The organism is Pseudomonas brassicacearum (assembly GCF_003732225.1).
Taxonomy (GTDB): domain Bacteria; phylum Pseudomonadota; class Gammaproteobacteria; order Pseudomonadales; family Pseudomonadaceae; genus Aquipseudomonas; species Aquipseudomonas brassicacearum_E.
In genome coordinates this window covers 451,892-567,234 of record NZ_MOBJ01000034.1, presented here as the reverse complement: position 1 = coordinate 567,234, position 115,343 = coordinate 451,892, and the positions used below count along the sequence as shown (strand labels likewise).

102 protein-coding genes (1 of these 102 cut by a window edge) are annotated in these 115,343 nt (G+C 59.3%); 54 read left to right on the top strand and 48 right to left on the bottom strand.

Annotated features, from left to right (window positions below; translation table 11 throughout):
- Nucleotides 1-200 precede the first annotated feature (200 nt).
- The 4 genes from BK659_RS27165 (at nucleotide 201) to BK659_RS27150 (ending at nucleotide 6,182) form a co-directional block, all read left to right on the top strand.
- On the top strand, nucleotides 201-4,847 hold the full coding sequence (locus BK659_RS27165; RefSeq protein ID WP_123428786.1) for a SpvB/TcaC N-terminal domain-containing protein: 4,647 nt from the start codon (nucleotides 201-203) through the stop codon (nucleotides 4,845-4,847).
- Nucleotides 4,844-5,224, top strand: coding sequence for a hypothetical protein (locus BK659_RS27160; RefSeq protein WP_148050458.1), 381 nt, complete (start codon nucleotides 4,844-4,846; stop codon nucleotides 5,222-5,224). Before BK659_RS27165 ends, BK659_RS27160 begins: the two co-directional genes overlap by 4 nt.
- 87 nt (nucleotides 5,225-5,311) lie before the next feature.
- Entirely contained in the window at nucleotides 5,312-5,797 is a 486-nt protein-coding gene (locus tag BK659_RS27155) for a hypothetical protein (protein WP_123428782.1), read from the top strand.
- 22 nt (nucleotides 5,798-5,819) lie between these two features.
- The gene (locus BK659_RS27150; protein WP_123428780.1) at nucleotides 5,820-6,182 is read left to right on the top strand and encodes a hypothetical protein; all 363 of its coding nucleotides are present in this window, start codon (nucleotides 5,820-5,822) and stop codon (nucleotides 6,180-6,182) included.
- 172 nt (nucleotides 6,183-6,354) lie between these two features.
- Here the strand turns inward: BK659_RS27150 and BK659_RS27145 are convergent, their stop codons facing one another.
- From BK659_RS27145 to yaaA, 13 genes are all read right to left on the bottom strand, one after another.
- A complete protein-coding gene (locus BK659_RS27145; protein ID WP_123428778.1) occupies nucleotides 6,355-7,806 on the bottom strand; it encodes a mannose-1-phosphate guanylyltransferase/mannose-6-phosphate isomerase in 1,452 nt (483 codons plus the stop codon).
- 213 nt (nucleotides 7,807-8,019) lie between these two features.
- Nucleotides 8,020-8,676, bottom strand: coding sequence for an alginate O-acetyltransferase AlgF (locus BK659_RS27135; protein ID WP_123428776.1), 657 nt, complete (start codon nucleotides 8,674-8,676; stop codon nucleotides 8,020-8,022).
- Between the two features lie 14 nt (nucleotides 8,677-8,690).
- A complete protein-coding gene (locus tag BK659_RS27130) occupies nucleotides 8,691-9,866 on the bottom strand; it encodes an alginate O-acetyltransferase (protein WP_123428774.1) in 1,176 nt (391 codons plus the stop codon).
- An 11-nt stretch (nucleotides 9,867-9,877) separates the two neighbouring features.
- Complete coding sequence (locus tag BK659_RS27125) at nucleotides 9,878-11,356, bottom strand: MBOAT family O-acyltransferase (protein WP_123428772.1); 1,479 nt, start codon at nucleotides 11,354-11,356, stop codon at nucleotides 9,878-9,880.
- A 211-nt stretch (nucleotides 11,357-11,567) separates the two neighbouring features.
- Complete coding sequence (locus tag BK659_RS27120; RefSeq protein ID WP_123428770.1) at nucleotides 11,568-12,692, bottom strand: mannuronate-specific alginate lyase; 1,125 nt, start codon at nucleotides 12,690-12,692, stop codon at nucleotides 11,568-11,570.
- 8 nt (nucleotides 12,693-12,700) lie between these two features.
- Complete coding sequence (locus BK659_RS27115) at nucleotides 12,701-14,149, bottom strand: alginate O-acetyltransferase (RefSeq protein WP_123428820.1); 1,449 nt, start codon at nucleotides 14,147-14,149, stop codon at nucleotides 12,701-12,703.
- 11 nt (nucleotides 14,150-14,160) lie between these two features.
- Entirely contained in the window at nucleotides 14,161-15,753 is a 1,593-nt protein-coding gene (gene algG, locus BK659_RS27110; protein WP_259740315.1) for a mannuronan 5-epimerase AlgG, read from the bottom strand.
- A gap of 26 nt (nucleotides 15,754-15,779) precedes the next feature.
- A complete protein-coding gene (locus BK659_RS27105) occupies nucleotides 15,780-17,285 on the bottom strand; it encodes an alginate export family protein (RefSeq protein WP_404942552.1) in 1,506 nt (501 codons plus the stop codon).
- A gap of 179 nt (nucleotides 17,286-17,464) precedes the next feature.
- On the bottom strand, nucleotides 17,465-18,976 hold the full coding sequence (gene algK, locus BK659_RS27100) for an alginate biosynthesis TPR repeat lipoprotein AlgK (RefSeq protein WP_221178175.1): 1,512 nt from the start codon (nucleotides 18,974-18,976) through the stop codon (nucleotides 17,465-17,467).
- 9 nt (nucleotides 18,977-18,985) lie between these two features.
- Nucleotides 18,986-20,155 (bottom strand): alginate biosynthesis protein Alg44, encoded by a 1,170-nt coding sequence (locus tag BK659_RS27095; RefSeq protein WP_123428766.1) that lies wholly within the window; start codon nucleotides 20,153-20,155, stop codon nucleotides 18,986-18,988.
- Nucleotides 20,156-20,190: 35 nt separating this feature from the next.
- Entirely contained in the window at nucleotides 20,191-21,672 is a 1,482-nt protein-coding gene (alg8, locus tag BK659_RS27090) for a mannuronan synthase (RefSeq protein WP_404942547.1), read from the bottom strand.
- 151 nt (nucleotides 21,673-21,823) lie between these two features.
- Nucleotides 21,824-23,140 carry a nucleotide sugar dehydrogenase gene (locus BK659_RS27085; protein WP_123428762.1) on the bottom strand — a complete coding sequence of 439 codons (1,317 nt, stop codon included), beginning with the start codon at nucleotides 23,138-23,140 and terminating at the stop codon, nucleotides 21,824-21,826.
- Between the two features lie 803 nt (nucleotides 23,141-23,943).
- Complete coding sequence (yaaA, locus tag BK659_RS27080; RefSeq protein ID WP_123428760.1) at nucleotides 23,944-24,723, bottom strand: peroxide stress protein YaaA; 780 nt, start codon at nucleotides 24,721-24,723, stop codon at nucleotides 23,944-23,946.
- Nucleotides 24,724-24,998: 275 nt separating this feature from the next.
- On the opposite strand from yaaA, the gene BK659_RS27075 reads away from it, so the two are divergent.
- The 6 genes from BK659_RS27075 to BK659_RS27050 all read left to right on the top strand — a co-directional run bounded on the left by BK659_RS27075 (nucleotide 24,999) and on the right by BK659_RS27050 (nucleotide 30,375).
- Nucleotides 24,999-26,123 carry a polysaccharide deacetylase family protein gene (locus BK659_RS27075; RefSeq protein WP_123428758.1) on the top strand — a complete coding sequence of 375 codons (1,125 nt, stop codon included), beginning with the start codon at nucleotides 24,999-25,001 and terminating at the stop codon, nucleotides 26,121-26,123.
- Between the two features lie 363 nt (nucleotides 26,124-26,486).
- On the top strand, nucleotides 26,487-27,878 hold the full coding sequence (locus tag BK659_RS27070; RefSeq protein WP_123428756.1) for a PhoH family protein: 1,392 nt from the start codon (nucleotides 26,487-26,489) through the stop codon (nucleotides 27,876-27,878).
- 238 nt (nucleotides 27,879-28,116) lie between these two features.
- Nucleotides 28,117-28,590, top strand: coding sequence for a cyclic pyranopterin monophosphate synthase MoaC (gene moaC / locus BK659_RS27065; protein ID WP_123428754.1), 474 nt, complete (start codon nucleotides 28,117-28,119; stop codon nucleotides 28,588-28,590).
- Nucleotides 28,587-28,829, top strand: coding sequence for a MoaD/ThiS family protein (locus BK659_RS27060; RefSeq protein WP_123428752.1), 243 nt, complete (start codon nucleotides 28,587-28,589; stop codon nucleotides 28,827-28,829). The genes moaC and BK659_RS27060 overlap by 4 nt, the downstream gene beginning before the upstream one ends.
- Before the next feature lies 1 nt (nucleotide 28,830).
- A complete protein-coding gene (gene moaE, locus BK659_RS27055; RefSeq protein ID WP_123428750.1) occupies nucleotides 28,831-29,280 on the top strand; it encodes a molybdopterin synthase catalytic subunit MoaE in 450 nt (149 codons plus the stop codon).
- Nucleotides 29,281-29,598: 318 nt separating this feature from the next.
- Nucleotides 29,599-30,375 (top strand): ABC transporter substrate-binding protein, encoded by a 777-nt coding sequence (locus BK659_RS27050; RefSeq protein WP_123428748.1) that lies wholly within the window; start codon nucleotides 29,599-29,601, stop codon nucleotides 30,373-30,375.
- 118 nt (nucleotides 30,376-30,493) lie between these two features.
- Here the strand turns inward: BK659_RS27050 and BK659_RS27045 are convergent, their stop codons facing one another.
- From BK659_RS27045 to BK659_RS27025, 5 genes are all read right to left on the bottom strand, one after another.
- Nucleotides 30,494-31,120, bottom strand: coding sequence for a helix-turn-helix transcriptional regulator (locus BK659_RS27045; protein ID WP_123428746.1), 627 nt, complete (start codon nucleotides 31,118-31,120; stop codon nucleotides 30,494-30,496).
- Between the two features lie 90 nt (nucleotides 31,121-31,210).
- Nucleotides 31,211-32,338, bottom strand: a complete 1,128-nt coding sequence (locus tag BK659_RS27040) for an NAD(P)/FAD-dependent oxidoreductase (RefSeq protein ID WP_123428744.1) — start codon at nucleotides 32,336-32,338, stop codon at nucleotides 31,211-31,213.
- 148 nt (nucleotides 32,339-32,486) lie between these two features.
- A complete protein-coding gene (locus tag BK659_RS27035; RefSeq protein ID WP_123428742.1) occupies nucleotides 32,487-33,440 on the bottom strand; it encodes an ornithine cyclodeaminase family protein in 954 nt (317 codons plus the stop codon).
- A 129-nt stretch (nucleotides 33,441-33,569) separates the two neighbouring features.
- Nucleotides 33,570-35,057: an ATP-dependent RNA helicase RhlB gene (rhlB, locus tag BK659_RS27030; RefSeq protein ID WP_123428740.1), complete on the bottom strand. Its 1,488-nt coding sequence runs from the start codon at nucleotides 35,055-35,057 to the stop codon at nucleotides 33,570-33,572.
- Between the two features lie 96 nt (nucleotides 35,058-35,153).
- The gene (locus tag BK659_RS27025) at nucleotides 35,154-35,810 is read right to left on the bottom strand and encodes an alpha/beta hydrolase (RefSeq protein ID WP_123428738.1); all 657 of its coding nucleotides are present in this window, start codon (nucleotides 35,808-35,810) and stop codon (nucleotides 35,154-35,156) included.
- A gap of 468 nt (nucleotides 35,811-36,278) precedes the next feature.
- On the opposite strand from BK659_RS27025, the gene BK659_RS27020 reads away from it, so the two are divergent.
- The 4 genes from BK659_RS27020 (at nucleotide 36,279) to BK659_RS27005 (ending at nucleotide 40,441) form a co-directional block, all read left to right on the top strand.
- The gene (locus BK659_RS27020) at nucleotides 36,279-37,310 is read left to right on the top strand and encodes an amino acid ABC transporter substrate-binding protein (protein WP_123428736.1); all 1,032 of its coding nucleotides are present in this window, start codon (nucleotides 36,279-36,281) and stop codon (nucleotides 37,308-37,310) included.
- A gap of 65 nt (nucleotides 37,311-37,375) precedes the next feature.
- Nucleotides 37,376-38,557 (top strand): amino acid ABC transporter permease, encoded by a 1,182-nt coding sequence (locus BK659_RS27015; protein WP_123428734.1) that lies wholly within the window; start codon nucleotides 37,376-37,378, stop codon nucleotides 38,555-38,557.
- Nucleotides 38,558-38,567: 10 nt separating this feature from the next.
- Nucleotides 38,568-39,665: an amino acid ABC transporter permease gene (locus BK659_RS27010; RefSeq protein WP_123428732.1), complete on the top strand. Its 1,098-nt coding sequence runs from the start codon at nucleotides 38,568-38,570 to the stop codon at nucleotides 39,663-39,665.
- Nucleotides 39,666-39,676: 11 nt separating this feature from the next.
- Nucleotides 39,677-40,441, top strand: coding sequence for an amino acid ABC transporter ATP-binding protein (locus BK659_RS27005; protein ID WP_010444394.1), 765 nt, complete (start codon nucleotides 39,677-39,679; stop codon nucleotides 40,439-40,441).
- Nucleotides 40,442-40,505: 64 nt separating this feature from the next.
- Here the strand turns inward: BK659_RS27005 and BK659_RS27000 are convergent, their stop codons facing one another.
- Together BK659_RS27000 and BK659_RS26995 are read right to left on the bottom strand one after the other, a co-directional pair.
- A complete protein-coding gene (locus BK659_RS27000; protein WP_123428730.1) occupies nucleotides 40,506-40,988 on the bottom strand; it encodes a type II toxin-antitoxin system MqsA family antitoxin in 483 nt (160 codons plus the stop codon).
- Nucleotides 40,985-41,296 carry a type II toxin-antitoxin system MqsR family toxin gene (locus BK659_RS26995; protein ID WP_123428728.1) on the bottom strand — a complete coding sequence of 104 codons (312 nt, stop codon included), beginning with the start codon at nucleotides 41,294-41,296 and terminating at the stop codon, nucleotides 40,985-40,987. The genes BK659_RS27000 and BK659_RS26995 overlap by 4 nt, the downstream gene beginning before the upstream one ends.
- Nucleotides 41,297-41,462: 166 nt before the next feature.
- Between BK659_RS26995 and BK659_RS26990 the strand changes: the two genes are divergently transcribed.
- Both BK659_RS26990 and BK659_RS26985 read left to right on the top strand, forming a co-directional pair.
- Complete coding sequence (locus tag BK659_RS26990) at nucleotides 41,463-42,122, top strand: FadR/GntR family transcriptional regulator (RefSeq protein ID WP_123428726.1); 660 nt, start codon at nucleotides 41,463-41,465, stop codon at nucleotides 42,120-42,122.
- On the top strand, nucleotides 42,112-43,428 hold the full coding sequence (locus BK659_RS26985) for a CynX/NimT family MFS transporter (protein WP_123428724.1): 1,317 nt from the start codon (nucleotides 42,112-42,114) through the stop codon (nucleotides 43,426-43,428). The genes BK659_RS26990 and BK659_RS26985 overlap by 11 nt, the downstream gene beginning before the upstream one ends.
- A gap of 95 nt (nucleotides 43,429-43,523) precedes the next feature.
- On the opposite strand, the gene BK659_RS26980 is transcribed toward BK659_RS26985, so the two are convergent.
- The 4 genes from BK659_RS26980 to BK659_RS26965 all read right to left on the bottom strand — a co-directional run bounded on the left by BK659_RS26980 (nucleotide 43,524) and on the right by BK659_RS26965 (nucleotide 48,727).
- Nucleotides 43,524-44,666, bottom strand: a complete 1,143-nt coding sequence (locus BK659_RS26980) for a DUF1120 domain-containing protein (RefSeq protein ID WP_123428723.1) — start codon at nucleotides 44,664-44,666, stop codon at nucleotides 43,524-43,526.
- A gap of 10 nt (nucleotides 44,667-44,676) precedes the next feature.
- Nucleotides 44,677-47,145, bottom strand: a complete 2,469-nt coding sequence (locus tag BK659_RS26975) for a fimbria/pilus outer membrane usher protein (RefSeq protein WP_123428721.1) — start codon at nucleotides 47,143-47,145, stop codon at nucleotides 44,677-44,679.
- A gap of 138 nt (nucleotides 47,146-47,283) precedes the next feature.
- Complete coding sequence (locus tag BK659_RS26970) at nucleotides 47,284-48,000, bottom strand: fimbria/pilus chaperone family protein (protein ID WP_123428719.1); 717 nt, start codon at nucleotides 47,998-48,000, stop codon at nucleotides 47,284-47,286.
- Nucleotides 48,001-48,097: 97 nt separating this feature from the next.
- Entirely contained in the window at nucleotides 48,098-48,727 is a 630-nt protein-coding gene (locus BK659_RS26965; protein ID WP_123428717.1) for a DUF1120 domain-containing protein, read from the bottom strand.
- 442 nt (nucleotides 48,728-49,169) lie between these two features.
- Here BK659_RS26965 and BK659_RS26960 point away from each other — a divergent pair, with 442 nt between their 5' ends.
- The 4 genes from BK659_RS26960 (at nucleotide 49,170) to BK659_RS26945 (ending at nucleotide 51,777) form a co-directional block, all read left to right on the top strand.
- Nucleotides 49,170-49,802, top strand: a complete 633-nt coding sequence (locus BK659_RS26960; protein WP_123428715.1) for a response regulator — start codon at nucleotides 49,170-49,172, stop codon at nucleotides 49,800-49,802.
- Between the two features lie 121 nt (nucleotides 49,803-49,923).
- Nucleotides 49,924-50,394, top strand: coding sequence for a nuclear transport factor 2 family protein (locus BK659_RS26955; RefSeq protein WP_123428713.1), 471 nt, complete (start codon nucleotides 49,924-49,926; stop codon nucleotides 50,392-50,394).
- A 39-nt stretch (nucleotides 50,395-50,433) separates the two neighbouring features.
- Entirely contained in the window at nucleotides 50,434-50,754 is a 321-nt protein-coding gene (locus BK659_RS26950; protein WP_123428710.1) for a GIY-YIG nuclease family protein, read from the top strand.
- A gap of 87 nt (nucleotides 50,755-50,841) precedes the next feature.
- Entirely contained in the window at nucleotides 50,842-51,777 is a 936-nt protein-coding gene (locus tag BK659_RS26945; RefSeq protein ID WP_123428709.1) for a glutathione S-transferase family protein, read from the top strand.
- A 101-nt stretch (nucleotides 51,778-51,878) separates the two neighbouring features.
- Here BK659_RS26945 and BK659_RS26940 read toward each other — a convergent pair whose 3' ends face one another.
- Nucleotides 51,879-52,229 carry a glutaredoxin family protein gene (locus BK659_RS26940; protein WP_123428707.1) on the bottom strand — a complete coding sequence of 117 codons (351 nt, stop codon included), beginning with the start codon at nucleotides 52,227-52,229 and terminating at the stop codon, nucleotides 51,879-51,881.
- Nucleotides 52,229-53,233, bottom strand: a complete 1,005-nt coding sequence (gene yejK / locus BK659_RS26935; protein ID WP_071551720.1) for a nucleoid-associated protein YejK — start codon at nucleotides 53,231-53,233, stop codon at nucleotides 52,229-52,231. Before yejK ends, BK659_RS26940 begins: the two co-directional genes overlap by 1 nt.
- 372 nt (nucleotides 53,234-53,605) lie before the next feature.
- Between yejK and BK659_RS26930 the strand changes: the two genes are divergently transcribed.
- Complete coding sequence (locus tag BK659_RS26930) at nucleotides 53,606-53,887, top strand: HU family DNA-binding protein (protein ID WP_007905514.1); 282 nt, start codon at nucleotides 53,606-53,608, stop codon at nucleotides 53,885-53,887.
- Between the two features lie 184 nt (nucleotides 53,888-54,071).
- Here BK659_RS26930 and rlmF read toward each other — a convergent pair whose 3' ends face one another.
- From rlmF to BK659_RS26900, 6 genes are all read right to left on the bottom strand, one after another.
- Nucleotides 54,072-55,094: a 23S rRNA (adenine(1618)-N(6))-methyltransferase RlmF gene (rlmF, locus tag BK659_RS26925; RefSeq protein WP_123428705.1), complete on the bottom strand. Its 1,023-nt coding sequence runs from the start codon at nucleotides 55,092-55,094 to the stop codon at nucleotides 54,072-54,074.
- Nucleotides 55,095-55,287: 193 nt separating this feature from the next.
- The gene (locus BK659_RS26920) at nucleotides 55,288-55,764 is read right to left on the bottom strand and encodes a hypothetical protein (RefSeq protein WP_148050457.1); all 477 of its coding nucleotides are present in this window, start codon (nucleotides 55,762-55,764) and stop codon (nucleotides 55,288-55,290) included.
- 166 nt (nucleotides 55,765-55,930) lie between these two features.
- A complete protein-coding gene (locus tag BK659_RS26915; RefSeq protein ID WP_123428701.1) occupies nucleotides 55,931-58,777 on the bottom strand; it encodes a valine--tRNA ligase in 2,847 nt (948 codons plus the stop codon).
- Nucleotides 58,778-58,987: 210 nt separating this feature from the next.
- Nucleotides 58,988-59,395, bottom strand: a complete 408-nt coding sequence (locus tag BK659_RS26910; protein ID WP_123428699.1) for a DNA polymerase III subunit chi — start codon at nucleotides 59,393-59,395, stop codon at nucleotides 58,988-58,990.
- A 7-nt stretch (nucleotides 59,396-59,402) separates the two neighbouring features.
- Entirely contained in the window at nucleotides 59,403-59,831 is a 429-nt protein-coding gene (locus BK659_RS26905; protein ID WP_123428697.1) for a DNA polymerase III subunit chi, read from the bottom strand.
- A 60-nt stretch (nucleotides 59,832-59,891) separates the two neighbouring features.
- Nucleotides 59,892-61,382 carry a leucyl aminopeptidase gene (locus BK659_RS26900; protein ID WP_123428695.1) on the bottom strand — a complete coding sequence of 497 codons (1,491 nt, stop codon included), beginning with the start codon at nucleotides 61,380-61,382 and terminating at the stop codon, nucleotides 59,892-59,894.
- A gap of 319 nt (nucleotides 61,383-61,701) precedes the next feature.
- Between BK659_RS26900 and lptF the strand changes: the two genes are divergently transcribed.
- The 8 genes from lptF (at nucleotide 61,702) to pdxJ (ending at nucleotide 70,130) form a co-directional block, all read left to right on the top strand.
- Nucleotides 61,702-62,820: an LPS export ABC transporter permease LptF gene (gene lptF / locus BK659_RS26895; protein ID WP_123428693.1), complete on the top strand. Its 1,119-nt coding sequence runs from the start codon at nucleotides 61,702-61,704 to the stop codon at nucleotides 62,818-62,820.
- A complete protein-coding gene (lptG, locus tag BK659_RS26890; protein ID WP_123428692.1) occupies nucleotides 62,813-63,874 on the top strand; it encodes an LPS export ABC transporter permease LptG in 1,062 nt (353 codons plus the stop codon). The genes lptF and lptG overlap by 8 nt, the downstream gene beginning before the upstream one ends.
- A gap of 171 nt (nucleotides 63,875-64,045) precedes the next feature.
- Nucleotides 64,046-65,845, top strand: a complete 1,800-nt coding sequence (gene lepA, locus BK659_RS26885) for a translation elongation factor 4 (RefSeq protein ID WP_123428690.1) — start codon at nucleotides 64,046-64,048, stop codon at nucleotides 65,843-65,845.
- 5 nt (nucleotides 65,846-65,850) lie between these two features.
- Nucleotides 65,851-66,705, top strand: a complete 855-nt coding sequence (gene lepB, locus BK659_RS26880) for a signal peptidase I (RefSeq protein WP_123428688.1) — start codon at nucleotides 65,851-65,853, stop codon at nucleotides 66,703-66,705.
- A 178-nt stretch (nucleotides 66,706-66,883) separates the two neighbouring features.
- Nucleotides 66,884-67,573, top strand: a complete 690-nt coding sequence (gene rnc / locus BK659_RS26875; RefSeq protein ID WP_019691997.1) for a ribonuclease III — start codon at nucleotides 66,884-66,886, stop codon at nucleotides 67,571-67,573.
- The gene (gene era, locus BK659_RS26870; protein WP_123428686.1) at nucleotides 67,566-68,468 is read left to right on the top strand and encodes a GTPase Era; all 903 of its coding nucleotides are present in this window, start codon (nucleotides 67,566-67,568) and stop codon (nucleotides 68,466-68,468) included. The genes rnc and era overlap by 8 nt, the downstream gene beginning before the upstream one ends.
- A gap of 174 nt (nucleotides 68,469-68,642) precedes the next feature.
- On the top strand, nucleotides 68,643-69,332 hold the full coding sequence (gene recO / locus BK659_RS26865) for a DNA repair protein RecO (protein WP_123428684.1): 690 nt from the start codon (nucleotides 68,643-68,645) through the stop codon (nucleotides 69,330-69,332).
- Between the two features lie 51 nt (nucleotides 69,333-69,383).
- Nucleotides 69,384-70,130: a pyridoxine 5'-phosphate synthase gene (gene pdxJ / locus BK659_RS26860; protein WP_123428683.1), complete on the top strand. Its 747-nt coding sequence runs from the start codon at nucleotides 69,384-69,386 to the stop codon at nucleotides 70,128-70,130.
- A gap of 124 nt (nucleotides 70,131-70,254) precedes the next feature.
- Here pdxJ and mltF read toward each other — a convergent pair whose 3' ends face one another.
- Entirely contained in the window at nucleotides 70,255-71,715 is a 1,461-nt protein-coding gene (gene mltF / locus BK659_RS26855) for a membrane-bound lytic murein transglycosylase MltF (RefSeq protein ID WP_123428680.1), read from the bottom strand.
- Between the two features lie 287 nt (nucleotides 71,716-72,002).
- Between mltF and purL the strand changes: the two genes are divergently transcribed.
- The 3 genes from purL to BK659_RS26840 all read left to right on the top strand — a co-directional run bounded on the left by purL (nucleotide 72,003) and on the right by BK659_RS26840 (nucleotide 77,480).
- Nucleotides 72,003-75,899, top strand: a complete 3,897-nt coding sequence (gene purL / locus BK659_RS26850) for a phosphoribosylformylglycinamidine synthase (RefSeq protein ID WP_123428678.1) — start codon at nucleotides 72,003-72,005, stop codon at nucleotides 75,897-75,899.
- A 5-nt stretch (nucleotides 75,900-75,904) separates the two neighbouring features.
- Complete coding sequence (gene cutA, locus BK659_RS26845) at nucleotides 75,905-76,216, top strand: divalent cation tolerance protein CutA (RefSeq protein ID WP_123428676.1); 312 nt, start codon at nucleotides 75,905-75,907, stop codon at nucleotides 76,214-76,216.
- Between the two features lie 874 nt (nucleotides 76,217-77,090).
- Entirely contained in the window at nucleotides 77,091-77,480 is a 390-nt protein-coding gene (locus BK659_RS26840; RefSeq protein WP_123428674.1) for a DUF6124 family protein, read from the top strand.
- Between the two features lie 214 nt (nucleotides 77,481-77,694).
- Here BK659_RS26840 and nagE read toward each other — a convergent pair whose 3' ends face one another.
- The 7 genes from nagE to BK659_RS26805 all read right to left on the bottom strand — a co-directional run bounded on the left by nagE (nucleotide 77,695) and on the right by BK659_RS26805 (nucleotide 86,419).
- On the bottom strand, nucleotides 77,695-79,410 hold the full coding sequence (nagE, locus tag BK659_RS26835) for an N-acetylglucosamine-specific PTS transporter subunit IIBC (RefSeq protein ID WP_123428673.1): 1,716 nt from the start codon (nucleotides 79,408-79,410) through the stop codon (nucleotides 77,695-77,697).
- A 44-nt stretch (nucleotides 79,411-79,454) separates the two neighbouring features.
- On the bottom strand, nucleotides 79,455-81,971 hold the full coding sequence (ptsP, locus tag BK659_RS26830; RefSeq protein ID WP_123428671.1) for a phosphoenolpyruvate--protein phosphotransferase: 2,517 nt from the start codon (nucleotides 81,969-81,971) through the stop codon (nucleotides 79,455-79,457).
- Between the two features lie 184 nt (nucleotides 81,972-82,155).
- On the bottom strand, nucleotides 82,156-83,166 hold the full coding sequence (locus tag BK659_RS26825; RefSeq protein ID WP_404942551.1) for an SIS domain-containing protein: 1,011 nt from the start codon (nucleotides 83,164-83,166) through the stop codon (nucleotides 82,156-82,158).
- Entirely contained in the window at nucleotides 83,159-84,265 is a 1,107-nt protein-coding gene (gene nagA / locus BK659_RS26820) for an N-acetylglucosamine-6-phosphate deacetylase (protein WP_123428815.1), read from the bottom strand. Before nagA ends, BK659_RS26825 begins: the two co-directional genes overlap by 8 nt.
- A 49-nt stretch (nucleotides 84,266-84,314) precedes the next feature.
- Nucleotides 84,315-85,046, bottom strand: a complete 732-nt coding sequence (locus BK659_RS26815; protein WP_123428667.1) for a GntR family transcriptional regulator — start codon at nucleotides 85,044-85,046, stop codon at nucleotides 84,315-84,317.
- Nucleotides 85,047-85,326: 280 nt separating this feature from the next.
- Nucleotides 85,327-85,830: a L,D-transpeptidase family protein gene (locus BK659_RS26810; protein WP_123428665.1), complete on the bottom strand. Its 504-nt coding sequence runs from the start codon at nucleotides 85,828-85,830 to the stop codon at nucleotides 85,327-85,329.
- A gap of 37 nt (nucleotides 85,831-85,867) precedes the next feature.
- Nucleotides 85,868-86,419 (bottom strand): NUDIX hydrolase, encoded by a 552-nt coding sequence (locus BK659_RS26805; RefSeq protein WP_123428663.1) that lies wholly within the window; start codon nucleotides 86,417-86,419, stop codon nucleotides 85,868-85,870.
- A 147-nt stretch (nucleotides 86,420-86,566) separates the two neighbouring features.
- Between BK659_RS26805 and BK659_RS26800 the strand changes: the two genes are divergently transcribed.
- The 5 genes from BK659_RS26800 (at nucleotide 86,567) to purT (ending at nucleotide 89,928) form a co-directional block, all read left to right on the top strand.
- Nucleotides 86,567-87,166 carry a CoA pyrophosphatase gene (locus BK659_RS26800; protein WP_123428661.1) on the top strand — a complete coding sequence of 200 codons (600 nt, stop codon included), beginning with the start codon at nucleotides 86,567-86,569 and terminating at the stop codon, nucleotides 87,164-87,166.
- Between the two features lie 68 nt (nucleotides 87,167-87,234).
- Nucleotides 87,235-87,759, top strand: a complete 525-nt coding sequence (locus BK659_RS26795) for a gamma carbonic anhydrase family protein (RefSeq protein ID WP_123428659.1) — start codon at nucleotides 87,235-87,237, stop codon at nucleotides 87,757-87,759.
- Nucleotides 87,756-87,971 (top strand): DUF1289 domain-containing protein, encoded by a 216-nt coding sequence (locus tag BK659_RS26790; protein WP_123428657.1) that lies wholly within the window; start codon nucleotides 87,756-87,758, stop codon nucleotides 87,969-87,971. The genes BK659_RS26795 and BK659_RS26790 overlap by 4 nt, the downstream gene beginning before the upstream one ends.
- 208 nt (nucleotides 87,972-88,179) lie before the next feature.
- Nucleotides 88,180-88,647, top strand: a complete 468-nt coding sequence (locus tag BK659_RS26785; protein WP_123428655.1) for a VUT family protein — start codon at nucleotides 88,180-88,182, stop codon at nucleotides 88,645-88,647.
- Nucleotides 88,648-88,746: 99 nt separating this feature from the next.
- Nucleotides 88,747-89,928, top strand: a complete 1,182-nt coding sequence (gene purT, locus BK659_RS26780; protein ID WP_123428653.1) for a formate-dependent phosphoribosylglycinamide formyltransferase — start codon at nucleotides 88,747-88,749, stop codon at nucleotides 89,926-89,928.
- A gap of 180 nt (nucleotides 89,929-90,108) precedes the next feature.
- Here the strand turns inward: purT and BK659_RS26775 are convergent, their stop codons facing one another.
- From BK659_RS26775 to BK659_RS26765, 3 genes are all read right to left on the bottom strand, one after another.
- Entirely contained in the window at nucleotides 90,109-91,425 is a 1,317-nt protein-coding gene (locus BK659_RS26775; RefSeq protein WP_123428651.1) for an MFS transporter, read from the bottom strand.
- A gap of 71 nt (nucleotides 91,426-91,496) precedes the next feature.
- Nucleotides 91,497-92,762: a transporter associated domain-containing protein gene (locus tag BK659_RS26770; protein ID WP_123428649.1), complete on the bottom strand. Its 1,266-nt coding sequence runs from the start codon at nucleotides 92,760-92,762 to the stop codon at nucleotides 91,497-91,499.
- A gap of 12 nt (nucleotides 92,763-92,774) precedes the next feature.
- Nucleotides 92,775-93,587 (bottom strand): cytochrome C assembly family protein, encoded by an 813-nt coding sequence (locus BK659_RS26765; protein WP_123428647.1) that lies wholly within the window; start codon nucleotides 93,585-93,587, stop codon nucleotides 92,775-92,777.
- 208 nt (nucleotides 93,588-93,795) lie between these two features.
- On the opposite strand from BK659_RS26765, the gene ffh reads away from it, so the two are divergent.
- From ffh to BK659_RS26710, 11 genes are all read left to right on the top strand, one after another.
- On the top strand, nucleotides 93,796-95,172 hold the full coding sequence (ffh, locus tag BK659_RS26760) for a signal recognition particle protein (RefSeq protein ID WP_019692014.1): 1,377 nt from the start codon (nucleotides 93,796-93,798) through the stop codon (nucleotides 95,170-95,172).
- A 249-nt stretch (nucleotides 95,173-95,421) separates the two neighbouring features.
- Entirely contained in the window at nucleotides 95,422-95,673 is a 252-nt protein-coding gene (rpsP, locus tag BK659_RS26755; RefSeq protein ID WP_003209587.1) for a 30S ribosomal protein S16, read from the top strand.
- Between the two features lie 5 nt (nucleotides 95,674-95,678).
- A complete protein-coding gene (gene rimM, locus BK659_RS26750; RefSeq protein ID WP_123428645.1) occupies nucleotides 95,679-96,215 on the top strand; it encodes a ribosome maturation factor RimM in 537 nt (178 codons plus the stop codon).
- On the top strand, nucleotides 96,197-96,970 hold the full coding sequence (gene trmD / locus BK659_RS26745; protein WP_174244565.1) for a tRNA (guanosine(37)-N1)-methyltransferase TrmD: 774 nt from the start codon (nucleotides 96,197-96,199) through the stop codon (nucleotides 96,968-96,970). The genes rimM and trmD overlap by 19 nt, the downstream gene beginning before the upstream one ends.
- 45 nt (nucleotides 96,971-97,015) lie before the next feature.
- A complete protein-coding gene (rplS, locus tag BK659_RS26740) occupies nucleotides 97,016-97,366 on the top strand; it encodes a 50S ribosomal protein L19 (RefSeq protein ID WP_003175895.1) in 351 nt (116 codons plus the stop codon).
- A gap of 156 nt (nucleotides 97,367-97,522) precedes the next feature.
- Entirely contained in the window at nucleotides 97,523-98,419 is an 897-nt protein-coding gene (gene xerD / locus BK659_RS26735) for a site-specific tyrosine recombinase XerD (protein ID WP_123428643.1), read from the top strand.
- 261 nt (nucleotides 98,420-98,680) lie between these two features.
- Entirely contained in the window at nucleotides 98,681-99,412 is a 732-nt protein-coding gene (locus BK659_RS26730) for a DsbC family protein (protein ID WP_123428641.1), read from the top strand.
- A gap of 136 nt (nucleotides 99,413-99,548) precedes the next feature.
- Entirely contained in the window at nucleotides 99,549-100,853 is a 1,305-nt protein-coding gene (locus BK659_RS26725; RefSeq protein WP_123428639.1) for a homoserine dehydrogenase, read from the top strand.
- Nucleotides 100,854-100,919: 66 nt separating this feature from the next.
- The gene (gene thrC, locus BK659_RS26720) at nucleotides 100,920-102,329 is read left to right on the top strand and encodes a threonine synthase (RefSeq protein WP_123428637.1); all 1,410 of its coding nucleotides are present in this window, start codon (nucleotides 100,920-100,922) and stop codon (nucleotides 102,327-102,329) included.
- A 118-nt stretch (nucleotides 102,330-102,447) separates the two neighbouring features.
- On the top strand, nucleotides 102,448-103,809 hold the full coding sequence (locus BK659_RS26715) for a transporter substrate-binding domain-containing protein (RefSeq protein ID WP_123428635.1): 1,362 nt from the start codon (nucleotides 102,448-102,450) through the stop codon (nucleotides 103,807-103,809).
- A gap of 165 nt (nucleotides 103,810-103,974) precedes the next feature.
- Nucleotides 103,975-104,262 (top strand): DUF3509 domain-containing protein, encoded by a 288-nt coding sequence (locus BK659_RS26710; protein ID WP_123428633.1) that lies wholly within the window; start codon nucleotides 103,975-103,977, stop codon nucleotides 104,260-104,262.
- Nucleotides 104,263-104,429: 167 nt separating this feature from the next.
- Here the strand turns inward: BK659_RS26710 and BK659_RS26705 are convergent, their stop codons facing one another.
- Nucleotides 104,430-105,383, bottom strand: coding sequence for a TIGR02285 family protein (locus BK659_RS26705; protein ID WP_123428631.1), 954 nt, complete (start codon nucleotides 105,381-105,383; stop codon nucleotides 104,430-104,432).
- On the bottom strand, nucleotides 105,337-106,536 hold the full coding sequence (locus BK659_RS26700; RefSeq protein WP_123428629.1) for a CaiB/BaiF CoA transferase family protein: 1,200 nt from the start codon (nucleotides 106,534-106,536) through the stop codon (nucleotides 105,337-105,339). The genes BK659_RS26705 and BK659_RS26700 overlap by 47 nt, the downstream gene beginning before the upstream one ends.
- Nucleotides 106,537-106,685: 149 nt before the next feature.
- Between BK659_RS26700 and BK659_RS26695 the strand changes: the two genes are divergently transcribed.
- From BK659_RS26695 to BK659_RS26685, 3 genes are all read left to right on the top strand, one after another.
- Nucleotides 106,686-107,228, top strand: coding sequence for a YaeQ family protein (locus BK659_RS26695; RefSeq protein WP_123428627.1), 543 nt, complete (start codon nucleotides 106,686-106,688; stop codon nucleotides 107,226-107,228).
- A 66-nt stretch (nucleotides 107,229-107,294) separates the two neighbouring features.
- The gene (gene recJ, locus BK659_RS26690) at nucleotides 107,295-109,004 is read left to right on the top strand and encodes a single-stranded-DNA-specific exonuclease RecJ (RefSeq protein WP_123428625.1); all 1,710 of its coding nucleotides are present in this window, start codon (nucleotides 107,295-107,297) and stop codon (nucleotides 109,002-109,004) included.
- A gap of 314 nt (nucleotides 109,005-109,318) precedes the next feature.
- Nucleotides 109,319-110,425 (top strand): NADH:flavin oxidoreductase/NADH oxidase, encoded by a 1,107-nt coding sequence (locus tag BK659_RS26685; RefSeq protein ID WP_123428623.1) that lies wholly within the window; start codon nucleotides 109,319-109,321, stop codon nucleotides 110,423-110,425.
- 147 nt (nucleotides 110,426-110,572) lie between these two features.
- Here BK659_RS26685 and BK659_RS28135 read toward each other — a convergent pair whose 3' ends face one another.
- Complete coding sequence (locus tag BK659_RS28135; protein WP_259740313.1) at nucleotides 110,573-111,115, bottom strand: hypothetical protein; 543 nt, start codon at nucleotides 111,113-111,115, stop codon at nucleotides 110,573-110,575.
- 105 nt (nucleotides 111,116-111,220) lie between these two features.
- Between BK659_RS28135 and BK659_RS26680 the strand changes: the two genes are divergently transcribed.
- Nucleotides 111,221-111,652: an anti-virulence regulator CigR family protein gene (locus BK659_RS26680; protein WP_123428621.1), complete on the top strand. Its 432-nt coding sequence runs from the start codon at nucleotides 111,221-111,223 to the stop codon at nucleotides 111,650-111,652.
- Between the two features lie 221 nt (nucleotides 111,653-111,873).
- Here BK659_RS26680 and BK659_RS26675 read toward each other — a convergent pair whose 3' ends face one another.
- Nucleotides 111,874-113,508 (bottom strand): glucan biosynthesis protein D, encoded by a 1,635-nt coding sequence (locus tag BK659_RS26675; protein ID WP_123428619.1) that lies wholly within the window; start codon nucleotides 113,506-113,508, stop codon nucleotides 111,874-111,876.
- Nucleotides 113,509-113,926: 418 nt separating this feature from the next.
- On the opposite strand from BK659_RS26675, the gene BK659_RS26670 reads away from it, so the two are divergent.
- On the top strand, nucleotides 113,927-114,112 hold the full coding sequence (locus BK659_RS26670) for a hypothetical protein (RefSeq protein WP_123428813.1): 186 nt from the start codon (nucleotides 113,927-113,929) through the stop codon (nucleotides 114,110-114,112).
- 88 nt (nucleotides 114,113-114,200) lie between these two features.
- Here the strand turns inward: BK659_RS26670 and BK659_RS26665 are convergent, their stop codons facing one another.
- Entirely contained in the window at nucleotides 114,201-114,683 is a 483-nt protein-coding gene (locus tag BK659_RS26665) for a BRO-N domain-containing protein (protein WP_123428617.1), read from the bottom strand.
- A gap of 513 nt (nucleotides 114,684-115,196) precedes the next feature.
- Between BK659_RS26665 and BK659_RS26655 the strand changes: the two genes are divergently transcribed.
- Nucleotides 115,197-115,343, top strand: the start of a protein-coding gene (locus BK659_RS26655) for an AAA family ATPase (RefSeq protein WP_123428811.1). The gene runs 1,104 nt beyond the window's last position; only the first 147 of its 1,251 coding nucleotides appear in the window; its start codon is at nucleotides 115,197-115,199; the stop codon falls past the right edge of the window.

Below are 115,343 nucleotides of genomic sequence, written 5' to 3'. Positions count from 1 at the left end.
ACTATTCGTTGTTAGCCGCATCAGTCCGCTTTCTCAAACTAAATCTTTAGCGATTAAAACGTTACACATCAAACGAATTCAATCTAAAAAACCCATGATGACCTGTCAGATATGACAGGTCACAACCCTCGCCCTGCCTGATAAGTTGGGACCATCCGGACATTCTGTCTGTTGCAGGCTCCAATACGGTGGACACCCCGATGGCCATGGACAATCAAGGTAAACTCGAAATCAACGCACCCTCCCTGCCCAAAGGCGGCGGCGCCATCCAAAGCATCGGTAAGGGCCTCGGCCCGATGGGCCCCAGTGGCGCAGCGCAGCTGGAGTGCCCCTTGCCGATTTCACCTGGGCGCGGCTTCGCCCCGCCACTGGGGCTGGGTTACAGCAGCGATGTCGGCAACAGCCCGTTCGGGATTGGCTGGCGGATGACCGTCAATGCCATCACCCTGCGCACCACCAAGGGCGTGCCGACATATGACGGCAACGACCAGGTGGTGGGGCCGGGCGGTGATGTGTGGATGCCCGAGCGCGCTGAAACCGATGGCTCGCTGATTTTCAGGCTCACAAGCAAATACAAAGACGTGGATCTGCTCGTCGAGCACAAGGTGGTGCGTCACTGGCCGCGGGTCGAGGGTGAGTTCTCCTTGATCGAGCATTGGTCTACCACGGCTGATACCGCCGGATTCTGGCTGATCCATGGCGCCGATGGCAGCCTGCATGTGTATGGCAAAACCGGGCACTCACGCCGTGCCGACCCAAACGACTCGCAGCATGTCGGCGTCTGGATGATCGACGAAAGCCTCAATACCCGAGGCGAACATATCGTCTACGAGTACAAGGCCGAAACGGATGCCCCCGCCCCGCCGCAGTTGCGCGACTACCGTGCGCAGCGCTACCTCACGCTCGTGTGCTATGGCAATGCAAAGGCCCATCCGCACCTGTATGCCTGGGTCGCCGACAGCTGGAAAAAGGAGCAATGGCACTTCCAGCTGGTGTTCGATTATGGCGGGCGCAGCACGGCGCTTGAGACCGCGCCAATCTTTGCTGAACCCTTGACGTGGCCCGAGCGCAGCGACCCGTTCTGGAACTACGCCTACGGTTTCGAACTCGGCACCCGGCGCTTGTGCCGGCAGGTGTTGATGTTCCATTACTTCCCCCAGGAACTGGGTGATACACCGGTGCTGGTCCAGCGCCTGCTGCTGGAGCATCGGCCGAGTCCGCTGGGCTACAACCACCTGACGGCCGCTCACCTCCAGGCCTATGACAGCCTGGGGCAGGTAGAAAGCCGACCGCCGATGGAGTTCAGCTACAACGCGTGCGAACTTGATCCGCATCACCCCGGTTGGGCCGAGTTTCCGGACATGCCCGGGCTCAACGACGGTCAGCGTTATCATTTGGTGGACCTGTACGGTGAAGGCACGCCGGGTGTGCTGTGTCGTTATGACAAGGCCTGGTACTACCGCGAACCGTTGCGCGCCGAAACCGGCGGTGACGACGTGGGCTATAGCGACTGGAAGTTGCTGGAGCACATCCCGGTGGCCGACAGCAGCAAATCGGCCCGCCAATCCCTCACCGACCTGACCGGCGATGGCAAGCTGGACTGGGTGATTGCCCAGCCGGGCATGAGCGGTTTTTTCACCCTCGACCCGGACCGAAACTGGTCGAACTTCGTGACGTTCGATGCCTTCCCCAGCGAGTTTTTCCAGCCCATGGCGCAAATGGCCGACCTGGTCGGTAACGGCCTGAGCGACGTGGCGCTGATCGGCACCCGCAGCGTGCGGCTGTACGCCAACCGTCGCGAGGCAGGGTTCGCCGACGGCATCGATGTGCCCCATCCGGATAAAACGGGCGAGGAGACGCTGGACGACGATGAGTTACCGCTGTTGAGCAATACGCCGACCGAGGTGGTGGCCTTCGCCGATGTGCTCGGCAGTGGACAGGCGCACCTGGTGCGCATCCGTCACAACGAGGTCAAATGCTGGACTAACCTGGGGCAGGGGCGCTTCGGCAAGGGTTTCGTGCTGTGTGCCTTGCCGTTTGCTTATGACGAGTTCAATGCCTCGCAGGTGCTGCTGGCCGACCTCGATGGCTCGGGCGCGGCCGATCTGATCTATCTGGAGCCTGATCGCCTGCGGGTGTTCATGAACCATGCCGGTAATGGTTATACCCTGACCTCCGTCGACTTGCCCTGGCCCAAAGGCGTGCAGTACGACCGGCTCTGCCAGGTCAGCACCGCCGACCTGCAAGGGCTGGGTTGCTCCAGTGTGATCCTGACGGTGCCGTACATGGAGCCACGGCACTGGCGCTACGATTTCGTCAAGGCCAAGCCTTATCTGGTTAACGCGACCTGCAACAACATGGGTGCCAGCAGCCGTGTGACCTATCGCAGTTCGGCTCAGGAGTGGCTGGACGAGAAGCAGGAGCAGATCGACGCCGGGGTGGAAACCCCGGTATCCCATCTGCCGTTCGCGATGCACCTGGTGAACCGGCAAACCCAGATCGATGACATCACCGGCAACCGGCTGACGCAGGGTTTCACCTACCGAAGCGGCTATTACGACCGCTTCGAGCGAGAGTTTCGGGGCTTTGGTTTGCTGTTGCAGACCGACACCGAAGCCACTGCTGCTGAACGCGCGAGTGAAGGTTTTACCGCACCGATCCTGAGCAAGACCTGGTTCCATACCGGTGAATCCATCGACTTGCCGAGGGACGGTTACTACGCGCTCGATGCGTTGGCCATACCCCTTGAACCCACCGTGCTGCAGAACTACCACTTCAACGACCGCGCGGCGCAACCACTCCTGTCACCCGACGAGGAAACCTCCCGCGAAATCGCCCGCTGCCTGAGTGGCCGGGTGTTGCGCACGGAAGTCTATGCGGCGGACGACGACCCGCTCACGGCCGTGCCCTACGTCGTACAGGAAAGCCGCCATCTGGTGCGGGTATTGCGCCCCAAAGGTGAACATCAACCCTACGCCGTGCTCCAGCCCCTGGAGCTGGAATCGATCGGTTACCAGTATGAGCCGCAGCTCAAGGACGACCCGTTGTGCCAGCACACGCTCAACCTGGAGTGGGATGAGTATGGCAGCGTCGTTCATGCGTTTGCTGTGAACTACGCTCGACGCAAAGCTGTCACAGACACGCCGCCGTTCAGTGACGAGTATCAGAACACCTGGTGGAAAGACGCCCATGACCCGGCTCAACAATGCTGGTACCTGACGCAAACCAGGGCGAAACATATCCACCATCAGGGTGAAGAGGAAAAGGAACCGGACCCTGAAGCCTGGCGCCTGGGGCTGCCTTATCAACAGCGCAGCAATGCGCTGGTGCTGGATAAAACCGCACTGAGTCCTGGCACGATTAATCAGGAAAAATTCCTCGAATGGTTTGGAAAAGGCGGGAAGTGGGAGCAAGAACCTGAGTTGACCGGTTTGTCGTTGCAGCGCTACATGGACCCCGCCAGCGGTCAGGTGCTGGCCCCGGGTAAGGCAACCTTCGAAGCATTACCCGCCTATGTGGAAACGGCGGAACTGGACAAAGTCGCCCTGAGCGCTTACGACAAGCTTAAGGACGAGCAGGGCAATATGCCTTTCAACCTGAAAGAAAAGCTCGAATCAACAGAGGTGGGTTACCACATCATGGAGCTGTTCCTGCCCGTGGTGAAAAAGGACGAAAGCCTGAACTCGGACGACGCGAAAGACTACTTGTGGTCCGTGCACCGAGGCTTCCCGGTCTACCATAAGCTGGACGGCTTTTATAACGTCGAAAAGTTCCAGGAAACCCGCAGCCATGGCCCGACCGAAGTCGCCTACGATGAATACTGGTGCCTGGTCAAAGCCGTCACCTTGCCGGATGGGTGTACCACTTTTACCCACAATATTGACTACCGATCATTCCTGCCGGCTGAAATCGAGGATGCCAATCGCAATATTCAGGAAGCCCGTTACAGTGCGTTCGGTGAACCGCTGGTGACCAGTTTCTACGGTACAGAACGGGGAGAACCGGTGGGCTTCGATCCTTTGAAGACTTACAAAGCTCCGTCAGACCGCGACCCCGCGATTGCCATCGCCGATCCGAAAGCAGCCATCGGCAAATTCGCCAGTGCCAGCTTCTGGGACACCTTCAGCTGGATGGGCCGTATCTCCCGGACAGCACCGCCGTCCTCCGAGTGGCTGAAGTGGGCCAGGGTTGAAGGTTTTGTACTGCCCAGCGGCCACCTCTGCAACCGGGCCCGGCAGCACCTTGAAGGTCTGGAAAACCCGGATGCGAACGAGCAGATCCTCAAGGCACAGATTGACGCCGCCCACCGTGAACCGGTGTATTCCGTTGGTCTGCTGGCCGACCGCTACCCCGGCGACGTAGAGATGCAAGTCCGGGTGAGCATCGTTTACCTGGACGGTTTCGGCCGGGCGCTGCAAACCAAGCAGGAGGTCGAGCCGGGCAAGTCGTGGCAGGTCGATGAAAACGGCGAGTTGATCCTCAACCCCGACGGTACGCCGCAAGAAGCCGAGGTGCCGCGACGCTGGCGGGTCAGTGAACCGGTCGAGTACAACAACAAGGGTGAACAAGTGCGGATCTATCGGCCGTACTTCGCCGACCAGCCGCGTTACATCAATGATCGCTCGATGCGTCAGCACGCCTTTCACGACCAGCAGTTCTACGACGCGGCAGGCCGCCCGACCGAGACCGTGCTGGCGAAAAAAATGCGGCAAGGCAACCCGCCGCAAGAAAAACCGCTACGCCGCGAACAGCATTACCGCACCTGGTACAACATCGCCTTCGATGAGAACGATCTGTTTGAGCCACCACCAACTGAGCAGCGGCAAAGTCCATGGACGGGCAAGTGAGCTCAAGTGTTGATGTACATACCCCGCACCTGGCGGTCATCGACGGTCGTGGCTTGCCGCTTCGTCAGGTCGGGTATTGTCGACGAGACGTCAGCGAGCTCGTCCCCGAGACGCGAGCCACCACCCAGCAGCATGACGCCGCCGGGCGGTTGGTGGCACAGCGCGATCCGCGGTTTCAGGCACCTACGGCAACGCCGAACCTGACCACGGTTTACAGCCTGTCAGGGGCCGTGTTGCTGACGGACAGTGTCGATGCCGGCTGGCGTCTTGGATTAACGGGTGAAGTCGCGCAGGTGCTGGAACGCTGGGATGGCCGGGGCAGTCATTGGCAGACTGAGTTCGACGAACAACGGCGACCGACCGCTATCAATGAGTAAACCCGGGGGGCGGACGTCAAGACCATCGAGCGCCTGACCTACGCCGACAATGCGCCTGAGTTCGCCGAGCGCAACCAGTGCGGGCAGTTGGTTCGTCATGATGACCCGGCGGGCACGCAGCTGTTTGCCGAGTTTGGATTGACCGGCGGGCTGCTGGAGCAGACGCGGCATTTTCTGCGTGAATCGGATTCCCCCAACTGGCCGGAGCTGGCGGCGGATCGTGACAAGTTGCTTGAACCCGGCGCTGGCGCCACGACCCGCTCACGTTTCAACCCTCAGGGCGAGGCGCTTGAGCAAACCGATGCCCAAGGCCACCGACAGTTATTCCGCCAGACCGTCGCCGGTCAGTTGCGCGAGGTTCACCTGCAACTGAAAAACGAGCCCGTGCCGAACACCCTGGTCAGCGAAATCCAGTACAACGCCCAGGGCCAGACCGAGCGGGAAACCGCCGGCAACGGCGTGCTCACCACGCTGGAATACGCCGCTGAAGATGGCCGCCTGACCCGGCTTCAGGCCAAACGTGGCACCGACACGCTGCAAAACTTGCGTTACGAGTACGACCCTCACCCATAAGGTAGTTTTAAAAACAATTGTAATGACGGAGCCAAAAATCAAGGACCCAGATAAAGACAAGGTGAGTAAGTATTTCAATATGGTTAGCCGGCACGAGTGGGAATTTAAGCAGAACTACAAGTACAAGGATTCGGGGGCTATATTCGCCAATGATATTTTCCGAGCCCAATATCCGGTATCGGCAGAGAGAAATGATTTTTACGGCGAGCTTCCAAGCATCATTCGACGATCAAAGGTGAAAAATCAGATAACACTGGATAAAACGAGCGGGCTGGAGAGTGGCAGCCCTGAAATGATGGAAGCCTTTTTTTCAAACGCCAAATGGCAAAACGACGCAGCGAGTGATGGAGGATTTCGGGTTGAAAGCCACCTCTGTAACCATTGATATGAATGGCAAGGATCCAGATTTCCTTATCGCGGTAATACCTATCGGTGACTACCAGACGGTATCGAATGTGCAGAAGAAACGTACAGTGATAAAAAAATAGCTCCCACCCAACCCATTGCAAATAGGGAACGCAGCGGGTTGGACGGGGGCTTCTTGTTTTACCCATCAATCACTGCGCAATGCTCTTCACCGATACCCCCCGCTCAATCGGCGTAGACCGACCATAAATATCCTCAAACCGCTCAATATCGTCCTCACCCAAGTAACTACCCGATTGCACTTCGATGATTTCCAGCGGGATCTTGCCCGGGTTGCGCAGGCGATGTACCGAGGCGATCGGGATGTAGGTCGACTGGTTTTCACAGAGCAGGAACACGTTTTCGTCGCAGGTCACTTCGGCGGTGCCGCTGACCACGATCCAGTGTTCGGCGCGGTGGTGGTGCATCTGCAACGACAGGCATGCGCCTGGTTTGACCGAGATGTGCTTGACCTGGAAGCGCCCACCCATGTCCACCGAGTCGTAGGAGCCCCACGGGCGGTAGACCTCGCAGTGGTTCTGGGTTTCGCTGCGGCCCTGTTCGTTGAGGGTGTTGACCATCTGCTTGACGCCTTGGACCTTGTCCTTGTGGGCGATCATCATGGCGTCTTTGGTTTCGACCACCACGATGTTCTCAAGGCCAATCACCGACACCAGTTTGCCGTTGCCGTGGATCATGCAGTTGCGGCTGTCCTGGATCACCACATCGCCTTTAGTGACGTTGCCGTTGGCGTCTTTTTCATGCACGTCCCACAGCGACGACCAGCAACCGACATCGCTCCAGCCAGCCGATAGCGGTACCACGCAGGCGCGCCGGGTTTTTTCCATCACTGCGTAGTCGATGGAATTGTCCGGGCAGCAGGCGAAGGTAGCTTCGTCGAAAGTGATGGTGTCGGCGTCCTGTTCGCTGCGTTCCAGGGTCAGCAGGCAGGTGTCGTAGATATCCGGATCGTGCTTTTTCAGCTCTTCGAGGAAGCGGCTGGCGCGGAACAGGAACATGCCGCTGTTCCAGAAGTAACCGCCGGCCTCGACGAACTCGGTGGCGCGTTTCACGTCGGGTTTTTCGACGAAGTGCGAAACCCGGCTGACGCCTTCGGGCAGCAAGGCATCGTCGGTGGATTTGATGTAGCCGTAACCGGTTTCCGGTTTGGTCGCCGGCACACCGAACAGCACCATTTCACCGCGCTCGGCGGCCACGGTGGCCAGGGCCAGGGCGCGTTGCAGGGCTTTCTGGTCTTCCAGTACGTGGTCGGCAGGCAGCACCAGCATCAGTTCGTCGCGACCTTCGTTGACCAGCATCATCGCGGTCATGGCCACCGCCGGCGCGGTGTTACGGCCGAAGGGTTCCATGAGGATGCGCTGGGCTTCCAGCTTACGGGTGCTCAGTTGCTCGTTGACGATGAAGCGGTGGTCCTTGTTGCAGACCACGATCGGGCTGTCCATGCCGTCGAACACCAGGCGTTCGAGGGTTTGCTGGAACAGCGTTTGTTCGCCGGTCAGGGCAAGGAATTGCTTGGGGAACTGCTTGCGCGAAAGCGGCCAAAGACGTGAGCCGCTACCACCTGACAAGATCACTGGAATCATGGTGTTACTCCTTGAAAATCGTAATGGGTTAGAGCTACTGCGTTTTGTCGTTTCACTCTTGTTCTTATTCCGTACCCGTATTGACGCCTCGGTCCACTGTGGGAGCGAGCTTGCTCGCGATTGCGGTCTGACATCCAACATTGATGTCGACTGACACTCCGTCATCGCGAGCAAGCTCGCTCCCACAGGGAATGGGTCAATCTGGCAAATTCATTAACGTGTCGAGACCGGGCGCTTGACCCAGACTGGCGACAGGCTGCTGCCGTTGCCGGTGACGTAGAGCACTGCGGCTTCACCGCGCTCCAGGGCGACCGGTTTCACGTCGCTGACTTTCTTTTCGCCATCGAACAGCGCCAGGCTGACTTTCACCGGGTTGATTTCACGCTCGCCACGGCTCTTGGCCGCGACGGCCTGGACCACTTCGGTCTTGCCATCGGCGGTCTTCAGGGTCAGTGCCTTGTCGCTGAGGTTCTGCACGCGGACCAGGGATTTCTGCTTGTTCTTGAACGGCGGTTCTTCGATCAGTTGTGGCTGGCCGCTGGCGTTGTTGACCAGGGTGTAATAGTGGTCGGCGGCGAGTTTCAGCGGCAGGGTCTGGCTGCCGACCTTGGCGCTGTAGTCGCCACCGGGCATGAAGCTGAAGTCACTGCTGGCCAGTGGCGCGACATCGTTGATAGCGGTGCTGCCGACGCTGCTGCTGACTTCGGCGTTGCTGGCGTTGTAGATCCGCACGAAGGTCGAACCTTTTGGTGCGGTCGGGCCGTAAAGGGCGGCGTCGCCACCGGCGAAGGCCTGCATCGACAGCAGGCTGACGCCGGCAACCAGTGCAAAAGTCTTGGCGAGACTTTGATACTTGGTAGTGAAAGTCATAGGAGTTACCTCTTTCAGTTTTGCGCCCGGTCGGGCGTCTCGGATTTGCTGTTAATCGCTACGTTTTGTTGGCGCGCACCGGCTTGTTTGAGCTCTGCGACCCACTGTGGGTCGGCGTCGCCTATTTCGTTGTTCACAGGCAGATAACGTTCAGGAAACTCCCAGATCAGCACCTGTGGCGGGCTGTTCTTGAAGGCATCGCTTTTCAGGTAGCCGAGCATCGGCAGGATCGGGCCATGGCCGTCTTCGGCGTAATTGACCACGTCGCTGTGCAGCGCTTGCTTGAGCGCGCCGACGAAGTTCCAGTTCGGGTTGGCGCTGTAGCTGGTGCCGATCAGCGCCACCGGCACTTCGTTGTCGGCGAACAGGGCGTCGTCACCCGCAGGCTGGTTTTCAACCGCGTGGGTGTTGCGCTTGCGCAAAGGCTCTGGTGCCGGCATCAGGTTTTCGAACAGCGGGTCCAGTGGCAGGAACAGTCTCAGGTCGCCCTTGTGGCTGACTTCCTCCGTTGCCTCGGTAACAAACCGCTGCGGCTGACCGCTGAGCGGGGTTTTGTCGGCGATGGTCTTGGCCAGTTGCTCGGCAGCGATTTGTGCGCCTTCAGGCGTCCAGTGCGTGTCGGTGCGCAGGAACACTTGCTGTCCGTTCTGTTTGGCTTTTTGCAGCGGGCCGAGCAGGTCGGGCGCGAGGATTTTGTCGGCGGCGACACGGGCGTGGAAATCCTTGTAGAGGTCGGCGTGGATGCGCGCCGGCTTCACTTCACCCAGGTGTTCCGGGTACAGACGAGTCTTGGCCGGGACAATCGCCATCACCAGCTGCACACCCTTGGCTTTCAAGATTTGCCGCACGCCTTCGACCAGCGCGTAGTTGCCTTGCAGGTTCAACTCTTCGTTGACCACCGGGTTGAATTCTTCATCGCTGTACAACCACTGATCGCGACCGAGCACCACGCCCGGACGACCTTCGTTGAACAGCTTGAAATCCAGTGCGGCCCAGAGGTTGGTGCCCAGGCGTTTGATCGGGAAATGCTCGTCGTAGTGGGTCTCCACGGCTTTGCTCCAGCGACCGTTGAGCACGGTTGCGTCGGTGTTGGTGTTGAAGCCAAAGAAGCTGCGCATCGACCACAGGCCCAGGACCAACAGGGTCACCAGGAACAGGGCGATGTAGAACAGACGTAATGAGCGGGTCATGGTCAGATCCCTCAGAACTGGAAGTAAAGGAACGGCGAAAAGCTTTGCGCCGAGAGTTTCAGGATCGAAGCGATGAACAGCAGTAGCACCAGTGCACGCATGGCATAACGCGGCCAGTCCGCAACCCAACTGGCCGCCAACACCTGGGCGTCGCCGCCGGCAGGGTTATTCACCGTGGCGTCGATCCGAACCGCAGGCCGATTGCGGTAAAAGTCCCGCAGGCCGAAGAACGCCAGCGTGGCGTAGGCCACCACCAGGGTCGCGACTTGCAGACCGGTGAGGCTGGCGCGGTTGAGTTCCGACAGCGACCACTCGCTGAAGCTGAACATCGCGCCGTACATGCGGCCGGCAACGTGCAGATTTTCTGCGCGGAAAATCACCCAGCCCATCACCACCAGCAGGAAGGTCAGCGCCCAGCGGATCGGGTTGAAACTGCGTGGCGAGGTGTTCAGGCCGATGGCTTTTTCAATCGCCAGCCACATGCCGTGCCAGGTGCCCCAGACGATGTAGGTAATGTTGGCGCCGTGCCACAGGCCACCGAGCAGCATGGTCAGGAACAGGTTGCGGTAGGTGATCAGCGTGCCTTTGCGGTTACCGCCCAAGGTGATGTAGAGGTAGTCACGCAGCCAGGTCGAAAGGCTGATATGCCAGCGGCGCCAGAACTCGGTGATCGACTGGCTGATGTACGGCTGCTTGAAGTTTTCCATGAAGCGGAAACCCATCATCAAGCCCAGGCCGATGGCCATGTCGCTGTAGCCGGAGAAGTCGAAATACAGCTGCGCGGTATACGCCAGCGCGCCGAGCCAGGCATCGCCGGTGGTCGGGTTTTGCAGGGCGAAGCAATGGTCGGCGACCACTGCCAGGGTGTCGGCGATGAACACCTTCTTGATGAAACCCTGCATGAACCGCGTCGCGCCCTCGGAGAATTTGTCGAGGGTGTGGGTGCGGTTGTTGAACTGATCGGCCAGGTCGCGAAAGCGCAGCACGGGGCCGGCAATCAGGTGCGGGAAGATCGCCACGAACGCCGCGAAGTCAATCAGGTTACGGGTCGCCGGGGTGTCGCCACGGTAGACGTCGATGATGTAGCTGATGGACTCGAAGATGTAGAACGAGATACCGATCGGCAACAGCACGTGGGTCAGGATGAACGGCGACAGGCCCATGGAGCTCATGATCGCGTTGATGCTGTCGACGCCGAAGTTGGCGTACTTGAAGTAGCCGAGGATGCACAGGTCCACCGCCACGCCGAGCAGCAGCCAGCGCTGGGCCGGTTGGGTGCGTACACCGGCGGCACCGACTTTCAGGCCGATCCAGTAGTTCCACAACGTGACGCCGGCGAACAGCGCCAGGAAGTCCACGCGCCACCAGGCATAAAACACATAGCTGGCGATCAGTAGCAGCAGGTTGCGATAGCGTTGCCCGCTCAAGTAGTACAAGCCGAGAAAGATCGGCAAGAACAAAAACAGGAACACATTGGATGAAAACACCATCCTGATCTCTCCTTGTTTAACCAACAGTCAAGGGCCAACGGCCCCCCCAAACCCCCCGTGAAATCCGGGGGCATATCACTCAACTCAAGTCTTGCACTGACCCTGTGGGAGCGAGCTTGCTCGCGATGACTGAGTGTCAGTCGACATCGATGTTGAATGTCAGACCGCAATCGCGAGCAAGCTCGCTCCCACAGGGGTTTTGTGTTTGGCCCTAGGAACCTTTGTTGCCCTTTTCGTGCGACGGGTCGTAGACCTTGGTCAGGTCGCCCCCGAGCCGAAAGCTCTTGAACGGCTGCATTGCATGCTTGCGTTCCAGCACATCCGCCGGGCAGGTGTAGAGCGTGCAGAAGGGTTCGAGCCAGGCAAATTTCGAGTCGACTTTCAGGTCGGTCATGTCCTGTTCCTTGCCATTCTTCTGCTCGAACGTTTGCGGGTCTTTCACTCCCGCGAGCACCCGGTCAGCGAGGCGTTTCAGCGCGCCGTTGTTTTCCTGACGCAGGTCCACACCGTTGGCCTGAGCGAAACTGGCGATCATCGCCAGCGGTGGCAGGGCATAGTTGTGATAGGCCAGCGCCCGTTGCTGACGCTTGAGTTCGTTGGGCAAGAAGCCCTGAGCGTCGACCTGATTGGCGCCGAGCTTGTATTCCTTCACGGCCCAGTCGAACAGGTCGCGGCGGTTGGTTGCGACCGACGTCGCCATCACCGACCAGGCGGCCCAGTACGAATGGTTGTTGGTTTGCTCGAGCGGCAGGTTGTCCCAGTCGCTGACCACCTGATCGGCCATCTTGCTGAACCAGGCCTCGATCACTTGGGCTTCCTGCTGATGCGTCGCCAGCGGATGGGAGTCGGAGAACTTCAGGCGGATATAGGCCGAGGCCATACTGCCCAGCGCCCATTTGCGCATCGACTTGCCGGTGTGGTTGAAGTCCCTGGACATCAGTGCGTCGGCCTTGGCCCAGGCGGTGAGCCAGTTGAGCGTGCACTCCAGTTGTTCCGGACGACCGTCGCGCATGAACTGCATCACCCGTTTGCTGGTACCGCGTTCGAGTGTGGTGATGTCAGACGTGGTGTCGCGAAAGGCTTTTTCCGACGCGACGTTCAGGGTCGACCGCGCCTTGTCGGAGCCTTCGTATTTGCTGCGAAATTGCAGGGCGCCGGTGTACGGCGTCGGCATTGCATCGCAGCCTTCGCTGCCGTCACCAGTCTTGAACTTATCCACAGGTGCAAAATAACCCTGCGGCGGGCGCAGCGGCGCGGCGGCCTGGGTCGCCCCGGCGAACATCGCCAGGCTCAAGAGCGTGGGTGCAAGCAGGGTTTTCAGTTTCGAATTTCGCATGACAGACCTCATTGCCCGACCTGAGCGGTACGTTGCTCAGCGCCTGGGAATACGTTGCGTTTGCAGATTTTCGCTTCGACTTTTTGTGGCGCAGCACCCGCTTCCGGGCCCTGGATTTCGACGGCCAGCAGGTTCTGCGTGGCCCAGTCTTCATCGGTGCGCAATTCAAAGGCGAAACGCCCGTCGGTGTCGGAGGTGTGTGGTTTGTCGATCTTGATGTCCTCGTGGCGACCGTTCATGTACCAGAGGGTGGCTTGCAGGGTTTTCACCGATGGATCGGCGAAACGGATGTCGACCTGATGACCGCTGTTGCGCAGGTCGATGTTCTTGCTGTTGACCATCAACTCGTTTTTACCCGGCTTGAGCGTGCTGCTGCCGGACATCTGCGCCTCTTTGCCTTCGCAACCGTTATCGAGCAGCGCCATCATCTGGCGGTAGATGGTTTGCTGGTCGAGGCGATAGAGCGGCGAGAATTCCCAGATGAGGATTTTCGGCGGCTTCTTCTGGAAGTCGTCACTGCCCAGGTACTGCAACATCGAACCCTCCAGACCACCGCCAGGGAAGGCGACGTTGAGAATGTCGGCGCCAATGGCCTCTTCGAGGAACCCGGCGAAGTTGTAGTTCTTGCCACTGTGGCTGGTGCCGACCAGGGTGATTTCCGGGTTGCCGGAATCGCCGAACAGGTCGCCGTCTGCCGCTTCGCCTTTAGGCTCGGTGGTGAACTGGTCCATGTACTGGATCGCGTAACTGGTGCCGCAGAGTTGCCCGGCCATGTTGTGCAGGGTGCCGGTCTTGCCCATGCGCCCGGACCTTTTGGTCTCGAATTCGCGCTTGGGAATACCGGCGAAGGCCGGGAGTTGCCTGACCTTTTCGGCGACGATTTTCGCCGTGCGCTGGGCGCCGTAAGGCGTCCAATGTTGGTCGCCACGGAAGTAGAAATCGTGGGCCGGCAGCGTGTCTGGCAGCGATTCGTTGGTCAGCGGCGACAGGTCTGGAACTACGTAACCCATCTCGGCGAAACGCCCGAGCATGCTCTGGTAATTTTTCAGCGCCTTGTCGTAATCGAACGCGGCTTTCTCTTGCGGGTTGAGCTTGTTGCGGTTCACCAGACCACGGGTCGGCTGATACACCACCACCAGTTCGACACCTTTGCTCTTGAAGGCGTCGTGCAGTTGCTTGAGCCGGCGATAGCCCTCGGGCGTGGTGTTGAACTCGGTGCGCAGGTCTTCCTGGGTGCGGAACAACCAGTCGCCTTGCGCTTGCACCAGGGTGGTGAAGTTTTGCTGATAACGCGTAGTGTAATTCTTCGCGTCATGGGCTTCCGGGCACAGGTTGCAGCACGGCTCGGCGCTAAAATTCGGCGCCTTGGCGTCGTCTGCACTCGCTCCGCCGCTGGCGGCAGACATCGCGGCAGCCAGGCCTGCGAGGCTGAACAGTTTGATCAAATGTGGCTTCATGAAAGTCATCCTCAGTCGCGCATTTCGGTCTGGCGTTCGACGGGGTCGATCAGCACGGCTTTCTGTTGGCGCACTAGCAGGTCGAGGATTTCATCCTGGCGTTCGCCAAGGATTCCCGAGAAGCTGATGCCACTGGATTTGGTCGGGGCGAGCATCGACACCCGGTACAACTCGACGCTCAATGGCGAGTCGATGGACAACGGTCCGCTGCCATTGGCCGCCAGTTCGCCACCGACGACGATCAGCGACACTTCGGCATCGAAGGGGTCGAGCTTGATGTCGCGGTCGGTGTCGCTCAGGTCCTTGATGTGCCCGTAGACCCCGGTCAGGCCGTTGTTCATGGCGACGTTTTCGTAGAGGCGAATGTTCACGCTGTTACGAATGCGGATGCCGTGGCGCTGGTTGCTGATCACCTTGTTGCCCCACAACAGGTTGTCGGCACTCTCGTAGAGGGTGATGCCGTCGGTGTGGTTGCGGTAAATCTCGTTGTAGGCGATCAGGTTGTTGACGCTGTTACGGTCGATCACCAGCCCCGAAAGGTGGTTGTCGTAACTGCGGTTGTTGAAGATGAAGCTGTCGTTCACTTCGCGGGAAATGATGATGCCGTGCTTCTTCTTCGTTCCATGAACCGTGTTGTCGGCGATGATCAGCCCGTGGGAACGGTCGTGGGGGTCGATACCGTAGACGATGTTGTCGCGGTAGGTGTTGCCCTTGACCACAAAGTCGCGGGTTTCATAGCAGTAGAAGCCGTACCACATGTCCGAGAACTCGGAACCGATGATCCAGCCGGTCGGTTCCGGGCGTTTGAGCACCTTGGCCATGTTCGGCGTGTACTGGGAAATACTCACCCCGTAGGACTTACTGTTGGAGTAACCGAAACTGGCCAGCTTACTGTTGACGATGTAGGTCTGCGTGCCGCCCCAGGCCAGCAGGAACGGGCGGAAATCCTTGGGCGAGCGAAAGGTCGCCGGGCCGTTGTCCTTCTCGCGCCAGCCGGTGATTTTGCTGTCACGCACAAACAACTGACCGTCGTTGATCAGGAACGAACCGGCCTCTTCGGACAGGCGCAACTCCTGGGTCTGTTGGTCGATTTCGAGGATGCCTTTTTGCCCGACCACGATTGGCAGCCTGGCGAGGAATACGCCGGGCGAGGTCTCGCTGAAGTATTGCTTGGGCAGCTTCTGGATCAGGTCCTTGAGGTTGACGTAACCGTCGTCGATGAAGATCGCCTGAGGAATGCCGTGTTGACGCACCACCCATTCAGCCATCTTGTTATCGCCGCCGATGAAGTCCTTCAAGGCGTCTTCCTGCATCATCCGGCGCACGCTGACTTTGCCGGCCTTGCTGCGCACGATCTTCGCCGCGACGGCTTGCGCGGTGTAGCCGGACAGGTCGGGCAGTTTCGGTGCGGCCAGTTCCAGTGATGCGGTCGGCGCGCTGCTGACGGTGTAGGTCTTGGCCTGTTGCAGTCCTTTGGCCACGGTCGCTTGCTGCCCTTTTGGGGCAGGAGCTGCCGGCTCAACGCTGGCGAACACCGCTGAGCTTGTCAGCAGCATCGCGCCGACCAGCAGGCTGAGCGAGCCTTTGAACGCTGGGTTGTTCATCTGGGGCACTCCCTTGGCGGCTCGCATCAGAAGCGCCAGATCACGTCGATGAACGCACGGTGCATGTACGAGTCGACCTGTTTGCCGTAGGCATCGCCCGGCTTGAACACACCGCCACGAAAGCGCACCAGCGCCGAAGGTTCGTCGATCGACTGACTCAGGCCGGCCGGCAACAGGCCTTGCTTGAAGTACTTGGTGACCACCAGATCCATTTCCTGGCCTAGGTCGGTCTTGCCGTCTACCAGTGGCAACGAGGTGCTGGACAGCAGCGCGCCGGTGATGTCGTCAGAGCTGTTGTTAACCGAGTTGTTTTCCACCGCATTAATGCCGTTGCTGCCGACCGGCTTGTTGCCGTCGACGCGCCAGAACTTGTGGTAGACCAGGCTGGCGTCGTAATCGTCTTGCAGCATCCAGGAACCGAACAGGCTGGCGCTTTGCATGTTGTTCATTTCGCCACGGAAGGCCTCGCCGAAACGGTGAACCCGCGAGCGCGTACCGGTGTAGTTCGAGCGGTTGCTTTGCAAACCGTTTTGCTCGTAGTCAGCGCTGGCACGGGCGTAGGCCGCACCGACTTGCCATTGCGGATCGAGGCGCAGACGCACGCCAAGGTCCGTAGCCCAGCCGCTGACGTCGCCATTTTTCGAGGCGTCGATCGGGCGGCTGCCGTCGGCGTTCAACGGGTTGACGGTGTCGCGGTTGCCGCTCATTCCGGTGACGCTGGCCCAGTAATTGACCGTGTTTCTGTTTTTCAAGCTGTAGGCGTCGCTGTTGGCTTCGACACCGAGCCAGCTCAGGTCGCCGTTCTGTTTCTTGGCGAGTGAGTCGGGCGCTTCGCCGGGTGTCGGGTAGTCGAGTTTGCCGTCGTCGTGGGTATGATGAGCGCGCAGGCCGACCCACTGGCCGGGCGTCCATTGGGTCGCGATATCGCCGAACACATGCAGACGATCCTTGTCCTTGGGCGCGAGCTCGGTGAGGTCGGTGCGGTATTCGCTGAAGCGTTCGGCGACGCCGACGTTGGCCCGCAGCAGGGTGGTGTCGAAGGTCCAGTTCAACGCTTCGATGTTGGTGTCGCGCCATTGACCGTCGTCGTTGCGCAGGCGTTGGCGACCGAGCTTCAGTTGCTCGCCGGGGTAGGGTGTGAGGCCGCTGTAACCGATCCAGAACTCACGCATCGCCAGGTAGTTTTTCTTGCTTTGGCGGCCGTTGTTGCCGCTGCTCTGGGCGCCTTGCGTATCGGACTGCAAGGTGTCGGTTTCGATGATGTCGGTCGCGGTCACGGCCTGACCCATGGCGTAGGCACTCCAGCTGCCGCTTTCACCGTAAACCCACGGCCGCAGGTCCAGGCCCACACCGTTGACGTCGCCGCCGGGCTTGGTGCCAAGGTCGCTGTCGTCTTCGGACTGGCCAGTGACTTTCACTTCCAGGCCGTAGTTCTTGGTGTCGGTCATCGCGGCCAATGTCGGGCAGGACCACAACAGGGCGAAGGTCAGGCCGATACCCAGTTTTGATAATTTGAACGGCTCCAGGCCCAACACGGACGTAGCAGCTGGCGAAGCCTGCGTTCGACTGCGCAGCAGGCGTAATACCTGAGCATGCGGTCTTTCAGATGGATAACGGTCGCCTGATTTGCGACCGCTTCGCGGCCGAACGCAGCCTTCGGCAGCTGCTACGGTGCGCATGGCGATGCCGGCCGTCATGAATGGATTGAGCTTCATAGGGATTCCTCGCCGTCTTTTTCTTGCAGGGCCTCAACTTGCAGCGTGCTGTGGCTCACGGTGCCGCGTACGGCCTGTTCCTGTTTCAACAGGCGTTGGGCCTCGGCCAGCTGCGCAGGCGGCAATTGGGTTTCGAGTGTTTGCGCCAGCTCAGTGGCTTGCGGGGTGTTTTGTGTCTTGGCCAACTGGCTGAAGACATAGGCGTTGAGCGGGTTGGGCTTGGTGCCCTTGCCTTGGGAAAACAACTGGGCGATGGCGAAGTCGGCGCTGTTCTGGCCGTTGCGCGCAGCGGTCAGCAAGTGGTCCAGGGCTTTTTGCGAATAGACCTTGCCCAGATAGCCACGACGGTAGATCTGGCCGAGGTAGTAATCGGCGGCGACTTCCTTGCCCACGGCTTTCTGGAAGTGTTGTTCGGCGACCTTGGCGTCCGCCGGCACCCACTTGCCTTCGTAGTAGAGCTTGCCCAGCAACAGTTCGGCGCGCGGCTGATCGGCGGCGCGGCCGTTGTTCAGGTATTCCATCATCTTGTCGACGTCACCCAACTCGGGGAAGTCGTAGAGCAACTGCGCCAGGCTGACCCAGGACGCCGGGTAGCCAGGAGCGATCTGCTCCAGCATGGCTTGCGCGGTTTTTTCGTCCGGTTTGCCAAGGCTGGCATCGCCGAGCACGCGGGCCACGCTGTCCATGCGTTGGGCGGACACTTTGCCGACACTGTAGCCGGCGTGCAGTTGCTTGAGCAGTTGGGCCTGCTGTTCCGGTTGGGCACGTTTCTGATAGACCGTGGCCAACTCGACATAGCAGATGTCGGTGGTGTTCAGCGAGGCTTTGCAGATGCGTTCGACGTCATCCAGATGCTGGTCGTAAGTACCTTGCGTGCGATACAGCAGCACTTGCGCCAGACCGGCTTCCGGATAGCGAGCGGCGCGCCATTGGCTGATCTGCTGCTGGGCGTTGACGTTCGGGAAACTGTGGGGATATTGCAGGTACAGCATGGCCAACGGGATCAGCGTGTTGCCTTCGCCATTGGCAAAGGCTTTCTTCAGCAGACCTTCGGCCTCGTGTTGCTCGGCTTCGGTCGAGCCCGGTTTGGCCACCAGCAGACGACCCAGGCGCGCTTGCGCTCGCGGCGAGGTATCGGCGGCGGCACGGTAGGTCGCTTCGGCGGCTTTGATCTGCGCCGGGTCGCGGCTTTCCACCTGAATATCGGCCAGACCGACCTGTGCTTCGCTGTAACCCAGGTCGGCCAGTTGTTTGTAGTTCTGCTGCGCGAGCGTGGTGTCGCCACGCTTCAGGGCTTCATTGGCCAGACGCTGGTCAGGCAGGCCTGCGCAACCGCTGAGGCTCACCGCCAACGCCAACGAGCAGAACGCTAAACCCCTGTGGGAGCGAGCTTGCTCGCGATGCAGGCGGCTCGGTGCATCAGACAGACCGCGCTGATCCCATCGCGAGCAAGCTCGCTCCCACAGAGATTGCGGTGCTTTGAGGATAGGTGGAGTGGTCACAGGCATGTCCTCCGCTTAAAGTCCGGCGGCCATGGCTTTGTCGATCAGCCAGTTCACGGAGGGGCCGCGGTCGCTGCTAACTTCCACCGGGCGACCGGCGAAGCGGCTGTCCAGCGGTGCATCAGGCTTGATCTGCACGCGGATGTCGGACGACAGGTCTTCGCTTTTCAGGCTGGTGCTGCTGACGATGGTGCCGGTGCGCTTAGTGTCTTCGCCGGCGATCTGGAAGCTGACTTTCGTACCCGGACGAACATCACCGAACTGGCGATAGGAGAAGCGCGCTTCGACGTTGGCCTGGCTGCCCTGCGGCACCAGTTTGAAGATCACGTCGCCTTTGCTGGCGTACTGACCGTCGGCGACCATTTGTTGAGCCACGGTGCAATCGCAGGGCGAGGTGAGGGTGCCGGTCATCTGCTTGCCGAACAGTTCTTCAACCTTGGCCGGCTGTAACTGATTTTCGTCCAGATGCCCTTTGAGCACGTCGAGCATGCTGGTGCTGAACGTCGCCAGTGGCGCGCCCTTGGCGGCAACGCCATCGGTTTTGATCAGGCTTTGTACGGTGCCGTCGCGGGGCATGGTGACGTTCATGCCTGAAACGCTGACCAGACCGGCCTGGGCGTGGCTGACGAAGTACATGCCGTACACCGATTTGAAAACGAAACCGAACGCCGCGAGGCCGACGACGAAAATCCCCAGGCTGAAGGTCACTGCCCGCAAGCGCCCGAAAGCGCTCATGCCATGGCCACCGTCCTTGACCTTGCGTGCCTTGGTGAAGTTGTCCCGTTGCAGGGTCGCCAGCACGTCACCCATGGTCACGATGTCACCGGACAGGTGCGAAGTGATCAGATGGCGCAGGGTCGAGATGTCCTGCAGTTCGAGGTTCTGGAACTGGCAACCGGTGCGGCCGGTCTGGCGGTCGAACGAGCGAATCAGTATCTCGACGTCCATGGCGAGGCCGAGGTTGTCGATCAAAAATTGCAGCCGACCCTTGTGCACGTCGCCGACCTTGAGCGGTATCTGCCCGGCATTGAAGCTCAGGCCGCCGGCGGAGAGGTCGATGACCCGGACTTCCACGGGTGTACGGTCGGGTCCGAAGAAACGCAGCTTGGCCGGGATTTTCACTCGGGCGTGTTGGCGTTGGGCTTCGGATTCATGCACTACGTTGATGTTCGCGGCGGTATTCATAGGGGGTATTTCCTCGTTAATTCAGGCAAGGCAGGTCAGACCATCAACAGCAGCACGGCGACGAAGATGCTGCCGGCGGAAAAGGTCATGGTCCGAGACGACCAGGTGTTGAACCAACGTTGAAAGCTGGCCAGATCACGGGTCAATTTGGTGTCCTGACGGGTCCAGGACTGTTGGTCGAGGCGGAAGAACACGTAGATCTTCACCAGCGCGCCAACGATCTGGTTGTAATAAAGAATCGCCGGGTAAGCCGGGCCGATCTTGTGTCCCGAGCAGGAGAGCAACAGGGTCAGGATCAGGCGGGTGATGCCGATCCACAGCAGGTACACCAGGATGAACGCGGTGCCGTATTTGAAGCTGGCGATCAGCGCCACGGTCAGGCCGAGTAGCGAGGTCCACATCGACACGCGCTGGTCGAACAGCACCACCGAGGTGAACAGACCCAGGCGTTTCATCCCCAGGCCCAGTGCCCGGGAGTTCTGCCGCAGGTTGTTGCCGTACCAGCGGAACATCAGTTTGCGGCTGGCCTTGATGAAGCTCTTTTCCGGCGGGTGTTCAACGGTGTTGATCGCCGCGTCGGGCACGTAGAAGGTGTCGTAGCCCAGGCGCATCAGGCTGAACCAACTGGACTTGTCGTCGCCAGTGAGAAACTTGAAACGGCCCAGGCGCCAGTGTTGCAGCGAGTCGCTTTCGACGTCGGCGATGAAGTCCGGGTTGGTGATCACGGAGGCGCGAAACACCGACATGCGTCCGGTCATGGTCAGCACGCGCTTGGACAGGGCCATTGAGCACATGTTGATGTGGCGCTGGGCGAAGCGCAGCTTGTGCCATTCGCTCATGATGTAGCCGCCGCGCACTTCGCAAAATTCGTTGGTGGTCAGGCCGCCGACGTTGCCGAACAGCTGGAACCACGGCACGGTTTTACGCACTACGCCTTCGGCGAGCACGGTGTCGCCATCGATCACCGCCACGACTGCACGGTCGTCTGGCATATGGCGCGAGATGGCGCGAAAACCGAAAGCCAGGCCATCGCGTTTGCCGGTGCCGGGGATGCGCACGAAGTCGAGCTTGACCCGGTCCGGCGGGTTCATTTTGGCCCAGAGGCTTTTCACCAGCAGCTCATCGGACATTTCCACGATCGAGCAGACCACGGTGGTCGGGAGTTCGCACTCGATGGCCTCGCGAATCACCGAGCTGTAGACCTGGGCGGTGGTCAGCGCATCGATACGAAAACTGGTGACCATCAAAAAGACGTGGGACGGGTCCGCCGCCTTGCCGAGCTTGCGCACTTTGCGCCGCAGGTGCGGGTAGACCACGTAGAGAAACAGCATGCCGCGCAAAAAGTGCGTGGCACCCATCGAATAGCGCCAGATACCGACGACGCCAATCAGGAAAATGAAGTCCTTGGACTGCGGGTCGAAGGTGGTGACAGGCAACGCCATGGCGATGCCCATCAACACACTGAGGTAAAACAGCCAACCGGCGGCCTGAAGTAGGCCGTGCTTTAGCCTGTGCATAATCTGCATCCATTTTGTTTCGGCGTACGGGGAACGGCGATTACCAACAGATCCGCGTAGGAGCTGGCGGAGCCTGCGATCTTTTAGCGTCCTCACGGACGCCAAAGATCAAAAGATCGCAGCCTGCGGCAGCTCCTACGGGGGGCTGTGGTTACCAGCAGATACCTTCGGTCCGGCCACTGACGCTGGTGGCTTTGGACATGAACCCGACCAGGTCGACCACTTGCTTGCCGTGCGGCGCGGTCTCGGCCAGGGCGCGGAACTTCTCGTCACGGTTGCCGAGGATGATCACGTCGGAGTTGTTGATCACCGAGTCGAAGTCCGAGTTGAGCAAGGACGAGACGTGAGGAATCTTCGACTCGATGTAATCCTTGTTCGCACCGTGGACGCGGGCGTATTCGACGTTGCTGTCGTAGATGCTCAGGTCGTAACCCTTGCCGATCAGCATTTCCGCCAACTCCACCAGCGGGCTTTCGCGCAGGTCATCGGTGCCGGCCTTGAAGCTCAGGCCAAGCAGGGCGACTTTGCGTTTGTCGTGGCTTTCAACGATGTCGAAGGCGTTCTGTACCTGGGATTCGTTACTGCGCATCAGCGAGTTGAGCAGCGGTGCTTCGATGTCCAGGGAGCTGGCGCGGTAGGTCAGGGCGCGCACGTCTTTTGGCAGGCATGAGCCGCCAAACGCGAAGCCCGGACGCATGTAGTACTGGGACAGGTTGAGGGTCTTGTCCTGGCAGACCACTTCCATCACTTCGCGACCATCGACGCCGACCGCTTTGGCGATGTTGCCGATCTCGTTGGCGAAGGTCACTTTGGTCGCATGCCAGACGTTGCAGGTGTACTTGATCATCTCGGCGACTTCGATGTCCTTGCGGATGATCGGCGCGTCGAGTTCTTCGTACAGCGATTGCAGAACGTCACCGCTGGCTTTGTCGAACTCGCCGATGACGGTCATCGGTGGCAGGTCGTAGTCCTTGATCGCGGTGCTTTCACGCAGGAACTCGGGGTTCACCGCTACGCCGAAGTCGACGCCGGCCTTTTTGCCCGAGCAGTCTTCGAGAATCGGGATCACCACGTTCTTCACGGTGCCCGGCAAGACGGTGCTGCGTACCACGATGGTGTGGCGGGTGGTTTTGTCACGCAGGACAAAGCCGATCTCGCGGCACACCGATTCGATGTAGTTGAGTTCCAGATCGCCGTTCTTCTTGCTCGGCGTACCGACGCAGATCATCGACAGATCGGTGTCACGAATGGCTTCTGCGAAATTGGTGGTGCCGCGCAGACGACCGGTCTGAATGCCTTGGGTCAGCAGTTCGCCCAGACCCGGTTCAACGATCGGAGATTTACCTGCATTGATCAGGTCGATCTTGTCTTTGGAAATGTCCACGCCAACCACTTCATGGCCCCGTGCAGACAGGCAACCGGCACAGACTGCGCCGACGTAACCCAAACCAAATATACTGATGCGCATCGCATTTACCTCTGTATTTATCACGCCATTAAAGGGGTGAAGTTAATAGTGTTCAGCGGTCGAAGTGCACTCGGAAGTGTGGATGGCAGGCGCCACAATACCGTGTGCAGGCATACTCAATTCCGAGTGTCTAAATAAGTGCACTCAAGGTGTGCGAAACTTGGCCTGAGGGTGAAGGCGTGCCCTGAACTGCAGCCGGCATTTCTTTTGAATACCGTGGTGCAAAAGGTTGGTGGTACTTGAAAATTGGCATAAAGCCAGCAATATCAAGCACTCAGGTGCTCAGGTGAGCACGTTTACAGGGGGGCAGCCTTGGCCTTGTAGGGGATAGTAATGGTGCGTTATCTCCTGCTATTCAAGATAAGTGGCCTGAAGGCAAAGTTGAATATGACAACTTTGCGATAGGGGTGGCACTCTGCGTAAGTTATCTCGTACACGCTCAGAGATAATCGTTACCGGTGGTATGAGCGGTGTAGGTTCAGATAGTTCATGGCGGCTTATCCCAATTTTTGAAATTTCTCGAAATAGTGCAAAAGATGGCACTGCTCTCATATTGATAGCACTTACCATTTCGCCCTTTATTAATGGGGAGTTAATTGCCGTGAATACTTTTGTGCCACTACGCTTGAAAAAAATGCGTGCCACTACTGAAAAATTTCACGCTTGTCGAGTGAAAGAAATTTCATAAATGGAAGCGGCGTGTTTTTGGCGTCATAAAAATGACGAATCGGGCAAGGGAAAGGCAGGGACGATCACGTTTCGGCGCACGCACATAGATCAATGTCGTGCGCCATCGTGATGCTTTATTCGGGGGCGTGGTCGCGCAGGAAAACCAGGTTATCGGGTTTCGATTGTTCAGCGCTGTAGCGGTAACCCTGCACGTCAAATTGCTTGAGCGCGGCCGGGTCGTTGATGCGTTCCTGGATCACGAAACGGCTCATCATCCCGCGGGCTTTCTTCGCGTAGAAACTGATGATTTTGTACTGGCCGTTCTTCAGGTCCTTGAACTCGGTGTTGATGATCCGGGCGTTCAAGGCGCTGCGTTTGACCGCCGAGAAGTACTCGTTGGAGGCCAGGTTGAGCAGCACGTTATCGCCTTGGTCGGCCAGGGCTTCGTTCAGCCATTCGCTGATTTGCGTGCCCCAGAAGGCGTACAGGTCCTTGCCACGGGCATTGGCCAGTTTGGTGCCCATCTCCAGCCGATACGGCTGCATCAGGTCCAGCGGGCGCAGCAGGCCGTAGAGGCCCGAGAGCATGCGCAAGTGTTGTTGGGCGTAATCGAAATCGGCTTCGCTGAAGGACTGGGCATTCATGCCGGTGTACACGTCACCCTTGAACGCCAGCAGCGCCTGCTTGGCGTTGGCCGGCGTGAATGCCGGGGTCCAGCTGCCAAAGCGTGCGGCGTTGAGGCCACCGATCTTGTCGGAAACGTGCATCAACTCGCTGATCTGTGCCGGGCTCAGCTCGCGCAGTTGCAGGATCAGCTCCTGGGAATGGTCCAGGTACTGCGGTTGAGTGAAACGCTGGGTGGCCGGCGGTGTTTCGTAATCGAGGGTCTTGGCGGGGGAAATCACCATCAGCATGAAGTCGTCTCCTGTAATCGTGCGGGGATTCTAGGGGGTTGTCCCGGTTGACTCCAGCTATCAAGGCCATAGGTGATCGGTGGCTATCCGCAAAACCTGTGTGTGAGCTTTTTGTGGGAGCGAGCTTGCTCGCGATGCAGGCAACTCGGTTTATCGACAAAACCGAGGTGATGCCATCGCGAGCAAGCTCGCTCCCACAGTAGGTTTGTGCTGCTGCGGGAATCTGGTCTGGATCAGCTATAGTGCCGCGCGGGTTTTGTTATGGAGACATCCCTTTGCGTATCGCTTTACTTTTTTCGGCCTGGTTGTTCAGCGTGAGTGCCTATGCCGCGCCCAATGACTTCGCCACGCTGGATCGCAGCACCTGGCCAGAGCAACTGGGCAGCCCGACCCTGTTCGATGTCGCGTCACGCGCAGAAATCCTCACCTTCGCCCGAGCCTTGCTCGTCAGTGAAGCGCTGGACGAAGGCGCTTTGAAGCAGCGCCTGGGCTTGCGCATGATCAACCTCGATTCGATCAACAAACTGCGCGCGCACATGTGGCTGCGCCTGCTCGCCAACTACAACTTTGCCCAGCAGAGCTGTGACCAGGATGCCTCCTTCTGTTTTCTGGTCGAAGACATGGACACCCTGCGAGAGCAGGCCGGCAAGTTCCAGCTCGGCGAAGACTCGTATTACACCCGCTGGGCCGAGCCGAGCCGGCGTTTTCACGAGCGCTATCTGGACGAACAACTGCGCAAGGCTGCGTTGTTTCCGCAGACCAGCAGCGAAGTCGAACTGTTCGGCGACTATGAGCGCAACGGCGATGAGCTGAATGATCGGCTGTTTGTGCTGAGCTTCGACAGTGCCGCCAACATCGCGCCGGACCACACCGCCTGGCTGACCGAGTACCTGCGCAAGTCGAACCTGAGCGGGACCTTCTTTGTGCTGGGCAGTGACATCCAGAACCGTCTGGCACAACATTCGGTGGCCGAGCTGCAAGCGCTGTACTCAAAGCAGTGCATCGGCGTGCAGGGCTGGGAGTTCCGTTCCCACAGCCATTGGCAGGATTGGCAGTACTCGGTCACGCGCAGTGTCGAACTGGTGAAGAACAAGCTGCCGGAGAACTTTGTGCCGCTGTTCCGTCCGCCCAACGGTCAGCGTCGTGCCGATGCGCAGGGTTTCTTCAAGACTCAAGGGTTGCAGGTCGCGCTGTGGGATATCGACCCGGCGGACGGCAGTCGCCAGCTCACGGCTGAGCAGAGCGCGCAGCGGGTGCTGACATTGATGCTGTTGTGGCGTCACGGGGTGATCAATTTCAACGTTAAACAGGACGCGGTGAAAACGGCAATGCCCTGGTTGTTGACGCAAACCGCGCAAAGCGGGATCGGCTGGGAGGATTGTCAGTCCGCTTTTCGTTGAAACGCGCCCTTCCCCAAAAAAAGGCCGGAAACATTGGGGTAGGGGCGATTTTGAGAGGGATTTCGATGCAGGCGGACTTCCGACTTTAACGGTGCCGGGTCGGCGCGCCAAGGGCTTTTCGTCACTCTGAAAAATAAACTTCAAAAAAACGTCAAAGTGCTTTTTTCTGTCACAGGTTTTGGAGTATTACGAAGACAGACCGCCGAAACCTGCAACACAGGTGGCGTCTTCCAAGACCCCCTTGTGTGCAGTTCACTTGAGTCGTGCAGTTCATTTGGGTACGGCAGGTGAATTCGGTGGCCACTTCGAGGCGCAGCACTGTCATGGTATTGCGTCGACTGGCTCCCACACAGGTGACCGAGTATGGATGATCACGGACGTAGCCCCTCCAACCAGCCAATCCTTTATGTACTCGATACCAACGTATTGATCCACGATCCAAACGCGCTCCTGAACTTCGAAGAACACCACGTTGCCATCCCGATGACCGTCCTTGAAGAGCTGGACAAGCTCAAGAGCGGTCCTCACAGTGTTGCGGCCGAATGCCGTCAGGCCATTCGCCTGATCGACAAGACCCTGGGCGACGCCTCTCCCGAAGACGTTGAACTGGGTGTACCGATCCAGCGCGGAAAAAGCGGGCCCAAGGGTTTGCTGTCGATTCTGATGAGCAAGCGCACCGAGCCGAACATCATTCTGCCCGAGCACCTGAACGACAACATCATCATCAACCAGTTGATCGACCTGCACGCGCGTGACAAGGATCTGCGTGTGGTGCTGGTGACCAAAGACATCAACATGCGCCTCAAGGCCCGGGCTTGCGGGATTGCGGCCGAGGACTACAGCACCGACCAGTTGGTTGATGACGTGTCGTTGCTGCCCAATGGTTATCACAACATGACCGGCTCGTTCTGGGACCGTGTCAGCAAGGTCGAAACCCGTCAGGACCATGGCCGCACCTGGCACCAGGTGCAACTGATCGACAACCTGCCGGCCGTGCATATCAACGAATTCATCATCGACGAGCAGGGCTTTGTCGGCTGGATCAAGGAAATCCAGGTCGACAAGCTGCTGATTCTCGACCTGCATCAGGAACCCCTGTTGCACCAGGAAGCCTGGGGCCTGAAACCACGCGACATCTATCAGAGCCTGGCGCTGTACGCCTTGCTCGACCCGGACATCCACCTGGTCAACCTGTCGGGTGCTGCGGGCTCGGGTAAAACCATTCTGGCACTGGCGGCGGCGATCGAGCAGACCATGGTCAGCAAGCGCTACCGGCGCATTATCGCGACCCGTAGCGTGCAGGGGCTGGACCAGGAAATCGGTTTCCTGCCGGGCACCGAAGCAGAAAAAATGGAGCCTTGGCTGGGCGCCATTACCGACAACCTCGAAGCCTTGCACATGGATGACGAAAGCACCCATGGCAGCGTCGACTACATCCTCAGCAAAGTGCCGTTGCAGTTCAAATCCCTCAACTACATCCGGGGCCGCAGCTTCCAGCAGAGCCTGATCCTGATCGACGAATGCCAGAACCTCACCCCGCACCAGATGAAAACCATCATCACCCGTGCCGGCGCCGGTTCCAAAGTGGTGTGCCTGGGCAACCTGGCGCAGATCGACACCCCTTACCTGTCCGCGACCAGCTCCGGGCTGACCTACCTGACTGAACGCTTCAAGGATTTCCCCAACGGTGTGCACATCACCCTGCAAGGGGTGCCGCGTTCGATTCTGGCCGAATACGCCGAATCTCATTTGTAACCTGTCCCACCAGAGCCGGGTGCCTTCCAGGGCACCCGGTTTTTTATGCCTGAAACATAACCCCTGTGGGAGCGAGCTTGCTCGCGATGGCGGCGTGTCGGTCAACATCATTGCTGAATGTCAGACGGCTATCGCGAGCAAGCTCGCTCCCACATTGGTTTGTGGTGGTCTTGTAATCAAACGTGCGAAAAATTGACCCACGGGTTTACAATCGCTGCTCCTGATCAGGAGTAAGGCTGTGCTGACTCATCTCGATTCCCAAGGTCGCGCCAATATGGTCGACGTCACCGAAAAAGCCGTGACGTTCCGTGAGGCCACGGCCGAAGCGCTTGTGCGTATGCTCCCTGAAACCCTGCAGATGATCGTCAGCGGTGGTCACCCCAAAGGTGATGTATTCGCTGTGGCGCGCATTGCCGGCATTCAGGCGGCGAAGAAAACTTCCGATTTGATCCCGCTGTGCCATCCGCTGATGCTCACCAGCGTCAAGGTCGAGCTCAGTGCCGAAGGCCACGATGCGGTGCGCATCGTCGCCCGCTGCAAGCTGTCCGGGCAAACCGGGGTGGAAATGGAAGCACTGACCGCTGCCAGTGTCGCCGCATTGACGATCTACGACATGTGCAAGGCCGTGGACCGTGGCATGGTCATCGAAACCGTACGCCTGCTGGAGAAACTCGGCGGCAAGAGCGGGCATTATCAGGTGGCCGACCAATGAAGCTGACGGTGAAATTCTTTGCCCGCTACCGCGAGGCGCTGGGCGTTGATTCCTTGAGTGTTGAAGGCGATTTCGCCACGGTCGACGATGTGCGTTTGTTGTTGGCGCAACGCGAGGGCGCCGAGGTGCTGAGCGAGCAGAACCTGATGTGCGCGCGTAATGAAGACTTGTGCCAGCTCGACGAGCCACTCGTCGATGGTGATGAAGTGGCGTTTTTCCCCACCGTTACTGGAGGTTGAGATGGCGATTCGCGTGCAGTCCACGGCGTTCGATCCGGGTGCTGAAGTCAATGCGATGCATGCGGCGAATGTCGGTGTTGGCGCAGTGGTGAGTTTTGTCGGTTATGTTCGCGACTTCAATGACGGGCTCGATGTGGCCGGGATGTTTCTTGAGCACTACCCGGGCATGACTGAAAAAGCCCTCGGCAAAATCGCCATTGAGGCCGAACAGCGCTGGCCGCTGCTCAAGCTGGAAGTGCTGCACCGCATCGGTGCTCTGGAGCCGGGCGAGCCCATCGTCTTCGTCGGTGCCGCGAGTGCCCACCGCCAGGCGGCATTCGATGCCTGTGCCTTTGTCATGGACTACCTGAAAACCCGTGCGCCGTTCTGGAAGAAGGAAAACACCAGTGACGGCCCGCGTTGGGTGGAAGGGCGTGACAGTGATCACGCGGCGGCGGATCGCTGGAAGTAGTCAGTAGCCTGCTGTTTCTTTGTTGGCTGTCAGTCCGCTATCGCGAGCAAGCTCGCTCCCACAGTTGATCTCCATCAGACACAAATTTTGTGTCCGACGAAGATTCACTGTGGGAGCGAGCTTGCTCGCGATAGGGCCATCAACAACACAGAATATCCTCCAGATTCACCTCCCGACCAGAGGCTGAAAGAACTGCGCGCGCCTGATTGACGGGAAATACATAAAAGTCCAGTATGGAATTATAAGTACAAAAAAGATGTTTCCCGTTCCACTTTCTTCTGTCTTGCCAAACCAACAACAACCCGCGAGAAAACGAACATGAAGAAGCTCCCCCTGATCGGTGGCCTGGCCCTGAGCCTGTTGGCGTGCAGCAGTCTGTTTGCCGCCGAGAAAACCCTGCGCATCGGTATCGAAGCGGCGTATCCGCCGTTTGCCTCCAAGACCGCGGATGGAAAAATCACCGGTTTCGACTATGACATCGGTAACGCGCTGTGCGCGCAGATGAAGGTCAAGTGCGAGTGGGTCGAGGGCGAGTTCGATGGTCTGATTCCCTCCCTCAAGGTGAAGAAAATCGATGCTGCGCTGTCGTCTATGACCATCAACGAAGATCGTAAAAAGTCGGTGGACTTCACCCATAAGTACTACTTCACTTCATCGCGGCTGGTGATGAAGGACGGTGCGGTAGTTGATGACCAGTACGCAAGTCTCAAGGGCAAGACCATTGGTGTGCAACGGGCAACCACCACGGACCGTTACGCCACGGAAGTCTTCGAGCCCAAGGGCATCAAGGTGGCGCGTTACGGCAACAATGAAGAGATCTACATGGACCTGGCCGCCGGGCGTCTGGATGCCATTTTCGCCGATACCATTCCGCTGAGTGACTTCCTGTCGATGCCTCGCGGCAAGGGCTACGCCTTTGTCGGGCCGGAGCTCAAGGATCCGAAATACGTGGGCGAAGGTGCAGGGATTGCGGTGCGCAAGGGCAACACTGAATTGGTCGCCCAACTGAACAATGCTATTGACGGTATTCGCGCCAATGGCGAATACCAGAAGATTGAAGCCAAGTACTTCAAGTCGGATATCTACGGCGATTGATTGATAGCCATCGCGAGCAAGCTCGCTCCCACATTAGTCCTGCGAACACAGGTCCATTGTGGGAGCGAGCTTGCTCGCGATGAGGCCCTACCAGCCAACACACCTCTCAGGTCAGGTTTCAGCCTTTCAATTCTTTCAAATGCTTGTACACCGTCGCCCGTCCCATGTTCAGCACATTGGCCACATAGTTGGAGGCGCTTTTACCCTTGAAGGCACCTTCGGCGTGCAACGCCAGCACCAGCTCGCGTTTGTGCTCGCGGGTCAGCACATTCAGACCCAGTTGCCGCTCTCGCAGCCAGTTATGCAGAAAGGTGTTGATGCGCTCCTGCCAGTCGTCGCGAAACAGCGCGTCAGGTTGCGGGATCAACTTGCTCGGTGAGAGAAACAGATCCAGCGCCGCCTTGGCGTTTTCAAACAGCGAAATATTCAGGTTGATGCACAGCACGGCAATCGGATGGCCTTCGCTGTCGCGCAGTACGCTACTGAGACTGCGGATCTTTTGCCCATCCCAATTAAGCTTTTCGTAAGGGCCGATATTCCTCTCGCTGATCTCTTCGCTGAGCATGTCCTCCAGCGCGGCGTCGGCGCCCACTTCCCGCTTGGAAATGTTGTTGGCGATGTAGTCGATTTTCTGCGTGCGCAGGTCGTGCAGCACCACCTCGGCGTGGGGGAAAAACAGCGTGGCAATGGCGTCGGCGATCGCCCGGAAGTTATCCAGTGCAGGATCTTGAAGAGGTGGGGTCATCGGTGTTGCTCCAGGCAATCAGCGCCCCATAGAGAAAGGGGCGCTGGGAGTTTGCCGTAATCGAGGTCAGACGTCACCTTGGCGGCAGGTTCAGCCGAGGCGGGAAGGGGAGAGCATTGCGGCGCTGAGGCCAAAGCGGCTGAGTTGTTCCGGCAAGGCGTCACCGCGAACCAGCGCGGCACTGGCCTGACCCATGGCGGGCGAGGTTTGAATGCCGTAACCACCCTGCGCGGCCACCCAGAACAGCCCCGGCACCTGCGGGTCGAATCCGCTGATCAGATCGCCGTCGCTGACAAAACTGCGTAAGCCGGCCCAGGTCCGGGTCGGTCGGCGGATGGTCAGGGTGGTGGCTTCTTCGATCTGGTAGATACCCATGGCAATGTCCAGTTCTTCTGGCTGCACGTCATGCGGCTCGACGGGGTCGGCATTGGCCGGCGAACCGAGGAACATTCCGGCATCGGGTTTCATGTAGAACGATTCGTCGAGGCTGACCAGCATTGGCCAGTCGTGGATGTCCGCCCCTTCGGGACCTGCGAAGATGAAGGCTGCGCGACGCTTGGGGACCAGCCCCAGAGGTTTGGCGCCGGCCATCTCACCGAGTTGGTCGGCCCAGGCGCCAGCGGCATTGATGATGATCGGTGCGCTGAAGGTCTGCTGGGCGGTTTTCACTTGCCAGAGATTGCCGGCATCGCGCGTCAGGCTCAGGACTTCGCTGTCGGTGTGCACTTCGCCCTGGTTGCGGCGGATCCCGCGCAGGTAGCCTTGATGCAGGGCGTCAGTGTCGATGTCCGTGGCGGTGGGGTCATAGATCGCGCCATGAACTTTCTCGCGGCGCAGAATTGGAATTCGTGCACAGGCTTCGTCGGCGCTGAGCCGTTGCATCTGCGGCACGGTCGCCTTGGCGCTCAGGTATTGGTTGTTCAGCTCGTCCGGATCACCGGTGAAGTCGACCGTCATCTCGCCGCGCGGGGTCAGCAGTGGGTGTTCGCAGAATCCGGCCGGCGGTGCATCGAAGAAGTCCCGGCTGGCCTGGGTCAGTGCGCGCACTTGCGGCGTACCGTAAGCGGCGGTGTACAACGCGGCCGAACGCCCGGTGGAATGGTAGGCCGGGTGGGATTCGCGTTCGAGCACGATCACCCGACCGTGTTGCGACAGCCAAAAACCGGTGGAAGCACCGGCAATGCCACCGCCGATGATGATGAAGTCTGCCTGGGTCATGAACGTCTCCTGATGGGCGCAAATGCCGAAGATTGAGAGAACCCTTGTGGGAGCGAGCTTGCTCGCGATTGCATCACCGCTGTTCGTCTGACGGATTGCGGCGTCTGCATCGCGAGCAAGCTCGCTCCCACAGGGAAAGCATTTCGTTTCAATTCTGGTGTTGCAACTGATAAAGGGCATTGGCCAGGGCAATGTCTTCCAGGCCCAGACCGATGGAACGGAAGAACACATGGCGATCATAAGCCGGACGTGGCGCCTGTTCGCTGAGCAGTTCGGCCAGGTCGCCAACGATCGCACTTTTCTCCCAGCCATGTTGTTCACTGGCGATCAGCATTTCGCCGGCAGAACCTGGCGTGGTCAGGCGATAGTCGCAATAGACCTGCATTTCACTCAGCGTTGCAGGCGGCACCTCGTGGGCACGCACTGCGTTGGTGCTGATGGAGGTGATCAGCGTCGGTTTGCTCAAGGTCCGCGGGTCGATCACAGGTCCTGCAGACGAGGTGCACAGCATGATCACATCGGCGTCCTGGATCGCTGCTTCGCGGCTGTCTCGCACCTTCAGGCGCGAGTCGATGGCCGAGAGTTGCGCGAGCATTTGCGGATCCCGGCTCGCCAGATTCGGCGAATAAAGGCTGATGCTTTGCCAGTCCCGTACATTCTTCGCGTAATGCAGATGAGCCTGGGCGACCGGGCCGCTACCGATGATTGCCAGGCGCGTGGCGTTCGGCAGGGCAAGGGCATCAATGGCGACGGCAGTGGTCGCGGCGGTGCGGGCGGTGGTCAGTTCACTGGCATCGCAGAGCAGCAGCGGCTGGCCGGTTTGCATCGACATCAGCAGCGTCCAGGCGGTCACCAGCGGACCTTCCTTGCGCACGATGTAGGGCGAGGTTTTCACCCCGTACACACCATCTTCGGCCAACACCCCGAGGTAGTTGATGAAGTCGCCAGCGCCTTGTGGAAACTCCACCAGTTGCTGCGCTGGCTGCACGGCCTGGCCAGCAGCCAGATCGCGGAACAGCTTGCGCAGGATCTTCGGCACGTCGACTTGATCAAGCAGTTCGCGGGCCTGGGGTTTGGCGATCACATAAGGTGTGTTGGGCATGCAGATGCTCCGTGGATTCGCAAGTAAACTAATTTGTCCATTGTGGACTTATTGTTCTGTTTGGCAATATCCAGGCGTAAAAAAAGCGCAGTCCGTTGCCGGCTGCGCTTCTTTTGTTACGACACGACCTTATGGGCGTTTGCGCTCTACCGGGCGCAGCAGATGGGTCGGCGGGGTTTCGCAACTGATCTTGCGACCCAGCAACGCCTCGATGGACGGTAGCTGGTAGGAGTCGTCTTCACCGGCGAAGCTGATGGACACGCCATCGGCGCCAGCACGACCGGTACGACCAATGCGGTGGACGTAGTCGTCCGGCACTTCCGGCAGAGTGAAGTTGATCACGTGGCTGATGCCGTCGATGTGAATCCCGCGACCGGCGACATCGGTGGCCACGAGGACGCGGATCTTGCCTTCGCGGAAACCTTCCAGGGTCTTGATGCGCTTGTGCTGCGGAACGTCACCCGACAGTTGGGCCGCGTTGACGCCATCACGCACCAGGCGTTCTTCGATGCGCCGCACTTCGTCCTTGCGGTTGGCGAAGACCATCACCCGTTCCCAACCGTTGTCGGTCACCAGGTTGTAGAGCAGCTTGTATTTATCGGCACCGGCAACGGCGTAGATGTGCTGTTCGACGTTTTCGCTGGCCACGTTCGCGACTTCGATCTCTACGATCGACGGGTCGGTGGTCCATTGCTTGGCCAGGTTCATCACGTCTTCAGTGAAGGTCGCGGAGAACAGCAGGGTCTGACGTTCGTTTTTCGGTGGGGTCTGGCGAATGATCTGACGTACTTGTGGGATGAAACCCATGTCGAGCATCCGGTCAGCTTCGTCGAGCACCATCACTTCGACCATGTCCAGGTGCACGTCGCCGCGCTGGTTGAAGTCCAGCAGACGGCCCGGGGTAGCCACGAGGATGTCGCAATGGCGAGCTTCGAGGTGTTTGAGTTGCTTGTCGAAGTCCATGCCGCCAACAAAGGTCATGACGTTGAGGCCGGTGTACTTGGTCAGGTCTGCTGCGTCCTTGGCGATCTGCACCACCAGTTCGCGGGTCGGTGCAATGATCAGCGCCCGTGGCTCGCCCATGTAGCGCTCTTTCGGCGGTGGGGTTTGCAGCAGCTGAGTGATGATCGAGATCAGGAATGCGGCGGTTTTGCCGGTGCCGGTCTGGGCGCGACCGATGGCGTCTTTGCCGGCCAGGGTGAAACCCAATACCTGCGCCTGGATCGGCGTGCAGTACGGGAAACCCAGGTCCTGGATGGCGTGCATCAGCTCCGGGGCCAGCTTGAAATCATGAAAACGGGTTTTGCCTTCCTGAGGTTCGACGGCGAAATCTTCGAGTTTCCAGGCGACGACAGGAGGTTTCGGCGCGCGTTCGCGGCGCGGTTGCGCAGGTTTTGGCGTCTCGCTGTGCGGTTGCTGTGTAACAGGTTCGGCAACAGACTCGGTGGCCGGAGTGTGCGCGGGCGTATGTTTCGGTGCCGCGACAGCTGCGGTCCGGCCAGACTGATGACCGTCGGTGCGGTTGCCGGGTGTGTGGGAAGGTGCGCTGGAGCTGGGCGCGAGCTGCTCAGCCTCGCTTTTACCGAACATTTTCTTGAGTGCTTTGAGCACGGTCATCTCATCAATTGGTTAAGGAATGTACGCCGGCCAGTGTAATGCAAGAAACGGGCGCGGCGTAGTGTGTTGGTCATACAGCTACAGGAAGTTTCTGTATTAGCGCAAGCGGTCCGCGAGCCAGACGCTGATATCGCGAATTTCTTCAGGTAACACTTCGTGACCCATTGGGTATTCCTGCCATGTCACGGTGACACCACGGGTCTTCAAATGCTCGTATGCGCTGCGTCCCATGGCGTTCTGTACAACATCGTCGTATTGACCATGCAGGCACAGCACTGGAATCCGCTGTTGGCTGGCTGAAAGTTCCAGTTCATCGCTGAACGTTGGCGCATAAGTGGAGAGGGCCAGTACGCCACCCAGCGGTCCCTGCCATTTCAGGAAAGCGCTGTGCAGCACCACTGCGCCGCCCTGGGAAAAACCCGCAAGGAAAATCCGCGAGGCGTCTATTCCGCTGGCGCGCTGCTCTTCGATCAGCGTTATGACGGTTTGGGCCGACACCTCCAGTTCTTCGTGATTGATGCTGCGTGCGGGGCTCATGGCCTTGATGTCGTACCAGCTCGGCATCTCGTAACCACCATTGATGGTCACTGCGCGGGTCGGTGCCTGGGGCAGGACGAAGCGGGTGGTCAACAGGTTTTCCTGCAGGGCTTCGGCCACCGGCAAGAAGTCGTAGCGGTCGGCGCCCAGGCCGTGCAGCCAGATCACGCAGGCGTCAACAGGCTTGCCGGGCTGAAGAATAAGGGGCTGGGTCATGTTTGCTCCAATGTTGTGCGTTCGCTTTCTTTGAGTGCGAGCTCAAAGTGCACGGCTGGTCTTTCAGTTAAGAATATGTCGCAAGAATGAAAGTTTTTCTCTTGACTGGTCGCTGAATCGCTTTAGCAGCCGGTCTGGTACGGGCTTTGCTATGGAAAAACCGGTGCAAGTAATCCTGCGTCTGGCGGTAACACTATCAGTGTACTGCTGGCTGTGGGATAGCAAAGAATCCGGTGATGGATGTTCGCCAGTGGCCGCTACGGGCTTCGCGAACGTGAAAGGGCTACAGCCCGTTCGGCCGATTGGTGAGAAGTGAGTTTTCCATGATGTGGATTTTCTCCTACTAGACTCATAGCTAAGGTCTTACGCCGCTTGACCCAACAAAAAGCCAACACGGGTCAACAGTGCCTCATAAGGGTGCGGCAGGACTCAAGCTCCGACACAACAAGAGCAAAACTGGAGGTTTGAATGAAGATGTTGAAATCCACCCTGGCAGTCGTGACTGCGGCCGCAGTTCTCGGTGTCAGTGGGTTCGCTCAGGCGGGTGCAACCCTGGATGCTGTGCAGAAGAAAGGCTTCGTGCAGTGCGGCGTGAGCGACGGCTTGCCGGGTTTCTCGGTTCCGGACTCTACTGGCAAGATCGTCGGTATCGATGCTGACTACTGCCGGGCTGTGGCCGCTGCTGTATTCGGCGACGCGACCAAGGTCAAGTTCAGCCAGTTGAACGCCAAGGAGCGCTTCACTGCTCTTCAATCCGGCGAAATCGACATGCTGTCGCGTAACTCCACCATGACCAGTTCCCGTGACGCGGGCATGGGCCTGAAGTTTCCTGGCTTCATCACCTATTACGACGGCGTAGGTTTCCTGGCCAACAGCAAGCTGGGCGTGAAGAGTGCCAAGGAACTGGATGGCGCGACCATCTGTATTCAAGCCGGTACCACCACCGAGCTGAACGTGTCCGACTACTTCCGGGCCAACGGCCTGAAGTACACCCCGATTACCTTCGACACCTCCGATGAAAGCGCCAAGTCGCTGGAATCCGGTCGTTGCGACGTACTGACCTCCGACAAGTCCCAGTTGTATGCACAGCGCAGCAAACTGGCCTCGCCTAAAGATTACGTGGTTCTGCCGGAAACCATCTCCAAAGAACCTCTGGGGCCGGTCGTGCGTAACGGTGACGATGAGTGGCTGGCGATCGTTCGTTGGGTTGGCTACGCGATGCTCAACGCTGAAGAGGCCGGTGTCACTTCGAAAAACGTCGAGGCTGAAGCCAAATCGACCAAGAACCCGGACGTCGCCCGTCTGCTGGGCACTGACGGCGAGTACGGCAAAGATCTGAAACTGCCGAAAGACTGGGTGGTAAAAATCGTCAAGCAAGTCGGTAACTACGGCGAAGTCTTCGAGAAAAACCTCGGCAAGAGCACTCCGCTGGAAATCGACCGTGGCCTGAACGCCCTGTGGACCAACGGCGGCATTCAATACGCACCACCAGTGCGCTGATGGTTCTATCACCCGGCGGGCCAACCGCCGGGTGATGTTCTGTTCCATTATTTCTGGGGCACTTCATGCAAAATTCAATCGGCGCACCAAAGCAGAGGCTCAGCCTCAGCGATCCGCGAGTGCGTGCGTGGCTGTTTCAGATCATCACGATTGTCGCGGTGATCTCGATGGGTTGGTACCTGTTCAACAACACTCAAACCAACCTGCAACACCGGGGCATTACCTCCGGTTTCAGCTTTCTTGAGCGCAGCGCCGGGTTCGGCATCGCGCAACACCTGATCGACTACACCGAATCGGACAGCTATGCCCGGGTGTTTGTCATCGGCTTGCTCAACACCTTGCTGGTGACCTTTATCGGCGTGATCCTGGCGACGATTCTGGGGTTCATCGTTGGCGTGGCACGGCTGTCGAAGAACTGGATCATCAATAAGCTGGCGACAGTTTACGTTGAGACTTTCCGCAACATTCCGCCGCTGCTGCAAATCCTGTTCTGGTATTTCGCGGTGTTCCTGACCATGCCAGGGCCGCGCAACAGCCATAACTTCGCCGATACCTTCTTTGTCAGCAGCCGTGGCCTGAACATGCCGGCCGCGCAGATGGCCAGCGGGTTCTGGGCGTTTGTGATCAGCCTCGTGGTGGCTGTCGTCGCCATCGCGCTGATGTGCCGCTGGGCCAACAAGCGCTTCGAAGCGACCGGCGTACCCTTCCACAAGTTCTGGACCGGCCTGGCGCTGTTTCTGGTGATTCCAGCCTTGTGCGCACTGATCTTCGGTGCGCCATTGCATTGGGAATTGCCGAAGCTGCAAGGCTTCAACTTCGTCGGTGGCTGGGTGCTGATCCCGGAACTGCTGGCCCTGACCCTGGCCCTGACGGTGTACACCGCGGCGTTCATCGCCGAGATCGTGCGTTCCGGGATCAACTCGGTCAGCCACGGTCAGACCGAAGCGGCGCGTTCGCTGGGGCTGCGCAATGGTCCGACCCTGCGCAAGGTCATCATCCCTCAAGCCCTGCGGGTGATTATTCCGCCGCTGACCAGCCAATACCTGAACCTGGCGAAGAACTCCTCGCTGGCGGCCGGTATCGGTTACCCGGAAATGGTTTCGTTGTTTGCCGGCACGGTGCTGAACCAGACCGGGCAAGCCATCGAAGTAATTGCCATCACCATGAGCGTGTACCTGGCGATCAGTATCAGCATTTCCCTGCTGATGAACTGGTACAACAAGCGCATTGCGCTGATCGAGCGGTGAGGAAACGCGCATGACGACTCATATTTTCAAACCCGACCTGCCACCACCCGGCATCCGCATCGGTGTCGTGGCGTGGATGCGCGAGCACATGTTCTCCAGTTGGATCAACACTCTGCTCACGCTGTTCGCGTTCTACCTGATTTACCTGGTGGTGCCGCCGATCCTGCACTGGGCGATTCTTGATGCCAACTGGGTGGGCACCACGCGCGCCGACTGCACCAAGGAAGGCGCTTGCTGGGTGTTCATTCAACAGCGTTTCGGCCAGTTCATGTACGGGTATTACCCGCCTGAACTGCGCTGGCGCGTCGACCTGAGCGTGTGTCTGGCAGTGATCGGTATCGCACCGCTGTTCATCTCGCGTTTTCAGCGCAAAGCGGTTTACGGCCTGAGCTTTCTGGTGCTCTATCCGATCATTACCTACATCTTGCTGCACGGCGACATGCTTGGCCTGACCAACGTTGCGACCAGTCAATGGGGCGGCCTGATGCTGACCCTGGTGATCGCCACCGTCGGTATCGTCGGCGCGTTGCCGCTGGGGATCATGCTGGCGCTGGGCCGACGCTCGAACATGCCGGCGATTCGCGTGGTCTGCGTGACCTTCATCGAGTTCTGGCGCGGCGTGCCGTTGATCACGGTGCTGTTCATGTCGTCGGTCATGCTGCCGTTGTTCCTGCCTGAAGGCATGAACTTCGACAAGCTGCTGCGGGCCTTGATCGGGGTGATCCTGTTCCAGTCGGCTTACGTGGCCGAAGTGGTGCGCGGTGGTCTGCAAGCGATTCCCAAAGGTCAGTACGAAGCCGCAGCAGCGATGGGCCTCGGTTACTGGCGCAGCATGGGCCTGGTGATTCTGCCGCAAGCCCTGAAGCTGGTGATTCCGGGCATCGTCAACACCTTCATTGCGCTGTTCAAAGACACGAGCCTGGTGATCATCATCGGCCTGTTCGACTTGCTCAACAGCGTCAAGCAAGCCGCCGCCGACCCGAAATGGTTGGGCATGGCTACCGAAGGCTATGTGTTTGCGGCCCTGGTGTTCTGGATTTTCTGTTTTGGTATGTCCCGCTATTCCATGCATTTGGAACGCAAGCTGGACACAGGCCACAAGCGTTAGGAGCGTAGTTTATGAGTGAAGCGATCAAACAGCCTGTGAGCCCTGAAGGCATTATTCAGATGCAGGGCGTGAACAAGTGGTACGGCCAGTTCCACGTATTGAAAGACATCAACCTGAACGTCAAGCAGGGCGAGCGTATCGTTTTGTGCGGTCCGTCGGGTTCCGGCAAGTCGACCACCATTCGCTGCCTCAACCGTCTGGAAGAGCACCAGCAGGGCCGCATCGTGGTCGATGGCGTGGAGCTGACCAATGACCTGAAACAGATCGAGGCGATTCGTCGCGAAGTCGGCATGGTGTTCCAGCACTTCAACCTGTTCCCGCACCTGACCATCCTGCAGAACTGCACGCTGGCACCGATGTGGGTGCGCAAGATGCCCAAGCGCAAGGCGGAAGAAATTGCCATGCATTACCTGGAGCGCGTGCGCATTCCAGAGCAGGCGCACAAGTTTCCGGGGCAACTGTCCGGCGGTCAGCAACAGCGTGTGGCGATTGCCCGTGCGCTGTGCATGAAGCCCAAAATCATGCTGTTCGACGAACCGACCTCGGCACTCGACCCTGAGATGGTGAAAGAGGTTCTGGACACCATGATCGGCCTGGCCGAAGACGGCATGACCATGCTCTGCGTCACCCACGAAATGGGCTTCGCCCGGACCGTGGCCAACCGCGTGATCTTCATGGACAAGGGCGAAATCGTCGAACAGGCTGCGCCGAACGACTTCTTCGACAACCCGCAGAATGAGCGCACCAAGCTGTTCCTGAGCCAGATCCTGCATTGATCGAAGCCAGGCTGTGAAATAAACCCGGACCTGTTCCGGGTTTATTTTTGCCTGATGTTCAGGATCAGGAGGCCAGAACTGTTTCTTGTTCCGGGTAACGTGTAATCAACAACTGCTTTAAATCGACACCCTCGCTCAGGGCATGCACTTCGGCCATCAAATGAGGATGCCGATCAAGCAAACGCATCAGCATGAACAACGGCTGAGGCGGTGCGAGTTCGCCACGCTCGTAGCGGGAAAAGGCATTGTGCCCGCCGCCCGACAGTAATTTCACTGCCTCCTTTTGCGTAAGGTGCAGTTTGCGGCGAATGCGTTTCATCTCGGCTGCCATGAGCTGCCGGGAGTCCTCGAGCAATTGATCACTAGCCTCGGAATAACGTTCTGCGCTGCCGTCATCGAATTCGATTTCACTACAGGCCTGGCACTCCCATCCGGAAATATCGTGCACCTGACGCGTCAACTGTCTGAAGTCGATGGTGAAGCTTCGCCCGTCGAAATGCTGCATCCCGTCCTGGGCACCGCAGCTGAAGCATTGCTGTGTTTTCATGTGTCTCTCTCCTTGAAGGAGATTACCGGCGGACCACCGCCTGGGCGGTAGGTCACCTTGAGGTAAATCTCCGTATCACGAATTCTTGCGTGGTAGACGTCCTGCCAGACCTGATAGTCCGTGTAAGTTGTCATGGATTTGTAGAACATCCTCTGCTCCAGGGCGCAGACGATTTGCTGCATTTGGGCAAGACTCAAATCGAGCCTTCGGCCTCCTTCCCGTGCGCTACCGGTAAACGCTTTGGAACCTAGCCTTACTACCTCCGCCTTGACCACCGACAGGTCGTAATGAGGTGTGTTCTTTTCCATAAGACACCTTGCACCTTGAAATATAAATTACCCTCAAAGGGTAATTTTAACAATCGAAAATCCAGCTCTGTTTCCTGCCTCCTAACCCTAGGTGGTTGTCCTCTCGGACGAAGCTGACTAACATGTCAGAAAATTCATCCTATGATTGGATGAAAGGGCGAATTCCATGACAGACACATCCCCACTGGTTAAGCGTTCTCTGGTCGATCAGGCCCTTGAACAGTTGCGCCTGCGTATTAACAACGGCATCTGGACCGTCGGCCAACGACTGCCCACAGAGCCTGAACTGGCGACCGAACTGGGCATTAGCCGCAACACCGTGCGCGAAGCCATGCGGGTGTTGGCGTTTTCCGGCTTGATCGAGATTCGTCAGGGTGACGGCAGTTACCTGCGGGCGGTGGTCGATCCGCTCGACACGATGAAAGCCTTGTCCCGCTGCTCCCACGAGCAGGCCCGTGAGACCCGACACATTCTGGAAGTCGAGGCCATCGGATTGGCGGCATTACGCCGTACCGATGAAGACCTCATCGCACTGCGTGAAGCGCTGGGCGTGAGTGGCCGTCACTACCACGGCGACCTCGACAGCTACATCGCCTGTGACCTGGTGTTCCACCGGCGTTTGGTCGATGCCGCGCACAATCCGACCCTCAGCGAGTTGTATCGCTATTTCTCCAGCATCATCGGCGCGCAACTGCGCCAAACCCTCAACATCAGCCCCAGACGTCAAGAGGTGTTCGACCTGCATATCGAACTGCTCGATGCCGTCGAGCAGCGCGACCCGGAGCGGGCCAAAGCCATTTCCCGGCAGTTGATCAATGAACCTTGAAACCGAGACCCCCATGTCCAGCCAGCAGGCGAGCCCCAGCAACACGACACTACCCAAACGCACGGCAGAGCTCGAAGAGTTGCTGATCGATGCCGAGGCCGATGACGAACAGGTTCAACAAAGCCATCCGGTTTTACGTCGCCCGTGGTTATTGTTGCTGGGGCTGATTCTGGTGGCGCTGAACCTGCGTCCGGCGCTGTCGAGCATGGCGCCACTGCTCGGCGATGTGTCAAAAAGTCTCGGGCTGTCGGCGGCCCAGGCCGGTTTGCTCACCACGTTACCGGTGCTTTGCCTTGGGCTGTTCGCCCCGCTGGCCCCGCTACTGGCGCGGCGTTTTGGTGCCGAGCGAGTGGTGCTGGGGATTTTGCTGGCGTTGGCCGGCGGGATTATTCTGCGCAGTTCGTTCGGTGAGATCGGCCTGTTTGCCGGCAGCATCCTCGCGGGGGCGAGCATTGGCGTGATTGGCGTGCTGCTGCCGGGCATCGTCAAACGTGACTTTGCCAAACACGCGGGCACCATGACCGGCGTTTACACCATGGCCCTGTGCCTGGGCGCGGCCATGGCGGCCGGCGCGACAGTGCCCTTGAGTCAGCATTTCGACGAAAGCTGGACGCTCGGTCTGGGCTTCTGGGTGGTTCCGGCGCTGGTCGCAGCGATCTTCTGGTTGCCGCAAGTCGGTCAGAAACATGGTGCGCACAACGTGGCGTATCGGGTACGCGGTCTGCTGCGTGATCCGCTGGCCTGGCAAGTAACCCTGTACATGGGCCTGCAATCCTCGCTGGCCTACATCGTCTTTGGCTGGTTGCCGTCGATCCTGATCGGCCGTGGCCTGACCCCGACCCAGGCCGGGCTGGTGCTGTCCGGTTCGGTGATCATCCAGTTAGCCAGCTCGCTGGCGGCACCGTGGCTGGCGACGCGCGGCAAGGATCAGCGGTTGGCGATCGTCATCGTCATGCTCCTGACCCTCGGCGGTCTGTTCGGCTGCCTCTATGCACCGATCGAAGGCCTGTGGGGCTGGGCGATTCTGCTCGGACTGGGGCAGGGCGGTACGTTCAGCCTGGCGCTGACCCTGATCGTGCTGCGTTCGCGCGATGCCCACGTGGCGGCCAACCTGTCGAGCATGGCCCAGGGGTTCGGTTACACGTTGGCCTCCATGGGCCCGTTCGCAGTCGGTCTGGTGCATGACTGGACAGGCGGCTGGACTGCGCTGGGCTGGATCTTCGGGGTCATTGGCCTCGGCGCGATCATCGCCGGTCTCGGTGCCGGTCGTTCGCTGTACGTACAGGTCGAAAGCGAAAGGGTCTAGATCCAGCGTGAGTGGGGCTATGCATGAGGTACCTCCCGCGTCGCCGAACCGTCCGCTCGTGCCGATGCAGCGAGCGGGCGGTTCAGCGTCAAGACTTACAGGTAATTAATCTCGAGCGTCCCCAAGCCATCGAGCTCAATGGCCGTGCTCAAGTCCAGGCTTGAGGTGGGGGCGATGACCGCGTCCACGGTCACCGTGGTGGTGAGGTTCTGGATCGCGACCGGTCCCGAAGTGCTGCCGGCGCTGTCGGTGAAACCCAGGTAGCTTTTTTGGCCGATCGGGATAGGGCTCGCGCTGGCGCTGCTCCAGGCCACGCCAGCGGTGGTGGAGTCGGTTCGATAAAGGCGGGCGAAGCTGTCGGCGGTGGCGTTGGCCGGGTCGAAGTTCAGCGAGTACAGTCCGATTTTGTTGGCGCTGTTATCCAAACCCAGGCCGTAGTAAATCTCGCTGTTGACCGTGGCCGAGCCGGCGCGGTTGTCGTGCATCAGCAGGGCAAAATGTGTAGGCGCATCGCAGCCGACCCTTAGCGTCAGGGTTTTAGGTGGCAACCGGGTGCTCCTGTCGCTATTCAGGTTGCTCTTGGACAGAGGGCCGAAATCGACCTTGCCCAGATTGGACAGCATCGGTTCGCAAGCACCTGGCGCGAAGCTGGCGCGCAGGGTGGTTTCCCGAGAGCGGCCCGCAGCGACTGCGTCGAATACGCCGGTGGTTTCCCAAGTGACCGCGTCACGCACTTGCATCGCTTGTTCCTGAACCCAGGCAGTCAGCTCAAGTTGCGCCGAAAAACTACGCCCCTGAAGCGGGATGCCGGCGCGTACCGGCACGACGCCGTGCTCCGGTCGCCAGATCAGACTCGAAGCCGTTGCTCCGGGTACCTGGCCGGCACTGGCAATTAACCCCAGCTCGACCGACTGGCCATCAAGCACGGCGTCGCGTATACGCATTTCATAACTGCCGCGTTCGGCGAAGTGATAGCGCTCGGCGGTCGCGGCGATGGCTCGATAGAACACACTCATGTCGGTGGGTTGTGAACAGCTCAAATTCAGACTCAAGCGACGCTCGCCCAAATTGCGCTCGGGGGTTGTATCGGGGCGTACCGCCCGGTTCATCAGCCCGTAGTCGAGCACCGGCTGGCTCAGGTTGAGCTGACAGTCGTCGGCTAACGCCCAGGCCAGAGGCGTGAATCCGCTCAGCACCAGGGGCGCGAGGGTCGGAATTAAATAGCGGGACAGGTTCATGCATTCATCCTCAGAGTGCCCGGCACTGGGCAGCGGCAGTCTCGTAGTACGCCTGGGTGTCGGCCTTGGCCGGCAGTTCGAAGTCAAGTTGGCAACGGTCCAGCCCCGGCACAGTTACCCATAGCGCACGGGTGTCGAGGACATTGGGCAGAAACACCAGGCCACCGTCCTGAACCAGCGTGACGAACTCGCCATCCTCGGTATTCACCGTCGCGCCACGGGGCAGCGGTGATCCATCGCCAGTGGTGACCTTGAGCAATGCCCGACGCGTCATCGTGACCCCGAACTCGACTTTGTCCACGGCACCGCGACCGGCAGAAATCACCGCCAATCCATTGTTGATATCGACATTGCGCGGCAGCGAGCGGGTATCGACTTCCACCGCACTGCGCCCATAGGCAGCGACCTGCGGGACCACCGCCTGACCTTGCCAGTCGGTCCAGACCGGACCGCTCGGGGTCGTGACTTTGATGGCATCCATGTCGCCCACCGACAGCAGCGCGAAGGTGTCCCGCACCGGATACGGCGACAGCGTCAGGCCGCCGCTGTGCAGCACGGCGGCGCCACGGGCGCCGGCCTGATAGCTGGAGCGTTCGGCATCGGAGCGGGTGTAACTCAAGTCCAACTGGCTGTAGCGTGGCAGGAGCGATACGCCGACAGAGGACTGCACTTGTTTGTCACGGGTGTCGTGTTCGACCCCGACCCGATAACCCAGCTGATCGTTGACCCGCTCACTCAAGCCCACACCACTGCGGTACTCGCCGCCAGAGTTGCGCACCCAGGTTCGAGCCCGGCGGCTTTCGCCCAGCGGGATGCTGAAATTCAGGTACACGCTGTCATCGCGGCGGTTGGCGCCGCTGACTTGCCATTCGGTGGTCGCCGAGACCGAAACGCCGGCAATGTTGGTGCCCCACGAGGCCAGGGCGCGGCTGCTGCTTTGTCTGTCGAATGAAGTTGAGCGACTGATCCCGCTGCTGAATGCACCCAGGCCAGGATGTGACCACGCCAGCGCGGCGCTTTGTTGATCTCGGTAACGGGACTTGCTGCTGTCTGACTTTGTGTCGAACACCGCGTCCTCAAGTTCGCGATAGCCGAAGGTCCGGTATGAGCTTCCCGCATTGATCGACCACTGTTCGTTAAAGCGATGTGAGACGGTCAGGCTGGCCTGAAGTCCCTGGGCAGGTTCGCCCCGACTGGCATCCGCGCCCAGAAGGGTGGACTGGATCTGCGTTTCGGCCGATGGCAACAGGCCCAGGCTTGCGCCCGCTGCACGGTAGTCGGCAGCGCCCGTCACGCCTGCGCTGAGCTGTAGCTGCGGATGAAGTGCGCCGCTCCAGCCGGCACTGATCAACCATGGATTGGCATTCGTTGTGTCTGCGCTGTTGCGCACCTGGCCCGCGGCCAGCGAATAGCCGGGCGCTGGCAGGCGGATGCCCAGCATGGCGGCGGGCACGGTAAAGCGTCGCTCGCTGCCATCCGCCTCCTTGACCGTCACCTCAACGTCGGAACGACCGTCGAGCCGACGTACATCGTTCAACGAAAAGGGGCCGGCGGGCACCACCGTAGAGTGAATCAGCGAACCGTTCTGCCGAACCTCGACCTGCGCCTGGCTGTGAGCAATCCCTTCGATGGCCGCGCTTTGGCCTTCGACCCGCAGCGCTTGCTCGGTCATGGCCTGTACACCGGTGATCCGCGCGCCGGCGAGCACCGGGTTATAAAGGTTGATCTGACCGACCTGGAGCACCGCTTGCTGACTGGCAAACGTGCGTTGGGCGTAAGCTGCAAGATGGCTGGTGCGGGAGACGTCGTCCTGCCAGGTCTGTACCTGACGACTGCGCACGATCCAGTCTCCGGCGTTGAAACCGAGCTCGGTGTTGGCGGCTGTGTAGCGACTCGACTGGTCGCCGTTAAGGCTGTACAGACCCGTAACGTCGTAATTGAGCAAACCGGCGATGCCGCCGGTTTGATAACCCGAAAAGTCCCGAGTCGCCGGCCGTATCGCATCGCTGGGCACGACCAATGACAGGCCCAGGTTTGCCGGGTCCTGTTCAATCAAGGCTTGCGGCCACATGCCGAGGAAATCGTGGCAGGGTTTGTCGTCCAGCGTTCGGGTGGGAACGCTCAGGCTGGCCGCATCCAGCAGGACGCGATCAAAGCACAACGTGCCATCGTGATTGAAGGTTGCGTCCACCCGACCATGGCGTTGACCGTTGACCGTGAGGGTGACCGGTTGTCTTCCGGCGGGGAAGCGTGAGGTTGCCAGCAGCAAGGTCGCCAGCGCTGGGTCGATACCGCGTTGTTGCAAGGTGTTTTTGTCAAACGATGCCGGCAACAAAACATCGCCATGGGCATCGAGCAACATCAGCAGGCTGCTCAGCAATAACGCTGCCTTGGCCCAGAGCCGCGACAGGTGAGGACGAGCGACGACCCGGATAGCGGGCACGGCTTCGCAATCACGGTAAATCAATACTGTGTTCATGGGGGGTCGCTTGGTTTATGCCTGCGTGCTGGCCGATTTCACTGTGGCTTCAGGCACGCGTTTGGCGATGGTCAAGGGCCGTCGCCTTGAAAAATCGGCGCTCATTGTTCTGTTGGGGCGCTGTCGGAGGTTGGCATTCTAGGGTTTGATCGGTGCCTCATAGTGCGGCACCGCAAAGCCGTAGACGGTCGCCGGTTGAAAGCGCACGTGCGTCGCGACCCCGGTTGAAGGCGAAACACTGATGTGCTCACCGGGCAACACGTACGTCTTCGGCAACATCGCCTGACCCGCCGACGGAAGCAATTGCACCTCCTGGGCCAGGCGTACCACGTACGGGGTGTCGTTGCGCACGATCAGTTGACCATCCTGCAGCGACCATTGCAGGTCGGTCCATGGTGTGCGATTGGGTGCCAGGCCCTTGGGATGAATAATCAGCGGCAGATTCTGGCGTACGGTCACCCCCACACGGGCATGTCCGGCTTCGGTGGCCGGTTGTCCCTGGGGTATGCCTTCAAAGATCACTCGCTTCAAACGTTGAGTAAGCAAGGGTTTCTCCGATTGCAGAATGAAGCGCACCAGTTGGGTTTTGGACGCCTCGACACGAGCCAGCGGTGGGGTCACGAACACCAGGGGCTCCTTGTCCTCGGGAATGTCTTCGATAGTGACATGCAGCAGCGCCAGACTGGCGTCGGTGTTGGTCACGGAAACGGCGGCCTCGCCGTCGGCCTCCTTGACGATCACGACCGAGGTGTCCGGAACCATACCGTCGGCGTTGGCTTGTGCGGCCAGCAATAGTGCGAGCGCGCTGATACCGATATGGATGAGGTAACGCGTGGAAGATATAAACATCGGCATGAGGTGTCTCGTTGAGTGTGACTACGACAAGATCGGTGGCCGGGCGGCCTTGGAGGGCAACGGGTGTATCAGCCGTTGCCCGGGTATCGATGTGCCGTTACAGGTACTTCATTTCGAGGGTGGCGTTGCCGTCGATTTGCTGTTCGTCAGTCAGGGTCAGCTCGCGGGCACGTGTAATTTGGGTGTTTACCTGAAGGTCCAGGGCCAGGTCTTTCACCGGGATCAGCGCATTGGGATTCCCGACAGCGCCGGTTCCCCAAATCGTCTCAAGGCTCCAGAACTCTCCAGCACCTCCATATCTGTGCCAGGTTTTGCCGCCATCACGCGAGGCGATAGGCTGCGCATCGAGCCCATCGGCCTTCACATTGAGTGGAGTAACCTCAAAGACGCCCAGCTTTTCGCCGACGGTGGTCAGGCCCAGGCCGAAGAGGTCTGACTGTATTGAGGTACCAGCCCGATTATCGATCGGCGACAGCGCAAACAAGGTCGCTGCATCGCAGTTCACTGCCAGTTGCAGCGTTTGTCTGGGCAAACTGGTGGGATTGGTCGGGTTGAGGTCTTTCGCGGAGATTTTTCCGTGATCGACAACACCACCAGCGGACAGGCTTGGTGTGCAGGCAACCGGCGTGATAGTGCCAGTGACGGTCAGGTCCGTGCTGCTGGCGAAAACGGATGAAGCTCCGGTGAGGAGCAGGGCAGTGCAGAGGATGCTTAAAGGCTTGTTCATGTATTGGCTCTTTGTCAGGCACATTTTTATAGGTTGGCTATGGCTTTTCGTGGTTTGAGCGCAGCGACTGCGCCGCGCGGGATGCCACCGTGTAAGGCACAAGCCGTTTTTTTCGGCAGATGGGAGCTCACCGATCGAGGTGCAATTTAGCGGCGGGGGTAAGGAGAGCGGAATGCAACTAATACGAAAAGGGGCGGTTCGGTGTATGAACAGGTGTTACGGACTTGGGATCGTATTCCTTCGCAGGGCTGCCCGCCGTATTTTGATGTAGGTCGAATAGCCAGGAAGGCGTAGGGGGGGACTTTATATTTTATAAGAGAAAAGTCGGGATCCCGGATGCATTGGGCGAAGTAAACACGCAGTCATGATTGGGTGTTGTGGGAGGAACAGGACAGCGTTACTTTCCGCGCATTACCAGTCACCAAGTAGGAGATATCCGACAATGCGCGTAATTATTGCTGACGACCATCCTCTCGTCCGCATCGGGTTACGGATGCTTCTCGAATCAAGCTGGAAATGCACAGTGGTGGGGGAGGCTGATGGTCCGCAGAGCTTGTTCAGCCTTCTTTCAAGCACGCCCTGCGATCTGTTGATCACGGACTTCTCCATGCCGGGCAACCAGCAGGCCGATGGTTTGAAAATGTTGAGTACGATTCGACGTCAATACCCTGCGATGCCTGTCGTCCTGGTGACGATGTTTGCCAACGTAGCGATGTTGAAGGCGGTATTCGCTCAAGGTGTAATGGCAATCGTCACAAAGGGCGCGTCAGCGACGGAACTGCCCATTGCAATCAAATCAGTGGTCGAAGGGCGGCGTTTTCTCAGTGAGTGCTTACGCGCGGCGCTGGCTCAAGCAGACACAGATGATCAGTCGCATCCCCCTTCGTTGTCGGCTAAAGAACATGAGGTTGTGAGAATGCTTGCCAGCGGTATGACCGTCAGCGAAATCGCTATCTGCTTCAAGCGCAGTGTGTCGACGATCAGTAAACAAAAAAGCATGGCGATGCTCAGGCTGGGCATTTCCACGGATGTGGAGCTCTTTACCTATGCCCGTGACAGTGGCATGTCGCTTTAGGTGCGCGGGGGGGGAGCAGTCCTGATATTCCCCTTGTTGATACCAATAGTGTTCCGGGTATTTGCAGACTATCGTGCAGGCATCTTTCGAAGCCATTTTTGCAAATGCAGGGAGCCTGTCCATGAGTGATGCCAACAGCGCATTGATCACTGAGTTCTATCAAGCTTTCCAGCGGCTGGATGCCGAGGCCATGAGCGCCTGCTACACCGAGGACGTGGTGTTCAGTGATCCGGCGTTCGGCGAACTGCGTGGGCGCGATGCCGGCGACATGTGGCGCATGCTCACGACTCGCGCCAAAGACTTTTCCCTGACCTTCGATAACGTCCGCGCCGACGAGCGCACGGGCGGTGCCCATTGGGTGGCGACCTACCTGTTCAGCCAGACCGGCAATACAGTGGTCAATGATATCCAGGCGCGTTTTGTTTTCCGTGACGGCAAGATCTGCGAACACCACGACCATTTCGATCTGTGGCGCTGGTCGCGTCAGGCGTTGGGTTTCAAAGGTCTGTTGCTGGGGTGGACACCGTTGGTAGGCAACGCTGTACGCGCGCAGGCCTTGAAGGGGCTGAAGGCATTTCAGGCCAGTCGCTGATAAGATCGCGGCTTGTTTCCTACAAGCCTTGATCGTCACGTGAACACCCTGAGCGAAGTCTCCGTCAGCGAACCTGCAACCCCTCCAGCGCAGAGCAAACCCTGGTTCGTGTACCTCGTTCGTGCGGCTAACGGTTCGTTGTACTGCGGGATCAGCGATGATCCCGTCAGGCGTTTCGCCACTCACCAGAGCGGCAAAGGTGCGCGTTTCTTCCTCTCGAGCCCGGCTGTGGCGCTGGTCTACACCGAAGCCTGCCGCGACAAAAGCGAAGCGTTGCGTCAGGAGCGCTTGATCAAAAAACTCAAGAAAAGCGCCAAGGAATGTCTGGTGGCGAGCGCCACCGCGGGTTTATCAATCTGACTGATAAGTGCCCATCAGGCAGATGGGTAGGCTGCAAATCGATTGCGCGCTAAGCTGCTGGCTCCTAATACCAGCGGCGGGTCCAGCATGTCAGAGTTGATTCTTCATCATTACCCGACTTCCCCTTTCGCGGAAAAGACCCGGCTGTTGCTCGGTTTCAAAGGCCTTTCCTGGCGTTCGGTGAAGATCTCGCCAGTGATGCCAAAACCTGATCTGACCGCACTGAGCGGTGGCTATCGCAAGACCCCGGTGTTGCAGATTGGCGCTGATATCTACTGCGACACGGCGCTGATTGCCCGGCGTCTGGAGCAGGAAAAGGCTTCGCCTGCGCTATTCCCGGAAGGTCAGGAGATGGTCAGTGCGACCTTCGCCGCCTGGGCCGACTCGGTAGTATTTCAGCACGCCGTGAGCCTGGTGTTTCAGCCTGAATCAGTGGCGGCGCGTTTTGCCAAGTTGTCTCCAGAAGCGATCAAGGCTTTTGTTGCTGACCGTGCCGGGCTGTTCAGCGGTGGCAGCGCCACGCGGTTGTCGGCCGAGCAGGCCAAGCATCAGTGGCCGACGATCATGGCGCGGCTTGAGCAGCAATTAGAACGCGAGGACGGTGACTACCTGTTTGGTGAGCCTTCGATTGCCGATTTCGCCATGGCCCACCCGTTGTGGTTCCTCAAGGGCACGCCGGTGACTGCGCCGTTGGTCGATGTTTATCCGGCGGTGTCGGCCTGGCTGGCTCGGGTCATGGGTTTCGGGCATGGCGCGTTCAGCGAAATGACCGCTGAAGAGGCGCTGCAGGTTGCGCGTCATTCAACGCCTGCGGCCTTGCCGGACGAACAATTCGATGAGCCAAACGGCTTCAAGGCCGGCCAGCAAGTGGTCATTGCCGCGATTGATTATGGCGTTGATCCGGTCGCGGGCGAGTTGCTGTTTGCGGGACGCGAGGAACTGATCCTGTGTCGTGAAGATGAGCGTGGCGGGCTGGTGCATGTGCACTTCCCGCGGTTTGGATTCCGCATCGAAAAACATTGACGTACAAATGTGGGAGCGAGCTTGCTCGCGATGGCGGCGGCACATTCAACATTAATGTGACTGACACACTGCTATCGCGAGCAAGCTCGCTCCCACAGTAGTTATTTCAGTGCGGCGAGAATCTCGTCTGGCTCATAACCGCGAATCAACGTGCCGTTTACATCGAGCATCGGAATCCCCCGTCCGCCGAGCGCTTCATAGGCCTTGCGTGCGTCGGCATCTTTCTCGATATCGAACTCGCGGTAAGGAATGCCCTTCTGATCGAGAAAGCGCCGGATTGCCTTGCAGTAGCCACACCAGTCGGTGGCGTAGAGCACGACCCTGGCGTTGGCCTGGGTCTGCTCGGACACCACTTGCGAAGGATTGAACACCCGCTCGATCTTGCCCCAGTTCTGGTAGACCACGACCACCAGCAGGATCAGCAGGAATTTCTTCAGTACACCGTTAAGCATCAGTTACGGCGCTTCAGCTGATCGGTCAGCTGGGTCGGCAGGCCCTTGATGATCAGCGTGCCGGCTTCTTCGTCGTATTCGATCTTCGAGCCCAGCAGGTGCGCTTCAAAGCTGATGGACAAGCCTTCGGCGCGGCCGGTGAAGCGGCGGAACTGGTTCAGGGTGCGTTTGTCCGCCGGAATCTCTGGCGACAGGCCGTAGTCCTTGTTGCGGATGTGATCGTAGAAAGCTTTCGGGCGTTCTTCGTCGATCAGCTCCGACAGCTCTTCCAGGCCCATGGGTTCGCCGAGCTTGGCCTGGCTGCTGGCGTAGTCGACCAGGGTCTTGGTTTTTTCGCGGGCGGATTCTTCCGGCAGGTCTTCGCTTTCGACGAAATCACTGAACGCCTTGAGCAGAGTGCGGGTTTCGCCCGGGCCGTCGACGCCTTCCTGGCAGCCGATAAAGTCGCGGAAATACTCCGAAACCTTTTTACCGTTCTTGCCTTTGATGAACGAGATGTACTGCTTGGACTGCTTGTTGTTCTGCCACTCGGAAACGTTGATCCGCGCCGCCAGGTGCAGTTGGCCCAGATCCAGGTGTCGGGACGGGGTCACGTCCAGTTGATCGGTCACCGCCACGCCTTCGCTGTGGTGCAGCAGGGCGATGGCCAGGTAGTCGGTCATGCCTTGCTGATAGTGCGCGAACAGCACGTGGCCGCCGGTCGACAGGTTGGACTCTTCCATCAGCTTTTGCAGGTGTTCCACTGCAATGCGGCTGAACGCCGTGAAATCCTTGCCACCGTCCAGGTATTCCTTCAGCCAGCCGCTGAACGGATGTGCGCCGGACTCGGCATGGAACAAACCCCAGGCCTTGCCTTGTTTGGCGTTGTAGCTCTCGTTGAGGTCGGCGAGCATGTTCTCGATGGCCGTGGACTCTGCAAGTTCCGAGTCGCGGGCGTGGAGTACTGCAGGTGTGCCGTCGGGTTTTTTGTCGATCAGGTGGACGATGCAATGACGGATCGGCATGGGCTTCTCGGCTGATTGAAGGGAGGAGGGCATGCTCCCCGAAAAAGTGCCCAGTGTACCGTAGCAGGACAATTTCGGGTTACGGGCCGGGCTTATGCGCTTTTTTCCGGATTTAGAGCAATAAAGCTGACCAAATGGGTAGGTAGAGGCGGATATTTCCCCGTCTCTGTGCTAGTTTTGCCCCGTCTTACGCGAAGTCACTGCGTTAAGCGTGCATTCAGCATTTGTCAGGTCGAACCAAACCCTGATTTCGGCATCTATAACCCCGACCCGTCGGTGTTGTAGCCGAGGGTGCCAGATCCAGAAGATCGGGCTCGATGGCTGACACTGCACTCTGCAATCCATATGAATTTGATAGGGAAGGAACACCACATGGCTCTTACTAAAGACCAACTGATCGCCGATATCGCTGAAGCTATCGACGCGCCAAAAACCACCGCGCGTAACGCTCTGGACCAACTGGGCCAAATCGTTGCTGATCAACTGGAAAACGGCGGCGAAATCACTCTGCCAGGTATCGGTAAGCTGAAAGTGACCGAGCGTCCTGCCCGTACCGGCCGCAACCCTTCGACTGGCGCCGCCATCGAAATCGCTGCCAAGAAAGTTATCAAGCTGGTCGTGGCTAAAGGCCTGACTGACGCTGTTAACAAGTAAGACCGCAGTAAAAAAAAACCGTGCGCCGGGACAACCCGGGCACGGTTTTTTTGTGTCCGCCATTCAGCCCCTCAAACACCTCGAAACCAATGTGGGAGCGAGCCTGCTCGCGATAGCGGTGCTTCAGTCACTTTGATGTTGGATGTGCTACCGCCATCGCGAGCAGGCTCGCTCCCACAGTTGCTCAGCTTTTGCGAACCCAGCGTTCGCGCCAGACCTGCTGCTCGGATTTGGTCTGGAAGGTCCAGGCGACGAAGCGGCTTTGCTTCTGCCCCTGAGACATTTCCACAACCTGGCTTTCCAGTACGCCGGCCTTTTTCAGTGCCGTCTGGATGGCAGGCAAGTTTGAGGCTTTCGAGACCAGGGTGCTGAACCAAAGCACTTTGTGTTGAAAATGCGCGCTCTCGGCGATCAGTTGCGTCACAAACCGTGCTTCGCCACCTTCACACCACAGTTCGGCCGATTGACCGCCGAAGTTCAGCACCGGCAGTTTGCGTTTTGGGTCGGCGCGGCCCAGTGCACGCCATTTACGTTCGCTGCCCTTGGTAGCTTCGTCCATCGAGGCGTGGAACGGCGGATTGCACATGGTCAGGTCAAAGCGTTCGCCGGGTTCGAGCAGGCCCAGCAGAATGTGCTTGGGATTGCTTTGCTGGCGCAACTGAATGGCTTTGTTCAACCCGTTGGACTGCACGATGGCTTTGGCGGCGGCCACTGCTGTCGGGTCGATTTCCGAGCCGAGGAAGTGCCAGCGGTAGTCGCTGTAGCCGATCAACGGATAGACGCAGTTGGCGCCCATGCCGATATCGAGCACCTTGACTGGCGCCCCGCGTGGGATTTCGCCGTCGTTGACGCTGGCCAGCAGGTCGGCCAGGAAGTGCACGTAGTCGGCGCGCCCCGGCACCGGTGGGCACAGGTAATCGGCCGGGATATCCCAATGGGCAATGCCGTAGAACGACTTGAGCAGCGCGCGGTTGAACACCCGCACCGCGTCGGGGCTGGCGAAGTCGATGCTTTCCTTGCCGTACGGATTGATGATCACGAACTTCGCCAGTTCAGGCGTGGTCTTGATCAGCGCCGGGAAGTCGTAACGACCCTGATGGCGGTTGCGCGGGTGCAGGCTGGCCTTCTCACGCGGCTCGACGGCTTTGGCCGGGGGCGCGACATCAGGCTTCTTGCGCGCAGGTTTGGGGGTGCGGGGGGCGTTCATGGGTGTGATCGATTCGGGTATGGCTGAAAGTGGCGGCTATTGTCCCACATAAAAGCCGGTAGCGCGGTTGATCGAGTTTTCCCGTATGAGGAGTGAACCCGCCGACCGCGCCGATTCTTCAGAGTGAATCAGGTCTGATGAAGTGTTTTGTTTGCTGTTTGTTTATAACCGATTGATAAAGTCTGTGGGTCAATCAAACTTCGTCTGGATGACTCAAATATGGCGTGTTGCGTTCCAGTATATTCAAAGTAAGTTTCAGCGCTACTTGTCCGCCCAGCTCGAAGCGTACCGGAAAGTCAGCCCAGCCAAATTCAGAGCGTAGAATTTTTCCTTGTGTGGATAATTGAATAACTTGAGTGTCGCCATTGATGTCATTGAGTGTGATGGTTTTGCCGTTAATATCGAGCATGTTGAAGTTGACGTGGCTCTGCGTGCTGCTGCCGGTAAAGACAATGCCTTGCAGATCGATAACCTTGCCGAAATGCTCACCTTCCGAACGGACATAAAGGGTGTACTGATCGTCCGTGCAGCGGAAGTAAAAGGTGTCTGCAATGCCGGTATAGGTTATCGCCAGCACTATGGGCTCACCGGCATATCTTGTGGTCAGCCGGACGGGATTGTTGCCGACTCTCAAAGTTGCAAGAAAAGATTTTTGTCGATTAGTGTTCATGCTGAATATCCTTTTCAGTATTAATCAGGGTGGGTGGTTGTTGTCGACTTGCAGGTTATCGGTTTTTTAAAGGTGATGGGTGATTTTAAATATTAAGTAAATAACTAATAAAAACGCCCCGGAGTTCGGGGCGTTTTCAAGTGTTGGCTAAGTTGCAAGAGGTTTATTACAGGCTGGAAATTCTCGCGTGTTGTTCCGCAAGTTTGCCCAGGGCCTGTTCAGCCTCGGCCAGTTTGGCGCGTTCTTTCTCGATGACTTCCGCCGGAGCCTTGTCAACGAAGCCGGCGTTGGACAGCTTGCCGCCGACACGCTGCACTTCACCTTGCAGACGCTGGATTTCCTTGTCCAGGCGCGCCAGTTCGGCATCTTTGTCGATCAGACCGGCCATCGGCACCAGCACTTCCATCTCGCCCACCAAAGCGGTGGCGGACAGTGGTGCTTCTTCGCCTGCGGCCAATACGGTGATCGACTCGAGCTTGGCCAGCTTCTTCAGCAGGACTTCGTTCTCGGTGAGGCGACGCTGATCTTCGGCGCTGACGTTCTTCAGGAACAGCGGCAGTGGCTTGCCCGGGCCGATGTTCATCTCGCCACGAATGTTACGCGTGCCGAGCATCAGGCCCTTGAGCCATTCGATGTCGTCTTCGGCGGCCTGGTCGATGCGTGCTTCATTGGCCACTGGCCAAGGTTGCAGCATGATCGTCTTGCCTTCGATACCGGCCAGCGGCGCAATGCGCTGCCAGATTTCTTCGGTGATGAACGGCATGAACGGGTGCGCCAGACGCAAGGCGACTTCCAGTACGCGAACCAGCGTGCGACGGGTGCCGCGTTGACGCTCGATCGGCGAATTTTCGTCCCACAGCACAGGCTTGGAGAGTTCCAGGTACCAGTCGCAATACTGGTTCCAGATGAACTCGTACAAGGCTTGCGCGGCCAGGTCGAAACGGAACTGGTCGAGTTGACGGGTCACTTCGGCTTCGGTGCGTTGCAGCTGCGAAATGATCCAGCGATCCGCCAGCGACAGCTCGTAGGCTTCGCCGTTCTGGCCGCAGTCTTCGCCCTTGTCCAGCACGTAGCGTGCGGCGTTCCAGATCTTGTTGCAGAAGTTGCGATAGCCTTCAACGCGGCCCATGTCGAACTTGATGTCACGACCGGTCGAAGCCAGCGAGCAGAAGGTGAAGCGCAGGGCGTCGGTGCCGTAGCTGGCGATACCGTCGGCGAACTCGTCGCGGGTCTGCTTCTCGATCTTCTTCGCCAGTTTCGGCTGCATCATGCCCGAGGTGCGTTTTTCCACCAGCGCTTCGAGTTCGATACCGTCGATAATGTCCAGCGGGTCCAGGACGTTGCCCTTGGACTTGGACATCTTCTGGCCGAGGCCATCACGCACCAGGCCGTGCACATATACGGTCTTGAACGGAACCTGCGGCGTGCCGTCTTCGTTTTTCACCAAGTGCATGGTGAGCATGATCATCCGGGCAACCCAGAAGAAAATGATGTCGAAGCCGGTCACCAGCACGTCGGTGGAGTGGAATTTCTTCAGGAATTCAGTCTGCTGCGGCCAGCCGAGGGTGGAGAAGGTCCACAGACCCGAGCTGAACCAGGTGTCGAGAACGTCGTTGTCCTGTTGCAGCGCAACGTCGGGGCCGAGGTTGTGCTTGGCACGCACTTCGGCTTCGTCGCGACCGACGTAGACCTTGCCCGACTCGTCATACCAGGCCGGAATCCGGTGGCCCCACCACAGCTGACGGCTGATGCACCAGTCCTGGATGTCGCGCATCCACGAGAAGTACATGTTTTCGTACTGTTTAGGCACGAAGGCGATACGGCCGTCTTCAACGGCAGCAATCGCAGGCTCGGCCAGCGGTTTGGTCGAAACGTACCACTGGTCGGTCAGCCACGGCTCGATGATGGTGCCGGAGCGATCGCCTTTCGGTACTTTCAGGGCGTGATCGTCGACGCTGACCAACAGGCCGGCCGCTTCGAACGCGGCAACGATTTCCTTACGGGCCTGGAAGCGGTTGAGGCCGGCGTATTCGGCGGGCAATGTGCCGTCGATCTCTTCGTTGACGCTGCCATCGAGGTTGAAGACCTGGGCTGCTGGCAGCACCTCGGCGTTCTTGTCGAAGATGTTCAGCAGCGGCAGGTTGTGGCGCTTGCCGACTTCATAGTCGTTGAAATCGTGCGCCGGGGTGATTTTCACGCAGCCGGTGCCGAATTCTGGGTCGCAGTAATCATCAGCGATGATCGGAATGCGGCGACCAACCAGTGGCAGCTCGACAAATTTGCCGATCAGGGCCTTGTAGCGTTCATCGTTCGGGTTAACGGCCACGGCAGCGTCGCCGAGCATGGTTTCCGGACGAGTGGTTGCGACGATCAGGTAATCGTTACCTTCAGCGGTCTTGGCACCATCAGCCAGCGGGTACTTCAGGTTCCACAGGAAGCCTTTCTCGTCGTGGTTTTCCACTTCGAGATCGGAAATCGCCGTGTGCAGCTTGGTGTCCCAGTTGACCAGACGCTTGCCGCGGTAGATCAGGCCGTCTTCGTGCAGGCGTACGAAGGCTTCCTTGACCGCTTCCGAGAGGCCGTCGTCCATGGTGAAGCGCTCGCGGCTCCAGTCGACGGACGAGCCGAGGCGGCGGATCTGACGGCTGATGTTGCCGCCGGACTCATCCTTCCACTCCCAGACTTTCTCGAGGAATTTTTCGCGGCCCAGATCGTGGCGATTCTGGCCCTTGGCTTCGAGCTGACGCTCCACCAGCATTTGCGTGGCGATACCGGCGTGGTCGGTGCCCGGCTGCCACAGGGTGTTGCGACCCTGCATGCGGCGGAAACGGATCAGCGCGTCCATGATCGCGTTGTTGAAGCCATGGCCCATGTGCAGGCTGCCAGTGACGTTCGGCGGCGGGATCATGATGGTGTAGGAGTCACCCGCACCTTGCGGGGCGAAATAATTCTCGGACTCCCAGGTGTTGTACCAGGAAGTTTCAATGGCGTGCGGCTGGTAGGTCTTATCCATGCGCGGCGGGACCCTATTGGCATTTATTCAGGAAAAGCCGGCAAGTATAGCGGGGCATGGGGCGAAGGGCGAGCAGGTGCAGACCGGGTACGTCATCAATCACAACGCGGATCAAATGTGGGAGCGAGCTTGCTCGCGATAGCATCACCTCGGTTTGCCTGACACACCGCGGCGCCTGCATCGCGAGCAAGCTCGCTCCCACAGGGGGGGTTATTCGTACTGGCTGAGGAGCCGCTCCATCCGCGCATCCAGGCGGCGCTTGATTTCGGTTTCGATGTGCGGGGCGAAGTCGTCGATCACGTCTTGCAGGATCAATTGCGCGGCGGCGCGCAGTTCGTCGTTCAGGTGCAGCATGACGTCGGCGCCTTGCTGGACGGATGATGCCGGAGCTGCGGCCGGAGCCGCGACAGGCGCGGGAGCCGGTGGTTCGATGCTTTCAGCCCGCGGTTTGCCGCCGACCTGATCGAACAGCAACGGAATTTGACCTTCATCACTCGCCGGCTCGACAGTGTCGGTCAGCAGCGGTGGTTGCAGGTTGTCATCGCCGAGCAACTGGCGGATCGACTCGAGGTCGTCCAGCAGGTGTGCGGACTTTTGCAGCGGGTTTGACGTGTCCATCATGTGCTCAGAGTCGCTGTAAACGGTGATCTTGCAGAGGATAGCCCTGTTCGCGGTAGAAACGGAAACTCTCCCGCGCGGCCTGACGAATAGCCGGGTCTTCAACCACCACTTCGGCCACACGGGCAAAGCGCTGGGCAAAAGACGGGACTTTGAGGTCAAGATTGACCAGCAAGTCCTGGTGTTGTCCTGGATCGTCTCCCAGGCCGAGCACAATCAAACCGTCCGGTTCGCTTTCGGCGGGGCCGTGAGGCACGAAGCTTTCACCTTTGAACGCCCACAGGCGCGCATCGAGATCGTCACGCTGGGCGGCATCGCTGCAATGCAGGTAGATACGGTGGCCCATGCGCCAGGCTTTTTCGGTGAGCTTGCAGGCAAAATCCAGCCGCGCTGAGGGATCGGCGCTGGGCAGGATATAGAAATCGACTTTGGTCATTGCGGTCCCTGACGCCTGCGCGGCGTCATCCATGGACGCCGCCGCGCAGGGGTTTCAGTTTCAGGCTTTGGCGCGGTCCAGCAGGTATTGGGTCAGCAGTGGAACCGGACGGCCAGTGGCGCCCTTGTCCTTGCCGCCGCTGGTCCAGGCCGTACCGGCGATGTCCAGGTGCGCCCAATTCAGGTTCTTGGTGAAGCGCGACAGGAAGCAGGCCGCGGTGATGGTGCCGGCTTTCGGGCCGCCAATGTTGGCGATGTCGGCGAACGGGCTGTCCAGCTGTTCTTGATATTCATCGAACAGCGGCAGTTGCCAGGCGCGGTCGTCAGCCTGTTGGCCTGCGCTCAGCAGCTGGCCGATCAGCTCGTCGTTGTTGCCCAGCAGACCCGAGGTGTGGGAGCCGAGGGCGACGACGCAGGCGCCGGTCAGGGTGGCGATGTCGATCACCGCTTGTGGCTTGAAGCGTTCGGAGTAGGTCAGGGCGTCGCACAGCACCAGACGGCCTTCGGCGTCAGTGTTGAGGATTTCCACGGTCTGGCCGCTCAGGGTGGTGACGATATCGCCAGGGCGCGAAGCCTTGCCGCTCGGCATGTTCTCGGCACAGGCGAGGATGCACACCAGGTTGATCGGCAGTTTCAGTTCGAGCACGGCACGCAAGGTACCGAATACGCTGGCTGCGCCGCCCATGTCGTACTTCATCTCGTCCATGCCGGCGCCCGGCTTGAGGCTGATGCCGCCGGTGTCAAAGGTGATGCCCTTGCCGACCAGTGCATACGGCTTCTCGGATTTCTTGCCGCCGTTGTATTGCATGACGATCAGGCGCGGTGGCTGGGCGCTGCCCTGGCCAACGGCGTAGAACGAACCCATGCCCAGTTCCTTGATTTGTTTCTCATCAAGGATTTCGACTTTCAGGCCCTTGAACTCCTTGCCCAGGTTCTTCGCCTGCTCGGCGAGGAAAATCGGGTGGCAGATGTTCGGTGGCAGGTTGCCCAGGTCGCGGGTGAAAGACATGCCGTTGGCGATCGCGGTGGCGTGGGTCACGGCGCGTTCGACTTCAGCCTGGGCGGCCTTGATGGTCAGCAGGGTGATTTTCTTCAGGGCGCGCGGGTCGGACTTCTGGCTCTTGAACTGCTCGAAGGTGTATTCGCCGTCAACCAGGGTTTCGGCCAGCAGACGGGTTTTGCCGTAGCTGTCACGGCCTTTGACCACGATTTCGTCCAGCGCCAGCGCAGCGTCGGTGCCACCCAGGCCTTTGAGGGTGTTCAGTGCGCCGGCGATTATTTTGCGGAACGGGCGGTCGCCCAGCTCGGCATCTTTACCCACGCCAACCAGCAGCACGCGTTCGGCTTTGAGGTTTGGCAGGCTGTGCAGCAACAGGCTCTGACCCACCTTGCCGGCCAGGTCGCCACGCTTGAGGACGGCGCTGATCGCGCCGCCGCTGAGCTCGTCGATTTGTTTGGCGACGTTGCCGAGTGTGCGGCCTTCGCCGACGGCGACCACCAGGGTGGCGGTTTTCAACGTTTCTGGGCTAACGCTTTTTACAACCAGTTCCATGTCCGGGTCCCTGAATAAATGGTCAAAGTGCAGCGCGTCACGCAGTGCGCGCACGTTTGCCTTTCTACTATAGAAAGGCTGAAGAAAGACGCTGACAGAGGCCAGCGACAAAGGCCGCAGTTTGAACCTCGCTTACTGCGCCTGACAACCCTTGTGCGGGTGATCTTTGCGCCATTACGCACCTGCTTGAGCATGCGCAGTGACAGGCGCGGTCAATCACAGGATAATGCGCCATCTTTTTTGGCGGCTCAGCCCTGCGGGCCGCCCGATACGTTTGCTTGTTTGGCCGCCTTAGCCTGACAACCCTGGAGTGTCTGGTTTGATCGTCTTCCGTTATCTATCCCGCGAAGTCCTGTTGACCTTGAGCGCCGTCAGCGCCGTGCTGCTGGTCATCATCATGAGTGGGCGCTTCATCAAGTTCCTGGCTCAGGCCGCCTCGGGCGCCCTGGACCCAGGCTCGCTGTTCCTGATCATGGGCTTTCGTCTGCCGGGTTTCCTGCAACTGATTCTGCCTTTGGGGCTGTTTCTCGGGATCCTGCTGGCCTACGGTCGCTTGTACCTGGAAAGCGAAATGACCGTGCTCGCGGCGACCGGCATGAGCCAGCAGCGTCTGCTGGGCATGACCCTGTTTCCGGCAGCGCTGGTTGCCGTGATCGTGGCCTGGTTGAGCCTGAGCCTGGCACCGCAAGGCGCCAATCAGTTCCAGTTGCTGCTGAACAAGCAGGACGCGATGACCGAGTTCGACACGCTGGTGCCGGGCCGTTTTCAAGCGTTGCGCGACGGTTCTCGGGTGACGTACACCGAGCAGCTGTCTGATGACCGGATCAACCTGGGCGGCGTATTCATTTCGGAAAAGCGCCTTTCCGCCGACCAGAAGGATCGCGGCATTTCCGTGCTGGTGGCCGAAAAGGGCCGTCAGGAAATCAAGGAGGACGGCAACCGTTACCTGATTCTCGATAATGGCTACCGTTACGACGGTAATCCGGGGCTGGCTGATTACCGTGCCATCAAGTACGACACCTACGGTGTGTTGCTGCCCAAGCCGGACGTCAGTGACGAAGTGACCGACCGCGATGCGATGCCGACCAGTACCCTGTTGGGCAATCCGGATATTCGTGCGCGCGCCGAGCTCGAGTGGCGTCTGTCGCTGCCATTGCTGGTGTTTATCGTGACCCTGATGGCCGTGCCGCTGGCGCGGGTCAATCCGCGCCAGGGACGCTTCCTCAAGTTGCTGCCGGCAATTCTTCTTTATATGGCTTATCTGACGATCCTGATTTCCGCACGCGGCGCTCTGGAGAAAGGCAACATCCCGCAGGCACTGGGCTTGTGGTGGGTTCACGCGATATTCCTGGTCATTGGCCTGGGACTGCTCTACTGGGAACCGTTGCAATTGAAAATGGCGAGTCGCCGCAGTGCGCTGGAGGTGACCCGTGGTTAAGCTCGATCGCTACATTGGTGGCAGTGTTTTCATGGCGATCCTGGCCGTGCTTGGGATTATTCTGGGTCTGGCGACCTTGTTCGCCTTCATCGACGAGATGAGTGACGTCACTGATACCTACACCTTCACTGACGTATTGAGCTACGTGGCGCTGACAGCGCCGCGCCGGGTCTATGACATGCTGCCGATGGCGGCACTGATTGGCTGCCTGATCGGCCTTGGCAGTCTGGCCAGCAGCAGTGAATTGACCATCATGCGCGCCGCTGGCGTGTCCATCGGTCGGATCGTCTGGGCGGTGATGAAGCCAATGCTGGTGCTGATGCTGGCAGGCGTGCTGGTCGGCGAGTACGTTGCGCCAGCCGCGGAAAACGTGGCCCAGGCCAATCGTTCCCTGGCCCAGGGCAGTGGTGATGCGCAGAGCGCCAAACATGGTATGTGGCACCGTCAGGGGGATGAGTTCATTCACATCAACTCGGTGCAGCCGGATGGCATTCTGTATGGCGTGACCCGCTATCGTTTTGACCGCGAGCGTCACATGCTGAGCTCGAGCTTTGCCAAGCGCGCACAGTTCGAAACAGACCATTGGCAGCTGAACGACGTCACTACCACCGTGTTCCATCAGGGCAGCACCGAAGTGGTCACCGCACCGCAAGAACGCTGGGAAGTGCCGCTGAGCCCGCAACTGCTTAACACCGTGATCATGACGCCGGAATCGTTGTCGATCAGCGGTTTGTGGGGTTACATCCACTATCTGGCGGATCAGGGCCTGAACAATGGCCGTTATTGGCTGGCATTTTGGGTCAAGGTGTTGCAGCCTCTGGTCACCGTTGCCCTGGTGTTGATGGCAATCTCCTTTATCTTCGGCCCGCTGCGTTCGGTAACCCTGGGGCAGCGCGTGTTCACCGGTGTGCTGGTTGGCTTTACCTTCCGTATCGCTCAGGATTTGCTCGGGCCTTCAAGCCTGGTCTTCGGCTTCTCGCCGTTGTTTGCGGTGTTGGTTCCGGCCGGTATTTGCGCGGTGGCCGGTCTCTGGTTGTTGCGCCGAGCCGGTTGATCGCAGGTATTTCCTGCCCTGACTGACACTCAAACGCCCCGTTCGCAAGAGCGGGGCGTTTTTGTATCCAATACCGTTGACCTGTGAACGTGACGCTTGCGTCGTGTATCAGGTACAATTCCCGGCTATTTTTCGGCGGGCTATGCCTGCAGCCTTTTTGAGTGTTGATCCGTGAGTGATTTGAGTCATATCCGCAATTTCTCCATCATCGCCCACATTGACCATGGCAAGTCGACTCTGGCCGATCGCTTCATCCAGATGTGCGGCGGCCTGGCCGAGCGTGAAATGGAAGCCCAGGTACTGGACTCCATGGACCTTGAGCGTGAACGCGGGATCACCATCAAGGCCCACAGCGTTACCCTGTATTACACTGCCCGCGATGGCATCAAGTACCAGCTGAACTTCATTGACACCCCCGGCCACGTTGACTTCACCTATGAAGTCAGCCGGTCGCTGGCGGCCTGTGAAGGTGCCTTGCTGGTGGTCGATGCCGGCCAGGGTGTCGAGGCGCAATCGGTTGCCAACTGCTACACGGCGATCGAGCAGGGCCTGGAAGTCATGCCGGTCCTGAACAAGATCGACCTGCCGCAGGCTGATCCGGACCGCGTCAAAGAAGAAATCGAAAAAATCATCGGCATCGATGCCACCGATGCGGTCGAGTGCAGTGCCAAGACTGGCCTGGGCGTCGACGAGGTGCTCGAGCGTCTGGTCAAGACCATTCCTGCGCCAACCGGCAACATCGAAGATCCGCTGCAAGCGTTGATCATCGACTCCTGGTTCGACAACTACCTGGGCGTCGTTTCCCTGGTACGCGTGCGCCACGGTTGCGTGAAGAAGGGCGACAAAATTCTGGTCAAGTCCACCGGCAAGGTCCACCTCGTGGACAGCGTCGGTGTCTTCAACCCGAAACACACCGCCACCGTTGACCTGAAGGCCGGCGAAGTGGGCTTCATCATCGCCGGTATCAAGGACATTCACGGTGCACCGGTCGGTGACACCCTGACCTTGAGCTCCACCCCCGACGTTGACGTGCTGCCCGGCTTCAAACGCATTCAGCCGCAGGTTTACGCCGGCCTGTTTCCGGTCAGCTCCGACGATTTCGAAGATTTCCGTGAAGCCCTGCAAAAGCTCACGCTCAACGATTCGTCCCTGCAGTACACCCCGGAAAGCTCTGACGCCCTGGGCTTCGGCTTCCGTTGCGGGTTCCTCGGCATGCTGCACATGGAGATCATCCAGGAGCGCCTGGAGCGCGAGTACGACCTGGACCTGATCACCACTGCGCCGACAGTTATTTTTGAGCTGTTGCTGAAAACCGGTGAAACGATTTACGTCGACAACCCGTCCAAGCTACCGGATCTGTCGTCCATTGAAGACATGCGCGAGCCAATCGTTCGGGCAAACATTCTTGTGCCGCAAGAGCACCTGGGCAACGTCATTACCCTGTGCATCGAGAAGCGCGGCATTCAGCACGACATGCTGTTCCTCGGTAGCCAGGTCCAGGTGACCTACGATTTGCCGATGAACGAAGTGGTCCTGGACTTCTTCGATCGTCTGAAATCCACCAGTCGCGGCTATGCTTCGCTGGATTACCATTTCGATCGTTATCAATCAGCTAATCTGGTGAAACTGGATGTGCTGATCAACGGTGACAAGGTCGACGCCCTGGCGCTGATCGTGCACAAGGATAACGCGCACTACAAAGGTCGTCAGTTGACCGAGAAGATGAAAGAGCTGATTCCGCGTCAGATGTTCGACGTCGCGATCCAGGCCGCCATTGGCGGGCAGATCATTGCGCGAACCTCCGTCAAGGCACTCAGAAAGAACGTATTGGCCAAATGCTACGGCGGTGACGTTAGCCGCAAGCGCAAGCTGTTGGAAAAGCAGAAGGCCGGTAAAAAACGCATGAAGCAGGTCGGTAACGTGGAAATTCCACAGGAAGCCTTCCTCGCTGTGCTCAGGTTGGATAGTTAGGTCCTATGTCACTAAATTTCCCGCTGTTGCTGGTCATCGCCGTCCTCGTTTGCGGCCTGTTGGGGTTGCTCGACCTGGTTTTCCTGGCGCCGCGTCGGCGTGCCGCCATTACCTCCTATCAGGGCAGCGTCGGCGAGCCGGATATGATGGTGGTCGAGAAACTGAACAAAGAACCGATGCTGGTTGAATACGGCAAATCGTTCTTTCCGGTGCTGTTCATCGTGCTGGTGTTGCGTTCGTTCCTGGTGGAGCCGTTCCAGATTCCGTCTGGTTCGATGAAGCCGACCCTGGACGTTGGCGATTTCATACTGGTGAACAAGTTTTCTTACGGGATCCGCTTGCCGGTGCTCGATACGAAAGTCATCCAGGTCGGTGATCCGCAGCGTGGCGATGTGATGGTGTTCCGCTACCCAAGTGATCCGAACGTCAACTACATCAAGCGTGTAGTAGGCCTGCCGGGCGACAAGATTCGTTACACCGCCGACAAGCGTCTGTTCGTCAACGGTGAGTCGATCGCTGAACTGCTGATCGGCTCCGAGCCGGGCACGTTGGGCAGTGCCGAGCTCTACAAGGAAAAACTCGGCGAAGCCGAGCACCTGATCCGCAAGGAAATGAGCCGCTACCGCGCAACCCCGGACCATCAGTGGACCGTGCCTGCCGGGCACTACTTCATGATGGGCGACAACCGCGACAACTCCAACGACAGTCGCTATTGGGATGATCCAAGTATTCCCAAGGATCTGCTGGGCATGGTTCCCGACAAGAATATCGTCGGCAAGGCCTTCGCGGTCTGGATGAGCTGGCCGGAACCCAAACTCAGTCACCTGCCGAATTTCTCGCGGGTTGGCCTGATCAAGTAATCACCCACGGCGCTGTTGAACACAGCGCCGAATGCATTTCTGGAGCCTGCAGAAGGTCACCGAAAAGCATGAAGCCAACGATATTCAGGATGTAATTTTTGAACACAGCGTTAATTGTCCAAGAGCCTAGCAGCGTTGCTGTGATGGACGTCGACCACGAACTCAGCGTGGGTCAACCGTGAGCGTCTCTTTAAGCCGTCTCGAGCGTCAGCTCGGTTATACCTTCAAGGACCAGGAACTGATGGTTCTGGCCCTGACGCATCGCAGTTTTGCCGGGCGCAACAACGAACGCCTGGAATTCCTCGGTGATGCCATTCTCAACTTTGTCGCCGGTGAAGCGCTGTTCGACCGCTTTCCGCTGGCTCGCGAAGGCCAGCTGTCGCGTTTGCGCGCACGCCTGGTCAAAGGTGAGACGCTGGCAGTATTGGCGCGTGGTTTCGACCTGGGCGAGTATCTGCGCCTGGGCTCCGGTGAGTTGAAGAGCGGTGGTTTTCGCCGTGAATCGATCCTCGCCGATGCCCTCGAAGCGCTGATCGGTGCGATCTACCTGGATGCCGGCATGGACATGGCGCGCGAACGCGTACTGGCCTGGCTGACGTCCGAGTTCGACAGCCTGACGCTGGTCGACACCAACAAAGATCCAAAGACCCGCCTGCAAGAGTTCTTGCAGTCGCGTGCCTGTGAACTGCCGCGTTACGAAGTGGTGGATATCCAGGGTGAGCCGCATTGCCGGACGTTCTTCGTCGAATGCGAAATCACCTTACTGAACGAAAAAAGCCGAGGTCAGGGTGTGAGTCGTCGTATTGCCGAACAGGTAGCGGCCGCCGCAGCACTGATAGCCCTGGGCGTGGAGAATGGCCATGACTGATTCAACTGCAACTCGCTGTGGCTATGTCGCCATCGTCGGCCGCCCGAACGTGGGCAAATCCACGCTGCTGAACCACATCCTGGGTCAGAAGCTGGCAATCACCTCGCGCAAACCGCAAACCACTCGTCACAACATGCTCGGGATCAAGACCGAAGGCGCCGTGCAGGCGGTCTACGTCGACACCCCCGGCATGCACAAAGGTGGCGAGAAAGCCCTGAACCGCTACATGAACAAGACCGCTTCGGCGGCGTTGAAAGACGTCGACGTGGTGATCTTCGTGGTTGACCGCACCCGCTGGACCGACGAGGACCAGATGGTTCTCGAGCGCGTTCAGTATGTGACGGGCCCGTTGATCGTGGCGCTGAACAAGACCGACCGCATCGAAGACAAAGCCGAGCTGATGCCGCACCTCAGCTGGTTGCAGGAACAGCTGCCGAACGCGCAGATCATTCCGATTTCGGCCCAGCACGGGCACAACCTCGATGCGCTGGAGCGAGTGATCGCCGATCACCTGCCGGAAAACGATCACTTCTTCCCGGAAGACCAGATCACCGACCGCAGCAGCCGTTTCCTCGCCGCCGAACTGGTACGCGAGAAAATCATGCGCCAGATGGGGGCCGAGCTGCCGTACCAGATCACCGTGGAAATCGAAGAGTTCAAGCAGCAGGGCAAGACCCTGCACATCCATGCGTTGATCCTCGTCGAGCGTGACGGCCAGAAGAAAATCATCATTGGCGACAAGGGCGAGCGGATCAAACGCATCGGCACCGAAGCGCGCAAGGACATGGAGCTGCTGTTCGACTCCAAGATCATGCTCAACCTTTGGGTCAAAGTGAAAGGCGGCTGGTCTGACGACGAACGCGCACTGCGTTCGCTGGGTTACGGCGACCTGTAATCGCTTCACCTGGATACACAAAGATCCAACTGTGGGAGCGAGCTTGCTCGCGATGAGGGCCTGATATTCAACATTGATGTTGACTGACAGACCGCTATCGCGAGCAAGCTCGCTCCCACATTGGTTTGGGGCTGTTTATAAAACCGCGCTCCTTCATTGAGATACTCGACGCCCATGTCCCAATCGCCACCAACCGGCCAACTCGCCTACGTGCTCCATAGCCGCGCCTACCGCGAAAGCAGCGCGTTGGTGGATTTCCTCACGCCGCAAGGTCGGCTGCGGGCGGTGTTGCGCAGTGCGCGGGGCAAGGCTGGAACCTTGGCGCGGCCATTTGTACCGCTGGAAGTCGAGTTCCGTGGTCGGGGTGAGCTGAAGAACGTCGGGCGCATGGAAAGCGCCGGCGTCTCCACCTGGCTCAATGGTGAAGCGCTGTTCAGTGGTCTCTACCTCAATGAACTGCTGATCCGCCTGCTGCCGTCCGAAGATCCTCATCCCGCGGTATTCGATCACTACGCCGCGACCTTGCTGGCCCTCGCCGAAGGGCGTCCGCTGGAACCCTTGCTGCGTTCGTTCGAGTGGCGGCTGCTGGATGATCTGGGCTACGGCTTTGCGCTGAGCGCGGATATCCATGGCGAACCTGTCGCACCGGACGGCCTGTACCGCTTGCAGGTCGATGCGGGTCTGGAGCGGGTCTACCTGTTGCAACCCGGTCTGTTCAACGGCACCGAACTGCTGGCCATGGCTGACGCTGACTGGAGCGCGCCGGGTGCCTTGTCAGCCGCCAAACGCTTGATGCGTCAGGCGTTGGCCGTTCATCTGGGCGGTCGCCCTCTTGTGAGTCGCGAGTTGTTTCGAAAGCCGTAAGCCCGACGTGTATGCTGTGCACCGAACTTTCTCTTCTTCTGGAGCGCTTCCGTGACCACCAGCAATCGCATTCTTCTTGGCGTGAACATCGACCACGTTGCCACCCTGCGTCAGGCCCGGGGTACGCGTTACCCTGATCCTGTGAAAGCAGCGCTGGACGCGGAAGAGGCGGGCGCTGACGGCATCACCGTGCACTTGCGTGAAGATCGCCGACACATTCAGGAGCGCGACGTACTGCTGCTCAAGGACGTGTTGCAAACCCGCATGAACTTCGAGATGGGCGTGACCGAGGAGATGATGGCGTTCGCCGAGCGCATCCGTCCGGCGCACATTTGCCTGGTCCCGGAAACCCGTCAGGAACTGACCACCGAAGGCGGTCTGGATGTCGCGGGGCAGGAAGCGCGGATCAAGGCGGCGGTGGACCGTCTGGCGAAAATCGGCTGCGAAGTGTCGCTGTTCATCGACGCCGATGAGCGCCAGATCGAAGCGTCGAAACGCGTGGGCGCACCGGCCATCGAATTGCACACTGGCCGTTATGCGGACGCCGAGACGCCGACTTCGGTGGCTGAAGAACTGAAGCGTGTGGCGGATGGCGTGGCGTTTGGCCTGACTCAAGGCCTGATCGTCAACGCCGGTCACGGTCTGCACTACCACAACGTTGAAGCAGTTGCGGCGATCAAAGGCATCAACGAACTGAACATCGGCCACGCGCTGGTGGCGCATGCGTTGTTCGTCGGGTTCAAGTCGGCTGTTTCGGAGATGAAGGCGCTGATTCTGGCGGCTGCTACGAAGGCCTGAAGACCACTCTGAAACCCTGTGGGAGCGAGCTTGCTCGCGATAGCGGTCTGTCAGTCACCATCATGTTGAATGTCAGGCCCTCATCGCGAGCAAGCTCGCTCCCACATTTGGTTTGGGGGGGCGCCTAAAGCGGTGGGTTTTCTTCGGGTGGCTTGGTCTTGTCGATGCCCGGTACGTGCAGGTTGCCTTGGGCGACCTGATCGCCCTCAAGCTGCGGCTGCGTGACCCACGTCAGGATGTCGTAGTAACGCCGGATGTTCGCCACAAAATGCACCGGCTCACCGCCACGGGCGTAGCCATAGCGGGTTTTGCTGTACCACTGTTTCTGCGACAGGCGCGGCAGGATCTTTTTCACATCCAGCCACTTGTCCGGATTCAGCCCTTCCTTGGCCGCGAGTTTGCGCGCGTCATCCAGGTGACCGCTGCCGACGTTGTAGGCTGCCAGCGCAAACCACGTACGATCCGGCTCCTGGATCGAGTCGTCCAGTTGATCCTTCATGTAAGCCAGGTACTTCGCGCCACCCATAATGCTTTGCTTGGCGTCCAGGCGATTGGACACGCCCATGGCCTGCGCGGTGTTCTGGGTCAGCATCATCAGGCCGCGAACGCCGGTCTTTGAGGTCACCGTCGGTTGCCACAGGGACTCCTGATAACCAATTGCCGCGAGCAGTCGCCAGTCGACTTTCTCTTCCTTGGCCGACGCCTTGAAGTGTTTTTCGTACTTGGGCAGCCGTTGCTGCAAGTGCTGGGCGAAGGTGTAGGCGCCCATGTAACCGAGTACATCGACGTGCCCGTAATAGCGGTCCTTCAGACGTTGCAGGGTGCCGTTTTTTTCCGCCTTGTCGAGGAAGGCGTTGATCTCGTTGAGCAGGCTGTTGTCATCACCGGCGGCCACCGCCCAGCTCTGGTTGCTGGCGTCGCCCAGGTCGAAGGCGACCCGCGCATTAGTGAAGTAGACCTGGTTCATCGCGACTTCGTTGGAGTCGACCAGCGTCAGATCGATCTGACCTTCATCAACCATACGCAGCAGGTCAACGACCTCAACCGCGTCGGACTCTTCGTATTCAATGCCGGGGTATTGCTTTTTCAGCGCTGCCAGTTGATCGGCGTGGGTGCTGCCCTTGAGCACCATGATTGTCTTGCCGACCAGGTCCGCCGCATTGGTTGGCCGCGATTGGCCGTTGCGGTAGATGATCTGTGGGGTGACTTCCAGATACGAGTGGGAAAACCTGACCTGCGCCTTGCGTTTCTCGCTGCTGACCAGACCGGCAGCAGCCAGCACCGGGCCGCCAGGTTTGCCCAGCTGACCGTACAGATCGTCGAGGTTGTCCGCGGTTTCGATCTTGAGTGTCACCCCCAGATCATCGGCGAAGCGCTTCACCAGCTCGTATTCGAAGCCGGTTTCACCGTTGCGATCCTGAAAGTAGGTGGCGGGGCTGTTACGGGTAACCACCCGCAGAACGCCATCCTCCTTTACGCGCTCCAGTGTGTTGGGTTTATCAACACAGCCACTGAGCATCAGGAAGAGTCCGGTTGCGATGAGCCATTTGGCGAATCGCGGACGCAAAGCCATTGGGAAAAACATCTGCGCAGTATACGCAAAGGACCACGGCCGCCATATCTCGACAGTAAAGGGCTTGTCTGCTAGAGATTTCAAAAACCGCTGCAAGCCCTTGGGAACAGGCGTTCAGGCCGGAATGTGACAAGCAAAATAACCCCCCGGGAGCACCTTGATAAGCATTGGTTACAGGCTTTCAGCACCGGGCCGACGTTCGGACAATACCGGGTGTAGCGTTTCGGGTGCTGTCGCGGGCGGTTTAGGCTAGAATGCACGGCCTCAAAGCACACCCCCTTCCCGAGGCTGTCCCGAAGATGTTGATCCTGCGCGGCGCTCCTGCCCTTTCTGCCTTTCGCCACAGCAAACTCCTTGAGCAACTGAGCCAAAAGGTTCCAGCTGTCAGTGGCTTGTATGCGGAATTCGCTCACTTCGCCGAAGTTACCGGCGTCCTGACCGGCGACGAACAGCAGGTGCTTGCGCGCCTTCTGAAGTACGGTCCCAGCGTTCCGGTACAAGAGCCGACCGGCCGTCTGTTTCTGGTGTTGCCACGTTTTGGCACCATCTCGCCATGGTCGAGCAAGGCCAGCGACATCGCCCGCAACTGTGGCCTGGCGAAAATCCAGCGCCTGGAGCGCGGCATCGCTTTCTACGTGACCGGTGAGTTCACCGATGCACAAGCACAGCTTATTGCTGATGCGCTGCACGACCGCATGACCCAGATCGTGCTGGAAAACCTTGAGCAGGCTGCCGGCCTGTTCAGTCACGCCGAACCGAAGCCGCTGACGGCGATCGACATTCTGGGTGGCGGTCGCGCCGCGCTGGAAAAAGCCAACGTCGAACTGGGCCTGGCCCTGGCCGAAGACGAGATCGATTACCTGGTCAACGCTTTCATTGGCTTGAAGCGCAACCCGCACGACATCGAACTGATGATGTTCGCCCAGGCGAACTCCGAGCACTGCCGTCACAAGATCTTCAACGCCAGTTGGGACATCGACGGCCAGAGCCAGGAAAAAAGCCTGTTCGGCATGATCAAGAACACCTACGTGATGCACAGCGAAGGCGTTCTCTCGGCTTACAAGGACAACGCCTCGGTGATCGTCGGCAACGTCGCCGGCCGTTTCTTCCCGGACCCTGAAACCCGCCAGTACGGCGCGGTGCAGGAGCCGGTGCACATCCTGATGAAAGTCGAGACTCACAACCACCCGACCGCGATTGCCCCGTTCCCGGGCGCATCCACCGGTTCCGGCGGCGAGATCCGCGACGAAGGCGCTACCGGTCGCGGCGCCAAGCCGAAGGCTGGCCTGACCGGTTTCACCGTGTCCAACCTGCAAATCCCGGGCTTCGAACAGCCATGGGAAGTGCCGTACGGCAAACCCGAGCGCATCGTTACCGCGCTGGACATCATGATCGAAGGCCCATTGGGCGGCGCGGCATTCAACAACGAATTCGGCCGTCCGGCGCTGACCGGTTACTTCCGTACCTTCGAACAATCCATCACCACCCCGCGTGGCGATGAAGTGCGCGGTTACCACAAGCCAATCATGTTGGCCGGCGGCATGGGTAACATCCGTGCCGAACACGTACAGAAAGGCGAAATCCTCGTTGGCTCCAAGCTGATCGTGCTCGGCGGCCCGGCGATGCTGATCGGTCTGGGCGGCGGCGCGGCTTCCTCCATGGCCACCGGCACCAGCTCGGCGGACCTGGACTTTGCTTCGGTACAACGCGAAAACCCGGAAATGGAACGCCGTTGCCAGGAAGTCATCGACCGTTGCTGGCAGTTGGGTGAACACAACCCGATCAGCTTCATCCATGACGTCGGCGCGGGCGGTTTGTCCAACGCCTTCCCGGAACTGGTCAACGATGGTGACCGTGGTGGCCGCTTCGAACTGCGCAACATTCCAAATGACGAGCCGGGCATGGCCCCGCACGAAATCTGGAGTAACGAATCCCAGGAGCGCTACGTTCTGGCGGTCGGCCCGGCCGACTTCGAACGCTTCAAGGCAATCTGCGAACGTGAGCGTTGCCCGTTCGCGGTGGTCGGCGAAGCGACTGCCGAGCCTCAACTGACGGTCACTGACAGCCACTTCGGCAACAGCCCGGTGGACATGCCACTCGAAGTGCTGCTGGGCAAAGCCCCGCGCATGCACCGTTCGGCTGTTCGTGAAACCGAGCTGGGCGATGACTTCGATCCCTCGACCCTGGCCATTGCAGATTGCGTCGAGCGCGTTCTGCATCACCCGGCCGTGGCCAGCAAAAGCTTCCTGATCACCATCGGCGACCGCACCATCACCGGCCTCGTGGCCCGTGATCAGATGGTCGGCCCTTGGCAGGTTCCAGTGGCCGACGTTGCCGTCACCGCCACCAGCTTCGACGTTTACACCGGTGAAGCCATGGCCATGGGCGAGCGCACTCCGCTGGCACTGCTGGACGCTCCGGCGTCGGGCCGCATGGCCATCGGCGAAACCCTGACCAACATCGCCGCATCGCGCATCGGCAAGATCTCCGACATCAAACTGTCGGCGAACTGGATGTCGGCTGCCGGTCACCCGGGCGAAGACGCGCGTCTGTACGACACCGTCAAAGCAGTCGGCATGGAACTGTGCCCAGAGCTGGGCATCACCATTCCGGTGGGCAAGGACTCAATGTCCATGGCCACACGCTGGAATGATGAAGGCGTCGACAAGACTGTGACTTCGCCAATGTCCCTGATCGTGACCGGTTTCGCGCCAGTGACTGACATTCGTCAGACCATGACCCCGCAACTGCGCATGGACAAAGGCACCACCGACCTGATCCTGATCGACCTGGGTCGTGGCCAGAACCGCATGGGCGCCTCGATCCTTGCGCAGGTTCACGGCAAGCTCGGTAAGCAGGCACCGGACGTCGATGACGCCGAAGACCTGAAAGCCTTCTTCGCGGTGATCCAGGGCCTCAACGCCGACGGTCACCTGCTGGCTTACCACGACCGTTCCGACGGTGGTCTGCTGACCAGCGTGGTGGAAATGGCCTTTGCCGGCCACTGCGGTCTGAGCCTGAACCTTGACGGTCTGGCGGAAACCTCGGCCGACATCGCCGCGATCCTGTTCAACGAAGAGCTGGGTGCGGTGATTCAGGTTCGTCAGGACTCGACGCCGGATATCCTCGCGCAGTTCAGCGCGGCGGGCCTGGGCGATTGCGTGTCGGTGGTCGGTCAGCCGATGAACAACAGCGAGATCAGCATCACCTTCAACGGCGAAACCGTGTTCGAAGGTCAGCGTGGTCTGCTGCAACGTCAGTGGGCTGAAACCAGCTACCAGATCCAGCGTCTGCGTGACAACGCCGACTGCGCCGATCAAGAATTCGACGTGCTGCTGGAAGAAGACAACCCGGGCCTGAGCGCCAAGCTGAGCTACGACGTCAATCAGGACGTCGCTGCGCCTTACATCAAGAAAGGCATTCGCCCACAGGTTGCCGTACTGCGTGAGCAGGGCGTCAACGGTCAGGTAGAAATGGCGGCAGCGTTCGACCGTGCCGGTTTCAACGCGATCGACGTGCACATGAGCGACATTCTGGCCGGCCGTGTCGACCTGAACGAGTTCAAAGGTCTGGTGGCGTGCGGTGGCTTCTCCTACGGTGACGTGCTGGGTGCCGGTGAAGGCTGGGCGAAATCGGCGCTGTTCAACAGCCGTGCTCGCGATGCGTTCCAGGGCTTCTTCGAACGTACCGACAGCTTCACCCTCGGTGTGTGCAACGGTTGCCAGATGATGTCCAACCTGCACGAGCTGATTCCGGGCAGCGAGCTCTGGCCGCACTTTGTGCGTAACCGTTCCGAGCAGTTCGAAGCCCGTGTGGCGATGGTTCAGGTTCAGGAATCGAACTCGATCTTCCTGCAGGGCATGGCCGGTTCGCGCATGCCAATCGCCATCGCTCACGGTGAAGGTCATGCCGAGTTCGCCAGCGAAGAAGCATTGCTGCAAGCGGATCTGTCGGGTTGCGTGGCGATGCGTTTCGTCGATAACCATGGCAAGGTCACTGAAAGCTACCCGGCCAACCCGAACGGTTCGCCGCGCGGGATCACCGGCTTGACCAGCCGTGACGGTCGCGTGACGATCATGATGCCGCACCCGGAGCGGGTGTTCCGCGCCGTGCAGAACTCGTGGCGTTCGGAAGAGTGGAACGAAGACGCTCCTTGGATGCGTATGTTCCGTAATGCTCGTGTGTGGGTTAACTAAGCGCTGTGTATAAGCTCAGCTTTTTTGTTCCTCAGAGCCATGTTGAGGTGGTCAAGGGGGCTGTGTTCGCTGCGGGTGGTGGGCGGATCGGTGCTTATGATCACTGTTCGTGGCAGGTGCTTGGGTTGGGTCAGTTTCGGCCTTTGGATGGCAGTCAGCCGTTTATTGGTGAAGCGGGGCAGGTCGAGCAGGTTGAGGAATGGAAGGTTGAGCTGGTGGTCAGCGATGAGTTGATTCGTGCTGTGGTGGCGGCTCTGAAGCAGAGTCATCCCTATGAGACGCCGGCTTACGAGGTGTGGCGGCTGGAGGATTTCTGATCTTCCTGCGCTTTAACAAGAAACCCGCTGAAGTGTTTTCAGCGGGTTTTTTGTTGCCCGGGATTTTTTGATGTGTCGGGCTTGCTCTGTTACGAGGCGGCCTTAAAGCCGGCCTGTTTCACCGGCGCACGCAATTCCCCCGTAGGAGCTGGCGAAGCCTGCGATCTTTTGATCTTGGCTTTTGACGGTGTACATATCCGTTTCTGCGGTAACGGCCACTTAGGGTTTCGCCCTTACGGCGACTCACTTTTTTTACAAGCGCCTAAAAAAAGTAAGCAAAAAAACGCTCGCCCCGAGCGTACGGCACCTCGCCTAGGCTCGGCGTTCCCTCGCTCCGGTGTCCATCAGGGGGCATCGCCTACGGTCTGCTTCGCGACGACCTCCTCTCGATGTGTCCGGCTGCGCCGTACGGCGCTGCGCGCCAACCCCCTGATGAACACCTCCACTCGGCCTCCCGATGGGGCGGGTGGATCAACAGCAACAGCACGGCGGCCTGACAGCCGGCCTGAGTGGTAAAGGCGCGCCGCTGGTGATGATCTTCGTAGGAGCTGCCGCAGGCTGCGATCTTTTGATCTTGCTTTTGCTGTTTCGGCTTGCGGATAACCGGTCACAGCCAAAAGATCGCAGCCTGCGGCAGCTCCTACAGAATGCGCGTCGCGTCAATATGATGGGCATACCTGTGTTTATACGGTGCATTAGATGGCAGAGCATTCCCACGTATCTTTCAGGTTGCCTGTCGGAAGTGCCGTCTCTAGCCTTAGAACGTCGCTGCCAATTCAGCGACCGGGACTGCAAGCCCGAAGGTTGTTAGGCGTTTACAGGCGCCGCATCCACAAATGATGTCGGTCGCTCCAATTTTCTCAGGAGCTCCACAATGATCAAAGACAATTCCATCCCCCCAGAAACCGACGACGTTTCCCCCTACGAATCCCTCGATTCAAAAAAGCTCCACGACGCCGCGCACCGTGCCCTCGACCATTACCTGAAACCCACCCTCGCCAAACTGCGCTTCAGCGATCTGCGCTCGGACCGTTTGTTCAGTGTTGCGCCCGATGTGGGCCTCGAAGCCCTGCTGGCTAATGCCGCAGAAGATCTGGCCTCGGTCAAGGTCATGGCTGCCGACCTGGCATTCGAAATCGAGGGCTCGAGACGTAGCGTGGCGTTGGCGATTTGCCGGATGGTCGATGGCGCTTTGTTATTGGTGGACAAGGCACTGGATGACTACAACCCGTCGGAGTCGGAGCAGTTCTACGTCAAAGAGTAGGTCCGTTTTACATCGCGAAATAAAAGAACCGCTGAGCCGGAAACGATCAGCGGTTCTTTTGTGAGCCATGGAATCTTCGGCGTCCGGGAGGGCCTCATCGCGAGCAAGCTCGCTCCCACAGTTGATCTTTGTTGTACTGCAGATAGCGGTCGCTTCGAAGATTCAGTGTGGGAGCGAGCTTGCTCGCGATGGCGACCTGTCAGGCGCCAACGATTTAAACCTTGGCACTCACCTCACTGCGATTCACCAGCGCTTCAAGTGCCTCACTCAAACTCAGCGCTTTATCACCAACCAAAAGGTGCCACACGCCCCCATCCAACGCACTCAAACCCTGGCAACCCAAGTCCTTGAGCTGACACTCCGACAGCGCTTTACCATCCGCCAGTTGCAGGCGAATCCGCGTCATCGCCACGCAGTCCAGTTGCAACACGTTATCGCTGCCGCCCAAGGCGTTCAGCCATTTCTGCGCTTCTGGTGTCTCCACGGGCGCCGCTTTCGGGGCTTCTTCGACCACTACAACAGCGGCTACCGCTGCAGAACCCGCCGTCGGCATCGCCTGGCGGATTTCATCGGCAATGCTGTCGGCCAGCGGCCCGACCACCACCTGCAAACTGCCGCCCTTGCCGGGGCGGACCACGGCCATGGCGCCGAGGGCTTTCAATTCGCTGTCGGAGGCTTTGTTGCGGTCGACCATTTCCAGGCGCAAGCGTGTAGTGCAGGCGCCGATGGTGATCAGATTTTCAGCACCGCCCAAGGCTTGAATGTACGCCCCGGCCCGCTGGTTTTCGCTCAACACAGCTTTTTCACCGACAACGACGCCTTCGCGCCCCGGTGTCTTCAGGTTGAAGCGACGGATGCAGAAATCAAACACCACGTAGTAGATCACCGCGTACGCGAGGCCTACCGGGAGCACCAGCCAACCGTTGGTGGACTTGCCCCAGCCCAGCGCCATGTCGATGGCGCCGCCGGAGAAGGTGAAGCCCAAGTGGATGTTCAGCGCGTTGGTGATCGCCATCGCCATGCCGGTCAGCAGGGCGTGCAGCAAATACAGCAGCGGCGCGAGGAACATGAAGGCGAATTCGATCGGCTCGGTGACGCCGGTCAGGAACGAGGTCAGGGCCATCGACAGGAAGATCCCGCCCATGACTTTGCGGCGTTCCGGCAGGGCGTTGCGGTACATCGCCAGGCACGCGGCGGGCAGGCCGAAGATCATCATCGGGAACATCCCGGTCATGAACTGGCCGCCCTTCGGGTCGCCGGCAAAGTAGCGCGCCAGGTCGCCGGTCACGACTGCGCCGGTGGTCGGGTCGGTGAAGCTGCCGAAGATGAACCACGCCATGTTGTTGAGGATGTGGTGCAGGCCGGTGATGATCAGCAAGCGGTTGAACACGCCGAAGACGAACGCGCCGATGCTGCCGCTTTCCAGCAGCAATTGGCCGAAGCTGTTGATACCGTGCTGGATCGGTGGCCAGATCAAACCGAAGACCACGCCGAGGCCGACAGCAGTGAACCCGGTGGCAATCGGCACGAAGCGCCGGCCGCCGAAGAACGCCAGGTATTCCGGCAGCTTGATGTCCTTGAAGCGGTTGTACAGCGCGCCGGCCATCAGACCGCTGATGATCCCGGCGAGCATGCCCATGTTGATGCTCGCATCCAGCACCTTGAGCGTGGAAACCATCACCAGGTAACCAATCGCCCCGGCGAGCCCGGCGGTGCCGTTGTTGTCCCTGGCGAAACCGACCGCGATGCCAATGGCGAAGATCAGCGCCAGGTTGGCGAAGATCACCTGCCCGGCGTCGTGGATGATCGCGATATTCAGCAAGTCAGTGTCGCCCAGACGCAACAACAGGCCGGCAATCGGCAGGATCGCGATGGGCAGCATCAGCGCCCGTCCGAGGCGCTGCAAGCCTTCAATGAAGAGTTGGTACATGGCGTATCTCCCTGGGTTTTTGTTGTTCTAGTAGCTGTTGTTGTTCAGCTCAGAGGCCAATGTTGATGACAGGCGTGGCGTACGGCGGTGGCGCTGCTCAGGTTCAGCAGGGTGGCGCTGAAGCGTTGGCAATCGGCGGCGTCCAGTTGGCGAACGCGCTCCTTGATTTCACCGATTTGCGGCGGGCTTACCGACAGCTCACGGATACCCAGGCCAATCAGCACCGGGGTCGCCAGCGGGTCGGAGGCCAGTGCACCGCAAACACCAACCCAGCGTTGATGTTTGGCGGCACCGGCGCAGGTCTGGGCGATCAGTCGCAACAGCGCCGGGTGCAAGGCATCGACCCGTGCGGCGAGGCCGGCGTGATCGCGGTCCATGGCCAGCGTGTACTGGGACAGGTCGTTGGTGCCGATGGACAGGAAGTCCGCGTGTTCGGCCAATTGCTCGGCAAGCAGCGCGGCGGCCGGGACTTCGATCATCACGCCCAGCTCTGGGCGTTGGGTCAGTTCCAGCTCGGCGCACAGTGCATCGAGGCGTTGGCGGATGTGCAGCAATTCGTCGACCTCGCTGACCATCGGCAACAGAATCCGGCAGCGCTGCAACGGGCTGACCTGCAGCAGTGCGCGCAGTTGTTGGTCGAGCAGTTCCGGGCGCACTTGCGCCATGCGGATTCCGCGCAGGCCGAGCACCGGGTTGGCTTCGGCCGGCAGTGGCAAATAGTCGAGCTGTTTGTCGCCACCGACGTCGATAGTGCGGATGATCACCGACTTGTCGCCCATGGCATCCAGCACCGCTTGATAAGCCTGGCGCTGTTCTTGTTCATCGGGCGCGGTCTGGCGATCGACGAACAGAAACTCGGTGCGCAACAGGCCGACGCCATCGGCGCCGCCCTTGTAGGCATCGGCGGCTTCGGCACTGGAGGCCACGTTGGCCGCGACTTCGATGTGCAGACCATCGCGAGTGTGCGCCGGGTTATGGGCCTGAGCTTGCTGGCGTTCGCGGCGTTGCAGGTGTTCACGCTGGGCCTGAGCCACTTGTTCCAGGCGTTCACTGTTGGGCGTCAGCTCCAGGCGTCCGCCGTCGGCGTCCAGCACCATCGACTGGCCCTGCGGTTGATTGAGCAGTGACGAGCTGAGGGCAACCAGGCACGGCAGGCCTTTGCCACGGGCGAGAATCGCCACATGGGAGGTTGCGCCACCTTCGGCCATGCACAGTCCGGCGACGCCTTGCTGGCTCAGTTGCAGCAAATCGGAAGGGGTCAGTTCATGGGCGGCGACGATTGCGCCGGCCGGTACATCGTAGTGCCAGTCCTGCCCGAGCAAGGCGCGCAACACGCGTTGCTTGAGGTCGCGCAGGTCGTTGGCGCGTTCGGCCAGCAGCGGGTTACCGAGCTTTTGCAGCACCTCGCACTGCACCTCGATCGACTGGCTCCAGGCGTGGGTTGCGGCGCTGCCCTGATCGATTGACTGGCTGGCCGCTTCAAGCAACGCCGGGTCTTCGAGCAGGGCCAAATGAGCGGCGAAGATCTGCTCTTCTTCGGTGTGCTTGTGTTTTTTGGCGTGGGACAGGGTTTCGCGGATTTCGCTGCGAACCTGTTCCAGCGCGCGGTCGAGGGCTTGCAGTTGTTCTTCGGCGTTATGGCTGCCAGGGTCTTCCGGCAGGTGGATGGCGGCCAGTTGGAACAGCGGCCCGCCAACCAGGCCGGGCGCTGCGCATACACCGTGCAGCACGCCGGCTTCGGCAATGCGGGTGCGGTGGGCAATCGGCGTCGGCGCGGCGCTGTGGCTTTCGTCGTTGACCGCAGTGGACAAGGCGTTCAGCAAGGCTTGCAACGCCGCCTTGGCGTCCGCGCCCTTGCAACTGACCTGAACCTCGTCCTGCTCGCCAATCCCCAGGCCCATCAGCCCGATCAGGCTGTCGCACGACGCCGATTTACCGGCGAAATGCAGCTGCGATTTACTGTTGAACAGTTGCGCGGTCTGACGGATCAGCGCCGCTGGCCGTGCATGCAGACCGCCGCGATGGGTGATGCGAATATGCCCGTGAACTTCGGCGCCTGAGCTGTCGACTTCGGTGTGCGCACTGTTTGTGGTTCTTGGCACGATGTGCAACAGCGGCTCGCCGACCTTGACCGATTTGAGGGTGATCGGCAGTACCTGAAAGTCCTCGCTGTTGGTCAGGATCAACAGGCTGACCAGACTTTTGCAGCCTTGCGCGACCTGGTCCAGATCAAAGCGCAACAGCGCCTGGCCATTGCTGACGCGGGTGCCTTCCTTGACCAGCATCGAGAACCCTTCGCCCTGCAGCTCGACGGTGTCCAGGCCCAAATGCAGCAGCAGTTCGGCGCCGTTGTCGGCGCGCAGGGTCACGGCGTGGCCGGTGCGGGCGACATGCACCACCACCCCGGCACACGGCGCGTGCAGGGTGTTGTTCAGCGGGTCGATGGCGATCCCGTCGCCCATGGCGCCGCTGGCGAACACCGGGTCCGGAACCTTGGCGAGCGTGAGCACCGGGCCGCTGAGCGGGGCGCTGAGGGTCAGGTCTTTATTGTTGTTATGCATGGCTCGGTCTCATCAGTAAAAACTAAGGTTCGATATGGCGCCTGGCTGACACCCTGTAGGAGCTGCCGAAGGCTGCGATCTTTTGACCTTCAGGCCAGTTCAGCATCGATCCAACCATGGGCAAGATCAAAAGATCGCAGCCTTCGGCAGCTCCTACGGGGGGATTTACCCGCCATCCACGGACTTAATGGGTGCGGGTCACTTTGCTCAAGTGACGCGGCTGGTCCGGGTCCATGCCACGGGCGACCGCGAGGCCTGCTGCCATGACATAGAAGCTCTGGATGGCGAGGATCGGGTCCAGCGCCGGATGTTCGGCGCGGCTCAGCGTCAGGTCGCGTTCGCTGACGTCATCCGGGGCGGCCAGTAACACGCGGGCACCGCGTTGACGCATCTCGGCGGCGAGGCTCAGCAGGCCTGCCTGCTCGGCGCCGCGCGGGGCGAACACCAGCAGTGGGTAGTTGTCGTCGATCAGTGCCATTGGCCCGTGTTTCACTTCGGCGCTGCTGAAGGCTTCGGCCTGAATCGCCGAGGTTTCCTTGAGTTTCAGTGCCGCTTCCTGAGCAATGGAAAACCCGGCGCCACGGCCGATCACCATCAAGCGTTGGCAGTCGCGCAAGACGTCGACGGCCAGGCTCCAGTCCTGAGTCGCGGCTTCGCGTAAACCTGCTGGCAGTGCGAGGCCGGCTTCCAGCAACTCGGCATCCTGCTTCCAGTGGGCGATCAAGCGTGCGCTGGCGCTGAGGGTGGCGATAAAACTTTTGGTCGCGGCGACGCTGCTTTCGATGCCAGCGCACAGCGGCAGGCTGAATTCGCACGCGGCCTCCAGTGGCGAGTTCTCGGCATTGACCATCGAAATGCTCAAAGCGCCACGCTTGCGCAGCAGGCGCAGGCTGTTGACCAGATCCGGACTTTGCCCGGACTGCGAGAACGCGAATACCGCCTGACCGCTGACCTTCAGTGGCGCTTGCTGCATGGTCACCACCGACATCGGCAGCGACGCCACCGGTATGCCCACGTGCTGCATGGTCAAGTAGGCGAAGTAGCTCGCGGCGTGATCGGAACTGCCACGGGCGACGGTCATCGCCACTTGCGGTGGCTGACGGTTCAGGCGCCCGGCGATCTCGATCATCTGCGGATCCAGTTGCTGCAACTGGGTGTCGACGGCCTTGTAAGAGGACAGCGCCTCTTCAAGCATTTTTGAAGTCAATGTCTTCTCCTTCGACCATTACGGCGGTCAGTGTGAGTGAACGATCCAGACGCACGCAGTCAGCCCAGGCGCCGGGTTGCAGGCGGCCGCGCTCCTGGATGCCGAGGTAGTCGGCGGGGAATTGCGACAGACGTTGCGAGGCCTCGGCCAATGGCAGGCCGATTTTCACCAGGTTGCGCAGGGCCTGATCCATGGTCAGGGTGCTGCCGGCCAACGTGCCGTCGGGCAAGCGCACGCCGCCCAGGCATTTGGTCACGGTATGGCTACCGAGCTTGTATTCGCCGTCCGGCATGCCGGCGGCGGCGGTGGAATCGGTGACGCAATACAGGCAGGGGATCGAACGCAGGGCCACGCGGATCGCGCCGGGGTGGACGTGCAGCAGGTCGGGAATCAGCTCGGCGTATTTGGCGTGGGCCAGTGCGGCGCCGACGATCCCGGGCTCGCGGTGATGCAACGGGCTCATGGCGTTATAGAGGTGAGTGAAACTGCTGGCGCCGGCCTCAAGCGCCGCGACGCCTTCTTCATAGCTGCCCAGGGTGTGGCCGATCTGCATGCGAATGCCACGGTCGCTGAGGGCGCGAATCAGTTTGTCGTGACCGGCAATTTCCGGGGCAATGGTGATCACCCGAATTGGCGCCAGCGCCAGATAGGCCTCGACTTCGGCCATCAACGCGGTGTGGGCGAAGTTCGGTTGCGCGCCGAGTTTTCCGGGGTTGATGTACGGCCCTTCGAGGTGCACGCCGAGTACCCGGGCGCTGCCTTTCGGCCGCTGTTCACAGAACTCGCCGACCTCGGCCAGCACCCGGGAAATTTCTTCCGGTGGCGCGGTCATGGTGGTGGCCAGCAGCGAGGTGGTGCCGAAACGCACGTGGGTTTTGGTGATGGTTTCGAAGGCTGGCATGCCTTCCATGATGTCCTTGCCGCCACCGCCGTGGACGTGCAGGTCGATGAAACCCGGCAGCAGATAAGGCAGGTCGTTGTCCGCCGGGTCGCAGAGCTGACCTTCGATGCGCACGATCTTGCCGTGTTCGTGGATCAACCGACCACGGATCCAGCCTTGGGCGGTGAGGATGTTGTCTTCGGACATCAGTGGTTCTTCGGACATCAGTAGTTCTCCGGCTTCAGCGACGCGATTCTTAGCGTCGAAGCTCTGCGACAAAGTCGTAGTAGTCGTTGCGGCAATAGGTGTCGGTGACTTCGATCGGGGTGTTGTCTTCGAGGTAACCGACCCGGGTCATCAGCAGCATGGCGGTGCCGGGAGCGATGCCGACCAGCGCGGCGAATTCGTCCGAAGCGTTGATCGCCTGAATGTGTTGCAGGGCACGCACCACCGGTTTTCCGATGCCATCGAGGTATTCGTAGAGCGAATCACCGACCGCTTGCGGCTGGGCAATGATCGAGGCGGGCAGGGTGCTCATCTCGATGGCCATTACGGTGTCGTCGGCTTTGCGCAGGCGCTTGAGACGCGCGACCTTGTCGTAAGGCGAGAGCGCGAGGCGGATCAGTTCTTCGTGGGTCGGCTGGGTGATTTCCCGCTCCAGCCATTGCGAACTCGGCACGAAGCCTTTGAGGCGGAGCATTTCGCTGAAGCCGGACAGCCGGGACAGAGGTTGTTCGAGGCGCGGAGTGATGAAGGTGCCGGAGCCTTGGCTGCGACGGATCAGGCCTTGTTCGAACAGCACTTCCAGCGCCTTGCGGGCGGTCACGCGGGAGATGTTCAGCATTTCGCTGAGGTTGCGCTCCGACGGCAATGCCTGCTCGGCTTTCCAGAGGCCCGCATGAATCGCCGCTTCCAGGTTGCGTGCCAGTTGCAGGTACAACGGCGTTGGCTGGGTGTCGTCAGGGCGCAGGGCCAGGATGTGATTCATTGGGTTGGGTTCCGATGCGGAGAGTGGAGTTTGTCGCCCGGTAATGGCGCAAAACTAATACCACTTAAATACCATGTCAACGCCAGTGGTCTGCTCGGGGCGAGCAAATGCGCACCACGCTGGAGGGCGCGGTGGCGTTGGCTTTGAAGTGGTATTAGGGGAGGGTGTTACACGCGCAAAGATCGCAGCCTGCGGCAGCTCCTACGGGACGAAATGGTATCAACCCTGTAGGAGCTGCCGCAGGCTGCGATCTTTTGATTTATTTTTCGAAAAGACTGAATCAGGGGCGGATTTCGATCATCGTGCCGTCTTTGACCAAACCCCAGACTTCGCGCATGTCGACGTTGCGCATGCCGATGCAGCCGTCGGTCCAGTCCAGGGTATGGAACAGCTCTTCAGGGTTTTCTTCAGTGTCCGGGGTGCCGTGAATCATGATCATGCCACCGGGCTCCACGCCTTCGCGGCGTGAACGGACGGAGTCGCTGATGTTCGGGTAGGAGATGTGCATGGCCAGGTTGAAGCGGTCGCTGACCTTGCGCCAGTCCAGCCAATACAAGCCTTCTGGTGTGCGTCGATCGCCTTCCATAAGCTTCGCGCCCTTGGGGTTTTTGCCCAATGAGATGCGATAGGTCCGCAGTGGCTTGCCATCATTGATCAGCTGCAACTGGTGAGCTGATTTGAGCACCAACACTTTTTCGATGACTTTGCCGTCCAGGGTCTCCGTGGTGGCAGCTTGGGAAACCATGACAAACGACAGGCAGAAGAGGGCAAGCAACCAGCGCATTAAAACGATATCCCTGAGAGTACGGCGTACTTATAGTTTAAGTGATCGCAGGCTGAGCAAGCGGAGGAATTGATTCGGAACGCACAGGGAAATGTTCTATCCGGCGGTCTGCGAAGTAGCATTCTAGGGTACGGCCGACCGTGCGGAAAGCCAGCTCCGACCACGGGATGTCGGCTTCATCGAAAAGCTTCACTTCCAGGCTTTCTTCGCCCGCGGCAAAGTCCAGGTCCACCAGCTCGGCGCGAAAGAATACATGCACCTGACTGATGTGCGGCACGTCGATCAACGTATAGATGTTCAGGTTGCGCACCCGAGCACAGGCCTCTTCGGCGGTTTCACGGATCGCCGCCTGTTCGATGGTTTCACCATTTTCCATGAAGCCGGCCGGCAAGGTCCAGTAACCACGGCGTGGTTCGATGGCGCGGCGGCACAACAGCACCTGAGTGCCCCAGGTTGGCAGGCAACCGGCGACGATATTCGGGTTCTGGTAATGGATGGTCTGGCACTTGTCGCAGACATACCGCAGGCGCGAATCGCCTTCGGGAATGCGTTGGGTGACCGGGTTGCCGCACTGGCTGCAGAAATTCATGCTGGGCTTCCGAAAAGGCTGTGCCTATCTTGGCGTGCGGCGGTGTCTGTCGGCAAGTTGTCGTTTAGCGACATGCCACGGTTCAGGGGTTGGGCGGTCGGTGTGTTTGGTGCATGATGCAAGGTAGCTAACAAATCGAGAGCACTCATGCTGGACGAGCTACTGCATCGGGTAAGCAACCACACGCCGCGTACCCTGGAAACCGACCGACGTTTTCCGGAGGCAGCGGTCCTGGTGCCTATCACCCGCAGTGACGAGCCGGAGCTGGTTCTGACCTTGCGCGCCAGCGGGCTCTCGACCCATGGCGGTGAAGTGGCCTTCCCTGGCGGGCGACGTGATCCGGAAGATCCGGACCTGATTTTCACCGCATTGCGCGAAGCCGAAGAAGAAATCGGCCTGCCACCGGGTTTGGTGGAGGTCATCGGCCCGCTGAGCCCGTTGATTTCCCTGCATGGGATCAAGGTCACGCCTTACGTCGGGGTGATTCCGGACTTCGTCGAGTACCGCGCCAACGACGCTGAAATTGCCGCGGTGTTCAGTGTGCCGCTGGAGTTTTTCCGCAAAGACCCGCGTGAGCACACGCACCGCATCGATTATCAGGGCCGCAGTTGGTATGTGCCGAGCTATCGTTATGGCGAATACAAAATCTGGGGCCTGACCGCGATCATGATCGTCGAGCTGATCAACCTGCTCTATGACGCGCAGATCAGCCTGCATCAACCCCCGAATAGCTTTATCAATATTTGAAGCCATCGTGCGCATGGCGTGAGCCCTGCTTTTTGCTAGTGAGCCTGCCTGGCCTTGAGGATGAAAAGATGAAATACCGCCTGGGCGACGCCCGTGTCGAAACCCACCCGCAGAGCTGGGTCGCACCCAACGCCGTGTTGGTAGGCAGGGTCAAGCTGGAAGAGGGGGCCAACGTCTGGTTCAACGCGGTATTGCGCGGTGACAACGAGCTGATCCTGATCGGCAAGAACAGTAACGTGCAGGATGGCACCGTGATGCACACCGACATGGGCTTCCCGCTGACCATCGGCACCGGCGTGACCATCGGCCACAACGCCATGCTGCACGGTTGCACGGTGGGCGACTACAGCCTGATCGGCATCAATGCGGTGATCCTCAACGGCGCGAAAATCGGCAAGAACTGCATCATCGGCGCCAACTCGCTGATCGGCGAAGGCAAGGAAATCCCTGATGGTTCGCTGGTCATGGGCTCGCCGGGCAAAGTGGTGCGGGAGCTGACCGAACCTCAGAAGAAAATGCTCGAAGCCAGCGCCGCTCACTATGTGCATAACTCGCAGCGCTATGCCCGCGATCTGGTCGAGCAGGAAGAATGAACGCCACCGAAAGACCCGTACCCTCGCCGTGCGTGAATATTTGTGCGCTGGATGAGGACGATATTTGCACCGGGTGCCAACGCTCGGTGGACGAGATCACCCGCTGGAGCCGCATGGACAACGATGAGCGCCGCAAGGTGCTGGGGTTGTGTCATGAACGGGCCAAATCCAGTGGATTGATCTGGATGCTGGGCAAAACTCCGAACCCGTAGCAGCTGGCGTAGCCTGCGTTCGGCTGCGTAGCAGTCGTGAAATCAGGTGATGCGGTCTTTACAGGTAAACCGAGGGCTCAGGATTTACGACTGCTACGCAGCCGAACGCAGCCTTCGGCAGCTGCTACGGGGATCTGCATTTGGGTTTGGCGGCTTTGTATGGCTAAAGTACCCTGTGCACCAAAATTGACAGGTATCCCCGCGCCCCATGCTCTTCCTGATCGCTTACATCAGCAGCGTCGTGCTGATCAACTACGCCTTTTCCACTGCCCCGCACCTGGACATCATCTGGTCGGCCTGGGGTGGCCTGGTGTTCGTGCTGCGCGACATGGTGCAAACCCGTTTCGGTCACGGCGCGCTTGCCGCGATGCTGGCGGCGCTGGTGCTGTCCTACATCACCTCCGATCCGTCCATCGCCCTGGCCAGTGCCACGGCCTTCGCGGTTTCGGAGTGCATTGACTGGCTGGTGTTCAGCATCACCAAGCGCCCGCTGCACGACCGTCTGTGGATAAGTTCGGCACTGAGTATTCCGCTGGATACTTTCATCTTCTTCGGCATGATCGATGCCCTGACACCGGGCGTGATCCTCACTGCCCTGGGTTCGAAATTCGCCGGTGTGACCATCGTCTGGCTGGCCATGGCCTGGCGTTTGCGCAAGAACGCGCTGGCAAGCTGAGCCAAACCCTCAGGTTCATGTAAAATGCCGCGCTTTCTCCCTGAGGGAAGCGCGCCTGGCGCTGCGACCCTCGATGATCCGCTCCTTTGAGGACCTGAGATGACCCGTATCGGAACTCCATTGTCGCCAACCGCGACCCGCGTATTGCTGTGTGGCTGTGGTGAGTTGGGCAAGGAAGTGGTGATCGAGCTGCAACGCCTTGGCGTTGAAGTGATTGCCGTGGATCGTTACGCCAACGCGCCGGCGATGCAGGTGGCGCATCGTAGCCACGTGATCAACATGCTCGACGGCGCTGCCCTGCGTGCAGTGATCGAAGCCGAAAAGCCGCACTTCATCGTGCCGGAAATCGAAGCCATCGCCACCGCCACGCTGGTCGAACTGGAAGCCGAAGGCTTCACCGTGATCCCGACCGCTCGCGCCGCGCAGCTGACCATGAACCGTGAAGGTATCCGTCGTCTGGCGGCTGAAGAGCTGGACCTGCCGACCTCGCCGTATCACTTCGCCGATACCTTCGAAGACTACCGCAAGGCAGTCGACGACCTGGGCTTCCCGTGTGTGGTCAAGCCAGTCATGAGCTCCTCGGGCAAAGGCCAGAGCCTGCTGCGCAGCGTCGATGACGTGCAGAAAGCCTGGGATTACGCGCAGGAAGGCGGTCGTGCCGGTAAAGGTCGGGTGATCATCGAAGGTTTCATCGACTTCGACTACGAAATCACCTTGCTCACCGTTCGTCACATTGGCGGTACCACGTTCTGTGCGCCAGTCGGTCATCGTCAGGAGAAGGGCGACTATCAGGAGTCCTGGCAGCCGCAAGCCATGAGCCCGATTGCGCTGGGGGAATCCGAGCGCGTGGCCAAAGCCGTGACCGAAGCCCTGGGTGGCCGTGGTCTGTTCGGCGTTGAGTTGTTCATCAAGGGTGATCAGGTGTGGTTCAGCGAAGTCTCGCCGCGCCCGCATGACACCGGTCTGGTGACCCTGATTTCTCAGGATCTGTCGCAGTTCGCCTTGCATGCACGGGCGATTCTCGGCCTGCCGATTCCGCTGATCCGTCAGTTCGGCCCGTCGGCATCGGCGGTGATCCTGGTGGAAGGGCAGTCGACCCAGACCGCTTTTGCCAACCTCGGTGCTGCACTGGCCGAGCCGGACACCGCACTGCGTCTGTTCGGTAAGCCGGAAGTCAACGGTCAGCGCCGCATGGGCGTTGCCTTGGCGCGTGACGAGTCGATCGAAGCGGCTCGCGCCAAAGCGACCCGCGCTTCCCAAGCTGTTGTAGTAGAGCTGTAACCGCGTCGCAGCCATCGCGAGCAAGCTCGCTCCCACATTGGATTTGGGTGTACACAAAATCTGTGATCAACCGAGAATCCTGTGGGAGCAAGCTCGCTCCCACATTGGATTTGGGTGTACACAATATCTGTGACCAACCGGGAATCCTGTGGGAGCGAGCTTGCTCGCGATGCTCTTGCTTTAAGAGACCTGATTCAGGTCGTTATTCCTTGTCTCTTTCAGGCACAGCACAGCTATCAAGCTGATCACTGCTGCCGCTGACACATACCCGCCGACCCAACTCAAGCCGCCCATCGCCACCAGCTTCTGCGCGAAGAACGGTGCCGCCGAAGCGCCAACAATGCCGCCCAGGTTGTAGGCCGCCGACGCGCCGGTATAACGCACACGGGTGGGGAACAGCTCAGGCAGCAGCGCACCCATCGGGGCGAACGTCACGCCCATCAGAAACAGCTCGATGCACAGGAACAGCGCCACGCCCCATGTCGTACCGTGGGTCAGCAGCGGTTCCATGGTGAAGCCCGAGAGAATCGCCAGCACGCCACCGATGATCAGCACCGGTTTACGCCCGAAACGGTCACTGGCCCAGGCCGACATCGGTGTGGCGGCGGCCATGAACAGCACGGCGAAGCACAGCAGGCCGAGGAAGGTTTCGCGGCTGTAACCCAGGGTCGAAACACCGTAACTCAGGGAAAACACCGTCGAGATGTAGAACAGCGCATAGCAGACCACCATCGCCGCCGCACCCAGCAGCATCGGTGCCCAGTATTGGCTGAACAGCTCGACCAGCGGGATCTTCACCCGTTCCTGACGCGCCATCGCGTTGGCGAAGACCGGGGTTTCATGCAGTTTCAGGCGTACATACAGACCGACCATCACCAGTATGGCGCTGAGCAGGAACGGGATCCGCCAGCCCCAGGAGCGGAATTGCTCGTCGTTGAGGGTCATGGCTAGGGTCAGGAACAGACCGTTAGCGGCGAGAAAACCGATCGAAGGGCCGAGTTGCGGGAACATGCCGAACCAGGCGCGTTTGCCCTTTGGCGCGTTTTCGGTCGCAAGCAAGGCCGCGCCGCCCCATTCGCCGCCCAGCCCAAGGCCTTGGCCGAAGCGCAGCACACACAGCAGGATCGGCGCCCAGGCGCCAATGCTGTCGTAACCCGGCAGCACGCCGATCAGCGTGGTGCAGACGCCCATCAGCAGCAAGGAGGCGACCAGGGTTGATTTGCGCCCGATACGGTCACCGAAGTGGCCGAACAGCGCCGAACCTATGGGGCGAGCGAGGAAGGCGATGCCGAAGGTCAGAAAGGCCGAGAGCATCTGGGCGGTGCCGGACGTCTGCGGAAAGAACACCGGGCCGATCACCAGTGCGGCGGCCGTGGCGTAGACGTAGAAGTCGTAGAACTCGATGGCGGTGCCGATGAAACTGGCCGTCGCGACCCGCGTGGCGGAATTCGTCGGTTGGGCAGGCGCAGCGTCGCTGTAAATCGTGCTGGTAGTCATGCGGTAATCCCTGACAGTCATGTGCTCCGGTGGAGCGAATTATTATGGTCGAACACCCAGGGATGTGGGTTTTACAGCGGTTTCGCCGCCGAACGCAGGCTTGTGGCCTCGCCAACGGCTACGTGCCAGATCAACACCCGGCTGACGCGGTTGTCTTCGGTTTCGAGGATTTCCAGGCGATAACGCCCGATTTTCAGGCAGACCGCGCTCTCGGGAATGGTTTCCAGCGCTTCGGTGACCAGCCCGTTAAGGGTTTTCGGGCCGTCGCTCGGCAGGTGCCAGCCAAGGCTCTTGTTCAACTCGCGAATGGAGGCTGCACCTTCGATCACCAGTCGGCCGTCGGCCTGCGGGTGAATGTGCGGGTTGTCGAGGCTGTGCTGGCTTTCGAATTCGCCGACGATTTCTTCGAGAATGTCTTCCAGGGTGACGATGCCTTCTACTTCACCGTATTCGTCGACTACCATGCCCAGGCGGCGCTGCTGCTTGTGAAAGTTCAGCAGTTGCAGTTGCAGTGGAGTACTTTCCGGGACGAAGTAAGGTTCGTGACATGCCGCCAGCAAGGCTTCTTTGGTCAGGCTGGCATCGGGCAGCAAATGGCGGATCTGCCGGGTATTGAGTACCGCTTCGACCTGGTTGATATCGCTGTGAAACACCGGCAGGCGCGTGCGTTTGTTGGCGCGCAACTGTTCGATGATTTCCTCGATTGAATCGTCCAGGTTGATCCCGTCGACTTCACTGCGCGGCACCAGAATGTCGTTGACGGTAATGTTGTCCAGCGCATGAATGCCCGACAGCGCGTGTGGACGGCAGGTTGCGTGTTCGTGGTCGGTGCCGTTGTTCTGCGGAGCCGGTGGCTCGTCTTCGCTTTGCTGGACGACCTTGACATTGCGTGCAAACGGCTTGAGTAGCAATTGGCTGATACTGCTGAACAGCCACGCGGCCGGGTAAAGAATTTTCAGCGGCACGCCGAGCAGGGTGTTGCCCAGCGCCAGGATCGCGTCCGGGTAACGGCTGGCGAGGGTGCGTGGCAGGTAGTCGGCAAACACCAGCAACGCAGCGGCAGCGCTCAGACAGGCCAGCCACGGGCCGTTTTCAGCCCAGCCAAAAATCGCCAGCAGCGTGCTGATGACCACCACCAGCGCGCGGCACACGGTATTGCAGAAAATCAGGCTGTTGAGCGGGAAGCTGAGTTTCGCGACGGGTTTGTCGCGAGAGCGCGAGGCGGTGCGCTGGGCCAACAGATGTTGTTGTGCGGCTTCGATGGCGGTGAACAGCCCTGACCATAAGATCAGTAGGGCCAGCACGGCGAGCAGCGGCCCTATGGGCAGGTTATCCATTACGAATGCCCGTCAGATGTGCAGGATGAATTCGCGGACCAGCTTGCTGCCGAAATAGGCCAGCATCAGCAGGCAGAAACCGGCGAGGGTCCAGCGAATGGCTTTGTGGCCGCGCCAGCCCAGACGATTGCGCCCCCACAGCAATACACTGAAGACGATCCAGGCCAGGCACGCCAGCAGGGTTTTGTGCGCCAGATGCTGGGCGAACAGGTTTTCGACGAACAGCCAGCCGGAGATCAGCGACAGCGACAGCAGGGTCCAGCCGGCCCAGAGGAAGCCGAACAGCAGGCTTTCCATGGTTTGCAGCGGCGGGAAGTTCTTGATCAGCCCGGACGGGTGCTTGTGCTTGAGCTGGTGGTCCTGGACCAACAGCAGCAAGGCCTGGAACACCGCGATGGTAAACATGCCATAGGCGAGGATCGACAACAGGATGTGCGCGAGAATCCCCGGCTCTTCGTCGATCACCTGCACCGTGCCCGACGGCGCGAACTGCGCTAGCAGCACCGTGGCCATTCCCAGCGGGAATAACAGCACCAGCAGGTTTTCCACCGGGATCCGTGAGCAGGCCAGCAGCGTCAGCGCAATCACGGCAGCGGCGATCAGGCTGGCGGCACTGAAAAAGTCCAGGCCCAGGCCAATCGGCGTCATCAGGTGGGTGAACAGGCTCGCGCTGTGGGCCAGCACGGCAAGGATGCCGAGCGAGACCAGCAGGCGTTTGTTCGCCTTGGCGCCTTGGGCCAGGCGAGTGCCTTGATAGAGAGTCGCAGCGGCGTACAAGCAAGCGGCGGCGAGGGAGCTGAGCAAACTGGGTGACAAGGGGAGCATAAATCCTGTTAGGCAAGCCCGAAAGAGGCTGAGTTTGGCATACAACCGACATCGCACGAAAGACCACTCAACCAGACGGCGGGTGTGCGCCAGACGCAGTCTTCGCTATAATCCGCGACCTGCCCACGCCGCAGGCTCGCCGAGCACATGTTTTTCACGGTCTGGGCCGCCATTACCTCGGTCTCCATAGGGCCTGAAAGGATCGCGCATGTTTGAAAACTTAACCGACCGTCTCTCGCAGACGCTGCGCCATGTCACCGGCAAGGCCAAGCTGACCGAGGACAATATCAAAGATACCCTGCGCGAAGTGCGCATGGCGCTGCTCGAAGCCGACGTCGCCTTGCCGGTGGTCAAAGACTTCGTCAATTCGGTCAAGGAACGCGCTGTCGGCACCGAGGTGTCGCGCAGCCTGACGCCGGGCCAGGCCTTCGTGAAGATCGTCCAGGCCGAACTCGAAAGCCTGATGGGCGCGGCCAACGAAGATTTGAATCTGAGCGCCGTGCCGCCGGCCGTCATCTTGATGGCGGGTTTGCAAGGTGCCGGTAAAACCACCACCGCTGGCAAACTGGCGCGCTTCCTTAAAGAGCGCAAGAAGAAGTCGGTCATGGTGGTATCGGCGGACGTTTACCGTCCGGCCGCGATCAAGCAGCTGGAAACCCTGGCCAACGACATCGGCGTGACGTTCTTCCCGTCCGACCTGAGCCAGAAGCCGGTCGACATCGCCGAAGCGGCCATTAAAGAAGCAAGACTGAAATTCATCGACGTGGTCATCGTCGATACCGCCGGTCGTCTGCACATCGACGAAGAGATGATGGGCGAGATCAAGGCCCTGCACGCGGCGATCAAACCGGTCGAAACGCTGTTTGTGGTCGACGCCATGACCGGTCAGGACGCCGCCATCACGGCCAAGGCCTTTGGCGACGCGCTGCCGCTGACTGGTGTAATCCTGACCAAGGTCGACGGTGACGCCCGTGGCGGTGCCGCGCTGTCGGTGCGTGCGATCACTGGCAAGCCGATCAAGTTCATCGGCATGGGCGAGAAAACCGAAGCCCTCGAGCCGTTCCACCCTGAGCGGATCGCCTCGCGCATCCTTGGCATGGGCGACGTGCTCAGCCTGATCGAACAGGCTGAAGCGACCCTCGACAAGGACAAGGCCGACAAGCTGGCGAAAAAGCTGAAGAAAGGCAAAGGCTTCGACCTCGAAGACTTCCGTGATCAGCTGCAACAGATGAAGAACATGGGCGGCCTCGGTGGGCTCATGGACAAACTGCCGAACATCGGTGGGGTGAATCTGGCGCAAATGGGCAATGCCCAGGGCGCGGCAGAGAAGCAATTCAAGCAGATGGAAGCCATCATCAATTCCATGACCCCGGCCGAGCGCCGCGACCCTGAGCTGATCAGCGGTTCGCGCAAACGTCGGATCGCCATGGGTTCCGGCACCCAGGTGCAGGACATCGGTCGCTTGATCAAGCAGCACAAGCAGATGCAGAAGATGATGAAGAAGTTCTCCGCCAAAGGCGGAATGGCCAAAATGATGCGCGGCATGGGCGGTATGTTGCCCGGCGGCGGCATGCCGAAAATGTAAAAGATTCGCGTCGGCAGTCATGTCGGCGCGGCCCCACACGGACGTGGGACCAACAGCAAGCCCGCATTGGCGGGAGCTGACTCGCCGTTGTTCGCAACGGCTCTATAGCAAATCTGGATGGCACACTGACAGGTGCCGGAAAAAGACATTTGCAAAAGTCCGGATATTCCTTAGAATATGCGGCCTTTCGGGCACCTATGCCCGCTGTGCATTTAGATTTGCAGCACCGACTACAGGAACTATGTTCACATGCTAACAATCCGTCTTGCCCTTGGCGGCTCCAAAAAGCGCCCGTTCTACCACTTGACCGTGACCGACAGCCGCAACCCACGCGACGGTTCGCACAAAGAACAAGTTGGTTTCTTCAACCCGATCGCTCGTGGTCAAGAAGTCCGCCTGTCCGTGAACCAAGAGCGCGTAGCCTACTGGCTGAGCGTTGGTGCACAACCTTCTGAGCGTGTTGCTCAGTTGTTGAAGGATGCATCTAAGGCTGCGGCCTGAGCAATATGAACGCGACGCCAGCCATTGCTGATGATTTGATCGTTATCGGCAAGATTTATTCTGTTCATGGCGTTCGCGGCGAAGTGAAGGTTTACTCCTTTACTGATCCGACTGAAAACCTGTTGCAATACAAAACCTGGACGCTCAAGCGCGAAGGCAGCGTTAAACAGGTTGAGCTGGTCAGCGGACGCGGGAACGACAAGTTCCTGGTCGCGAAGCTCAAAGGTCTTGATGATCGTGAAGAAGCTCGTCTTCTGGCCGGTTATGAGATCTGCGTGCCGCGCAACCTGTTCCCTGAATTGACCGACGGCGAGTACTACTGGTACCAGCTGGAAGGTCTGAAGGTTATTGACCAACTCGGGCAATTGCTCGGGAAGATCGATCATCTTCTGGAAACCGGCGCCAATGATGTAATGGTGGTCAAGCCTTGCGCTGGCAGCCTGGATGATCGCGAACGCTTGTTGCCCTATACGGAGCAATGCGTGTTGGCCGTCGACCTTGCCGCAGGCGAGATGAAGGTGGAATGGGATGCGGACTTCTAAGCGTGGCTAACTTGCGCGTAGAAGTGATCAGTTTGTTTCCCGAGATGTTCTCCGCCATCAGCGAGTACGGCATCACCAGTCGTGCGGTGAAGCAGGGGCTGTTGCAGCTGACCTGTTGGAATCCGCGAGACTACACGACGGATCGACATCACACTGTGGACGATCGCCCATTTGGCGGTGGCCCGGGCATGGTGATGAAGATCAAGCCCCTGGAAGATGCTCTGGTTCAGGCCAAGGCAGCAGCCGGGGAGGCGGCGAAGGTAATTTACCTGTCGCCCCAAGGCCGCCAACTGACTCAGTCGGCGGTACGCGAGTTGGCGAATGAGGAAGCATTAATCCTGATTGCCGGCCGCTATGAAGGCATTGACGAGCGTTTTATTGAGGCTCATGTCGATGAAGAGTGGTCGATTGGCGACTATGTACTGTCTGGCGGCGAGCTGCCGGCGATGGTCCTGATCGATGCGGTTACACGACTGCTGCCTGGAGCTTTAGGGCATGCGGACTCCGCCGAGGAAGATTCCTTTACGGATGGTCTGCTGGATTGCCCGCACTACACCCGACCTGAGGTGTATGCGGATCAGCGTGTTCCCGACGTGTTGCTAAGTGGCAATCACGCGCATATCCGGCGTTGGCGTTTACAGCAGTCCCTTGGTAGGACCTTTGAACGACGCGCCGATCTTCTGGAAAGCCGCTCGCTTTCTGGAGAAGAGAAGAAGCTGCTCGAGGAATACATCCGCGAGCGGGACGATAGTTAACAACGTATCGATGGTAGATCCGACGATTTACCTTAGGAGCACAGCATGACTAACAAAATCATCCTTGCACTCGAAGCAGAGCAGATGACCAAAGAGATCCCTACCTTTGCCCCGGGCGACACCATTGTCGTTCAGGTGAAAGTGAAGGAAGGCGACCGTTCGCGTCTGCAAGCGTTCGAAGGCGTCGTTATCGCCAAGCGTAACCGTGGTGTGAACAGTGCTTTCACTGTTCGTAAAATCTCCAACGGTGTTGGCGTAGAGCGTACTTTCCAGACCTACAGCCCGCAAATCGACAGCATGGCTGTCAAGCGTCGCGGTGACGTACGTAAAGCCAAGCTGTACTACCTGCGTGACCTGTCGGGTAAAGCAGCTCGCATCAAGGAAAAACTGGCTTAAGTCCAGCTTCCGATGCAGAAAAAAGCAGCCTACGGGCTGCTTTTTTGTTGCCCGTCATTTATTCCGTTCCCTGAAAGTACAAGGGTTCCGCGAACGGCCATGCTATGAAAGACTGTTCGCCACCTTTCAGTTTTTGTCTGTTTTGCTTGAGCCTTTATGCCCGCCATCGATCATCCACTGATAGACCAGTTTCTCGACGCCCTGTGGCTGGAGAAAGGCCTGTCGGATAACACCCGTGACGCCTATCGCAGTGACCTGGCCCTGTTCAACGGCTGGTTGCAGGAGAAGGGGCTGGAACTGGTCAACGCCGGGCGCGAGTTGATCCTCGATCACCTGGCCTGGCGCCTCGAACAAAACTATAAACCTCGTTCTACTGCACGGTTTCTTTCGGGTGTACGTGGGTTCTATCGCTATTTGCTGCGTGAAAAGCTGATTGCCGTTGACCCGACATTGCGTGTCGACATGCCGCAACTCGGCAGGCCATTGCCCAAGTCGCTGTCGGAAGCGGACGTGGAAGCCTTGCTTGCTGCACCGGATCTGAGCGAAGCAATCGGCCAGCGTGATCGCGCCATGCTGGAAGTTTTGTACGCCTGCGGCCTGCGGGTCACCGAGCTGATCAGCCTGACGCTGGAGCAGATCAATCTGCGTCAGGGCGTGCTGCGAGTCATGGGCAAGGGCAGCAAGGAGCGACTGGTGCCGATGGGCGAGGAGGCGATCGTCTGGGTCGAGCGTTACATGCGCGATGCGCGCAGCGAATTGCTTGGCGGGCGGCCCAGCGATGTGCTGTTCCCGAGCTTGCGCGGTGAGCAGATGACCCGCCAGACCTTCTGGCATCGCATCAAGCACCAGGCCAAAGTCGCCGGGATCGGCAAGTCTCTGTCACCGCACACCTTGCGCCACGCCTTCGCCACCCATCTGCTCAACCACGGCGCCGATTTGCGTGTGGTGCAGATGCTGCTCGGTCATAGCGACCTGTCGACCACCCAGATCTACACCCACGTTGCGCGCGCCCGTTTGCAAGACCTGCACGCCAAGCACCATCCGAGGGGCTGATTGCTGTTTTGCTTTATGTGGGAGCGAGCTTGCTCGCGATAGCTATCTGCCAGTCACATCAATGCTGGATGTGCCACCGCAATCGCGAGCAAGCTCGCTCCCACAAAGGGCTTGTGTTTCCCATGATGTCTTGTGTCAGCTCCATTCGGCCACGCGGGCCTTATGTGGTAGGCTTTGGGGGTTTGCACGATGGGCGGTTATGACCCGGTGTTTCATTACGGGCGTTCTAGCCGATCCATTTGCCCGCCTTCAGGAGTTCTCATGCGTCTGACCCAGATTTTCGCCGCCGCAGCCATTGCGTTGGTCAGCACCTTTGCCGTCGCCGATGATGCGGCTGATAAAGCCATTCGTAAAAGCCTGGAAACCCTCCAGCTCGACACTCCGATCGAGTCCATCAGTGCCAGCCCGCTGGCCGGTCTCTACGAAGTCAAACTCAAGGGCAGCCGCGTGCTGTACGCCAGCGCCGACGGCCAGTACATCGTTCAGGGCTACCTGTTCCAGCTCAAGGACGGCAAACCGGTCAACCTGACCGAGAAGGCCGAGCGTCTGGGCATCTCCAAGTTGATCAACGGTATTCCGGTCGCTGAAACCGTGGTTTACCCGGCGATTGGCGAAACCAAGACCCACATCACCGTGTTCACCGACACCACCTGCCCGTACTGCCACAAATTGCACGCCGAAGTGCCTGCATTGAACAAAATGGGTATCGAAGTGCGTTATGTTGCTTTCCCGCGCCAGGGCCTCGGTTCGCCGGGTGACGAGCAACTGCAAGCCGTCTGGTGTTCCACTGACAAAAAAGCCGCGATGGACAAAATGGTCGATGGCAAGGAAATCAAGGCTGCCAAGTGCGCCAACCCGGTTTCCAAGCAGTTCGCCCTGGGTCAGTCGATCGGCGTGAACGGTACACCGGCCATCGTTTTGGCCGATGGCCAAGTGATTCCGGGCTACCAGCCAGCACCACAAGTCGCCAAACTGGCACTGGGTGCGAAATAATCCTGCGTCGTCACGGTAAGCCTTTGACGATCATGGAGCGGCGACAGCAGTCGGCGTTCCATTAATAGAAAGCCGCACAGCGTGCGGCTGTTTTCCACGGCCGACCTTGAGTCGGCCGTTTTATGGGGAGTTCACAGTGAAACCGGTCAAAGTAGGCATCTGTGGGTTAGGGACCGTCGGTGGCGGTACCTTCAACGTACTTCAGCGCAACGCCGAGGAAATTGCTCGTCGTGCCGGGCGTGGAATCGAAGTGGCACAAATTGCCATGCGCACGCCAAAGCCTCAGTTCCAGACGACCGGTATTGCGATTACCAACGATGTCTTCGAAGTGGCCACGAACCCTGAGATCGACATCGTCATAGAGTTGATGGGCGGCTACACCGTTGCCCGTGAGCTGGTACTCAAAGCGATCGAGAACGGAAAACACGTAGTAACCGCGAACAAGGCGCTGATCGCCGTTCACGGCAACGAAATCTTCGCCAAGGCCCGCGAGAAGGGCGTTATCGTCGCTTTCGAAGCCGCGGTGGCCGGTGGTATTCCGGTGATCAAGGCGATTCGTGAAGGCCTGTCGGCCAACCGCATCAACTGGGTCGCCGGCATCATCAACGGCACCGGCAACTTCATCCTCACCGAAATGCGTGAGAAGGGCCGCACCTTCGAAGACGTACTCGCCGAGGCGCAAGCCCTGGGTTACGCCGAAGCCGATCCGACCTTCGACGTCGAAGGTATCGACGCAGCGCACAAGCTGACGATCCTGGCATCGATCGCTTTCGGTATCCCGCTGCAATTCGACAAGGCCTACACCGAAGGCATCACCAAGCTGACCACCGCTGACGTGAACTACGCCGAAGCCCTGGGCTATCGCATCAAGCACCTGGGCGTGGCACGCAGCACCGCCAGCGGCATCGAACTGCGCGTACACCCGACCCTGATCCCGGCCGATCGTCTGATCGCCAACGTCAACGGCGTGATGAACGCGGTGATGGTCAACGGCGACGCCGCCGGTTCGACGCTGTTCTACGGCGCTGGCGCTGGCATGGAACCTACGGCTTCGTCGGTGATCGCGGACCTGGTGGATGTGGTTCGCGCCATGACCTGCGACCCGGAAAACCGTGTACCGCACCTGGCCTTCCAGCCGGATTCGCTGTCGGCCCACCCGATCCTGCCGATCGAAGCCTGCGAAAGCGCTTACTACCTGCGCATTCAGGCCAAGGACCATCCGGGCGTGCTGGCTCAGGTGGCGAGCATCCTGTCGGAGCGCGGCATCAACATCGAATCGATCATGCAGAAAGAAGTCGAAGAGCATGACGGTCTGGTGCCGATGATCCTGCTGACTCACCGTGTGCTGGAACAGCACATGAACGACGCGATCGCCGCCCTCGAAGCGTTGGCTGGCGTGGTCGGTCCGGTCGTACGGATCCGCGTCGAGCACCTGAACTAAGCCGTTATCGTTCACCGGGCTCGCCTGCGGGCCCGGGTTTGCGAACACTGTCTATTGGAGCCAGTCATGCGTTATATCAGTACCCGCGGCCAGGCACCGGCCCTGAATTTCGAAGACGTTCTGTTGGCAGGTCTGGCCAGCGACGGCGGCCTGTACGTGCCGGAAAACCTGCCGCGTTTCACCCAGGAAGAAATCGCTTCCTGGGCCGGCCTGCCATACCACGAGCTGGCTTTCCGGGTGATGCGCCCGTTTGTCACCGGCAGCATTCCTGACGCCGACTTCAAGAAAATCCTCGAAGAAACCTACGGCGTGTTCTCGCACAACGCCGTAGCGCCGTTGCGTCAGCTGAACGGTAACGAATGGGTGCTGGAGCTGTTCCACGGCCCGACCCTGGCGTTCAAGGATTTCGCTCTGCAACTGCTCGGTCGCCTGCTCGATTACGTGCTGGAAAAGCGCGGCGAGCGTGTGGTCATCGTCGGCGCCACCTCGGGTGATACCGGTTCGGCCGCCATCGAAGGCTGCAAGCACTGCGAAAACGTCGACATCTTCATCCTGCACCCGCACAACCGTGTGTCTGAAGTGCAGCGTCGGCAGATGACCACCATTTTTGGTGAGAACATCCACAACATCGCCATCGAAGGCAACTTCGATGACTGCCAGGAAATGGTCAAGGCCAGCTTCGCCGACCAGAGCTTCCTCAAAGGCACGCGTCTGGTGGCGGTGAACTCGATCAACTGGGCGCGGATCATGGCCCAGATCGTCTACTACTTCCACGCAGCCCTGCAGTTGGGCGGCCCGGCGCGTTCGGTGTCGTTCTCGGTGCCAACCGGCAACTTCGGCGACATCTTCGCTGGCTACCTGGCACGCAACATGGGTTTGCCGATCAACCAGTTGATCGTCGCCACCAACCGCAACGACATCCTGCACCGCTTCATGAGCGGCAATCAGTACGTCAAGGAAACCCTGCACGCGACCCTGTCGCCGTCGATGGACATCATGGTTTCCTCGAACTTCGAGCGCCTGCTGTTCGACCTGCACGGTCGCAACGGTGCCGCGATTGCAGGCCTGATGGACACCTTCAAGCAAGGTGGCGGTTTCAGCGTCGAGCAAGAGCGCTGGACCGAAGCGCGCAAACTCTTCGACTCGCTGGCCGTGGATGACACGCAAACCTGCGAGACCATCGCTGAAGTCTTCGAACAAACCGGTGAACTGCTCGATCCGCATACCGCCATCGGCGTCAAGGCTGCGCGTGAGTGCCGGCGTAGCCTGGATATTCCGATGGTGATTCTGGGAACGGCCCACCCGGTCAAATTCCCCGAGGCCGTCGAAAAAGCCGGCGTAGGAAAAGCGCTTGAACTGCCAGCCCATCTTTCTGATTTGTTTGAGCGAGATGAGCGCTGCACAGTTTTGCCAAACGACCTGAAAGCCGTGCAGGCCTTTGTCAGTCAGCATGGCAACCGCGGCAAGCCACTCTGACTGGAAAACCTGTCACATTTTGAAGCCCGTCTCCTGACGGGCTTTCTCATTTCTGCATGGCACACTTGTCGTCGTTTCACCCCTCAAGGATGGGTGAGTGGACGTGAAGGAAGTGGGCATGTGGTTTTTTTATGGATTAAAGCCGGCCTTGTGCTGGATGTTTTTATTGAGTGCCATGGGGCTTGGGCATTGCGCATGGGCGGCTCAACTCGGCGCTTTGGACGTAAAGTCTCCCGTCAGTCATGACAGTCTCAAGCTTGAGGCTCACGAGCTCAAATGGATCGCCGAGCACCGGCGAGTGATCGTCGCGTCAGTGCAGTTCCCGTTGTACTTGTTCAAGGATGAGCACGGTCAATGGAGCGGTCTGAACAACGACATCCTCCAACGCCTTTCGCGGATGACCGGGTTGGAGTTTGTTCATGAAGAGTCGTTCTCGACCGAACACCTGCTCGGGCTGCTGGAAAGTGGCAGGGCAGACATGAACACGACGTTGTCGGTGAACGATGAACGTAAAGGCTTTCTGGATTTCAGCCATGCCTTTGGTGGGGCTGGCTGGGTGTTCGTCGGGCGGGCCGGAGCCGCTTCGGTCGATTCGTTGGAGGACCTTTCAGGCAAGGTACTGGCGCTACCGGCCAGGCATGCGCTGGAGGCCGGCATCCGCCGTGACTATCCACAAATCGAGCTGCGCTCGGTCAAAACCTACGCCGAGGCACGCGCCTTGGTCGAAAGCGCCGAAGCCGACGTCACCATTGAAAATGAAATGGGCGCCCACCTGTACCCTGCAGGCCGGCTGGCGATCGGCTCAAGTATCGAAGGTATGTGGGAGGCCGACCATCTCGCACTGCGCAAAGGGCAACCACAGCTGTTGAGCATTCTCAACAAGGCGCTCGAGGCTTTTCCTCCGGCAGAGTTGCGAGCGATCCGTTCGAAGTGGCTCAGCGGTATGGTGCCAGGTCAGCCGCTATCGTTGTGGCAGCGGTTTTACCAGTGGGGTTGCTGGGGAGTATTTTTTGCGGGTCTCTTCGGACTGATTTCACTGCTGTGGAACCAGCGTCTGAGCATGCAGATCAAGCAACGACTGAAAGCCGAGCAAAGGCTTGGTGACCAACTGGCGTTCCAGCATGCCTTGATGGATGCCATGCCCGATCCGGTGTTTGTACGGGATCTGGAGGGGCGGTTGATCATGTGCAACAAGAGCTATGAAGAGCACCTGTCGACTCGCTTCGACCAGGTGCAGGGAAAGCGCCTGACAGAGGTCGACGTTTTGCCTGCCTCGACGGCCGAGCTTTTGCACGCGGAAATCATGGATCAACTCAGCAGTCGGAAAACCCTATTTACCGAGCGCCAACTGATGTTCAAAAGCGGCGTGAGGGATGTGTATCAGTGGACGGTGCCGTTTTATAGCGCCGAGGGTTTGCTGCGAGGTGTCGTGGGCGGCTGGACCGATACCCATGGCCGTCAGCGTTATGAGCCGGACTGACGCGGTTAACCGGCTGTTTTTTTCTTGTCATCTTTTCCATGCATGCTCTGACGACTCAGGGTAAAGCGACATACCGTCAGTTGAGTTCAGAACTTTCTTCTCGGGCCAGTGGTCATTTACCACGCCCTTGGCACTTTGTTTTCGGACTATTGAGTGGTGATCGAGATGGAAAGTATCAGCCTATTGCTGGGTGAGGCATTGAGCCCGTATCAGGTAACACTGACCCCGTCAGGTGCCCATGGCGAATGCCTGGTGACATTGAAGAGCACCGCTGGCGCCATCGTGGTCGAACGTGAGTTCAATCAGGCGCAGTTCACGGATAAACGGCTGCTGACAGATGTTGTCGACGGATTGCACCGCGACTTGTTGATCGCCGAAGGACGGCTGGAGCCCAGCGTGATTGCGGCTCTGCGCAATGTTGCGCAAGACAAGGGTCTTGCTGTCGGAAACTGAATTGTTTTTTGTGGGAACCTTCCCGCATTCAGGTCAGTCAGACCCTGTATCAGCAAGATCAAGCATTCTGCTCCGTTGCTTGTCGCTTGTTGTACGGGTCCTTGTAGGCCACGTTTAACCCCGAGTCGTCTCCCCACTTCTCGGGGTTTCTTTTGCCTGGCGTTTGGTCAGGGCGTTTCATCCTGGAAAAACGTCTTGGCGTCTTCCAGATACTCGCTGCGCATTTGCGGATCGAGCCATTGGGCATAAAACTCGATCAGTCGGTTCTGCCTTAGCTCGCGCAATGTCTTGTTGATATGGCTGATGGCCTGACGACCCTGCGCGGTATCCGAGCACGCAATATGGGTGGTCTGGTACTTGTCCGTGCCGCGAATCGGGTAGAACTCCAGTTCGCCCGGCGAAATGCCTTGCTGTTGCGCCTGATAACGGATCTCCGGCCAATACCCCAATAACGCAGTCAAACGACCCAGGCGCTGCATTTGCAGCAGACTGCCAAGGGCGTCGTTGCCGTAATGGGCTGACAGACTGTTGCTCGGTGCCTGTTGCAGCAGGCGGTCAACGACCTGGCCGTAACTGCGCTCGGCGACCACCCCGAGTTTTTTCTCTTCGTGAGCCAGCAGCAGCGCCAGATCGACCTTGTTGTCGATGATGAAGGGCGCAAGCGTTCCGCGGTCCGCACGTCGTACCACAATGCCGTTGCTAAGGACTCGATAGGCCGCGATGGAATAGACGATCCGTTTTGCCCGTTCCGGGCTCCACAGCAACGAAGGATCGCAGGTGAAGCTGGGCTCCAGGAGCATTTGCATGCCACGTGCGCGGTTGACCTGCAAAGTGCTGTGTTGGTACTCGGGCATGCTGGCGATCAACAGCGGCAAAAACTTGTCGATCACCCCCTGGTTTTTTTGCGGCCCGTCGAAAATCGTCAGCGGTGGCAAATCCCGTAATAGCCAGATCAGTGTGTCCTTGGCTTGAGCGGCCGTGGGCATTGCCAGCAGGCATAAAAGCGTTGCGCCCAAACCCAGCACACGCGACTGCTGCGCCACACACCGGCGAATCGCTGACAATCCTTTCAGTTTAGATAGCCCCATCGGCACGCAGTCGCGCGATCTGTTGCGCGTCATAGCCGAGCTCGCTCAACACCTCTGCGTTATGTTCACCCAGCTCGGCGCCGACCCATTCGCAAGCGCCTGGCGTCTCCGAAAGTTTTGGCACGATGCCCGGCATCTTGAAGTCCTTGCCGTCGGGCAGCTTGGCTTGCAGGAACATTTCCCGTGCGAGAAATTGTGGGTCGCTGAACATGTCTTCGGCACTGAAGATGCGGCTTGCCGGTACTTCAGCCAGGTTCAACTGCTCGATCACGGCATCCAGTGGCAACGAACTGACCCACCGATCAATCACGCCATACAGCTCGTCACGACGGCTATCGCGGCCGTCGTTGCTGGCGAGCAGAGGATCGTTGGCCAGGTCGTCGCGGCCGATGGTCTGCATGAAGCGCTTGAAGATCGCATCGCCGTTGGCGCCAATCTGCACGTGTTTGCCGTCGGCGCTGGTGTGGATGGAGGAGGGTGTGATGCCGGGCATGATGTTGCCGGTGCGCTCGCGGATGAAACCGAACACATCGAACTCCGGGACCATGCTTTCCATCATGGCGAAGATCGCTTCGTACAACGCCACGTCCACCACCTGACCCTGACCGCCGTTGACCTCGCGGTGACGCAGGGCCATCAACGCACCGATCACGCCCCACAACGCGGCAATCGAGTCACCGATAGAAATCCCTGTGCGTACTGGCGGTCGATCCTCGAACCCGGTGATGTAACGCAAACCGCCCATGGATTCGCCGACCGCACCGAAGCCCGGTTGATCCTTCATCGGCCCGGTTTGCCCAAAGCCCGACAGACGGACCATCACCAGTTTCGGGTTCAGCGCATGCAGGACGTCCCAACCCAGGCCCAGTTTCTCCAGCACGCCAGGGCGGAAGTTTTCGATGAGGATGTCGGCTTCACCGAGTAGCTGCTTGAGGATCGCCAGGCCGTCGGGGTGCTTGAGGTTCAGCGTCAGGGATTTCTTGTTGCGCGCCTGGACGAACCACCACAGCGAGGTGCCTTCGTAGAGTTTGCGCCACTTGCGCAATGGGTCACCGCCATCCGGAGATTCGATCTTGATCACTTCGGCGCCGAACTCTGCACAAATACGCGAGGCGAAGGGGCCGGCGATCAAAGTACCGAGTTCGATGATTTTCAGGCCGGCAAGGGGTTTGGCGGTGAGCGGCATGGTCAATCCTGTAGGACAAAGGCTGAGCGAGTAGATCGTTTTATCATAGGCAGGCGCTCATCGCCCACGCTTGATGGCCGTCATGATTCGTTGATTGACCCCGGCATCGGTTAGACTTGCCGCCTTTCCTCGTATCAAGAAGCCCGTTCATGGCCCAGCCGTCCACGACCTACAAGTTTGAATTGAACCTCACTGACCTCGATCGTGGGGTGTATGAAAGCGTCAAGCAGACCATCGCCCGTCACCCTTCGGAGACCGAAGAGCGCATGACCGTGCGGCTGTTGGCTTATGCCTTCTGGTACAACGAGCAGTTGTCCTTTGGTCGCGGTCTGTCGGATGTCGATGAACCAGCACTGTGGGAAAAGAGCCTGGATGACCGCGTCCTGCACTGGATCGAAGTCGGTCAGCCAGACGCCGACCGCCTGACCTGGTGCTCGCGTCGTACCGAGCGCACCAGCCTGTTGGCCTACGGCAGCCTGCGCGTCTGGGAAACCAAAGTGATCCCGGCGATCAAAAACCTGAAAAACGTACACATCGCGGCTGTTCCTCAAGAAGTCCTCGAGACCCTGGCCAAAGACATGCCCCGCGTTATCAAGTGGGACGTGATGATCAGCGAAGGGACGATTTTCGTCACCGACGACCGTGGTCAGCATGAAGTCCAGTTGCAGTGGCTGAGCGGCGAGCGCGGCTGATTTTTCAGCGCTGGATCGCGTCACCCGGTTTTATCCTACGTTTTCAAGAGAAGCACCTGTCATCTCATGCGCATCGAACCTCGCCTGCTACCCGCTACCCTGCCGTTTCTCGGTGATTTGCCACCGCTACTGACTCGCCTGTATGCAGCGCGGGGCGTGCAGTCCGAGGCCGAGCTGGACAAGAGCCTGGCGCGCTTGATCCCGTATCAACAGCTCAAGGGCATCGAGGCGGCGGTGGATTTGCTGGTGGTCGCGCTGGAACAGCGTCAGCGGATTCTGATCGTCGGCGACTTTGACGCCGATGGCGCGACTGCCAGTACCGTCGGCATGCTGGGGTTGCGTCTGCTCGGCGCCGCTCACGTCGATTATCTGGTGCCCAATCGATTCGAGTACGGCTACGGCCTGACCCCGGAAATCGTCGCGGTGGCACTGGAGCGCCAGCCGCAGTTGTTGATCACCGTGGACAACGGCATATCCAGCGTCGAGGGCGTGACGGCGGCGAAAAAGGCCGGGCTCAAGGTCTTGGTCACCGATCACCATTTGCCCGGTGACGAACTGCCGTTGGCCGATGCCATCGTCAATCCGAACCAGCCAGGATGTGAGTTTCCGAGCAAGGCGCTGGCCGGTGTCGGGGTGATTTTCTATGTGCTGATGGCGTTGCGTGCACGCTTGCGTAGCCTGGGCTGGTACGAGAGCAAGCCGCAGCCGAACATCGGTGAATTGCTGGATCTGGTGGCACTGGGCAGTGTCGCCGACGTGGTGCCACTGGATGCCAACAACCGGATCCTGGTGCATCAGGGCCTGGAGCGGATTCGCGCCGGACGGGCTCGGCCGGGCATCAAGGCGATCCTTGAAGTGGCCAAGCGCGATCACTCGCGCATCACCTCCACCGATCTGGGGTTCATCATCGGCCCGCGCCTGAACGCGGCGGGACGTCTGGACGACATGAGCCTGGGCATCGAATGCCTGCTCACCGAAGACGCAGGCGCCGCCCGTGAAATGGCCGCGCAACTGGACGGCATGAATCAGGACCGTAAATCCATCGAGCAAGGCATGCAGCGCGAAGCGTTGGCCCAGCTCAAGGACTTGCCGCTGGAGTCGATGCCGTTCGGCTTGTGTCTGTTCGATCCCGAGTGGCACCAGGGCGTCATCGGGATCCTCGCGTCGCGTATGAAAGAGCGCTATTTCCGTCCGACCATCGCCTTTGCCGACGCCGGTGACGGCATGCTCAAGGGCTCGGGGCGTTCAGTGCAGGGCTTTCATATTCGTGATGCCTTGAGTGTGGTGGCGGCGCAGCACCCGACGCTGATCAGCAAGTACGGTGGTCACGCCATGGCGGCGGGGCTGACGCTACCGGAAGCGAATTTTCCGTTGTTCGCCGAGGCCTTTGACGCTGAAGTCCGTCGGCAAATGCGCGAAGAAGACCTGACCGGGCGGTTGCTGTCGGATGGCACCCTGGCGGTCGAAGAGTTTCACCTGGAACTGGCCCGCGCCCTGCGCCATGCCGGCCCATGGGGCCAACACTTCCCGGAGCCGTTGTTTCACGGGGTGTTCCAATTGGTCGAGCAGCGAGTGGTCGGCGAGCGCCACCTGAAAGTGGTGCTGAAAAGCGAATGTGGTTCCGTGAAACTCGACGGCATTGCCTTTGGCATTGACCGCGATGTCTGGCCGAACCCGACCATTCGCTGGGTTGAGCTGGCCTACAAGCTCGACGTCAATGAGTTCCGCGGCCAGGAAACCGTCCAGCTGATGATTGCCCATATCGAACCGCGCTGAAAAAAACCTGCAGGTGCATGCCATTCCTCTGTAGGAGCTGCCGCAGGCTACGATCTCTTGACCTTCGGCGTTCATACCCATGCCAAAAGATCGCAGGCTTCGCCAGCTCCTACAGGTGCCCGTCATTCCTGCGATCTTTTCTTGAACCCTCCCTCATCCGCCGATGTCGACTAGGCTCTAATCACTGCTTGATTGGCCTTGTGACGTTTTGTCGAATTTTTTACCCGCGGGGGCGGGTGCTGCATCCTTTCCTGTCACTCGTCGACTTTTCAAACAGAACCCTGGAGCCTGCCCACTGATTCGAGAGGTGCCCCATGAGTCTGCTGCTTGAACCGTACACCCTTCGTCAATTGACCCTGCTCAACCGCATCGCGGTGTCGCCGATGTGCCAATACTCCAGCGTCGATGGGCTGGCCAATGACTGGCATCTGGTACACCTCGGCAGCCGTGCCGTGGGCGGGGCCGGTCTGATATTTACCGAAGCCACGGCAGTCACTGCCGAGGGGCGGATCACCGCTCAGGACCTGGGCCTGTGGAACGACGAACAGATCGAACCGCTGCAACGTATCACCCGGTTTATCACTGCCCAAGGCGCGGTCGCCGGTATTCAACTGGCCCATGCCGGCCGCAAGGCCAGCACCCACCGGCCATGGCTGGGCAAGCATGGTAGCGTCAAGCTGGCGGATGGCGGCTGGACCCCGGTTGGCCCCTCGCCGATTGCCTTCGACCCTGAACACACACCACCTACGCAATTGACCGAGGCGCAAATCGCCGAAGTAATTCAGGCGTTCGTCGAGTCGGCCAAACGTGCGCTGACCGCAGGCTTCAAAGTGGTTGAAGTGCACGCCGCTCACGGCTATCTGCTGCATCAGTTTCTGTCGCCGTTGAGCAATCAGCGCCGCGATCAGTACGGCGGTTCTTTCGAAAATCGCATTCGGCTGGTGCTGCAAGTGACCGAGGCGGTGCGCGCGGTCTGGCCGGAAGAGTTGCCATTGTTCGTTCGTGTATCGGCCACCGATTGGGTCGAGGATGGCTGGAATCCGGATGAAACCGTGGAGCTGGCGCGGCGTCTGAAAGCACTGGGGGTCGATCTGATCGATGTGTCGTCCGGTGGCACTGCGGCGAATGCGGAGATTCCTACCGGGCCGGGTTATCAGACGCGTTTTGCCGAGCGCGTGCGCAAGGAGTCGGGAATTGCCACCGGCACTGTCGGATTGATTACCGAACCTGCGCAGGCCGAACACATTCTGCGCACCTGCCAGGCCGACATCATCCTGCTGGCTCGTGAGCTATTGCGTGACCCGTACTGGCCGTTGCACGCCGACGATGACCTGGGCGGACGCAAGGCCATCTGGCCGGCGCAGTATCAACGGGCAACGAGCCGCGATCAGCCGATCCATGAGTCGGATTTGCGTGACTGATCCGCGCCGTGCAAACCAATAAAAAACGCCGCTTTCCCATTGAGGGACAAGCGGCGTTTTTTATTGAATGAACACACCGCACGGGCGGTGGGTTTTGTGCGTCATACGAGAGCACACAAAGGCTCTCGCGACGACAAAGGGTCGGGTTTACCGATCCAGTTTGGTGCTGGAAGTGACCGCTTTGCTCAAGCCCTTTGTAGTGTGATCGCCTGGCGTGGTGGCCGAGATCGCAGTGGCTTTGGTCAGTCCGTGCGTGGTTTTGGAATGTGCAATCCCGGACGTCGCCACGCCATGTCCTTTACTGTCATGACGAGCGAGGCCAGTGTGATGGCCTTTGATGCCGTGGTCCCTGACTGCGCGACCGGCATGATCGCTTTCCTGACCTTCCTTAAGACCACTTAGGCCATGGTCCCTGACCGCTCGGCCGTCATGATCGGCTTCTTTACCTTCAGCACGGCCATTGCTGCCAGCATCGGCAGAATGACCTTCTGCGCGGCCGCCATCGCCGATGCCGCCGCCGTGACCTGCGCCGTTGCCGCCGCTACCACCACCGTTGCCACCACTACCGTTACCGCCACCGTGGCTTCCACCATCTTTTGCATAAGCGAAGCTCACAGGGAGTAAAGGTGCTGCAGCCAGCATCATTACGCAGGACATAACAGCGACTAGGTTCGATTTCTTTAAAAGCATGATTGCTTCCATAGATCAGGGTAGGTTTGTATCAACTAGGACGTCTATCACGGTCTATAGTTCTCAGGCTCCCGACGGAAGGCACCACGGCAGAGGATCACGGATATGACGACGCGTTCAGTTGTAGCTTTTTTGACAAGTATCACGCTTTTGTGTGGCTCAACGGCTCTGTACGCAGATCCTGGCAATGGGAACGGCAACCCGCACGGTAACGGGAACAAAGGCAACAAATCCCAGAACTATCAGCAGGGGGGTGGATACAGAGGCCCGCAGGTCGACGTGGGCGGTGTTCGAGTCATCGTCGGTAACAGTCGTGATTATTGGTCGCCTGGCCCAGCGCTACCGCCAGGCATTCAAAAGAAGATTGCCCAAGGAAAACCTCTGCCGCCAGGAATCGCCAAAAAGCTGGACGGCAGGATGCTGGAAAGACTGCCTCGTTATGAGGGCTATGAATGGCAGCAAGTCGGGACCGACCTGATCCTGGTGACCCTCGCAACCGGACTTATTTATCAGGTCCTGCATAACGTGGTGGACTGATTTTTCGGCTGAAAGACGATAGAACGAAAAACCCCGGCATCAGGCCGGGGCTTCGTTTGTCTTACGGAATCTTGGCTGCTGAGCCGCCGTCATCGTCGGATCGCCGCCCGGAGCAAGCTCGCTCCCACACTCGACCGGTGTGAACACAGTTTTTGTGTACACCCAAATCCAATGTGGGAGCGAGCTTGCTCGCGATGGGGCCGATCCGAATATCACTTATTTCAAGCGGCAGGCCAATCCGGGTACTTACGCTGGTCTGGCGCTGGCGGGAAGTACTGATACAGCCAGGTCTCGCTCAGCGTCCGGTCATGGGTGCGGATGAACAAACGCAATTCCACCGGGGTTACGCTGTCATCGGTCGGGAACCAGTCAAAGGTGATTCGATAGCCTTTGATGTCATCCAGCATCAGCACGTTGAAATCCTTGACCTGACCGCTCGACGCCGTGACCACCGGTTCGATACTGGTGCCTTCAGGCAAGCGATCCAGCCCACCGCCGGTAAAGTCGACCGCAAAACGCCGAGCCCAGACCTTCGGATAGTGCTCGCCGGGTGCCCAGCCTTCGACGAAACCGCCCATACCGGAACGCGTGGCATTGACCCGCGCCAGCGGCGTACCCACTGGCGGCAGGGCGCTCCAGTAGAGCTTGTAGCCGTAACTCAGCGAGTCGCCGGCGGCCACCGGTTTTTTCGGGGTCCAGAAGGCCACGATGTTGTCCAGGGTTTCGCCGGTGGTGGGGATTTCCAGCAGGTCGACGGAGCCTTCGCCCCACGCGGTAGTCGGCTCGACCCACAGGCTCGGGCGCTTGCTGTACCAGTCGACGGTGTCCTGATAGCTGGTGAACTCATGGTCGGTCTGCACCAGACCAAAACCTTTCGGGTCCGTGTCGGCGAAGGCGTTGAACTGCAGGGTCGCCGGGTTGTTCAGCGGACGGCAGATCCACTCGCCGTTGCCACGCCACATGGCCAGCCGATCCGAGTCGTGGATCTGCGGGTGAAGGGTGTCGCACATGCGCCGTTCGTGAGTGCCGCAGCTGAACATGCTGGTCATCGGTGCGATACCGAGTTGTTCGATGGCGGTGCGCGCATTGACATGAGCGTCGATGGCCATCACCACCTGATTGGCCTGGCAGTCGATATCAAAGCGGTAGGCGCCGGTGGCACTCGGTGAGTCGAGCAGGGCATAGACCACGAAACGGGTGCTGTCCTTGTCCGGGGTTTCGAACCAGAACCTGGTGAAATCCGGAAACTCTTCGCGCTTCTTCGCGTAGGTATCGATCGCCAGGCCACGGGCCGACAAACCGTACTGGCCGGTGTTATCCACAGCACGGAAGTAGCTGGCGCCGAGGAACGACACCACGTCGTGTTTATCCAGCTCCGGGGCCTTGAACAGCTTGAACCCGGCAAAGCCCAGGTCGCCCTTGAGCTGCGCGGTATCGACGCTGGAATTCTGGTAATTGAACAGCGAAGGGTGGAAATGAACTTCCCGCGCCTGACGGGTTTTGGGGTCGACGCTGTACATGCGCACCGGTTGCTTGAAACCCATGCCGACGTGGAAGAACTGCACGTCGAGTTGCCCGTTCAGGTCATTCCACAGCGAATGGCCGGCGTCGTACTGAATCGCGTTGAATTGCTGCGGCGTCATGTTCGCCAGCGTCGGTGGCAACACCTGTTTGGTGTCCACATAACTGCGGCTGGCCAGTTGCTTGGCTTGCGCCTGCAAGGCTTCGAAGTCGAAGGCCTGAGCCTCACCATCGGCCGTCCCGGCCCAGGCCCGCGCGGCCAACAATCCAGTGGCCGAAAGGCCGGTATAGGCCGCGATGGCCATGGAGGCTTTGAGCAAGTTCCTGCGGTGCATAAGACAACCTGTCTTGAACGATCCCGCGGCGTTCCTGGCTGCGTTACGGATCAGAAATAGAGGTTCGGACAAGCCTTCGGCCAAACGCGTCGGATTTTAAACAGATGCCGAATAAGATAAAGCGTTCGAAATAACTCGAAAAATGATTAATTTGCGCTTCGTGGAAACACCCGCTGGAGCCCGAGGATATTCATCTGTTTTTCAAGTCAACATAGCGTTTCAAATAAGCGTTTTCATTTATTTGACTAATTACTCTAAAAACAGCCCGCAAACGTTTTTTTGTCCCTATTCTTAGGCTCATGACCGGCCCTTGCCCTTGAGGCCGGTAAACGTTCAGCAGCAGCCCGGCAGCTGCTGAAGAAGGAGCAGGGCGATGAAGTATCTGAAGTTTCAGTTCACGTGCAGAGGGACATCGTCCATGGAAAAAGCGCAAGGCATCATCGGATTTTGGGGGATTTTCTCAGGCTTGAGCGTCTCGCGACGGTCGCGCCGGCTCAGTTCAGAGGAGGTGAAACTCGTCGAGCAGTATCGAGCGTTATCGGAGAACGACCGCATTGCAATGCGCTATCTGGTGGATGCGATGCACCGTGTTTCGCAGTTTTGAGGAGAGCTTGTTCGCTATCTCGCCTACAAAAATGGGTGGACTGAAAACTCGGTCCACCCATTTTTTATGCGGGCTGAATTGTGGCGGTTCAGCCTGCGTTGGCTGTTATCGATGGGCGTTGCGCCAACAGCAAGTCAGGCATGTCTCGCCACTTGACCCACGCCTGATCCTGCCAATGCAGCAGCGGTACAGACACGCCTGCCCACTGCAACGAACTCAGACTTGGTGATACGGCTTCAGCAGATGGCTGCGAGCTGCGCAATGCCGGCAGCACTTCATGACTCAGCCATTGGCGCAGGTTGCGATTTTCCGGAACGAAATGATGGATCAGCAGGGCGTACATGCCTGATTCACTGACCATCAGCGCTTCGACGGGATTGCCGCTTTTGAGCAACCAAACGTATCGACGCTGATCAGGATCGAGCTTCAGGGTGAGTCGTTGATCCAGCGGGCGCCCCATCAGTCGGCCAAGATCATGAACGCAGAACCAGGCTTGGTTGTCGTGCATGAAGGCGTGAAGGAAGCGGTTGTGGCGGGTGAAGACGGTAGGGGTGAAATGAGGATGGGTCATGGCCTGCCTCCCACGATAGCGAGATGGCATTTTGTTACGAAGACTTCTGGCGGATTTGGGGTGTACTTAAGCATTTTTTCGACTCCATGTTGAAAAAGGAGCCGCCACTAATCCTTCGACAGATTGGGGTGGCGGACCGTGCGGCGTTCGAAGTCGGGATATTCTCGATCAACATGGAAGCCGAGAGGCCCGCGCCACACAGCCCACCATAAAGCGAAACGCAAAGGCAAAAAATGCCTCAGCTCATATGGGGGGCGCAGATGCGCCATGTTGATGATTTACCGGCTTCGACCCCGGGCCACTGTTTTTCAGCGACGGGGTGAAGCCTATCGTCGAGGCGCTTGCGGCGACAAGTCTACTCCGGCGCTACCTGCTGTAGGAATGGGTGCCTTTACCGGAAGGCTTGAACTGTAGGAATTTCCTGTTTTTGCATGAAGTGCGGTGAAGTAGCACCGAATGCATAGTTTTTCCTATATTTTTTTCACTTTCGGGAATCAAGTGCAGGTTTGCTACATGTTGATCGAATTTTCGGTTTCCAATTATCGTTCTTTCCGTGAGAAGCAAACGCTGTCCATGGCTGCTACGCCGCGCCTGAGCAAAAAGCGCAACGTATTCAAACCGTCCGTGAATGGAGAAAAACTGCCGGATTTGCTGAAGGTG

Coding starts and splice junctions, on each gene's coding strand:
- xerD (WP_123428643.1), top strand. CDS start 97,523: ATGCCCGCCATCGATCATCCACTGATAGACCAGTTTCTCGACGCCCTG.
- BK659_RS26770 (WP_123428649.1), bottom strand. CDS start 92,762: ATGGATAACCTGCCCATAGGGCCGCTGCTCGCCGTGCTGGCCCTACTG.
- yaaA (WP_123428760.1), bottom strand. CDS start 24,723: ATGCTGATGGTGATTTCCCCCGCCAAGACCCTCGATTACGAAACACCG.
- BK659_RS26715 (WP_123428635.1), top strand. CDS start 102,448: ATGTGGTTTTTTTATGGATTAAAGCCGGCCTTGTGCTGGATGTTTTTA.
- BK659_RS26825 (WP_404942551.1), bottom strand. CDS start 83,166: ATGCTTGAAGAGGCGCTGTCCTCTTACAAGGCCGTCGACACCCAGTTG.
- BK659_RS26805 (WP_123428663.1), bottom strand. CDS start 86,419: ATGAATTTCTGCAGCCAGTGCGGCAACCCGGTCACCCAACGCATTCCC.
- rlmF (WP_123428705.1), bottom strand. CDS start 55,094: ATGAACGCCCCCCGCACCCCCAAACCTGCGCGCAAGAAGCCTGATGTC.
- BK659_RS26810 (WP_123428665.1), bottom strand. CDS start 85,830: ATGCGCTGGTTGCTTGCCCTCTTCTGCCTGTCGTTTGTCATGGTTTCC.
- BK659_RS26675 (WP_123428619.1), bottom strand. CDS start 113,508: ATGCACCGCAGGAACTTGCTCAAAGCCTCCATGGCCATCGCGGCCTAT.
- algG (WP_259740315.1), bottom strand. CDS start 15,753: ATGAACAACCCAGCGTTCAAAGGCTCGCTCAGCCTGCTGGTCGGCGCG.
- recO (WP_123428684.1), top strand. CDS start 68,643: ATGTCCCAATCGCCACCAACCGGCCAACTCGCCTACGTGCTCCATAGC.
- BK659_RS27125 (WP_123428772.1), bottom strand. CDS start 11,356: ATGGTGTTTTCATCCAATGTGTTCCTGTTTTTGTTCTTGCCGATCTTT.
- BK659_RS26930 (WP_007905514.1), top strand. CDS start 53,606: ATGGCTCTTACTAAAGACCAACTGATCGCCGATATCGCTGAAGCTATC.
- yejK (WP_071551720.1), bottom strand. CDS start 53,233: ATGCCGATCCGTCATTGCATCGTCCACCTGATCGACAAAAAACCCGAC.
- BK659_RS26985 (WP_123428724.1), top strand. CDS start 42,112: ATGAACCTTGAAACCGAGACCCCCATGTCCAGCCAGCAGGCGAGCCCC.
- BK659_RS26790 (WP_123428657.1), top strand. CDS start 87,756: ATGAACGCCACCGAAAGACCCGTACCCTCGCCGTGCGTGAATATTTGT.
- BK659_RS27060 (WP_123428752.1), top strand. CDS start 28,587: ATGAAGCTGACGGTGAAATTCTTTGCCCGCTACCGCGAGGCGCTGGGC.
- BK659_RS27120 (WP_123428770.1), bottom strand. CDS start 12,692: ATGCGAAATTCGAAACTGAAAACCCTGCTTGCACCCACGCTCTTGAGC.
- BK659_RS26970 (WP_123428719.1), bottom strand. CDS start 48,000: ATGCCGATGTTTATATCTTCCACGCGTTACCTCATCCATATCGGTATC.
- rimM (WP_123428645.1), top strand. CDS start 95,679: ATGAACGCGACGCCAGCCATTGCTGATGATTTGATCGTTATCGGCAAG.
- BK659_RS26975 (WP_123428721.1), bottom strand. CDS start 47,145: ATGAACACAGTATTGATTTACCGTGATTGCGAAGCCGTGCCCGCTATC.
- BK659_RS27095 (WP_123428766.1), bottom strand. CDS start 20,155: ATGAATACCGCCGCGAACATCAACGTAGTGCATGAATCCGAAGCCCAA.
- BK659_RS26815 (WP_123428667.1), bottom strand. CDS start 85,046: ATGAATCACATCCTGGCCCTGCGCCCTGACGACACCCAGCCAACGCCG.
- era (WP_123428686.1), top strand. CDS start 67,566: ATGACTGATTCAACTGCAACTCGCTGTGGCTATGTCGCCATCGTCGGC.
- BK659_RS27005 (WP_010444394.1), top strand. CDS start 39,677: ATGAGTGAAGCGATCAAACAGCCTGTGAGCCCTGAAGGCATTATTCAG.
- BK659_RS27135 (WP_123428776.1), bottom strand. CDS start 8,676: ATGACTTTCACTACCAAGTATCAAAGTCTCGCCAAGACTTTTGCACTG.
- lepB (WP_123428688.1), top strand. CDS start 65,851: ATGTCACTAAATTTCCCGCTGTTGCTGGTCATCGCCGTCCTCGTTTGC.
- BK659_RS26705 (WP_123428631.1), bottom strand. CDS start 105,383: ATGACGCGCAACAGATCGCGCGACTGCGTGCCGATGGGGCTATCTAAA.
- BK659_RS26940 (WP_123428707.1), bottom strand. CDS start 52,229: ATGCTTAACGGTGTACTGAAGAAATTCCTGCTGATCCTGCTGGTGGTC.
- purL (WP_123428678.1), top strand. CDS start 72,003: ATGTTGATCCTGCGCGGCGCTCCTGCCCTTTCTGCCTTTCGCCACAGC.
- mltF (WP_123428680.1), bottom strand. CDS start 71,715: ATGTTTTTCCCAATGGCTTTGCGTCCGCGATTCGCCAAATGGCTCATC.
- BK659_RS26955 (WP_123428713.1), top strand. CDS start 49,924: ATGAGTGATGCCAACAGCGCATTGATCACTGAGTTCTATCAAGCTTTC.
- BK659_RS26695 (WP_123428627.1), top strand. CDS start 106,686: ATGGCCCAGCCGTCCACGACCTACAAGTTTGAATTGAACCTCACTGAC.
- BK659_RS27015 (WP_123428734.1), top strand. CDS start 37,376: ATGCAAAATTCAATCGGCGCACCAAAGCAGAGGCTCAGCCTCAGCGAT.
- moaE (WP_123428750.1), top strand. CDS start 28,831: ATGGCGATTCGCGTGCAGTCCACGGCGTTCGATCCGGGTGCTGAAGTC.
- BK659_RS27115 (WP_123428820.1), bottom strand. CDS start 14,149: ATGAAGCCACATTTGATCAAACTGTTCAGCCTCGCAGGCCTGGCTGCC.
- rplS (WP_003175895.1), top strand. CDS start 97,016: ATGACTAACAAAATCATCCTTGCACTCGAAGCAGAGCAGATGACCAAA.
- BK659_RS26915 (WP_123428701.1), bottom strand. CDS start 58,777: ATGGATAAGACCTACCAGCCGCACGCCATTGAAACTTCCTGGTACAAC.
- thrC (WP_123428637.1), top strand. CDS start 100,920: ATGCGTTATATCAGTACCCGCGGCCAGGCACCGGCCCTGAATTTCGAA.
- BK659_RS26980 (WP_123428723.1), bottom strand. CDS start 44,666: ATGAACCTGTCCCGCTATTTAATTCCGACCCTCGCGCCCCTGGTGCTG.
- BK659_RS28135 (WP_259740313.1), bottom strand. CDS start 111,115: ATGCTTTTAAAGAAATCGAACCTAGTCGCTGTTATGTCCTGCGTAATG.
- ptsP (WP_123428671.1), bottom strand. CDS start 81,971: ATGCATAACAACAATAAAGACCTGACCCTCAGCGCCCCGCTCAGCGGC.
- trmD (WP_174244565.1), top strand. CDS start 96,197: ATGGGATGCGGACTTCTAAGCGTGGCTAACTTGCGCGTAGAAGTGATC.
- BK659_RS26730 (WP_123428641.1), top strand. CDS start 98,681: ATGCGTCTGACCCAGATTTTCGCCGCCGCAGCCATTGCGTTGGTCAGC.
- BK659_RS26905 (WP_123428697.1), bottom strand. CDS start 59,831: ATGACCAAAGTCGATTTCTATATCCTGCCCAGCGCCGATCCCTCAGCG.
- BK659_RS26710 (WP_123428633.1), top strand. CDS start 103,975: ATGGAAAGTATCAGCCTATTGCTGGGTGAGGCATTGAGCCCGTATCAG.
- alg8 (WP_404942547.1), bottom strand. CDS start 21,672: ATGCACAGGCTAAAGCACGGCCTACTTCAGGCCGCCGGTTGGCTGTTT.
- BK659_RS26945 (WP_123428709.1), top strand. CDS start 50,842: ATGTCAGAGTTGATTCTTCATCATTACCCGACTTCCCCTTTCGCGGAA.
- BK659_RS27085 (WP_123428762.1), bottom strand. CDS start 23,140: ATGCGCATCAGTATATTTGGTTTGGGTTACGTCGGCGCAGTCTGTGCC.
- rhlB (WP_123428740.1), bottom strand. CDS start 35,057: ATGACCGTGCTCAAAGCACTCAAGAAAATGTTCGGTAAAAGCGAGGCT.
- BK659_RS26990 (WP_123428726.1), top strand. CDS start 41,463: ATGACAGACACATCCCCACTGGTTAAGCGTTCTCTGGTCGATCAGGCC.
- BK659_RS27050 (WP_123428748.1), top strand. CDS start 29,599: ATGAAGAAGCTCCCCCTGATCGGTGGCCTGGCCCTGAGCCTGTTGGCG.
- BK659_RS26775 (WP_123428651.1), bottom strand. CDS start 91,425: ATGACTACCAGCACGATTTACAGCGACGCTGCGCCTGCCCAACCGACG.
- BK659_RS27035 (WP_123428742.1), bottom strand. CDS start 33,440: ATGCCCAACACACCTTATGTGATCGCCAAACCCCAGGCCCGCGAACTG.
- BK659_RS27145 (WP_123428778.1), bottom strand. CDS start 7,806: ATGATTCCAGTGATCTTGTCAGGTGGTAGCGGCTCACGTCTTTGGCCG.
- BK659_RS26965 (WP_123428717.1), bottom strand. CDS start 48,727: ATGAACAAGCCTTTAAGCATCCTCTGCACTGCCCTGCTCCTCACCGGA.
- BK659_RS26670 (WP_123428813.1), top strand. CDS start 113,927: ATGGAAAAAGCGCAAGGCATCATCGGATTTTGGGGGATTTTCTCAGGC.
- BK659_RS26800 (WP_123428661.1), top strand. CDS start 86,567: ATGCTGGACGAGCTACTGCATCGGGTAAGCAACCACACGCCGCGTACC.
- nagA (WP_123428815.1), bottom strand. CDS start 84,265: ATGTCCGAAGACAACATCCTCACCGCCCAAGGCTGGATCCGTGGTCGG.
- BK659_RS26995 (WP_123428728.1), bottom strand. CDS start 41,296: ATGGAAAAGAACACACCTCATTACGACCTGTCGGTGGTCAAGGCGGAG.
- rpsP (WP_003209587.1), top strand. CDS start 95,422: ATGCTAACAATCCGTCTTGCCCTTGGCGGCTCCAAAAAGCGCCCGTTC.
- purT (WP_123428653.1), top strand. CDS start 88,747: ATGACCCGTATCGGAACTCCATTGTCGCCAACCGCGACCCGCGTATTG.
- BK659_RS26960 (WP_123428715.1), top strand. CDS start 49,170: ATGCGCGTAATTATTGCTGACGACCATCCTCTCGTCCGCATCGGGTTA.
- BK659_RS26910 (WP_123428699.1), bottom strand. CDS start 59,395: ATGGACACGTCAAACCCGCTGCAAAAGTCCGCACACCTGCTGGACGAC.
- BK659_RS27165 (WP_123428786.1), top strand. CDS start 201: ATGGCCATGGACAATCAAGGTAAACTCGAAATCAACGCACCCTCCCTG.
- BK659_RS26920 (WP_148050457.1), bottom strand. CDS start 55,764: ATGAACACTAATCGACAAAAATCTTTTCTTGCAACTTTGAGAGTCGGC.
- algK (WP_221178175.1), bottom strand. CDS start 18,976: ATGCCTGTGACCACTCCACCTATCCTCAAAGCACCGCAATCTCTGTGG.
- BK659_RS26700 (WP_123428629.1), bottom strand. CDS start 106,536: ATGCCGCTCACCGCCAAACCCCTTGCCGGCCTGAAAATCATCGAACTC.
- recJ (WP_123428625.1), top strand. CDS start 107,295: ATGCGCATCGAACCTCGCCTGCTACCCGCTACCCTGCCGTTTCTCGGT.
- BK659_RS27045 (WP_123428746.1), bottom strand. CDS start 31,120: ATGACCCCACCTCTTCAAGATCCTGCACTGGATAACTTCCGGGCGATC.
- BK659_RS27150 (WP_123428780.1), top strand. CDS start 5,820: ATGACGGAGCCAAAAATCAAGGACCCAGATAAAGACAAGGTGAGTAAG.
- BK659_RS26795 (WP_123428659.1), top strand. CDS start 87,235: ATGAAATACCGCCTGGGCGACGCCCGTGTCGAAACCCACCCGCAGAGC.
- BK659_RS27010 (WP_123428732.1), top strand. CDS start 38,568: ATGACGACTCATATTTTCAAACCCGACCTGCCACCACCCGGCATCCGC.
- BK659_RS26900 (WP_123428695.1), bottom strand. CDS start 61,382: ATGGAACTGGTTGTAAAAAGCGTTAGCCCAGAAACGTTGAAAACCGCC.
- BK659_RS26765 (WP_123428647.1), bottom strand. CDS start 93,587: ATGCTCCCCTTGTCACCCAGTTTGCTCAGCTCCCTCGCCGCCGCTTGC.
- BK659_RS26840 (WP_123428674.1), top strand. CDS start 77,091: ATGATCAAAGACAATTCCATCCCCCCAGAAACCGACGACGTTTCCCCC.
- BK659_RS26680 (WP_123428621.1), top strand. CDS start 111,221: ATGACGACGCGTTCAGTTGTAGCTTTTTTGACAAGTATCACGCTTTTG.
- BK659_RS27025 (WP_123428738.1), bottom strand. CDS start 35,810: ATGACCCAGCCCCTTATTCTTCAGCCCGGCAAGCCTGTTGACGCCTGC.
- BK659_RS27000 (WP_123428730.1), bottom strand. CDS start 40,988: ATGAAAACACAGCAATGCTTCAGCTGCGGTGCCCAGGACGGGATGCAG.
- BK659_RS26785 (WP_123428655.1), top strand. CDS start 88,180: ATGCTCTTCCTGATCGCTTACATCAGCAGCGTCGTGCTGATCAACTAC.
- BK659_RS27020 (WP_123428736.1), top strand. CDS start 36,279: ATGAAGATGTTGAAATCCACCCTGGCAGTCGTGACTGCGGCCGCAGTT.
- BK659_RS27130 (WP_123428774.1), bottom strand. CDS start 9,866: ATGACCCGCTCATTACGTCTGTTCTACATCGCCCTGTTCCTGGTGACC.
- BK659_RS26685 (WP_123428623.1), top strand. CDS start 109,319: ATGAGTCTGCTGCTTGAACCGTACACCCTTCGTCAATTGACCCTGCTC.
- ffh (WP_019692014.1), top strand. CDS start 93,796: ATGTTTGAAAACTTAACCGACCGTCTCTCGCAGACGCTGCGCCATGTC.
- BK659_RS27040 (WP_123428744.1), bottom strand. CDS start 32,338: ATGACCCAGGCAGACTTCATCATCATCGGCGGTGGCATTGCCGGTGCT.
- nagE (WP_123428673.1), bottom strand. CDS start 79,410: ATGTACCAACTCTTCATTGAAGGCTTGCAGCGCCTCGGACGGGCGCTG.
- BK659_RS27070 (WP_123428756.1), top strand. CDS start 26,487: ATGGATGATCACGGACGTAGCCCCTCCAACCAGCCAATCCTTTATGTA.
- BK659_RS26665 (WP_123428617.1), bottom strand. CDS start 114,683: ATGACCCATCCTCATTTCACCCCTACCGTCTTCACCCGCCACAACCGC.